Below are 112,098 nucleotides of genomic sequence, written 5' to 3'. Positions count from 1 at the left end.
GCCGACCACGGCGCGCACCTTGCCGGCGAGCGGTGCGGTGTAGCCGGCGGGCCGGAACATGGGCGGGGCGATGTGCTCGGCGCCGGACAGACTGGACGAACTGCCCGCGCACACCGAGACGTAGTCGAGCAGGCCCTCCGCGTCGAGCCGTTCGACCGTGTCAAGGACGAGCGCGGTGTCGAGGCCGTCGTGGCTGTGTTCGTCGCCGGAGACGCGCAGGCCGACGGCGAAGCCGGGCCCGGCCTGTTCCCGGGCACCGCGCAGCGCCTCCCGCAGGAACCGCAGCCGGCCCTCGGATTCGCCGCCCCAGCCGTCGGTGCGGCGGTTGACGTGCGGGCTGAGGAACTGCGCCGGCAGGTAGCCGTGACTGGCGACGATCTCGACGCCGTCGAGCCCGGCCTCGCGCAGTCGGCGGGCCGCCTGTCCGTAGCCGGCGACGACCTCGCGGATCTCCGACTCGGTCATCGCCCGCGGCATGACGTGGAAGCGCTCGCTCGGTACGGCCGAGGGCGCCCAGGCCACCGGCGCGGTGCCGTCCTTGGACTCCAGGATCTCCCGGCCGGGGTGGAACAGCTGGCCGAAGATCTTCGTCCCGTGCCGGTGCACCGCCTCGGCGAGCCGGGCGTAGCCGGGGACGCAGGCGTCCTCGGTGGCCATCAGCACGTGGTTGGTGTACCGGGCGGACTCGTGGACACCGGAGACCTGGAGGACGATCAGGCCGACGCCGCCGGCGGCCCGGGCCTCGTGATAGGCGATCAGGTCGTCGGTGACCGCGCCGTCCCTGGCCAGGACCGTGTCGTGACCGGAGGACAGGATCCGGTTCGGTACGACGATCCCGCCGATGCGCAGCGGGCTGAGCAGGTGCGGGAAGCGCGCGGTCATGAGGGTCCTCTTCCGTACGAAGGCCTGAGGGTGCGTCAGCGGAGTGAGAGGTGCGGTTCGAAGGCGTCGAGGAGCAGTTCGCGCATCCGCGGCACGGACATGTCGCCGTTCCCGGCCAGCACCTGGATCGCCAGGCCGTCGGCGAGGGCGGTGAACCTGCTGGTCAGCGCCTCCGGGTCGGCGTCGGCGGCGAGGCCCTCGTCCTGGCAGGCATGCACCAGATCGAGGACGGTGCGCCGCCAGCGCGCGTAGCTGTCGCGCTGGCCCTCCCGCAGGTCGGGGTCGAGGATCGCCTCGTTCCACGACTGCACCCACACCGACCATTCGTCGTGGTCGTCGTCCGCGCTGACCAGCTGGACCTCGATCAGTCGGCGCAGCTTCTCGACCGGTCCGTCGGCGTCCTGGAACTCGGCCTCCAGGCGTCGGTGCAGCCGGTCGGCGTAGTGGTGCAGTGCCGCGCGCAGGGCGTCGCCCTTGGTCGGGAAGTGGTAGTGGATCGTGCCGGTGCTGGTTCCGCAGGCGCGGGCGATGTCGGCGACCCGTACGCGGTGGAACCCACGGCGGGCGATGAGACGGGCCGTCTCCTCCAGGATCTGGGCGCGCCGCGCCTCCGCGTCCAAGGCGTCGGCGCGGCGGCGCACGTCGGTCGCCGCCGGGGTCGCGGGCGCGGCGGGAGACTTGCCCTGTCCGGTACGGAGGTACCGCAGGGACACCTTCCCGGCCCGTGCGATGGCGGCGAGTTCGCGGTCGGTGAGGCGACGGCTGCCGTTCAGGGCCTTGGACAGCGCGGTGGGGTCCATGCCGATGCGTACGGCGAACTCCCGCTGGCTCGGCGCCGCCGACCGCACCACCAGACGCGCCCGGTCGGCCACCGCCCGCGCATCCGTCCCGGTCCCCTCCCCCACCTGGCCCTCCGTCGTCATCGCCCGCCCTCCGCGCGCAGGGCGGACAGCACCTCGTCGGCCGCCCGGTAGCCCGACGACACGGCGCCGTCGATGTAGCCGTTCCACTCCGACGCGGTCTCGGTGCCGGCCCAGTGGAGCGGGCCGGTCGGCTCCCGCCAGCCGTGTTCGCCGTGGGCGCTCCAGCCCCCGGGGGTCGCGTAGGCCTCGTAGCCGCCCCGGGCGTACGGGTCCTGGGTCCAGATCTTCTCCGTGTAGCCGTGCGGGTCCCCGGCCCGCGGTCCGGCCACGGCGACGAGGCAGGCGAGCACGGCGCTGCGCCGCGCGGCCTCGTCCAGGCCGGCGAAACCGTCCAGCCGGTCGCCGTACACGAAGCCGACCAGGACGCCGTGCGAGGCGTCGTCCGGGGAGTTGTCGAACACGACGCCGACGGGTCCGTCGTCGTACAGCGTCGCCACGCCGGACAGTCCCGACTCCCGCCAGAACGGGGTGTCGTAGACCGCGTGGATCTTGGCGACGCGCCCCATGGGGCTGTGTGCCAGCCACCCGTCCCGGCTGTCCGGCAGGGCCGGCGCGAAGCCCACGGCCCGCACGGCGTGCGGGGGCAGGGCCACGATCGCGCGGCGGGCGCGCAGCACGCCGTCCGGGGTGTGGACGCGCACGCCGTGCGCGTCGTACTCGATCGCCCGCGCCCGGGTGCCGAGCCGTACGCGCTCCCCGAGCAGGTCCGCGACGGCCCGGGCGGGGCCGGCCGCACCGGTGACGAACCGGCTGTCCTGGGCGCAGTCGCGGGTCTCCATCAACTGCTCGTAGCCGCCGGCCGCGGCGATGTAGAAGAGCACGTGGAAGAAGGAGATCTCGTCGGGTTCCGCGCACCACAGTCCCTGGACGGTGAGTGCCAGCCTGCGCCGGGCGGCCGGGTCGTCGGTCGCGGAGCGGAAGAAGGCCTCCGCCGTGCGCGCGTCCCATTCGGCGAAGCGCGGGGTGCGCCAGGGCCGGACAGTATCGACGGTTTGGGCGAGTTCGTCGAGGACCTCGGTGACCCGGACGTACTCGGCGATGCCGGGGCCGTCGGTGGGCGCGGCACCGGTGTACGGGACTCGGGCGCCGTCGTGCCAGATCTCGATGTGGCTGCCCTTCTCCCAGGTCGGGAACGTCGGGCAGGCGAATCGCGCGGCGAGTTCGACGAGGTGCCGCTGGGTGGGACCGACCCACTGGCCGCCGTGGTCGACCGTCACGCCGTCCGGCCGGACCTCGGTCAGGACCCGGCCGCCGACCCGGTCGGCAGCCTCGATGAGGGTGAAGTCGACGGCGTGGTCGTGGAGTCGGAGCGCCGCGGCCAGCCCGGCGTACCCGCCGCCCACGACGACGACCTCGGATTCGATCAGACGCTTCCCGCTCTGTCTCTCCATGGCCCGAGAGGATGGAGCAACACTGACGGGTGCGTCAATGGTTGCGGCGGACGTGGTTCCCGACGCGGCGGGGGTACTGGGGGTGTTCCCGGCTCAGCGAGAGGTCGTCAGGGCCTCGTGGTCGACGCCGAGTTCCCGTACGAGCGCGTCGTCCACCCACTCCAGCATCGTGGCGCGGGCGAGCGGCCCCCGGTACGAGGTGGTCTGGACGGCGAGGCCGTCGAGCAGCGCGGTCAGGCGCACGGCCGCTTCGTCCGGGCGGTCGCAGACGAACTCGCCGGCGGCCACGCCCTCCGCGACGACCTCGGCGATCGCGGCCTTCCACTGCTGGTCGAGGTCGTGGGTGACCTTCCGCAACGCGGGTTCGCGCAGCGCGGCCGCCCAGCCCTCGATCCACAGCCGCCAGCCCTTGGCCTGGCCGGTCGGCGCGTACCAGCGCACCGCCGAGCGCAGCCGGCGCGTGGCGCTGGTGCGGGGCTTGCCGAGGAGGGTGCGCAGCTTGGCGAGGTCTCCCTCGGCGGCGTGGGCGAAGGCCTCGGCGACGAGAAGTTCCTTGGTGGAGAAGTGGTAGAGCACCAGGGAGTTGCTGACGCCGAGCTCCTTGGCGACGTCCGCGATGCGCACGTTGCTCACCCCGCGGGCCTCGATCTGCTCGACGGCGACGCGCAGGATGTCCTCGCGCCGCTCCTCCACGCTCATCCGGACTCTGGCCACGACTTCACCCTACACAGGCCTTGACAGTGCCGTGTGGCCGGGCTCACAGTGCTGGCTACTGACTGGCCGTTCAGTCAGATGAAGTGCCGCTCCTGTACGAGACCCTCCCCCGTGCCGCCGTAGGAGTCCGCCCCGTGACCCAAGCACCCGTCACCTCCAGCAGAGCCCATGAGCCCGCCCCCGAGACCCCCGACCTCTCCGAGGGCTGGGACGAACAGCGCGGCAGGCTCCGCAAGGAGCTGCGCCGCTTCGACGTCCTGCTGTTCCTCATCTGCACCCTCGTCGGCCTCGACACGATCGGCTCGGTCGCGGCGCAGGGCCCGCAGGGCCTGACCTGGATGGCCATTCTCGCGCTGTTCTTCTTCCTCCCGTACGGGCTCCTGGTCGCCGAACTCGGCTCCGCCTTCCCCGTCCAGGGCGGCCCGTACGTGTGGACCCGGCTGGCCTTCGGCCGGCTCACCGCGGGCCTCAACCAGATCCTCTACTGGATATCCAACCCGGTCTGGGTGGGCGGCAGTCTCTGCATCATCGCCCTGACCACCTGGGAAGAGTTCTTCACCCCGCTGCCGGGCCTGTGGAAGTACGCCGCCGGGCTCGTGTTCATCTGGGGCGGCGCGCTCGCCGTCGTCCAGTCCGTGCGGGTCGGCAAGTGGGTGCCGATCGCGGGGGCGATCGCGCGGATCGTGCTGCTCGGCTTCTTCCTCGTCTCCGTCGTCGTCTTCGCCCTGCAGAACGGCGTGCACGCCCTCCCCGCGAGCGAGTTCACGCCGACGTACGCCGGATTCGTCGCCCTCGTGCCCGTCCTGATCTTCAACTACGTCGGCTTCGAACTGCCCAGCTCCGCCGCCGAGGAGATGCGCAACCCGCGCCGCGACATCCCGCTCGCGATCCTCCGCTCCGGCCTGGCCTCCCTGCTGCTGTACGGCGGCCCCATCCTCGGCATCCTCTTCGTCCTGCCGAGCGAGCGGATCGGCAGCCTCGGCGGCTTCATCGACGCGTGCAAGGCCGTCTTCACGGTGTACGGCGGTTCCATCGCCGCCGACGGCACGGTGACCCTCACCGGAGCGGGCGCGGTGCTCGGCGGGATCGCCGCGGCGGGCCTCATCATCGGCCTGCTCACCTCCGGCGTGACCTGGGCGATGGGCGCGCACCGCGCCCAGGCGGTGGCCTGCGCCGACGGTGCCGGGCCGGCCTGGCTCGGCACCATCTCCGAGAAGCACGGCACGCCGGTGCGGGTGAACCTGCTCTCCGCGGTCCTCGCCTCGATCCTGCTCGTTGTCGCGCTCAACCTCACCGAGGGCGACGGCGAGAAGTACTTCGCCGCGGGCCTCGGCCTGACCATCTGCACGACGTTCATCTCCTACGTGATCACCTTCCCGAGCCTGCTGGTGCTGCGCCGCAAGTACCCGGACACGCCGCGGCCGTACGCCGTCCCGGGCGGGCGTGCGGGCGCGTGGACGGTCACCGTGCTCGCGACATGCCTGGTCGCCTTCACGGTGGTGGTACTGATCTGGCCGGGCTTCGGCGTGGGCTGGTTCGGGACGGAGGGCTCGGCGGCGGACTCGCTGCCGGAGGCGTTCGCCGGGCAGCGGCTGGCCTACACACTGAGCCAGGTCGTCCCGCTGCTCGTCATCGCGGCGATCGGCCTCGTCTTCTACGCGATGGGCGCGAAGACGCGCCGCACGAAGAGCTGACGCTCAGGCGGGGCGGCCGAGGGTGAGGACACGGGTGACCGTGCCGTCGTCCTCCTGGATGTCCCGCACATGACGGAAGCCGAGCCGGCCGAGGAGCACCAGGGACGCCTGGTTCTCCTCGGCCACCGTCGCGTGCACGGCCGGCAGTCCGAGGACGTCGAAGCCGTAGTCGGCCAGCGCCCCGGCGATCTCCGTGCCGAGCCCGGCACCCCAGCTGTCGTGGGCGAGCGCGTAGACCAGTTCGTGGCCGTCGACGTCGTCCGTGCGCTTGAGCTCCGCGTGGCCGACGAAGCGGCCGTCCCGGCGCACCGCCCAGACGTCGAACAGGTCCTGGGCGTACACCTTGCTGAAGATCCGCCCGAACAGGGCCCGTTCCTCGGCGTCGCCCCGGGGCGCGTTCCCCATCCACCGCGCGACGCGCTCGTCCGCGAACAGCCCGACGAAGTGGTCCTCGTCCTCGGGGCGGTAGGGCTCCAGGAACAGGCGGGCGGTGCGCAGCGTCGACGTCGTCATGGAGCGTGACGGTAGGCAGGGCGGCGGATCACGACAACCGAATATCAGGCGGCGTCGAACGCGGAAGGGGCGGCGGTCCCGTAGGCACCGCCGCCCCTGCGCGTGGACGACCGACGACCGTCGAAGGCTAGGCGCTCGTCCGGCCGTACACCTGCTTGCCCAGCCACTGGCCGCCGTCCACCGTCAGGCATTCGCCGGTCAGGTACGAGGCTCCGTCGCCGAGCAGGAACAGCGACGCGTTCGCGATCTCCGCCGGGTCGGCGAACCGGCCCGCCGGGACCGTGGCCAGGACCTCCTCGCGGGCCTCCTGGGTGGCCCACAGGGCCGCCCCGGCGCCGGCGGTCTCCGTCGGGCCGGGGGCGATGCAGTTCAGGCGGATGCCCAGCGGGGCGAGTTCCACGGCGAGCGTCCGGGTCATGGCCAGGACGCCGGCCTTCGCCGCGGCCGAGTGGACGGTGCCCGGGTGGCCGTGCCAGGCGTAGCTGGCGATGACGGAGAGGACCGAGCCGCCGGTGCCCTGCTCGCGGAGCCTGCGGGCGACGGCACGGGTGCAGTAGTACGAGCCGTTGAGGACGATGTCGACGACGGCCCGCCAGCCGCCCGGCGACAGGTCGATGCCGGGCACGACGAAGTTGCCCGCCGCGTTGTTGACGAGTCCGTCCAGCCGGCCGAACCGCTCGGCCGCCGCGCTCACCAGCGCGTCCACGGCCTCCGGGTCGCGGACGTCCGTCGGTACGGCGAGGGCCTCCCCGCCGGCCTTCTCGATCAGCGCCACGGTCTCGTCGAGCCGCTCGGCGGTGCGGCCCGCGACGGCGACGCGCGCGCCCGCATCGGCCAGCGCCTGCGCGATGGCGCGGCCGATGCCGCTGCCGCCGCCGGTCACGATGTACGTGCGGCCGTCGAAGCGACCGGACTCCAGGGTCATGACAACACTCCATGGGCGTCGAGGGCTAGCGCGCCGCCCGGGTGGACGAGCAGCGGGTTGACTTCGAGCTCGGTCAGCTCGGGGTGTTCGACGGCGGCCCGGGCGATCGCGCACAGCGCGTCCGCGGCGGCGTCCAGATCGACGGCCGGCGCGCCGCGCCAGCCGGTGAGCAGTGGCGCGTGCCGCAGCGAGAGCAGCAGCTCGCGGGCGCGCGCCGGGGTGAGCGGGGCGAGGGCGAGCGCGGTGTCGGCGAGCAGTTCGGCGGTGACGCCGCCGAGCCCGACCATGGCGACGGGCCCGAAGGCCGGGTCGTACCGCACTCCGACGATCAGCTCGACGGCGTGCGGGTGGGCGGCCATCCGCTCCACGGCGTACCGGCGGGCTCCGGTGGCCGCGCTCATCCGGGCGAAGGCGGCGCGCAGTCCTGCCTCGTCGGCGATGCCGAGCGCCACCCCGCCTGCCTCGGTCTTGTGCGCCAGGCCCATCGCCTTGAGGACGAGCGGGTAGCCGACGCGACGGCGGGCGGCGTCGACGGCGCTGTCGGCGTCGGTGACGAACTCGGCCTCGGGGAAGTCGAGTCCGTGTGCGGCGAGCATCGCCCGGACCGTCTCGTACTCCCCGTCCGTCACGGGCGTCGCCGATGGGTGCCGTGGCAGCGCGGGCGGCGGCTGTGGTGTCGCCCGCGCCTGCCGGGCCGCCTGCGTCAGGGCGGTAGCGGCCTGCTCGATGCGTTCGTAGACGGGTACGCCGTGCTCGCGGAGCACCGTCAGGGCCGGTGTGTCGCGGGCCATCGTGTGCACGACGAGGAGCCGGCCGGCCCGCTGCGCGGCCTCCCCCAGCTCGCGGGCGACCTCGCACTCCTGCCGGGTCTGGGCCGGGTTGGCGGTCGCGTAGTCCCCGAAGTAGCCGGTGAGCACGGTCGCGTCCGTGTCTCCGGCGTCGAGGAGCGCCCGGGTGATGCGGGCGTAGTTGCGGAGGTCCGCCTCCCCCGCGCCGGCGAGGTCGACCGGGTTGCCGCAACCGGCACGCCCCGGAAGGTGCGCGGAGACGGTGGTGCGGGTCGGCTCGTCCAGTACGGGGACGTCGAGCCCGCGGGCGGCGAGCGCGTCGGCCGCGAGCGCGCCCTGCCCCCCGCTGTCGCCGACGACGGCGACGCGCAGGGGCGTCGCGGCCTCGGCAGGACGTGACCTGAAGCGTCCGAGGCGCTCACCCCCGGCCGTCAGCAGCACGGCCGTGTCGACGAGCTCGCCCGCCGAGTCGAGCAGCAGCGCGCCCGTGTCGCGGCACACCGACTCGACCACCGCGCGGGCGCTCACGAGCGCGCCGGTGTGGGAGGCCGCGGCGCGGCCGGACGCCTCGCCGCGGCCGATCGTCAGCAGCAGCACGGGCTTGCCGGCCGCACGGGCGGCGGCCAGCGTACGGGCCAGCCGGCGGCCGTCCCGGAAGTCCTCCACGTACGCGGCGAGGACGCGGGTCGGCTCGTGGGCGATCAGCGCGTCGAGGGCGTCGGCCGCGTCGATGTCGCGCTGGTTGCCCAGCGAGACGAACCGGGAGAAGCCCTCCCCGGCCCGGGCGAGGAGCCGGCCGATCTCGAGCGCGAGGTTGCCGCTCTGCGACACGAGCCCGACCGAGCCGGACGGGAAGTCGCCCCAGCTGAGCCGGAGTTCGGTGGTGGTGTCGACGACGCCCATGCAGTTCGGGCCGAGGAGCCGGCCGCCGTGCGCGGTGACGAGGGCGGCGAGTTCGCGTTCCTCCGCGGGGTCGGCGCCGCCGGAGGTGATCACGGTGAAGCAGCGTGCGCCCGCCGCGAGTCCCTCGACGACCACCGACCGTACCTGCGGCGGCGGCACTGCGACGACGACCTGTTCGGGGACGGTCGGCAGGGAACCGAGATCCGGCAGGAAGGGCAATCCGTCGAGGCCGCCGCCGCGCTGGTTGACGAGGTGGACGGAGCGGCGTGCGCGTCCGGCGAGCGCACCGGAGGCCAGCCAGTAGCCCCACTTGGCGGGGTTGGCGGAGGCGCCGACGACTGCGACGGAGCACGGGTCGAAGAGGCTCGCGAGGGCCTCGGGGGCGGCGGGTCTCATGCGTACCAGCCGAAGCGTTCGGCGATCACCGGCAGCCGGTCGGCCACGACGGCGTGGGCCGCTGCGCGCGGCGTCGTGCCGTCCCGCTCGGCCCGGGTCAGGACCTGTTCGACGAGCGCGCGCATGGAACGCCGGATGTGGGCGAACGCCTCGTCCGGGTCCGCGCCGATGTCGCCGAAGAGGGTCCACCACCACCAGGCGTTGGTGGCGGAGTTGACGACGACGTCGGGCAGGACGGTGATGCCCCGCGCGGCCAGCAGTTCCTCGGCCTCCGGGAGCACCGGCATGTTGGCCGCCTCGACGATCCACCGGGCGGTGATCGCGACCTGGTTGCCGGCGTCGACCGCGTACGAGACGGCGGCCGGGACGAGTACGTCGGCGTCGGCGGACAGCCATGCGTCGCCGGGGAGTTCGCGGTCGCCGGGCCGCAGGGCGGCGCGGTCCACGGTCCCGTACGTGTCGCGGGCGGCCAGCAGGGTTTCGACGTCGAGGCCGTCCGGGTGGGCGATCGTGCCCTTGACGTCGGCGACGGCGACGACCCGGAGGCCGGCGCGGGCCAGGAAGCGGGCGGTGGCCCCGCCCATCGTCCCGAAGCCCTGCACCGCGACCCGCGTTCCGGCGTGCGGGACGCCCGCCCGGTCGAGGGCGGTGAGCACCGACTCGGCGACTCCGCAGCCGCCCGCGAGCTCGTCGAGTCCGATGCCGTCGACGTCCACCGCGAAGGCGTCGGCGAGCCGGCGGCGGGCCGCGACCTCGTCGTCGAGCAGCGGGTAGACGGCCTGGATGGAGGAGACGAGCCCGGCCTCGGCGGCCGCCCGGTCCACGAGGTCCTGGGTGAGGCCGAGGTCCTCGCCGGTGGTCCAGAAGCGCTCCACGTGGGGGCGCATCGCGCGCAGGTAGCGGACGAGGACGCCGTACGCGTCGGGGTCGTGGGGGTCGCAGTCGATGCCGCCCTTGGCGCCGCCGAGCGGGACGTACCGGCCCTCGGGGTTGTAGTGCAGGGCCTCCTTCATCGTCATGCCGCGGGCCAGCCCGGCGACCTCGTCGAGGGTGCAGCCCGCCCGCATCCGCAGCCCGCCACTGGAGACGCCGCGCACGAGCCGGTCGATCACGAGGTGGCCCTGACGTCCGGTGACGTGGTCCGTCCAGGTGAGGGAGATGAGAGGGGTGGCGGCGGGGGTGGGGGTGGAGGCGGGGGTTCCGGTGAGGGTGGTGGCGGGGGTCGTCATCGGGAGGGCTCCTCGGGGACGGTGACGAGGGTGGGTCCGGGGGTGATCAGGGCCGTGGCCAGGGCGTCGGCGAGTTCGCCGGGCGTGCGGACCGCGACACCGTGCCCGCCGTAGGCGCGGGCCAGCGCGGGCAGGTCGACGGTCGGCAGGTCGACAGCCGTGGGAACGTCCCCGCGCGCCGCCATCTCCTCGCGGATCTCCCCGTATCCGCCGTTGTCGAAGACCACGACAGGGAGGGGAGCGCCCAGCTGCGCGGCGGTGGCGAGTTCCTGCACGGAGAACTGCAGGCCGCCGTCGCCGCTGAGGGCGACGACCTGCCGTTCGGGGTACGCGGTCTTCGCCCCGATCGCGGCGGGCAGGGCGTAGCCGAGGGTGCCGAAGCCGGTGGGGTGGAGGTAGCGGCCGGTGGGGCCGATCGGGAGGTGCGGCAGTGCTCCGTAGTAGCAGCACTGGGCGCTGTCGGAGGTGACGACGGCGTCCTCGGCGAGGACGCCGCGCACGGCTCGGAGGTACGGCACCCAGCGCGCGTCGCGGGCGCGGGTCTCGTCGTCGCGGACGGTACGGAGGGCGGAGACGTCGGTGGGGGCGCCGGTAGGGGCGTCGTTGGGGACGTCGGTGGGGGCGTCCGCATCGTCGCTGTCGTGGTCGTAGCAGGCCGTGACCAGGGCGCCGAGCACCACGCGGGCGTCGCCCACCAGCCCGATGTCCGCCGGGATTCCGGCGTACATCTGGGCGGGGTCGACGTCGACCCGGATCAGCGTGCCGGCCGGGGCCGGCAGCGGGCCCCAGATGTCGGACTCGGCCAGCTCGGTGCCGACGGCGAGGATCACCTCGCGCTCCGCGAGCCACTTCCGCACGGCCGGGCTGTGCAACGACACGCCCAGCGACAGAGGATGACGCTCGTCTACGACGCCCTTGCCGTTGGCGGTCGTCACCACCGGCGCGCCCAGCGCCTCGGCGAGCGCCAGGCACTCCGCGGCGGCCGCCCGCGCCCCTCCGCCGAGGACGAGCACGGTGCTGCGGGCCGCCCCGAGCACGGCGGCGGCCTCCGCCAGCGCGGCCGGGTCCGCCGCCGGCGGTCCGGCCGGCGGCGCGAGCCTGACCGGGCCCGACGGCTCGGCGGACTCCAGGAGGTCGAGCGGTACCTCGATGTGCACGGGCCGCGGCCGGCCCGTACGGAAGAGGGTGAAGGCCCGCGCCACCGCCGCGTCGACCTCCGGCACGGACGAGACGCGATGGCTGAAGGCCGCGACGCCCCGCAGGGCCTCGGTCTGGCTGCGCATCTCGTGCAGCAGCCCGTTGGACTGTCGGGGGTGCCGCAGCGGCATACCGGGCGAGACGACCAGCAGCGGCACGCTGTCGGAGTACGCCTGGCCCACCGCCGCCGCTATGTTCAGCAGCGCGGGTCCGGTGGTGGTGAGCGCGACGCCGGGCCTGCCGGTCACGCGCGCGTAGGCGTCGGCCGCGTACCCCGCGCCCTGCTCATGACGCGGCGTCACATGCCGTATGCCGTAAGGGACGAGGTGGCGGTAGATCTCCAGGTTGTGGGTCCCGGGGATGCCGAACGCGTCCGTGACGCCGTGCGCGGCGAGGGCGCGGACGACGGCCTCGCCGCCGGTGAGGGCGGACGTCATCACAGGCCCCGGGCGATGACGAGCCGCATGATGTCCGAGGTGCCCTCCTCGATCTCCTCCAGCTTCGCGTCGCGCATCCACTGCTCCACCGGATACTCGCGCGAGTAGCCCCAGCCGCCGAGCGTCTGCACGGCCGCCCAGGTGCAGTACGCGGCGGTCTCCGAGGCCGTCAGCTTGGCCATCGCGGCCTCGGTGGTGGCGTTCAGGCCGGCGTCGATGCGCTTGGCGGCGCGCCATGTCATCAGCCGCGCCTGTTCGATGCGGGTGCGCATGTCGGCCAGCCGGAACGCGACGGCCTGGTGCTCGATGACGGGCTTGCCGAACTGCTGCCGGGTGCGCGCGTAGTCGCGGGCGTACTCGTACGCGGCCCTGGCCACGCCGGTCGCCGCCGCGCCGAGCACGGTGCGGGAGATGTCGAAGGTGCGCATCAGCCCGTGGAAGCCCTGCCCCTCGTCGCCGAGGCGGTTCTCCTCGGGAACGAAGGCGTCGGCGAAGAAGACCTCACGGCAGACGATGGCACGCTGGCCCATCTTGCGCATGGGCTCGCCGAAGGTGACGCCGGGGGTGTCCTTGCGGAGCAGGAAGGCGGTCACGCCGCGGGCGCGGAGGGAGGAGTCGGTCTTGGCGAAGACGACGTACTGCTCGGCCTCCCCCGCGTTGGAGATCCAGGCCTTCTGGCCGTTCAGGAGGTAGCCGCCGTCGGTGCGGGTCGCCGTGGTCACGATGGACGCGGCGTCGGATCCTGCGCCGGGCTCCGTGGTGGCGAGGGCGGTCATGGGGGTGTCGGGCCCGGTCAGCGGGGTGAGCCAGGTCTGCTTCTGCTCCTCGGTGCCGAGTTCGAGGAGCGGGTCGGCGAAGAAGCCGTTGGAGCAGAGCAGGTTGCCGATGCCGAGGTCGCCGACGCACAGCTCCTCCTGCACCAGGCACTGCGTGAAGACGTCGGTGAAGCCGCCGCCGCCGTACTCCTCGGGGAGCATGAAGCCGGTGATGCCGACCTTGGCGGCCTTGTGCCACAGGTCCCACGGCGTCTCGATGTCGGCCTCGTCCACGGCGCGGGCCCGGGGGCGGATCTCGTCGCGGGCGAAGGTGCGGGTGAGTTCGACGATGCCACGCTGCTCGGGGGTGAACGGGACGAGCTCGGTGGGGAGGTCGGACATGGTGCCTCCAGTGCGGCAACAGATGCTCTAACTGAACCGTCAGTCAGTATCGGGAGGCGTGAGCGACGCTGTCAACGCGTCGGAACCATCTGTTCGGAACGCCCCCCGCGGGACGCGTCGGACCGGGGCGGCATCTACGGCTGCCGACCCGGCCGGACGCCGCTACTTGCGCCGCAGCACCGCCGCCAGGGCGGTGACGGCGACGACGAGCGCGAGCGACGGGAGCGGCAGCAGGACCCCGGGGGCCTCGCCGAGGGCGTCGATGCCGCTCCAGACGGCCACCTGCCAACTGACCGTCCCCACCAGCACCATGGGGCCGACGCGGCGCTCCCCGGAGATCAGCATGCCCGGCCAGAGCACCAGCGGCATGGTGAGCAGGGTGTTCACGACGGCCGCCGTGAACGCCTGGTCCGAGGAGTACCCGGGCGCCTCCCCCAGGGCCGCGGCGGCCTGACCCATCAAGGACAGCCGCAGGGTGTCCGAGAGCACGACGTGCGATGCGGCAACCGCGACGAGGGACACGACGAGCGCCTTCAACAGGCGCGGCAGGAGGGGGGTTCGGGACGACGAGGATGCCATGACGCCGGACTATACACTCAGCGTATACATGCAATGTATAGCCCCCTGCGCTGCAACGGGGTGCCTGGCACGGCCCCGCCAGCGATCATGGACCGGCCCACGGACCCCATGCGTGCCCCCGGCGGGGCTGCCCACGCGGGCCCCGGGGCCACGGGCAGCCGTGGTCAGGCGGTCACCCGTACCCGCAGCGGGGCGCGGAAGGAGAGCAGGCCGAGGATCGGTGGTTCCTCGTCCGCCGCGACGAGTCGGGCGGCCGGCAGCCGGCGCGCGGCGGCCCGGAGCGCCACGGCGGCTTCCGTACGGGCCAGCGACGCGCCGGGGCAGCGGTGCCGGCCGACGCCGAAGGACAGGTGGTGGCGGGCGTTGGCGCGGTGCGGGCACATGCTCTGCGGGTCGGCGAAGACCTCCGGGTCCGAGCCACTGCCCATGAGCATGAGCAGCAGGTGCGCGCCGGCCGGGAGTTCGACGCCGCCGAGCGTCACGGGCCGCGCGGTCACCCGCCGCCAGGAGGTCACCGGCGGTTCGCGGCGGAGCACCTCCTCCACCCACCCCTCGGCGAGACCGGGCTCGGTCGCCGGGCGCGGCCAGAGTCCGGGCTCGGACAGGGCCCGGTGCAGCGTGGTGGAGATCAGCTGTCCGGTGGTGGACTGCCCGGCGATGAAGACGAAGAAGCACGCGCCGACCGCGGTCGCGACGTCGAGCGGCCGGCCGTCGGGCAACCGGTGGCGGGTGAGCGCCTCGACGAAAGAGCCGGGGCGGGCCGGGGCGGCGCTCACGGTCTCGGTGAGCCACTGATGGAACTCGCCCACGAGCACGGCGAGTTCGAGCTGCCGCTCCAGCGCGGGCCGGCCCCAGAACAGCTCCAGCGAGGCGTCGCTCCACCTCACCAGGGTGACGGGGTCGACGCCGTCGATGCCGAGGAGTTCCATCAGGACGCGGCAGGGCAGGATCTGGGCGAAGGACGCGAACAGGTCGCAGGATCCGGTGGCGTCGAGCTGCGCACGAGCGGCATCGAGGAGTTCGCCGGCGATCCGCTCGACGACCGGTACGGCCGCGGCGACGCGCTGCGCGTTGAAGAAGCGGGTGACCACGCGCCGCAGGCCCTGGTGGCTGTCGGTGCCGTTGTTGGCCAGGGCGGGCGGCAGCTTGAACCCGGCCCGGGCCAGCACCCTCAGCACGCCGGTCGGCAGCGGCGTGACGGCGTGCTGCGCGTTGTCGGGGTGGAACACCGCCGGGTCGAGCAGCACCCGGCGGATGTCGTCGTAGTCGCTGACCAGCCACAGCCCCGTGCCCGGGTCCCGGTGCACCGGCGCGTCGGACCGCAACGCGTCCAGCCAGGGGTACGGGTCCCGTACGAACCCGTCCCCGAACAGGTCGAGCAGCGGCAGCGTGGCCGGCACGGAGGCGGCGTCGGGCGCAGCGGCACGGACGCACTCGGCACCGAGCGGGGAACGCTGCGCGGAACCGTGCGGCGGGGCGAGATCGGGCGCGGGCGCGTCCAGGGCCGGGGAAGTCACCGGCGGACGCTAACACGCGGCCGGCCCGCACCCGCCCCGCGTGTGCGCGGCATCACGCAGGCCAGAGGCCCTCCTCGGCGAACAGCTCGCGCAGCCAGCGGGCGGTCGCCTCGGACGTCTCCTTGCTCGCCGCGGACCCGTCCCCGTCCGGCCCGGGGAAGATCCGGCCCCAGGAGCACGCCCTGCCGATGGCGCCGAGCCGGCAGGCCAGGGCGACCGCGCGGCGCAGCTCCGCCTTCGTCCTGCCGTCCCCGGTCCAGGGTTCCAGGTACGCGTCCCGCAGCCGGGGCAACACGTCCGGGCCGTAGCGCACGCGAGCCATCCGGGCGGTGACCAGGAGGCTGGTGAAGGGGTGGGCGACGGCGGCGTCGCCCCAGTCGAAGAAGGCGTACCTGCCGCCGCCCCGGGCGAACACCTGGTCCTCGTGGAGGTCGGAGTGGTCCAGCGAGTCGGCGATGCCCGTGCTCGCGAGCTCCTCGCACCATTCCACGAGCCGGGGCCGCTGCCCGATCAGCGCCCGCCGCTCGGCCGACTCCAGTCCGTGGCTCGTCGCGACGATCTCGTCGAAGACCTCGGGGAGCACGGCCGCGCGGCCGTCGGGGACGCCCATCCCCCGCAGCTCCTCGGTCCTGCCGGTGAGGGCGCGCTGCATCAGGGCGTACTGGCGCAGCGGTTCCTCCCAGGCGCCCGGATCGGCCGGGCCGCGGTCGAGCACGTCGCGAAGGATCGGTCCTCCGTCGGGGAGCAGCGACCAGCCGCGTCCGGCGTCGACGGCGAGTGGTGCGAGGACGTGCGCGGGAACCCAGGTGGCCAGCGCCTGCCCGAGGCCGGCCTCGAAGGCGCTGGCCGCGGGGTTGGCCTTGAACCAGACGATCGCCCCCTCGCCGACGGTGAGGCGCACCAGGACGGACCACGGGCGCAGCCGGACCGCGCGCGGGCCCCGCTCCTCCAGGCCGAGGTCCGCGAGCCGGTCCCCCACCCACCCCAGGGCCTCGTCCTGCCAGGCCGGCCGGTCCCAGGGCGTCGAACCGTCCGGGTAGTCGCCTCGGTCGACGCTCTCCGCAATCTCCTGTCGCATCGGCCCATCCCACCACGCGCCGGCCCGCCGGACCACGCCTTTTAATGGCGCCCGGGGCACCCAAACGTCGCCAGAATGACGACTCCCGTTTCCTTTCGAGCCACCTACCGCGCTCGGCCATCCCCGATCATCGATGCAGCGACCGGCCCGCGAGAGCGACTCCACGGCCGTCCGATCCGCTTGTGTCCGAAGGGAATTCACGGTGCTGCTGCGACATTCGGGGCGGGCCTCCCGCTGGACGGGGGCGGCCGCCGTCGTGGTCGGCTCGCTGGTGCTCTCGGCATGCGGCACGGACGGATCGGCGGACGAGGCCAAGCCGACCTCCACGGCGCCGGTGCCCGACATCGACTGCGCGGGCAGCGGCATGGTGAGCGGCTCGGGCTCCACCGCCCAGCAGAACGCGATGAAGCGCTGGATGGAGCAGTACCAGCGCGCGTGCCCCGAAGTGCGGCTCGCCTACAACCCGCTCGGATCCGGCGCCGGCGTGGCCCAGTTCCGGCGCGGCGCGACCACCTTCGGCGGGACGGACCAGGCACTGTCGGACGAGGACCGCAAGGTCCCCACGGACGTGTGCTCCGGCGGCAAGGCGATCGACATCCCCCTGGTGGGCGGACCGATCGCGCTCGGCTACAACGTGCCGGGGGTGACCGGGCTGGTGCTCGACGCGCCCACCCTGGCCAAGATCTTCGACACCCGGATCACCCGCTGGGACCACCCGGCGATCAAGCGGCTCAACCCCGGCGCGAACCTGCCGGACCTGCCCGTCGTGCCGGTGCACCGGGCCGACGACTCCGGCTCGACGCAGAACCTCAACGCCTACCTGAAGGGCGCGGCCCGCTCCGGCTGGCCGTACCCCGCGGACAAGAAGTGGGCGGCGCGGGGCGGTCACTCCGCGAACGGTTCGGACGCGGTCGCCGCGGCCGTGGCCCAGACCGAGGGCGCGATCGGGTACTTCGAGCTGTCCTTCGCGACGAAGCGGAAGATCGACGCGGTGCGCATCGCGACCGGCGCGCCCGAACCGGTCGCCCCCACGACGCAGAGCGCGTCGGTGGGCATCGCGTCGGCCGAGGTGGTCGGCAAGGACGGCGACCTGGCGCTGAAGTTCGACTACCGGACCAAGGCGCCGGGCGCGTACCCGATCGTGCTGGTGACGTACGAGATCGTCTGCGACACCGGAAACCGGCCCGAGAGCCTGCTCGCCCTCAAGTCCTTCCTCTCCTACGCGGCGAGCGAGCAGGGGCAGCAGGAACTGCACGCGATCCACTACGCCCCGCTGCCCGACTCGGTCGCGGCACGGGTGCGCGCGGTGGTCGAAACCCTGTCCTGAGCCGTCAACCCCCTCTCCCGGGCGGCGGGTTCCGCTCGGGTAGCGTGACCGGGCGCGGCACGGAGCGAGGGGATCGACGCGGATGGCGGAATACGACGAGAGGGCGGGAGCGGTGGCCCGGCGCCGGGCGTTCCGCGTGCTCGCGCCCGCGGCGCTGATCGTGGGGGCGGCCGGCTACGCGGCGACGGAGCTGCTCAACAGCAGTGCCGCCCCGGCCCGGCCGCCGAGCCCGTACGGGTCGCAGTCCGCGCCGGACTGCGACCCGCCGGAGAAGAACCCGGTGCCGGGGATGCGGATGCCCTCGTTGTAGTTGCCGACCTTGGTCTGGTCGTGCCAGAGCATGGCCAGGCCGCGGTAGCGGCCGATGCAGTCCAGGCGCAGTCCGACGACCTCGCTGCAGCGGCGCCCGGTGGCGACGATGGTCTCCCAGATGTCCCGCAAGCCCCGGTCGTTGAGGTCGAGTTTCTCCAGGCGGCGCAGGTCGGTCTCGTCGGTCAGCGCGCGGGCGACGTCGTCGCTGAAGGGGTTGCGGGAGCGTTGTTTGATGCCGGTGCCGCCGAAGGGGATGGCGGTCAGGAAGCCGGTGTCGATGCCGAGGCGCGCTGTAGAGCAGCTTGCGGGCCTGGTTGAAGATGAATTGGCAGCTCAGGTCGGTGACGGTGGGGGGTCGTCCGTCGACCAGGACCATGCCCAGGGACGGCAGGCCGTGGCGGGCGCGGTGGCGCTGGTCGGCGACGAACCGTTCGGCGTGCTCACGGCGCAGCGCGGTGGGGTCGTGGCCGGCGGCGGGGGCGTCGGCTTGGAGGAAGACGCCCAGTTCGACGGCGGCGCGGCGCATCTGGTCGAAGGGGCCTCGAGTGCGGGGGCACTGCGGGGACCGGAGCCATTCGGCAAGGTGGTCCCAGAGCAGGTCGCGCAGCCAGCGCTGGGGGACGGTGGTGATGTCGAAGTGGCTCTGGGCGTTCTTGAAGCGCCGTCCGAAGTGATCGGTCTCCAGGAAGCCGGCGTCCTTGGTGTCCGAGGGACTGTAGTAGACGCAGCGCAGGCCGTTCCCGGTCTCTCTGATGATCTTGCGGACCTCGGAGTCCATCTGCTTGCGGGTCAGGTCTTTGTAGCCTTCGTCGTGCAGGTCCATCAGGGACGTGATGCTGCCTTGCCAGCAGTGTCTGACGAGGTTCCTTATGCCGTTGGTGGTCCACTCGGAACGCTGTGCGGACTGGGCATGGGCATGCAGGCCCCACTGGATTTCGGCTCGCACCAATGGGGGCAGGGCGTGGAGGTTGACCAGTCCTGGCTGCGTGACCGGCTCCGCAGTGGCGCACCAGGTACGAAATGCCTTCTCGTCGCCGTAGGTCACCGGGAGCGGCCGGCCGTCCTTGAGAGGGCCACGTGAGTTGTGCGACCGGGCGTCTCCTGGGCGGTTGTCGATCTTGTACCGGTTCAGGTGCTGCAGGCACAGCCCCAGTGAGGTGCAGGCCAAAACGGGCACTGTGCCGTGCACAGGCCGTAGCCGGGAAGCGGGTGCTGCGTACGGACCCAGTGCTCGAACCGAGTGCGGTCCATGTCGGCGGCCTCGCCGTACTGCCATCTGGTCTGGTGCTGCTGGCACAGCCGGGTGGTGGGACTGATCGCCGGGCGGTCGGGGCAGATCAGGCACCGGCCGTAGTCCACTCCCCGCACGGCGGGCAGAGCGGTGGCTGCGTCCATGAAGGCGCGCTTGGTCTGTCCCGTCCGCTCGGCCTGCTCCCACTCCAAATTGTGCGTGTTGCACAGGTTGTGGCTGACCCGGCGGATGCGCAGGCAGCCGTCAACGGCGCACTGCCAGGCGTAGACCGGGTGCTGAGGCGGGATGAAGATCAGCGTGTCGCGGAAGAGCGGGTCGAATGCGGGGGCTTCGATGAGGGCTGTGAGCAGTTCGAGCCGGTCGCGGCCGATGCGGGTGGTATCGGTGCGGCCGGGCAGCAGCGTCAGCGGGATCACGGCCGTGTCCCCCAGACCTGCTCCAGCGCTGCGGTGAAGACCGGGTCGTGCCGTGTTCGCTGCGGGCGGTGCCGTTGAACTTCTGGAGGTCCGGGCTGCCGACGGTGCGGTGTTTCGCGTAGCGCTTGCACTGCACTACGAGGTTTTGGCCATCCGGCGGCCGGCCCGTCGCGTCGGCGCCCAGGTGGTTTGCTGCACCGACGCGGAGCACTCGGGTGTAGCCGTCCCGGCGGCAGAGTTCGGCGATGTACTCCTCGAACTCCACAGGGCTCATGGCCCAGATGGATTCCAGCGACCGCAGGGCCTGAATCCGTGCCTGCTCCTTGAGTCGGGCTTTCTCCGCCTCCGCCTCCCGGAGTCCGGCCCGTGCCAGAACCCCGGCCACGGCACCCACGCCCAAGACGGCTGACACCACGAGTACCGCCGTGCCCGTTCCCATGCTCTGGCCCTCCCCTGTGTCGCTGTCAGCCGGCAAGTTCCCCATCCACGCAGCGCTCTGTCCCGTGGCCGAGGTATCGGGCGGTCAGGCGGTCAGATCGTGGGAACGGCCGGCTCGGGCCGGCGGAGCTTGCGGGTGATGAAATGCCGCGGAAGTGCGCGGGTGTCGTCGACGTCCTTGGGCTGGTCGTTGCCGAAGCGGAAGGCCTTGGATCGCCTGAGTCTGACGTCGTGGTCTTCGGCCGCCCTGGCCGCGTGCTGGGTGGGGTCGGTGTGTAGGGCCCTGGACAGGAAGGCCGTGCGGGCGTCGAGGGTGCCATCGAGGGGTGCCGCCGCCAGAAGCCAGGACGAATCAGCGTCCGTCACTCGGCTTGCGGCTGCTCGGCGGAGCAGTGGCGTGCGCTGCCCCGGTGTTTCCAGGGCCCTGGGAAGGAGGGTTCTACAGGTCGAACTCAAGGTGCTGGATGTCGGTGAAGCGGACCTCTTCGAGGGTGCCGGCGCGGCGGCCACTGTCCTGGAAGTAGACCTCCTTGAGCGCCTTGGCGGCGATCTCCTTCAGTTCGCTGTCGGGGGCGCCCTGTTCCTGGGCGTCGAAGAGGCGGGCGGCGTACTGCGGTGGCAGGGCGACGGTGAGGTGGCGGACGCGGTCCTGGTCGGTCGTGCCGACCGGGGCGGTGTAGCCGAGGCGGGCGCGGGTGTCGATGACGATGCCGGCGGTGGTGGCGGCGTTGTGGCGGGCCTTCGCCTTGATCTGGGGCTGCCAGCGGTGTGTCACTTCCGCCTCCAGTCGGGCTGCGAGGCGGGGGCGGGGGGTTTTGGCCTGGCCGGCGACGTAGCGTTCGACCTGGCGTTGGGAGATCGCGAGGAGTTCTGCGACGGCTTGGGTGCTCTTGAGCTGCTTGACGAGATAACGCATCCGCGCGCCCGCGGACCTCGGGATGGGGCGGGTGAAGGCCCGTTGGACTGCTTTGTCCAGGCTGTCGCCGAACATGCTCATCGCGCTCTGCCCTACTCCCCGTTGTCCTGGTCTGTGACGGTGCCGTCCTTGATGTACCGGGCGAGGTTCAGTTCGGGGGCGTCGAACCGGTCGCGCAGGCCTTCGCCCCACAGCACGCTCTGGGTTCCTTCGTGTTTGACCATCCCCGGGGAGACGCCGAGGCGCCAGCCGCCGGGGAGCGGTTTGCCTTCGCGGTAGGGCAGGAAGTCCAGCGGGCTCGTCCCGTCGACGGCGTAGACGGCGCAGTCGGAGAGGATCGCGATGGGGTACTGCCCGGTGAACGCCGCGTGCTTGACGATCTTGCGGTGCATGTTGACACGGGTCCGGGAGATGACGGCGGCGCGGATGTCCGGGCGCCACGTGGGCCGGGCGAGCGAGCGCCACGGCTCGCCCGGCTTCCAGCCCTCGCCGCGGGGGCGTTCGCGGAGCTTGCCGATGCCGCCCTTCACGGTCGCCTTGATCGCGGACACCACGATCGCGAGTTGCGGGTCGCGTCGGCGGTAGCCGTCCATCGCCGCCAGGAACTTTTCCGGGCTCGCGTCGGCGGACACGCCGAGGTCGGCCATCGTCGCGATGTACGCGTCGCGCAGCCGGTTGTACCAGCCGTCCAGGTAGCGGCCGTTGTCGTACCGGATGTGGGCCTCGAGGGGGGCGACGTCGTAGCCCAGCTCCTGGGCGTAGGCGACCGTCGGGGTCGCGTACCAGGCGGGGCCCTCGGGGCGGTGGCCGGTCGGGGTGAACGGGCTCGGCAGCAGGCTGGCGTCCAGGTCCACCCAGTTCTTGCCGGACTTCACGCGGGACAGGTCGATGTGGGAGAGGTCGACCAGCCAGCTGCCCGGGAGTTTCGGGTCGAACACCGGGTTGTCGACATGCGTCGGCGCGCCGAGGCCGACGATCAGGCCGTTCGCGCCGGCGGCGAAGGCCATGTTCACGTCGATGCCCACCAGGTTCCGGCGCAGGCACTCGGCGTCGGTGAGTTCCCGGGCCCAGTCGTAGGCCTCCTCGAGCAGAACTTCGGCCGGGGTGCGGCGGTGGAAGCGCGGGAGGTCCGCGAGGAGAGGGTGGCCGTCGGGGGCCTCGCACGGGGCGCAGTCGACCGGGTCCTTGCCCAGGCTGCCGGGGTTGTGCTCGGAGTGCCGCTTGCCCGTCGCGTCCGGCTCGGAGGCGCGGGTGGGCGGGTGCAGGGCGGTCATCAGCTCCAGGCCGGTCACGGCTGTGGACCCGCGCGGCGTCGTCACCCGCATGGCGTACACGCCGAGGAGATGGGCGAGTTCGGCCGGGGGAAGGCCGGCCGCGTCGGCCCAGTGCCGGGTGTCGAGCGCGTTCCACGACGGGAGGCACAGCTGCACGCACCGGCGTGTGCCGGCCTGCGCGGGACGGTAGATCCGGGCCCACGGGCCGAGCCCGCGTTTCGTCAACCGCCAGTCCTGGGCGGCCAGCTGCTTCACCGCCTTGTGGCCGTCGGTGAGCCGGCCCGCGAGCTGCTCCTCCTTCGAGAGGGCGGCCGGCAGGCCGTAGCGCTCGCAGGCGGCCGCGGTGAGCACGAGCAGCGGGTCGGCGTCGCTGCCCGATCCGTTCAGTCTCGGCGCGCCGAGCCGTGCCTCGGTGAGCGCCCACTCGACGAGCGAGGCGAGCGACGTGGCGGGCACGTCCAGGACCAGGCCGCCCACGCCGTACGCGACCACCTGCCCGGTCGTGTCGGCGTCGACGACGAGGAGCGGCCCGTTCACGAACCGCTCTTCGGTGCCGTCACTCACAGCAGTGCCGGCCGGGGCCGCGGTCCGGCGCGACGCCGACGTGCTCCTGGGGGTGTCCGCCGGAGACGGCACGGCCTGTTCGGCAGGGGCGGTGGGAGCGGGGGTGCTCTGGGGGTTCTCGAGTTCAGTCCTGGCAGCAGCGTCCCGGAGCGGACTGGCGGACAGGGACCGCGCGTCTGTCGGCGGCGTTGGACCGGTGAAAGCGTCCGGGGCCGCCGTGCTTTCGACCTCGACAACGGGCAGGTCGGCTCCTGGGGGCGGGAATCGCTCCGCGAGGCCCTCCAGAAGCCGGGCGTATGCAGCGCGCTTCGGCGGCCGGGGCTCGGTCTCCCCGGACTCCCAGTTCCCGATGGTCTCCCGCCGGGTCTTCAACGCCTTCGCGATCTGCTCCTGGCTCAGACCGGAGGCCTCCCGAAGACGCCTGCGCTCTTCGGGCGTTGGAAGGTCATCCTGGGCGACCTGCTCCAGCAGCGCATCCACGGCGCCGAACAGCTCGTTCTCAGTGGACACCCGGTTCACCTCCACGACCACCCTACACCGATCACGCATTGGAATTAGCATCGAATCGCACGCAGATTACCCAGCTCGCGTAGTATCAGAACGCTGTCCGGATCGGACGGGTACGGGTCGTCTTCATGGACGCGGGCGGAGGCGGGGACTGACGGGTGTCGCAGCGGCCAACCGTTGCCGGAGAGAAGTCGCGTTGCAGCGCAGCGCCTCGGCAACGGTTAAGGCCCAAGGGCTGTGACCAGCGAGAACCTCTCGTCGATCGGCGCAGACAGGTGCAACACATATCATCGTCAGCTCGGTTCTCGGTTGAGGGAATGCAACCGCTCCCGGTTCGGCCATTGTGTGAATCGCATCGCCGGTGGTCCCCCGGCGTAGAGCGACAAGTCCCGTGCCTCTGGCGCGGGTTGCGTGATTGGAGATCCTGTTGGACCGGCCCCTGCTGCCTCTGAGATCGACTTCGGTGTTTCCGCTCTCGCTGCTCGCCGGCTTGGCGGCAGGCGGGCTTACGGTGCTCGCGGGGGAAGGAGCGCCGCGCAGGATACTCGCGGCTCTCGCCGTCACGGGGCCGGCGGTGCCCGTCCTCAACCGCGTCATCGACACCGAGTACAGCCATGGCCAGCCGCCGGCGCCCATGCGCGCTGAAGGTGGGAAGGTGCGGGGGAATGGGTGAGCTGCGGCCGTTGGGGGACGATCTCAACGACGCCTCGCGGGCCCTGGCCGAGGCCATGCGGGAGCTGTTCGAGGGCTTGCACGTGTCCGTCCGCCGGTACGCGGTGCGGCGTCATCGCGATCCCGGCACTTTCTCGCGCTACCTGAATGGAACCCGCTTACCACCGTGGCAGGTGATCAACGACCTCTTCGCGGATCTCGCCGAGCACCGTGGAACGGCGGTCACCACCGAGGCCGTCGAGTTCGTGCGCAGGTTGTACGCGTCGGCCGTGGATGCCGCCCCGTCCCCCAAGCGCGCGGTGGAGATTCTGGAGCAGCAGTTGGCTGATGCCGACCGGGCGTCTGGGTGGTCCAGCGTCCGTGGCGACGTCCTGGGCGACGCACTGCTGGATCGGACGGAGCGTATCGCCGACCTGCAGGCGCGTCTCAACCAGTTGGAGGCCGACCGTAGTGCCGAGCCCGCCGGTCCAGGCGGTGAGGAGATGACCGAGGACCTTCGCCGACACGTGCTTGTCGTGGGCGCACAGTGCGCGGACGCAGGCTGGCTGGACCGGCTGGAAGAAGCTGCCCGCGGTCTGCACTCGGTGCTCACGGATCCGGCATTCGGTGTGTGCGTCGCACGCACCGGCGAGCATCCGTCTCTCCTGGCGGGCGCAACGATCGCGTCCGATGACATCCGCCGAGCTGTCCGCGAAGCCGTACGCCGGGCCGGGGAAGAGAATGCCGTGCTGGTGGTGGCGATCCTGGGCCACGGCTTCACTCCCACGCGCGGGGCCGATCTGTACTACATGGCCGCCGACTCGACAGGCACCGCAGGGTCCGCGATCAACGTTCGGCAGCTACTCCTCGAAGCCGTCGACGAGCCGGGAGTCGAGGGCATCATCGCCCTCATCGACACCAATCACGCGGCCAGCGCCATGCCGGACTCGCGAAGCCTCGCCGACGGGCTACGGGAAGGCCGCACCCGCTGCGGCCGGAGCCGGCGCTGAGGGCGCGTTGGCGCCGTCGGGGGTCAGACGGGCGAATCCGCCGCTGCCTTGAACCCTCGGCGCCCAGACGCCGGCCGTCGCCTGACCTCGTCGCGCTCGCGTCACCTTCTTCGACTCCGCGACGATGCAACCGGAGAATCACGAACGAGGCGGCGGCACCCCGGCTGCTCCACTCCATGCGAGCACGCAGGGCCCAGGCTCAGGTCGCCCTCGAACAGCCAGAAGAGCTCGTGCGGCCGGTGTGCCGGTCGGCCGTCTGCAGCAACCCGGCCACAGTCCTGGTGTCACCCCCGCACCGACGGTCACCGAATGAATCACAATCATCACTCCATGTAAGCGCCGCCGGGGACGGCCGCGCACTCCACACGCCGAGGTGACCCATGCAACTGCTGCAGACCAGACGGCACAGGCCGAGAACCGCCCTGTCGACGGGACTGCTCGTCCTGCTGACCACCCTGGCGGCGCTGCCCGCGCCGCCGGCCGCCGCGCAGGCCCAGCGTGTCGAGTCCTGGGGCTCCAACCACTCCGGGCAGCTCGGCGACGGCACCACCGACGATCGGCACACCCCGGTCACCGCGGCCGGACTGACAGCCGCCAACGTCACCGGCCTCGCCGCAGGCGGAGCTCACGGCCTGGCACTGCTGTCCAACGGCACCGTCAAGGCCTGGGGCGGCAACTCCTTCGGGGAGCTCGGCGACGGCACCACCTCCGGCGTCCCCACCACCGACCACCGCACCCCCGGCACCGTACGCGAGCTGAGCGGCGTGACCGCGGTCGCTGCCGGCTGCTCCCACAGTCTCGCGCTACTGTCCAACGGCACCGTCAAGGCCTGGGGCAACAACTTCTCCGGGCAGCTCGGCGACGGCACCACCCTGGACATCTCCAACAGCACGCCCGTCACCGTCATCGACCCCAACAACCCCAGCGCCCCCCTCAGCGGCGTGACCGCCATCGCCGCCGGCTGCGACCACAGCCTCGCCCTGCTGTCCAACGGCACCGTCCGAGCCTGGGGCGCCAACGGCAGCGGGCAGCTCGGCAACGGCACCACCGGCGCCGACAGCGGAACCCCCGTCACCGTCATCGACCCCAACAACCCCAGCGCCCCCCTCACCCGCGTCCGAGCCATCGACGCCGGCTGGGACCACAGCCTCGCCCTGCTGTCCAACGCCACCGTCAAGGCCTGGGGCGACAACGAGTTCGGGCAGCTCGGCAACGGCACCACCGGCGCCGACAGCGGAACCCCCGTCACCGTCATCGACCCCAACAGTCCCGGCGCCCCCCTCAGCGGTATCCGCGACATCGACGCAGGCGGCGACTACAGCCTCGCCCTGCTGTCCGACCGCACCGTCAAGGCTTGGGGCACCAACGGCAACGGGCAGCTCGGCAACGGCTCGGACAGTGGTCCCCCCAACGGCACCCCCAACACCGTCCTCAACCTCACCGGCGTCCGGGACATCTCCGCCGGCGATGTCCACAGCCTCGCACGCCTGTCCGACGGCACCCTCAGAGCCTGGGGCGACAACGAGTTCGGGCAGCTCGGCGTGGGCAGCACCACGGACAACGGCACCCCTCTGCCCGTCCGCACCGGCATCGGCACCATCACCCACATCGCCGCGGGCGGCACCTTCAGCCTCGCGGCCTGAGACCCACTCCGCCCCCTGAAGGACAACCCCTTCCCGTACTCCCGCCCGCCCCGCCCCGTGGAGCACGGGGAGGCGGCGGAACCCCACCGCCTCCCCCGGACACACGGCACACCCGTCTCCGGGCCCGTCAGCCGACCGGGGGGGGGCAGTGTGGCGGACGAGTTCGGAACGGCGCGGCAGGGAACTCAGGCGTTGGGTCGCTTGGTTCCCTTGCGTCCGTCGGCCAGCGCCTCGAGCAGCTCCGCCGACTCCGGGTGGATGCCGTGGCCGATGTAGCGGATGCCTTCGCGCTCGGGCGCGGCGCCGGTGTCCTTGCCGATCGGGTGACGTCGGCTGGTCGCGGTGCGCCATCCGTACCGCTCGTCCCATACCAGCGCCGGCGCGGACTGTCCGATGGCAAGGGGGACGGCGGCGGCCAGGTGCTCGTCGTCGAGCCGGCGCGTCGCTACCTGAACCGACTCGGCGACGCCGGCCTCTGCAAGTGCATCGGCGACCTGCTGCAGGTACAGGCGCGTGCCGCGGGCACGCAGTTCGGCCTCGGCGATCGTTGCGGCGCCGCGGTGGGTGATCGTGGGATAGCCCAGGCGCTCGGCGGCGTCGATCGGGGTGAGGCCGGGCTCGGCCTCGACCAGGTCGGCGATGCGCCGGCCCCGGAGCAGCGCCAGGCCGGCCTGGGCGGTGGGGAACTTCGTGATGCCCAGGGTGTCGGCGACCTCGGTGAGCGTGATCGCCGGGTTGTCGTCGAGGAGTTCGGCGATCCGGGGCAGGGTCTCATCGCGCGGGATCATGTCTCCGCTGCCGGTGCGGCGGCCGCCGCCGGCGCCGCGGCCGGGTCGGGAGGCTTTGTACGCGCGGACGACGTGGCGCGGCCAGTGTTCGGTGCCGTCCTGCCCCGGGACGAGGACGACATGTTCGGCCAGCTTGGGGTCGCTCTTGTACTTGTTCCAGCTGGCCGGCGCGACGCCGAGTTCGGCCGCGGCTTCGTGGCGGTCCAGGAGGTCCTCGTCGTCGTCGAGCTCCGGCAGGGCCGGAATCGGCTCTCCCGCGTGGAAGGCGGCGATCTGCTCGCTGTCCCACAGCAGCGCCCTCGAGGTGGGCGAGCTGATCGGGGCGGGATACCCCTCCTGGGCGTACGGCTTCTTGTTGCGGAAGGTCCCGAGCGACACGCCCTGCTGGGCGGCCAGGTCGGCCATGGTCTGTACGTACTGCAGGCGTCCGGCGCGGATCATGATCTTCGTTTCTCCATCACGGCCTGGGGGCGGGGTGCCGGTTCGGGGCGCCCCGCCCTGGGCGGGCGTCAGGTGGTTGAGGTGACGTCGGCGGCCTCGATCTCCTGGAGGTGATGGTCGACCTCTCGCCGGGCCAGGGACAGGGGCATGGGCTGCTGCTCCTTGCGTGAGTGTGCTCGGTGTTGGTGCGCTGCCACGACACCCAGCGAGACAACAATAACCCTCTTGCGTCACTATCGGCAAGGATGCGCGTTCCGACTGCGGGACCGGGCGGATACACTCGCCAGCGAGACCGCTTCTCGGGTTCTCCTGCGGAGTGTGTGTTTTCGGTTGGCCGGCGCCCTTGCCACCCGCTTCGGCGGATTGGGCGCCGGCCGTTTACTGGCTCGTCCAGGGCAGCCGCTTGAACCCCGGTCCGAATCGCCTTCCTCCCACTCACGAACTCCCGATTGCCCGCAGGTGCATCTCCAGCTGCCTGGCCACCCGGGAAAGGTCACGATCGATCGACTCATTCAGGAGTTATCGACGCAGCGCGTCCAACCGCGACTGGAGGTACCTGTACTCCGGCGACGCCCTGTCGCTCTCCTGGACGCCCTTCGCAAACCTCTCCGCACCACGCCAGCAAGGGTCCGTCAAAGCCGCCGCATAGTCGCGCTCGCCTTCTCCTGTCTTGGCGAGGTACCCCTCCGGGGCGGCATGCACGACTACGGGAAGCGTGATGGGACTGCCGCGATCCGGCTCCAGGGTCAGTTGATAGCGATACACCTGAATGACCTCGGGATCGGGTGCACTGGGTCCCACGCTGAACGCCATAGTTTCCGCGTCGTGCGCTGGCAGCTTCCAACGCATGGGCTGAACCAGCGTCTTGCCTGGCTTATCAGCATCGCCGATTTTGAAGCCGTAGCGCCCCTCGGGGTATCCGAGGCCTCCGCCGTCCTTGCATCCGAGGTTCTCGAAGGCGAGAAGGTGGAGCGTCGCCTTCTTGATCGTCACCGTGTCGTCGCCCTCATTGCGAAGGGTGATCGTCGCCATGGATGACGTCCACTTGACGGGCCTGGTTTTCACCTCAGAGTCCATGTCCGTGTAGTACTCGTCAGCTTGAATGTTTCTCTCTTTGTCGACGTTGAAGTCGGAGATCGCCACCGTCGGGGTCTTGTCTCGCTCTGGCTGCAGATCGGGCCAGAACATGAAAACCAGGACGATGATCCCGGTCACGATGGATAAGCAGGCTCCGACGACTGTGACCACCGCTGTCCTGCGCTGCCAGAACGGCCTTTCGGGGGCCGCAGGGCGGTCCTGAGCGGTTGGCGTCTGGTTCCTGCTCGCCGAGACGGGCAAACGTGGAGGTTGGGCAGCCGTGCTCTGCGACGGCGACACCCACTCTCTTGACCGCCGTGATTCTTGATCATCGCTGCCCACGCCAGGCTCTGCCACTATCCCTCCAGCGCATCGTCGTCGCACACGTAGCCCGCAAATCAAACTGCAGGTCACCGCGCGGCAACGTTAGCCACACACAGTTGAGTTGTCCTCGTCGGTCGCCCAGCAACGACCAGAACTGGACAGGAAGGCACGCCGCACCATGGACATGACGCCTCGTGCCCACCGCCCGAACAGCGGGATGGGCGCCATCCGGCTTCGCAAGCTCAAGTGCTCGTAGCCGCGGCGCGCGGTGTGGTTCAGCGCGCCCAGGTGCGGAGATGTTCGACGATGCCGCCTGTAGTGCCGTGTGGGTCGTAGAGCGTACGGGCAAGGGCGGTGAGCTGTTCCCGACTGGGGTCGGCGGGGATGCCGCTGGCGTTGAGGTACATGACGGCGACGGCGCAGGCGACGCTGAGGTTAGAGCGTTCCAGCCAGCGGCAGCGGCCGAGGGTGTGCACGAGGGCGGCGGCCCGGGCGTACGGGCCGCGGTACACGGGCTGCTCGAGAAGCTCCGCTCGGTGGCGGGCGACGGCCGCGAGGGGAACGCCGAGGTCGTCAGGTGCGGGGTCACCGTGGCCGGCGCGTTCGGCTACCTCGAGGATCCAGGACAGGTCGACGTGCAGGGACATGCTCACGCAGCGGCGCCCCGGTCCTGCGGTGCCGAGGCGTGCTGCGCGTCCAGGTCGGCTTCCAGGTCGGAGAGGAAGTCGCCGTGGGCGTCGAGGAGGCGCTGGGCTGCGGCCATGCCGGCCGCGCGGGCGCCTGTGGTGTCCTCCACGATGAGGCGTTCGACGTACTTGTTGAAGTCCAGCCCTCGGGCGGCGGCGGCGTCCTTGCCTGCGGCGAGAACGTCGGGTGCCAGGCGGAGCTGGGTCTGCTTCCTGTCACTGCTCACCCCCTCAAGGTAGCAGGGTGGTAGCAGGGCGGGCGAGTGGTCTGGCGGCATGCCCAGTCGGCCTGCCTCCGGCCGGGATCGTGTCGGGCAACGTTGTTCACGTTCGCGTCGAGACGGTGGCCAGGGCCACCCGGCGTGGATATCTACTGCTGGAGTGGATCCGCTCTGACCGTGGGTCCGAAATGGCGTGCCGCTCTACCGCTCGTTGGGGTCGTCCTCACCGTCAATCTCGTAGATCCGCTCTTGAAGCCGTTCACCTGCCCAGTCCGGCGCGGCGCCCAGGTCAAACCAGTGCCGATCCTTGCGGACTCCGGGCGGTGCGAGGTTCACCGCCGCCCACGAGAACACCCCCAGGAGGATGGAACGCCCGTGCTGCGTTGTGCGCACGGACAACGCAAACGGCGCGGCGAGCGCCGCGCGGCTGACCAGCATGACCTGTTCGTCCTCAGAACTTCGACGCCCACCCGTGAGAAACCGGGGCTCTTCAAGGATCTTGACCCACTCGACCACTGCGTCTGCCACCTGGGCGCGCAAGGACTTCTCGATGCCCTGGCGGACGGCGGTCGCGGGATCCTCGCCGAGCCAGCCGAGCCAGTGATCAGGGTCGGTGAGCTTGCTGAAGTCGTCCTGTGGCACCCCGTGACGGGGATTCTCCTGGTACTCACCTGTCAGTTTCCCGCTGCTGTCCACCAACCACGCACCGCGGATCGCCTCGGGAGGTACGTAGCCGTTCGGGTCATCGATATGCGTCGGATCGATCTCGGCGACGCTGCCACCCGGATTCTCAGCAGCCGCAGCCAGCAGCGCCGGCTCGTTCGGTATGCCCTTACGCCGGCTTCGCGAGCCAAAAAGCCCCACGTCCCACCCCCACCTTTGTCTGCTCAGTTGACCGCGATTGTGCCGCACTGGTCAGGACCGCATGAGGGGGTGCTCGTGACGGCGACGGTGGGTGGGGAAGAGCGCCCTCATCACGCCCATGCTGCGCGGCAGACGCGGGAACACAAAAAGGCCCTCGCCCTGCCGCGTCGGTCAGCAGAGCCAGGGCCTGTCCAGAGGGCTGGTCAGAGATCGTGACCCTCAGCGACCGCGCCGTCCGCGGACGGGCTGGCGACGACGGACAGCCGCACCCTGCCTCGACCGAGAGGAGTAAGGGCCACGGCGTGGTGGGCGCCGGCATCATCACCGAGGGCTTCGGGCTCGAACGCCTCAAGGGGACGAAGGCTGTCCGCAGGCGCGCACCGAGGTCCCAGGGTGCGCCCGCGCAGCGAGAGGCGTCCGGTAACGCCACGATGCCTTCCGTCGACGCAGCCGACAGAGATGTGCAGGAGCTTCGGGCCTGGGACGGTGGCGGCGAGCCGCTGACGTGGGCGGTGAGCTCGCGCAGGCTGGAGTCGCGAAGAGGGTCGCGACGATTCCGCTCTCTCCCATTGCGCACTCTCATGTGCTTCGGGGCCCGCGGCGAGCAGGGCCCCCGCTCACAACTGGTCAGAACCGTGCGGGCCGGCGGAGAGTGAAGGTCGCTTCACGTAGTTCACCCGTAGGAGCGGAACTACTGGCGAGGCTGCTCGCCCCGTCCGGAGAAGGTGGTGGTGTTCGTATCGTCGCTCTCGGCGATACTCAGGAATGCCCGGGCAGCAGCCCGGGAGACGGGCTCATCGCTCTCGGCGATCTGGTGCATCGTCTCGATGAGAGCTTCGACCACTGCATCGTCATCGCCAGCAGAGACGATCAGCTCACGATCGAGGATTTCGCTCCGCACCAAGGCCCCAATGATGATGTTGCCGGCAGTGGCAGGGTCGCCCTCGCGGAGCTTGACGCCTGCCTCTGGGATAGCAAGCCAGACCTGCTTAAGAGCGCCTAACACAATGAGGTGGTGCTACCAGGAGGCGACGCACTCAGTGAGGTCTTCCGAGAGGAAGAGGAGGAAACGCTTCTGTGGTCCGGTGATGGTTGCCATGTGGACCCGGGCCGTTCCTGCGGCGTGGAGTCTTTCGACGGCGTCGGCCAGTCCGGGTCGGGAGGGGACGATGCCCATCTCACGCATGGATTCCTGCCGCGCTGACCAGTTGGTCCAGAGCAGGGTGGCGGAGGCTGTCGAGTTCAGATTGATTTCGTAGTCGGCGCCTGCCTCCAGCTCAGCGAGGGCTGCAAGCGCGGAGACACTGCCGTCGCGGACCAGTACGGAGCGCAGGGTGTCGCGGTTCATGCGATCAGTCTGCCGGACCCGCATTGGGCGTGAGGCGGGTGCCGGTCACGTCAGAGACAGCACTTGTCGGTGGGTAATCAGGCAACAGGCAAGTGCGAGGAAGGCTTCGTGGATGTCGGCTCGCCGTTCCCAACGAACGCGGAGGCGTTTGAAGCCGTGGAGCCATGCGAAGGTCCGCTCGACGACCCACCGGTAGGTTCCGAGCCCACTGCCGTGAGGTGTTCTGCGGCGGGCGATGGCAGGGATGATCTGGCGGGCCCGAACCTGGTCGCGGTAGATGTCGTGGTCGTAGCCGCGGTCAGCGAAGACGGACTGGGGCTTGCGGCGGGGTCGTCCGGGCCGTCCACGGACGGGTGGGATGGCGTCGAGCAGGGGCATGAGCTGGGTGACGTCGTTGCGGTTGCCGCCGGTGAGGATGACGGCGGGCGGGGTGCCGTGTCCGTCGGTGATCAGGTGGCGCTTGGAGCCGGCCCGTCCCCGGTCGACTGGCGAAGGGCCGGTCTGGAGCCCCCTTTTAACGCTCTGACGTGGCTGGAGTCGACGACCGCCCGTGACCAGTCGAGCCGGGCCGCCGCGTTCAACTCGGCCAGCAGTACCTCATGCAGCTGCTGCCAGACCCCGGCCTCGTTCCAGTCCCGCAGTCGGCGCCAGCACGTCATGCCGGACCCGAAGCCGAGCTCCTGGGGCAAGTGTTCCCACTGGATGCCGGTGTGCAGCACGAACAGGATCCCGCACAGCACCTGCCGGTCCGGGACCGGCTTGCGGCCCGGGTACCTGAACCGTCTCTCCCGCTTCGGCAGGAGCGGCTCAATCCGCTCCCACAGGTCGTCCGACACGATCCAAGGCGAAGCCCCCATGACCCGGACAACGCCGAACCTGCAGACCGGACACGGCCACCAGGACCGATCCACCTCATTGTGTTAGGGACTCTAAGAGGTCGTTTTCGTCCGATGTTTCATCCCGATGTGGGATGCCTTGCGGACTTCTCGTCGGTGAGACGGCGGACCATGAGACCGGTCATCACGAGGTGAACCATGACTTCCGAGCGGGTGGGCAGGGTCTCGTAGTCGCGGGCCAGGCGGCGGTGGAGCATGAGCCAGCCGTAGGTCCGCTCCACCGCCCCACCGCTTCGGTATTGGGGGGAAACCTCTGCTCCCGGGCTTGCGGGCGGTGATCTCCATGTCGATGCCGAGGACGGCGGCGTGCTCGACGAGGTGCTGGCGGTAGCCGCCGTCAATCCACACTTTCCGGATGCCTGGGTGATCCGCGGCAACCTAGTCCAGGAGTCGGGCGCCGGCGATGGAGCCCTGCACGCTCGCCGCCGGTGACCAGCACGGCGAGGAGGAGTCCGAGCGTGTCGGTCACGATGCTCCGCTTGCGTCCCACGATCTTCTTCCCGGCGTCGATGCCCTGACAGGAAGCCGGGACGCTGGTGGAGGTCTTCACGCTCTGGGCGTCGATAACGCACGCTGACGGCTCGCCCTCCCGCCCTTCCCTCTCGCGCAACAGCTGCCGGAGCAGGCCGTTGAGCTGGGCGAACACACCCTCGTCGGCCCATTTGGCGAAGTATCCGTAGACGGCGTTCCAGTGCGGGAAGTCATGCGGCAGGTAGCGCCACTGGACCCCGGTCCGGTCCACGTACAAGATCGCGTCCATGATGTCGCGCAGGTCGTGCTCGGGCGGCCGGCCGAAGTCCAGGGACCGGCCGCGACGCTCGAAACGCCAGGCCGCAAGCACCGGATCGATCAACTCCCAGCGGGCATCGGACAGATCACTCGGAGACGGGCGTCGCTTCGGCATGCTTCCGGCGTACCGCCGCAAACCGAATGCGCCCAGGCGCACGGCAACGGCAGCGGAAGCACACCACCGCGAAGGCCCAGCGTCCTGGGATGAGACAGGATTACGTCGCTCTCCGTCCCATCCGCAACCTCACATGCCGCGCAGACATCGACGGTCTCCACGGCCTCACTTGCACAACCATCCAGCACATCAAGAATCGGATGATACGCGGGCAATACAGGCGAAAACGACCTCTAGGACGTCGTTTCTTATGGCTGCGGTGCGGAGTGGGCAGCTTCAGGGAAACCCAGTTCATCCAGCAGCGCGTCGAACAGCTCCTCCACGAACGCCTCCCGTGCACGCAGCAGTCCCTCGATCCGAGACTGCTGCGCCGCGGCCTGGACACCAGCGGCTGAAGCCCACACGAGAGCGCCTTCGGCGTCGGCCGGCACCTCCGCGTCTAGCTCTGCTCGCTTATGTCCGATGGCCTCGTCGAACTCCGGGGTGGCCATCCACAGGCTCACGTCGTCCACGTCCTCGGGATCCTCGACGAGGAGGGCAGCGGCGTTGTCCAGGTTGAGCCATGCCTGCCAGCAGCGCCCGTTGGTGTCCAGGCCGGTCACGAGGGCGACGCTGCTGTCGGAGACGTCGGCGACACAGGCCGGCGCACCGGTCCATTCGACCAAGGTGGACAGGTACTCGTCCTCCCAGATGCCTTGCTCCAACTGCAGGGTCTGCCAGCCGCCCGGTCGCGGCTGCCACTCATGCACGTCGTTCCTCGGTCCTTGATTGGTGCTGCCGACCAGGGGTGCTTCCAGCAGTGGGCGCTCGCTGCGCGCAAAGACCAGATGACCGGAAAAGCCCATGGAACCTCCTCATCGAATACCAGCGCACCCCACGAGCTGTCACTGACACCACCGGCGTTGGCCGACTGTTGCTCCCGGCCGCCTGGCTCACCGGATCAGTCGGCGGAAGCCGATGGGGGCTGCGGCCATGCCGACAAAAGCGAGGAAGTATTCGGCTTTGCGTTCGTAGCGGCAGTGGAGGCGTCGGCAGCCCGCCAGCCAGGATGCAGCAAGGTAGGCCTTCGGAGATCCGCTTCACCGCGAGGCGCTGACCACGGCTCGAGTCATCACCCCACCGAGCCAGGCCGTCCTTGCCCTTGAAGCAATTGGCACGACGCGCGTCCGCGGCGAAACCGAGAGCACCAGCGGGAGAGCCTGCGTATCCGAACTGGATGCCGTCCTGCGCCCCGGCGGGCGGTTCTAGATCACGGGTGGCCTGGCAGCCAGGAGGTGGGCTCATAAGTCAACCGTCGGCCGGAGGGCTTCCGGCCCCTCGGGTACGTGCGGACGAGCGGTGGACTACTCCAGTGGGAGGGCGGCGAGCGCCGCCTCTGCGCGGTCGCTGTCAGCCGCCCTATCCTGGGATCGGTACAGGTCGAGGGCTTGGGACCAGGCCACGCGGGCCTCGTTGGGACGGTCGAGGGCGGTGAGCGTCTCGGCGATGTGGGCGAGAGTGTCGGCCTCGTTGGCGCCGTCGCCGGTCGCCTGGAACTGGGCGAGCGCCTCCCTGTAGTGGCCCAGCGCGGCAGCGTGGTCGCCGGTCTGGTGGGAGATGTAGCCGAGGCTGTCAAGGGTCGACGCCTCGTCGCCGGGCCTGCCGTGCTTGACGTGCAGGGTGTACGCCTGCTCGCAGTACGCGCGCCCCTGTGCGTACTCCCCTAGCCGGGCGTGCAGCCAGCCGACCGCGTTGAGCTGGTTGGCCAGCCAGAACGGGTTCGCCAGTTCCTCGTACAGCCGCAAGGCCTCCGTGGCGTGGTCGAGGGCCCGGCGGTCGTCGCGGTGCAGTTCCCAGATCCGGGCGAGCGTCCGGTGGATGTGCGCCCGGCCCGCCGTGTCCCCCGCGTCCTCCGCCAGGACGAGCGCCCGGTGTAAATGGTCCAGGCCCTCCGAGTGGCGGCCACTCAGCGCGTGGAAGTGGCCCAGCCTCCAATGGGCGAGGATGCGCGGCACGGAGGCGGGCTGCCGCTCGGCTGCGGTCAGGGCTGTCTGCCAGACCCGGGCGTACTCCGGCAGGCGGTGGGCTCCCAGCTGGTACGAAATGAGGGTCCACGCCAGATGGACGGCCTGGACGTGCAGCCCTGCCGACAGCGCGAGCTCCTGCGTCGCGACTAGGCAGGCGTGCTCCTCGGCGAACCAGGAGTGCGCGGCGGTGAAGTCCGGGGGTGTCCACGGCGCGCATCCGGGCGCCGGGGGGTCGGCCCGCTCCGGTTTGAACGGGGTGTGAGCGCCATCGAGGAGCTCGATCGCCGCGTACGCGGTGTGCAAGTGGAAGTCGACGAACCTGGCCGTCGCGTCGGCGCGCTCCCCCGCCTCGTCCGACGCGACGCACTCTCGTGCGTACAGCCGGACCAGGTCGTGCAGCAGATACCGTCCCGGCACGTGCTGATGGACGAGGTGCGCGGACTCCAGCTCGGCGAGCAGCAGCCGTGCCCGGCCGCGCGGGACGCCGGCAAGGCTTGCGACCGCCGCGACTCCCGCGTCCGGACCTGGAACCAGCCCGAGGAGGTCGAACAGGCGGCGGGCCGGGGCGCTCAGCGCCCGTCGCGACATCGCAAGCACCGCCCTCAGGTTCAGACTCACCGCTGGGTCGCCCGTGTCCAGAGCGTCGAGCCGACCCGTCGCGTCCGCAAGCTCGCCGGCCAGCGCGGCGAGCGGGAAGCCGGGGTGGGCGGCGGCGCGGGCGGCCACCAGGCTCAGGGCCAGTGGCAGCCCGGCGCAGTACTTCACGAGCGATGCGACGGCCTCCGGCTCGGCGCCGGTCCGCTCGGCACCAAGCCGCTCCGCGAGCAGTTCCCCGGCGTGACGGTCGTCGAAGACGGCAGGCGAGACGCTGATCGCGCCGTGTCCGACGACCAGGGAGGAGAGCCGGTTCCGGCTGGTGATCAGGACCGTGCAGGTCGGGGTGCCGGGCAGAAGCGGCAGCACCTGACCGGCGTCGTACGCGTCGTCGAGGACGACCAGGGCGCGCCGGTCCGCGAGCAGGCTCCGGTACAGACCCTCCCGCGCCGTCTGGTCCTCCGGCACGGCGTCGGCCCGCACGCCGAGCGCTTCGAGGAAGCCCCGCAGCACGTCGGACGGAGGCAGCGGCTCGGCACCCGCGTCGTAGCCGCGCAGGTCGGCGTAGAGCTGTCCGTCTGGGAACCGGCCCGCCTCCTCGTACGCCCAACAGGCCGCCAGCCAGCTCTTGCCGACGCCCCCGGGACCGGACACGACGACGATCCGGCCGAACGCCTTCGCGAGCTGCTCCCGTTCCAGGCGGCGGCCTATGAAGCCTGCGGGCGCGAGGGGCAGTTGGCGTGGGACGGCGACCGGCTCGGCAGCGCGGGGGCCGGAGGCCACGTGGGCGTCGGTCGTCGCCGGGGGGACCGGGACCACGTGCGGGACGGGCGGAACGGGGGCCTCCGGCCGGACAACGCCTTCCGGTCGGACGCCCGCCTCGGGCGGACGAACCGCTTGGCCGCCGGCCCCGAGCAGTTGCTGGTGGAGATGCTGGACGGCTGCGCCAGGAGTGAGTCCGAGCTCTTCGTCGAGACTGCGCCGGAGACTCTGGTAGTGCTCCAGGGCCTGTACCGTGCGCCCCTGCCGGTGCAGCGCCAGCATCAGCTGTCCGGCGAGCCGTTCGTCGTAGGGCTGCGCGGCTACGGCCGGCAGCAGCCTCGGCAACAGCTCCGCCTCCCTGCCCTGGCGCAGCAGCACATCGCCCAAATCCAGTTCCACCGCCTGCCGTTGAGTGGCCAGCACCTCCCCTAGGTGCGTGAACCAGGGCGTGTCCGGCACTGGGAACGCATCCCCCTCGGGAAACAACACGAGCGCCTGCCGCAGGAGTTCGCCCGCCTCCTGGTCCCGAGCCCCTCGGGCCCGGGCAACCAGAGAGCGGAACCGGTGCAGGTCGATGACGTCCGCGCGCGCCTGCGCCTCGTACCCGCCGGAGTGACGCGCCAGCCGTAACCCGGCTCCGGCCGTGGACAGCGACCCACGCAGCCGGGAGACATAGCTGTAGAGCGTGCTCACGGCGCTGCGCGGCGCCCGTTCACCCCACACCCGCTCGATCAGCTTCCCCGCGGACAGCGGCTGGTTGACCTCGACGAGCAGCACGGCGAGCACATGCCGCTGCCGCGCGTGCCCCAGGTCGACCGCACGCCCCCGAACGAGGACTTCGACGCCACCGAGCACGCGGCACTCCACCTCGCCCATGGCGCCCCCTCCCGCTCCCGAGCACACCAGTCTTCGCAGGAGAGACGGGGGATTCAAGAAACATCCAAGCCTTCGTTCCAAGCTCCGGCCGCAGGCTGAGGGCGTTCAGTCGCCACGACGTTGGAGGAACTGTCATGCGGACGACTCACCGCACATCCGTGATCCGTCTCACCGGAGCAGCGCTCGCCGCGGGCCTAGTCGCGGGTGTCACCTCGCCGGCCTCCGCCGCCGGGGACCCCTCGCCGCTCAGGTACGTCGCGCTGGGCGACTCGGTCGCCAGCGGGATCGGCGCCGGTCGGACCACGGACTCGGTCGACGGGTGCTGGGCGGACGAGGCCCGCACGAGGCGGATCGCCAACCATGCCGCCGCCTACCCGAACCGGATCGCTTCCGCTCTCAAGGCGGACCTCGACTTCACGGCCTACTGTGGTGCGTCGGTCGCTCACGTCAGGAAGTACCAGCTGGACACGTTGTCGGCGGCCACCGACCTCGTCACCGTCCAGGTCGGCGCGAACGACTTCGGATACGCCAGGGTCCTGGAGCAGTGCGTCAAGGGCGCGGCCGACAACATCGGCATCTGTAACATGAACATCGCGCGGATCAACATGCAGTACCGGCTCGAACTGCCCGGAAAGCTGCGAAAGCTGTACGACAAGATCAAGCTCAGGGCGAAGAACGCCAAGGTGGTTGTGGTCGGCTACCCGAGGATCGTCTCCCCCGACTCGACCCCGCTCTGCCTCTCGGACGGCATCATGCCCCGTTCCACCCACCAGCAGATGACCAGGGCCGCCGCAACGTTGAACGCCACGCTCAAGCGGGAGGCGGAACATCAGGACTTCGAGTTCGTCGACCCCACGAACTCGTTCAAGGGCCACGAGGTGTGCGGGGACCCCGAGTGGGTCAACGGCATCAAGCCGCTCGCCTTCGTGGACTCCTTCCACCCCAACACAGCCGGTCACGAGGCGCTGGGCTGGCTGGTCTGGCAGAAGGTCAAGCCCACGGCCTGACATCGCGCAGTGCTCTGGACCAGGGGCGCGGTGCGTCCGCTGCACGGGTCGGCGATTGTGCGATTCGCTCCAGTATGTCCTCCACGGCGGGTCTCCCCTCCCCCCACGTGCGGGACCATCGTCGTGATCCGGCTACGGGAGCTCACTCTTCACGGCATTCTCGGCGTCCCGCCGGCCCTGCCCGCGCCCGCTACCGGGCCCTGGTCGCTCCCTGGACTGGACGCATGCGTGTGCCGGGCAGGTCATGGCTGCCCGGCACACAAGGATCTCAGGGGGTGTCGACCTGCCCTGCTGTCCGCCGAGGAACGGATGGCAGGGCCAGCTGCGGGGTTACGACTTGGGGAGCGATACAGGCGGGCCCTCGGCCGTGATGTTAGGGCCGCCGTGCCATGTTGCTGCTCTTCCAGCACCCCACCCGGTGACAGCCGCGGCCCGAAAACTCCCTGGATCGTCCGACCCGTCTCGGCCATGATCCTCACGTGACCACCTACCTCGAGTCCGAGCGCCTGACCCTCCGCCCCTTCGCCGCTGCCGACGCGGACCTGCTGATCGAGCTGGACAGCGACCCGGCGGTGATGCGCTACCTGACCGGCGGCGCTCCGACCCCGCCGGAGGAGGTCCGCGACCTCGCCATCCCCAGCATCCTCGCCGGCTACGAGCGCTGGGATCACGACCTCGGCCTGTTCGCCGCGCACGAGAAGGACGGCGGCGCGTTCGTCGGCTGGTTCTGCCTGCGTCCGCTGCGCAGCGGCCCGCGTGAGGAGGCCGAACTCGGCTACCGCCTGCGCCAGGCGGCCTGGGGCCGGGGCTACGCCACCGAGGTCTCGCAGGCGCTGCTGGCGAAGGGGTTCGCCGAGCTCGGCGTCCGCATGGTCTGGGCCGAGACGATGACCGTGAACCGCCCTTCGCGCAACGTCATGGAGAAGCTCGGGATGACACTCGCGGAGAGCATCCCCACCCCGGACGACATGATGGCGGTCGACGGTTCCGAGCATGGGGGTGTGCGGTACGAGATCACGAAGGAGCAGTGGGAGCTGCGGCAGGCGTAGGCGGTGCAAGGCGCGGCGCCCGTGGATGTGAAGTCATCAGCCGCGCGGCCTTGTCTCATCAAGCCCTATCGGGTGTATCCCGACAGCATCTTGCCGAACTCGTCGTTGTGCTCGCCCCGGCGTGGGTGGCGGAGCGGGAGTCTGCACTGCGAGAGCGGCGTGGTGGCGACCACCACCGCGAGGCCGGTGCCGGCCCGAAGCATCGTCTGATGTTCGTCGACCGGGTGCTGGTCACGCTCGCGCACCTGCGACACAATCTTCCGCACTTGGCCCTGGCTGTGCTGTGAGGAGTGGACCGCTCCATGGTGTCCGCCGCGATCCGGCAGGTCCGGCCGCTGGTGGCGGCGCGCGGGTTCGCCGTGCCCGACCAGCCCGGCATCCGGCTTCGCACCATCGAGAACGTGTTCGCCTACGCCGAGGCCGAGGACGTCGAGCTGCGTATCGACGGCACCGACGTGCAGGTGAGACTCCCGAAGGCCGGGCGTCCGGGCCGCAATGCGTTCGTGTCCGGCAAGCGCAAGCAGAACACCATCAAGACCACCAAGTTCAGCGACGGCCAGGGCCGCACCCTGTTCTCCGGGGTCGCGCGGCCAGGACGGATGCACGACCAGACCGCGGTGCGCACCGAGGGCATCGCCGAGCCGCTGCGCTGCCGCCCCGGCGTCAAGGTTCATGTCGACGAGGGTTACAGGAGCCTGGCCAACCCGTTCCCACACCAGGTCACCGCCCCACCCCGCAAGCCGAAGAAGGACGCGACCGTCGGCGAACAGTACGCCTGGCGGCACGAACGCCGAGCACAGTCCTCCAATCGGATCTGCGTGGAGCACGCCAACGCCGAGTACAAGAGTGGCAGCCTCTGCAGCGCTACACCGGCCGCCGCGAAGACTTCGCCGATACCCAAGCCGCCATAGCCGGCCTAGTCTCCGACCGGTCAGCCCGCCGGGCCACCCGCCGCAAGACGAGCAAAGAACTCGTCCTCGCCGCAGACGCCCGCCCGACGTCCCGCTGATCAATCCCAGGCGGATTCCTCAGCCGAGCCTGCCCAGATTCCTAATGCTCCCCAGGCCGTAAGGAGACCAGACTCAACCGCCGCATGGTTCGCAAATACCCGTCCTCTGAAGACCCAGTCGCCCCGCCTCGTCGGGCGGCAGGATGGGCGGATGGCAATGAGCGAGACGGAACTGCTGACTCTCCTGCGCGAACTCGACGACCCCGAGCGGCTGGAACAACCGCTGCACTACGACCGCGCCGCGACCGGCCTCGCATTCGCTGGGCTGGTCCGCCGGCTCGAAGCGGACTTCGGCGCCCCGTGCGAGTCCGAGCGCGACACCCCAGGACTCCAGTGAGTACGGGCGCATCCACGTGTCCGCGGACGCGACGATCTGCGGAACACGGATCGTGGTCTGCGTGAGCAAGTTCGGCTCCCTCGCCTAGGGCGTGTCCGCAATGTCGATCGGTCGTTACTCCGTTCGTGGTGCGACGTCATGAACTGACTGATCAGGCCTGGGAAGTGATCGGGCCGTTGCTGGCTCCGCCCCGGATGGGTCGTCCGGTGCGGGACCGGCGGCAGGTCCTCAACGGAATCCTGTGGAAGCTGTCCACGGGTGCGGCCTGGCGGGACCTGCCCGAGCGGTACGGGCCGTGGAAGACCGTCTACGAACGGTTCCGCCGCTGGTCAGCGGACGGAACCTGGGACCGGCTCCTGGCCCACGTCCAGCAGCACTCGGACGCGATCGGCGAGGTCGACTGGTCGATCGTCTGCGTCGACTCGACCATCGTGCGGGCCCATCAGCACGCCGCCGGGGCCCGAAAAGGGGGCCCTGGACCGGCGAAGCACTCGGCCGGTCCCGCGGCGGACTGAGCACAAAGATCCACCTTGCCTGCGACGGACAGGGCCGGCCGCTCGCCTTCACGATCACCGGCGGGAACGTCAACGACTGCACGCAGTTCGAACCGGTCATGGCCCGCATCCACATCAAGCGATACGGGCCCGGCCGGCCCCGCACCCGACCGCTACGGGTGGTCGGCGACAAGGGCTACTCATCCCGCAAGATCCGCTCCTACCTGCGCAGACGCGGTATCGCCTGCACCATCCCCGAACGCGTCGACCAGATCAACGGACGCCTCCGGCGAGGCGAGAGCCTGTGCCGTCTCGACCGCGAGGTCTACCGGCGCCGCAACGTCGTCGAACGCTGTTTCAACCGGCTCAAGCAGAACAAGGCCCTCGCCACCCGCTACGACAAACGAGCCCGCCACTACAAAGCCCTGGTCACCCTCGCCTGCCTGCGACTATGGCTCCCTAGCTGACATTGCGGACAGGCCCTAGGTATGCGCCGACAATCCGGGGGCCTTCCTCGGCACGGACGAAGCCCGCGAGGAGGGCGCGTTGGATCCCGCTGACCTCGCCACTGTGGAGCGGGCCCTGGTCGAACTCGGCTACGAGAGCGTCCCTGAAGAACTGTTGGAGAGCGACCAGGAGGGCCCCAGCGCGCTGGAGCACTTCGCAGCGCGTCCCAGTCAAAACTCCTGAAACGAGCTGAAAACGGCCGAGCCGTACTCGATCTCCTCCGCACCCGCATCCTCGTCAGAACCTGACGTGCCCTGCCCCGTCATATGCTGCAGCCCAACGGCGGACTCATAGAGGAATCGGACACGGTGAGCGATTCGTTCTTGCTGATCTGCGACGACCAACCGCACGACGCGGTTCTCACAGACCCCGGCCCCGAGGCGATTGAGGTTGTGAAACTGCTGCACAGGCGCACGGGACTGAGCCTGTGGCACTGCAAGTCGCTCGTCAACCAGCTGCCCGCTGCCGTTCTCGAGAACGTGCCCGAAGAAGTCGCCACCGCCCTGGTGGACGAACTCCGCGAAGCCGGTGCTTGCGCCCACGCCGAAGTGAAGCAGTAGCGGCTGGCCCAGCCGTCGTCACAAGATCTGCGACAGACCCCGTTCATCCGTACTCACTGGGCACATTCTCAAGTACGCCGACACTGGGGCATGCTGAGGGCGATGTTGCTTTGACAGAGGGGTAAGGGTGGCCGAGGGCCAGGTGGCGGAACTCATCCGCTTTGCTGATGACGAGAACAGTGTGACGGTTCGTGTGCTGAACAGGACGACCGACGGGGTTCCGGAGGGATGCCTGGAAACCGAGATCGTGGCCTCCAGTGAGTTCGCGAACGGTCACCTCAAGGAGGTCTACCTGCTCGAGGATGACCTGGAGCAGTGGGCTGAGGTACTCGATCGCCTTGCGTCAGGTCGAAGCGCCGTGTGGATGGATGACGGGCGTGTCGGCGTACTAGGGCCTGTCCGCAATGTCAGCTAGGGAGCCATAGTCGCAGGCAGGCGAGGGTGACCAGGGCTTTGTAGTGGCGGGCTCGTTTGTCGTAGCGGGTGGCGAGGGCCTTGTTCTGCTTGAGCCGGTTGAAACAGCGTTCGACGACGTTGCGGCGCCGGTAGACCTCGCGGTCGAGACGGCACAGGCTCTCGCCTCGCCGGAGGCGTCCGTTGATCTGGTCGACGCGTTCGGGGATGGTGCAGGCGATACCGCGTCTGCGCAGGTAGGAGCGGATCTTGCGGGATGAGTAGCCCTTGTCGCCGACCACCCGTAGCGGTCGGGTGCGGGGCCGGCCGGGCCCGTATCGCTTGATGTGGATGCGGGCCATGACCGGTTCGAACTGCGTGCAGTCGTTGACGTTCCCGCCGGTGATCGTGAAGGCGAGCGGCCGGCCCTGTCCGTCGCAGGCAAGGTGGATCTTTGTGCTCAGTCCGCCGCGGGACCGGCCGAGTGCTTCGCCGGTCCAGGGCCCCCTTTTCGGGCCCCGGCGGCGTGCTGATGGGCCCGCACGATGGTCGAGTCGACGCAGACGATCGACCAGTCGACCTCGCCGATCGCGTCCGAGTGCTGCTGGACGTGGGCCAGGAGCCGGTCCCAGGTTCCGTCCGCTGACCAGCGGCGGAACCGTTCGTAGACGGTCTTCCACGGCCCGTACCGCTCGGGCAGGTCCCGCCAGGCCGCACCCGTGGACAGCTTCCACAGGATTCCGTTGAGGACCTGCCGCCGGTCCCGCACCGGACGACCCATCCGGGGCGGAGCCAGCAACGGCCCGATCACTTCCCAGGCCTGATCAGTCAGTTCATGACGTCGTACCACGAACGGAGTAACGACCGATCGACATTGCGGACACGCCCTAGGGGTGCGGCCCTCGGTGCATGTGGTTACAAGGTCCAGCCGCCGTACGGCACGGTGATGAGTTCCATGGCGTGGCCCGCCGGGTCCATGAAGTACACGCCGCGGCCACCGTCGTTGTGGTTGATCGCGCCGGGCTGCTTCCGGTGGGGGTCGGCGTAGTGCTCGATGCCGCGCTGTCTGATCTGCGCGTACGCCGCGTCGAACTCCTCCTCGGAGATCAAGAAGGCGTAGTGCTGGGGGGCGATGCTGTCCGCGGGGACAGTGGCGAAGTCCAGCGTGACGCCGTTGCCCAGGGCGACCGCGATGAACGGACCGCACTCGGCGGTGATCTCAAGGTTGAGCAGGTTCGCGAAGAATTCCGCGGACTCCCGGTTATCCCGGGCGTGGACGATCGTGTGGTTCAACTCGACTGACAAGGAATGCCTCCGAAGGCATGTCCCGACACCTCCATGTCTCACCCAGCCGGTGACCGACACGCGATGCTGCCGTAAATCATAGTCCTATCTACGTAGCAAGTCGACGGTAGTTGATGAGGGCTGCGGCCATACCGACGGGGCCAGGAAGCGCTCGGCCTTGCGTCGGTAGCGGCGGCAGCCGGCCAACCAGGACCCTGTCCTGTCGACGACCCAGCGATAGCGGCCCAGCCGGGTGGACGACTCGATGCCCTCTGCGGGCGATGCGGCGGCGGTTGCCCCCTCTTGCGGAGCCATCTGCACAGGTGGCCGTAGCCGTAGCCCTTGCCTGCATGAAGCTTGGCTGGGCGCCGACGACGGGGCCCTACGAGCAGGATCCCGCACGCCAGTGGCGTCAGCCAGAGACTGTCGTGCATATAGGTGCACCATGCCCGCCCAGTACGGCGCCCTGGCATCGAGACGGCCGCCGGCGATCGGCGAGCCGTGCACGACGAGCAGCGACGACACCGCGCCCGCGTCCATCCCGAGCGCCCGCGCGCTGCGGCGGGCGTAGGGGCGACCGCCTCGACCTGCCCGTGCCGGTCCTGCTCCCCGCAGTGCACCCGCCCGCCGACGAGCCGCGTCCTCCGACCGCGATGCCAACGCTTCGTATCGAGCACGACCACCGCGGTCCCGCACGGCGACCCGAGGACGTGGTCGAGCTTCGCGCAGGACCGAGGAAACGCGGACCCGCCTGATGCTGCAGACGGGGCTGGGGGGCGGTAGGTCCTCCTGCCTTTTTCGACTGCCGGGACTATGCGGCCTGCGCTGCGTCCTCGATGCCCGCCGGGAAGGCGGCTGACTCGTGAGCCGGTCGTTCTTCAACCACCGTCTGGTGATGGAGGACTTCTCGCCGGAGGCGCGGGTGATGGGCGAGGAACCGGCGTAGGCCTTGTGCCCGCGGGCGTCGGCGAAGCGGGTGCGGTCGGCGCCGATCTCGGCCAGGATGCGGGCGGCGAGCTGGATGGCGAGTCCGGGGAAACTCAGCAGGATCTCGGCATCCGGGTCCTGGGGGAAGGCATCTTCGACCGCTTCGGCGAGCTAGTCGGCGACCCACTCGACACGGCGCCGCGGATCAATGCCTCCGTTGCTGGTAGTACCTGGTCAGTCGAGGATGCCGAGGTCGGTGTCGGGCCTGCAGTACTGGATGCGTCGGATCTGATTCGCGGAGGACCGTGACGGCGTCGCCCAAGGGGGATTGCCCCTGCTGGAGGGCGGTGTCGTGCGGTTCAGGATCGTCGTCGTACAGCTGGACCGGGGTGCCGTTCGCCGGGTTCGCGCCGGCCACGTCGACGCACTTGCCGCCGAGGCCGGTGATCCGGCCGCCGTCGGACGGCGGGGCCGGCCGGTCGTCGGTGACCCGCACGTAGTCGACGGTCAGGGCGTTCGGCATCGGCGTGCTGCCGTCGGGGCAGCCGGGCCCGTAGCCGCCGACCGCGAGGTTCAGGACGAGGAAGAACGGGCGGTCGAACACCCACTGGCGGCCGCCGAGGTCGGCGGGCGTCCTCGTCTGGTACGTGACTCCGTCGACCTTCCAGACGATCTTGTTCGGCGACCAGTCGAGACGGAACGTGTGGAACGCGTCCGCGAACGGCGAGCCGATCGAGTGGCCGGCGCCGATGCCGCCCGAGCCCGAGTACCCGGGGCCGTGGAGGGTGCCGTGCACGGTGCTCGGCTCGAAGCCGACGTTCTCCATGACGTCGATCTCGCCGCTCTGCGGCCAGCCGACGTCGCCGATGTTGCTGCCGAGGAGCCAGAACGCCGGCCACATGCCCTGGCCGCGCGACATCTTCAGTCGGGTCTCGAAGGCGCCGTAGGTCTGCGTGAACTTGCCGGACGTGTTGAGCCGGGCCGAGGTTTACTCGCAACGGCCGTACCAGCAGGTGTAGTTGCCGGGGTTCTCGCGCCGCGCGGTGATCACGAGGTTGCCCTGGCCGTCGTGCACGGCGTTCCTGGTCGAGTTCGTGTAGTACTGCCGCTCGTGGTTGTTCACGTTGTCGCCGGTCTCCAGGTTCCACTTGGAGCCGTCGAGCGGCGCGCCCGCCGGGGCGTCGAACTCGTCCCTGAACGTGGTGGCCTGGATACCGACGTCACCGGCCGACGCTGCGGGGGCCGGCACTGCGGGGGCCGGCGCTGCGGGCGCCGGGGCGGCCTCGGCCGGCTGCCCGGCCGGGGCGACCGTCGTCGCCACTGCGGCAAGCCCGGCTCCGAGGGCCAACAAGAGGCGTGATCGTCGAGAGGGAAGTGCGGACATCGTTGTCACCGGCCGACGCTCGGTCCTTGTGGTTGACGGCAACGAAGCGCGCCATGGTCCAGACCAGCCCCACAAGACTCCGCGAGCATACCGACCCCACATTGCCTGACCTGCACCTTTTGCCCGTTATTGAATGTAATGAGAGGAGTATCACTGGATGAATAAAACGGATGATCTGGATCTTTCACACCCGTTCGGCCTACCGTCGCAGACGTACCCCTGACGTCTCTTCGCCCCGGGAGGGTGCGTGCGCCGCCGTTCCACGACCGATCATGCCGCCGCGGGTCCCGACGGGCGCCGCGGCCACATACGTACGGCGGCGATCGCGGCGGGCGTCGTCGCGGCCGTCGCAGGCGGGCTGTACGTCGCGGGGCTGCTCGCCACGGGCGACGACATCTCCGCGGGGACCCGGGTCGACGGGGTGGACATCGGCGGGCTGAGCCGCGCCGAGGCCGCCGCACGGCTGGCCTCCGCGGGGCCCGCTGCCTGGAAGCAGCCGATAGCGGTCACGATCGGTGACGACACGGCCACCGTCGACCCCGGCGCCGCCGGGATGACCGTCGACGTCGAGGCCACGGCGGACCGGGCGGCCGACCCCTCCCGCGACCCCTTCACCGTGATCGCGCGGTTGTTCTCGTCCGGCTCCAGGGACATCGAGCCGGTCGTCGCCCACGACGACGCGAAGCTGAGCGCGGCGGTCGCCACGGTGGCGAGACAGCACGACCGGACCGTCACCGAGGCCGCCGTCGCCTTCAAGAACGGCAAGGCCGTCGTGACGCAGCCCCGGGAGGGCCAGAAGCTGGACGCCGGCAAGGCCACGGCCGCGCTGCGCACCGCCTACCCCTCCGCCGGGGGCTCCGCGGCCGTCGCCCTTCCCGTCTCCGTGACGCAGCCCAAGGTGCCGGCCGCCGAGGTCGCCCGGTTCGTGAACGAGTACGCGACGCCCGCCATGTCCGGCCCGGTCACTCTCACCTCCGGCGACAACCGGCTCCTCATCTCCGCGGCCACCCTCGGCGACCATCTGACCGTGAAGTCCGACGCCGGCCGCCTCACCCCGGCCCTGGACGCCCGCACGCTGATCCACGACCCCGCCGTGTCCCGGCCGCTCGACCGGCTGACCGGCGCGCCCGTCGAGGCCCGCCTCGGCGTCCGCGACGGGAAGGTCGTCGTCGAGCAGGACGGCCGCCCCGGCCGCGAGGTGTCCCCCGACGCCCTGGGCCGCGCCGTCGAGCCGCTGCTGACGAAGACGGGCACCGAGGCCCGTACCGGCCCGGTTGCCGCCAAGGAGACCCGGCCGAAGCTGTCCGCCGACGCGCTCGCCGGGCTCGGGATCACCGAGCAGATGTCGACGTTCACGGTGAACTTCCCGACCGCCCCGTACCGCACGACCAACATCGGCCGCGCCGTGGAGCTGATCAACGGGTCCGTGGTGCAGCCCGGCGAGGTGTGGAGCTTCAACCGCACCGTCGGCGAGCGGACCGAGGCCAACGGCTTCGTGGACGGCACGATGATCATGGACGGCCAGTACCGCAAGGCCCCGGGCGGCGGCGTCTCTGCGGTCGCCACCACCGTCTACAACGCCCTCTTCTTCGCCGGCGTCAAGCCGCTGGAGCACGGTGCCCACTCGTTCTACATCGAGCGGTACCCGGCCGGTCGCGAGGCCACGGTGGCCTGGGGCAGCCTCGACCTGAGGTTCCTCAACGACTCCGGCGCGCCGATCTACATCAAGGCGAGCTCGACGGACTCGTCGGTGACGGTCAGCTTCCTCGGCACGAAGAAGTACGACGCGGTGAAGGCCGTCGCCGGTCCCCGGACGAACGTCACGCCGCCGAAGGAGCGCACCGACACGAGCAAGACCTGCGAGGTCCAGGAGCCGCTGGAGGGCTTCGACATCGAGGTCGACCGGGTCTTCGAGAACGACGGCGCCGAGGTGAAGCGGGAGACCTACCGCACCCACTACACGCCGCGGGACAAGGTCACCTGCGAGAAGTGACCCGGCGCGGCGCCCGGACCGCCGCGCCGCCGTGTACTCGGCCCGGCCCGGTCAGCGCCGGCCGCCGAACTCCCACTCATGGACCTCGATGTCCGCGTACCGGCCGGCGGTGAGCACGGCGCGGGCCGTGTCCGCGTCCGGGGCGCGGAGCAGCGCCGCGGTGCCGAGCCAGGCGGAGCCGTCGTCGGAGAGCAGCGGGCCGTACGCGATCACGGCGCCCCGGTCGGCCGGCGGGTCCAGGTCGACGGGCTCCCCCGCGCCCAGCCCGATCACCAGATAGCGGTCGCCGCCCTCGCGGCCACCGGGGAACTCCCACATCGTGCGGCCCAGTGTGTTGCGCCACCGCCGCAGCAGGACGTCGCGGTAGGCCCCGGCCTGGTAGTTGGGCTCGTCGAAAGCGAAAGCGCGGGCGGCAGCGGGGTCCGGCAGGTCGACGATGTGCACGCTGCCGGTGGGCACGTCGCCGCCGGCGGCGAAGGTCGGGCCGCGGGCGATGAGTTCCTTCTCGTACCGGTCCATGTACGACCAGTGCGCCTCGATGAGTTCGCGGCGCAGGCGCGCGGAGCCGGGCCGGTCACGGTGGTAGCAGAAGTACTCCATGGCCCCAGGATCCCATCAGCGGCCGGGCGATCAGCGGCCTGGGCTTGGGCTTGGACGTCGTTTCTTATGACTGTCAGAGCGGCCTGAGAGCCTCCGGGCATGAGCTACGACCTTGCAGTCTGGGAAGGCGAGAGGCCGGCGGATGACAAGACCGCCGCCCGGGTCTACAACGACCTGTACGACCGCTACATCGACAGCGAGGTGGAAGAACCTCCATCCGAACGCGTCGCGGCCTACGTGGCCGTGCTGCTTGAGCGGTGGTGCGACCTCACCGAGGACGAGGAGGACACCTCACCCTGGTCAACCGGGCCGCTGATCGGCGAGGCCAGTGGTCCGCTGATCTACTTCCCCATGCGGTGGAGCATGGCCGAGGAGACGTCCGCCTATGCGGCAGCCGCGGCGGAGTCCATGGGGCTGGTCTGCTTCGACGTACAGCAGAACCGGCTCAGGCCGTGAGCAGGGGCGCGAGCCGGCGGTAGCCAATGAGGACTGCGGCTATACCGACGAAGGCGAGGAAGTGCTCGGCCTTGCGTTCATAGCGACGGTGGAGCCTTCGACAGCCGGCCAGCCAGGACACGGTTCTCTCGACCACCCAGCGGTGTCGGCCCAGCCGTTGTGAGGACTCAACCCCTTTGCGGGCGATGCGGGGGCGGATGCCGCGCTTGCGGAGCCATCGACGTGCACGGGCGTAGTCGTGGCCCTCGTCCGCGCGCAGTTTCGCCGGGCGCCGGGGTCCGCGACGGGATCGGATGGGTGGGATGCCACGCACGAGCGGCTCCAGACCCTGGCTGACGGGCTGCGGCGCGGCCCGTGAGAAGCAAACGCGCTAGCCAGGAAACCCCAGCCGACTGCTCTCACGGGGCAGTCGGGCCCTGGTCAGATCGTGACCGGGCCATGGGAGGTGGCGAACTCGACCGAGACCAGGCCCGGTTCCTCATCCTCGACCCAGGTGACGTCGATCTGGTCGAGGGGGTGGTCGGCTGGTTCGCCGAGGAATTCGGCGATGGAAGCGGCGTCGCCGGCGATGGAGACCCCGTGGATGGTGGTAGAGGTGCGCGGGTCGGCGCTCGGGCGCTCCTCGATGGGAACCAACCACTGCAGGAAGTAGGGCAGTTGCGGGTCCTCCAGCAGCTCCAGCAGGCCGATCTGCTTCCACCTCAGGTCGAACCCGTCGGGGCGGACACGGTGGCCCTCGGCCGAGGTGCGGCCGAGACGGGCCTCGACCGGGGCGATGTCGTCGACGGAGACCACCCAACCGAGCCAGCCGCCGCCCTCGGCGGCGCGGCGCGCGACCGCCCGGCCGAAGGGTGCGCGGTCGGCGGCGGGGTGGTCGAGTGTAGTGACGACCTCGACGTACGTGCCGCCGCTCAGCGGGAGAAAGAAGTTGCGTGTGCCGAATCGCGGGTGCACGCCCCCGTCGACGAACCCGGCGCCGAGGGCCGATCCGATCCACTGGACGGTCGAGACGAAGCTGTCGCGGGCCACCGCATAGGAAACATGATCAAGTCGCACAGCGCCATCATCACCCGACAACCCGTACACATCCCGACGCCACGCCCGCCGCCCCGGCCGCGTCTGCCGATCTGGTTCCGCCTACGGGCAGCCGCCCCGCAAATCTGGTCAGCCTTGCATCCGACGGCGGCGCCACCAAGGACAACGCCGCCAGCAGCAGGCCTGGCTCGATGAGACGACAGGAGAGATCGGTGTACTGGCCCACAGCCGTGAGCATGAGGCGTGGGTCGGGGACGACGCAGACGTTGCCCCGGTGGCCGGAGGCCAGGCTTGGGGGAACCGCTCAAGGATGTCCTACTCGGCATCCCCTGGATGCCAGACGGCCTCGATCCGGTGCCAGGAACGCCGTCCTCGTAGTCGATCTGAGAGCCGACTCCCTCCAAGCCCAGGTGGCTGCTCACGAAGGGGCAGATCAGTTCGGTGGTCACGACCGCGAACTTTGAGTCCGAGGCATCGTGATGGCGCTCACCAGCCTTCACCACCGCAGACGCCGCCCAGGTGCCCACCAGTAGCTTCGCCGCGTCAACCTGGCGGACAGAACCCAGCACAACATGAGTGGGAACGGAATCCCAAGACGCCAGGACATTCGGAACACGCTCTACAAGCAGAACCTCTGATGGATCTTCAGGGCCGGAGGCCGGCTCGCCTGAGGGCGACCACGCTGAGGTCGGCGATGGCTCTCTCGTCTCCGTTCCGCCAGGCGTCGGCCCATCCGCCGAGTGGGGCCGGCAGCTTGGCGAGTGCGCCCGGAGGACCGGTGAGAGCGCGCAGGGCGAGCAGGTCTGCGCCTCCGGGAGCGTCGACGAGAGTACGGAGGGTGGTGCTGCGCCGGATCCAGAGGAGGCGCGGCGGGAGCCACAGCAGCAGAACGAGGAGCACCGGAACCGTGATGAGGATCGTCGTGGTCACGTTGGCGACCTGGCTGACGGTCTCCTGGAGAGACACTCCCGCGTCGGCGAACCCGGAGCTGGCGTCGGCCGCGGCATCGAGCGGCTTCTTGAGAACGCCGCCGACGAACGGCACGTTCGACGCGGCGTCTCCCGCGTTCCCGAGCTCCTCGGCGAGGCTGTCGCCCGAGCTCTCGACCTTCCGCCCCGGCTCGGCCAGCAACATGATCGTCTCGCGGACGGCAAGAGCTGCCCAGACCACGGCGACGATCAGGGTCAGGGCGATCAGGTCCACGAACACCTGGAGGCTCCGACGTGCGGGTGTCTGAGCGTAGATGCGCAACGGAGGGCTCCCGTTCCAGTCATGGCGCCGAGGAGGCACGGCGGCTGCTCGGCCGATCGGTCGTCGGGGTCGACTCTTCCACCGTGCGTGGCACGCAGCACGTGCGACGCGAGGCGCAAAGGGAGCCCGGCGCAGCCTTCTCCCCTTTCGTTCGCCGTACCGGCAACACTCATGCGTGGGCCTCCGGCAGTCGACGGCGTGGCCTCGATGTGCCTGCAGGCGGCGTCATCCTGCGCGTTGTCCAGGCGGCGGCGTTCGCCGACCCGGTCGCGTTCTCCATCTCGGACACCACGGTCAGGGGCGTGAAAATCACCCGCTGCCACCTCCCCGAGGACGCCCACGCCGTCGCCAAGCCCTCCTTCGACGCCTGAGGCTCGACCCGGTAGCGCCGTCCGGGTTGCGCGCCGGCCCGGGTGAGGGACACGCGGCCCCGCCTGTCTGCTTCCACTTCAACCCCGCTGCGTTGCTGACCCGTTGCTGTGGTGTGTGTGCATGCATCCGTTGATGCAACGTGGGTTGTGGACCTCCTCGACCGCCAGTCGATCTGCGGGGCGCGGTTGCTTCGACCCACCGGGCCGTCGGCCGGGATCGCTCCGCATGAGACGTCGTTTCTCATGGCGTGATCGTTCATTGATCCGTGCATGACGGATCTCGTTGAGCGGCTGGTGCCGGACGAGTTGTGGGTGCTGTACAGGCGGGTGTGCCACCAACGGTGGTGACACGTCCGCAGGGCGGAGGGCGGCGCCGGGCCGGCGACCGCGAGGCCCTGGCCGCGATCATCTTCGTGGCAACGTCGGGCTGCACCTGGCGGCAGCTGCCACACCGCATCGCCCGCAAGGGCGTCGAGTCCTCGCACCGGCTGGGCCGACATCGGCGGGTGGTCGAAAGGACCGAGTCCTGGCTGGCCGGCTGCCGCAGGCTCCACCGCCGCTACGAACGCAGTGCCGAACAATTCCTCGCCTTCGTCGGCAGAGCCGCAGCCCTCATCGGCTTCCGCCGACTGATCAGGTGAGCCAGTCGACCGGGAGCAACAGTCGGCCAACACCGTTGGTGTCAGGAAGCCATTTCCAACCTGACAGCGGTGGCGGCGTGTTGTGACTGAGCGCTTCAGATCGGCGTCTTCATCCGCTGCTGGGTCCCCGGTGAGCAGCAGGCGGCAGCCTTTTCGCTCGGAGCTGACCTCCTCGGAGACGAGCCGATGTTCACATACGTTGCCGACTGCGTCCGGACGAAGCCGGCCACGGTGGAAACAACTGGGCGATCCATCCCGATCATGACAGCATGACGGCTCAGGACAGGGGAGGCGGGGCGGTATGGGGCTTGACTACAGCTATGAGATCTTCATGCCCACTCGGAACGTTGCGAGAGCACTGACCCGGCTGGCCGAGCTCGCCCCCCAAGGCCGCGAGACGCCGCCGCTTCCGGTGACCCTGCCGGGCGGAGAGCAGTTGATCGTGCCGTTCACCTCGAAGTTCAAGAGCGAACCGGTCGACTGTTCAGCAGGCGGCTCGCTCGAACTGGACACTTCGATCGTCGTCGGCGTCGACGACGCGGTGCGCGAGTTCTTCCTCCGCGATTCCGACAGGATCGACGAGCAGGGACGGGTGTCGGTCGGGTACATCTACCTGACGGTCAGGTTTTCCCCCGCATGGCACCCGAACTTTGCGTCACTGCAGTTCACAGCCGCTACTTCGAGCATGAGCCGGATGTTCGTGCAGTCCGCGAGCGTCAGGAAGGTGTTCACCGACCTCACCGCCACCACCGGTGGCGTGTGCTGCCTCCTCGACACCGAGACCGACATCTTCGACATCTGCTGGCTCAACGGCGAGCCGCTCAGTGGCGAGACTGTTCCCGGCACCCGTTTCTCGCGCTTCCACGATCTCGTCGCCGCTTGGTGCGAGCCGGTGGAGTAGAACGGGGAAGACGCCCGCACGGGATGCGGCGCACGTGCGTGCGGTCACGGAACACCGCTCGGCAAGTACGGCTCCCAGGAGTTCACGCCGTCAACGAGCCTGGCCTTCGGATCGATGAGGCGTACCGTCAGGTTCCTCGGAGCGCCTTGTGGGCGCCGTACGCTTCGATGAAGCTCTGAATCGTCTGCATGTTGTCCGCGAATGATTCGGATCGCCATTTTGTCTTTCTACCGTCGCGGTAGTTGAGGTCGACCCATACGGTCAGATTCACGATAGAACTGTCGGAGAAGCTACTTCCGCGCACTTGTAGCGTTATTTCAGCCAGATCGTAGAAGTTGATAATCGAAATCTGGTTGTGGTTGTCCTTGTATTCGATGGCGCCGTCCGGGGTGATGACGAGCAGCGGGTCAGGATCATTCGCTGTCCCGCGCAGGAAACCGGAGACCTTTCCCCGCTTCTTGGTGAAGACTCGCCAATCCACCGGTACGGGACCTTGGCGCGCCTGCCCGAGGATCATCAGCGGATCGTTCATGCCACCTCCGGTGTTCGCCACCGCGCCGACCAGCGGAGCTGAAGGGCGAGAGGGCCCGAGTCTGCTGGGATCTTCTCGTCTCTGGGAGGTGAACCCGGCCATTCGGGATCAGGAAAGATTGTCCGTCGCCCGGTGGGCGTACGCCACTCCGGCGGCGGCCCTGCGCCACTGTGAACCGCTTGCCATCGTGGCCGTTGTCGTCGACGGTCGCTGGCCCTGGATGGTCGGCTCGGCCCAGACCACGGGCGGCCGCGCACCAGGACCGGTGCGCGGCGCGGGGCAAGGATGCCGTCCTCGTTCTGGCTCGTCATGACTGCACGGACGGGCGTGCACGCCCGCCAAGAGGCCGGTTGCTCTGTTCAACTGCGCCGCGGCGCAGATCCGGACCCGTGGGCACCGTCCGCCGGGTCTGTCACCTCCGATACTGCTGCGCCACCGCCGTGAACGCCGCCTTGGGTTCCCATTCCATGTCGGGGTAGGTCTGTCCCCGGCGCCCTTCCAGGAGTTTGACGATGCCCAGGCCGGCCCGGTCCAAGTCGTATCGGGGGTCGCCGTCGGGGCGGTGGGGGTAGCCGGGCAAGGCGAACAGGAACACGAACGCGCTGTCCACGCCCTCGGCCTCGAAGATCTCCAGCAGTTCGCTCAGATACGCGGCCTGGCCGGCCTCGTCACGCTCGTATATGCCGTCCAGCCGTACTGGGTCTTTGGTCTCAGGGTCGTACTCGACCACCTCCAGCACCCGCCCACCGCGGTCCCCCGCGCCGCGGTAGGCCGCGGTGCCGAACCCGGTGATGGCGAGCGGCTTCGGGCCTTGGGCCAGGGTGCGCACCGCGTCCCGGAACCGGTCGGCGACCTCGGCGGAGCGGATCAGCTCGAACGTCACCATGTCGAAGGGAGTCCAGTCGATCTGCTCGAACTGGATGGATGCGTACGTGAGTTTGCCCTGGAAGCGCTCTCGAACCGCGGCCGCGGCGTCGCCGAGGAATGCGTTGATGCGCAAGCCGAGCTCGCGCATCGCGTCGGCCCTCCGCTCAGGTTGGCTCATCAGCTGCTCGACCCGCTCCTCCGGGCTCTTTCCGGGCAGGAACCCAGGGTTCATCACGCTCAGCTCGACCCCCGCGACGAACACGACCGTGGCCCCCTGCTGCCGGAGCCGTTCCGCTCGCTCGGCGCAGTCCCGGAAGAGCGTGAGGATCTGCTCCGGATCCAGCTCCAGCGGATAGGGCGAGAACCAGACCTCCAGGCCGAGCTCGGCGGCGGCACCGGCCGCCAGCTCCAGTCGGTCCGGGTCGCCGCCGATGATCTGGACCGCGTTGCAGTGCAGGTCGTCGCGGATGATGGCGAGCTCACGCCGGACCACCTCGGGGTCGAAGTCGTCGCGCGATATCTGGCCGTGCACGACGAATCCGGTGTCGTAGGTCATTCCTCTTGCCCGCATGGTGACGTCCCCTCTGTCGGTCTAGGTCGGGACGAGGCTGACAGCAAACTTGCGTGCACGCAAGTTTGCGTGCACGCACTCTTGTATGGAACGCTGACACTGTGACGACACCACCAGGGCTGCGCGAGCGGAAGAAGCAAGCAACACGCGAGGCGCTGCGCGAGGCGGCCTTGCGTCTGGCCGTTGAGCGCGGACCGGACCAGGTGCGGGTCGAGGACATCGCCGAGGCGGCCGGGGTCTCGCCGCGCACCTACAACAACTACTTCGCCAGCCGCGAGCAGGCGATCGTCTCCGCTGTCACCGCGGACCGCGAGGCGCGGATCGCGGCCGCGGTCGCGGCCCGGCCTGCAGGTGTGCGGCTGGCTGACGCCGTCACCGAAGCTGTGGTCGAGCAGTACACGAACACCAGCGGTGAGCGCGAACAGCAGGCGCTACTGCTGATCACCACCCACACCGCGCTTCGCGACGCGTTCCTCGATGCCACCGCCGGCATCGAGCCCTCTCTCACGGCGGTGCTCGCCGAGCGCCTGGGTGACGCCGGAACGCACACAGCCCGCGTTCTCGCAGCGAGCGTGGCCGCGGCAGTGCGCATCGCATTGGAAAGCTGGCTCCGACCGGCCGGGACCGCAGGGGCCGCCGGGAGTTTCGGCGCCGGAGGACTCGTCGTGCCCTCCGGCTCACTGCCCGACCAGCTCCGCGCGACCCTGGCCCCGCTCGCGCCCGCGTTCGACGCCGCCGAGCGACACACCCGGCCGTGAGGTCGACCCGACTGGGGCATCCGCTGGGCAATCAGTAGACCCGACACATGCCGGTGCCCCCGGCCGTCGTCTCACCCTCGCCAGCCGATGCAACCTCGATGACGCTGCGCCAGGTCACGATGTACGGCTGGAGTACTGGAAGTCCGCACGGCTTGAGTACTGGAAGCCCGCCAAACCGCTGCCCGCGCGCGGATCATGGTGCTCACGGCGGCTCGGCATCCTCGGTCGCTCAGTTCTGGCCGCGACCGAACGAACCACGCTCGGGTGTCGTTCTTGGCCTCGAGAGCGGATACGCCCGAGGCCAAGAACACCACGTCGCCGCTCAGCGAGTCCTCGCCTCCGGCGTGCGCCGCCACGGCGACCGGTCACCCGCCGTCGAGCGTGCGATGGTGCCGGTGGCGATAATCGACATCGCCACCGGGCTCCCCACACTGTCGCGGTACTACTGGATTCGGCCTGCCTGCAGGCGCAGTTCCTCCCCGGCGAAACCGGCGCGGAAGCCGGGGTCGTGCGAGACCGCGACGACGGTACCCGGGTAGTGGGCCAGGGCCTGCTCCAGCTCCTCGACCAGGGACAGCGCCACGTGGTTGGTCGGCTCGTCCAGGACCAAAAGGTCCACCGGGCGTGTCACGAGCCGGGCCAGTGCCAGGCGTCGTTGCTGCCCCACGGAGAGCGCGAGCACGGGGACTGCCAGGTCGTCCTCGCGGAAGAGACCGAGGGCCAGCAGCTCCTCGGCGTGCTCCTCGGCCGGGCCGGGCCGGCCGGCCGCGAAGGCATCGAGCAGTGGGAGCCGAATGGGTGCCGCGGGCAGCTCCTGCGGCAGGTAGCCGATGCGGGCCGAGAGCCTCGTGCTGCCGGTGCCGGGCTCCAGGTCACCGGCCAGTACGCGCAGCAGGGTGGTCTTGCCCGCTCCGTTGGGGCCGGTGACGAGCAGTCGCCCGCCCGGAGCGACGGCCAGGTCCTCGACGTGAAGTCGGCCTCCGACGGTGACACCGGCCAGCAGAACGGGATCGGCCTCGGGACCTGCGGTCTTCAGAGCCGCGGTGAAGCGCAGCGGCTTAGGCGGGGCGGGCACGGGCGACTGCTGCAGCTTCCACAACTGCTGCCGGGCCGCACGCACCTGACCGCCGAGCTTGGCCTCGTGGGAACGACGGTGCTTGCCGAAGCCCTCCCCCGGGTCCTTGCCGCTCGCGGCCAGCCGCTCGCCCGCGGAAGCGACGAGCCTCTCCGTCTGAGCCAGCTCGGTCAGCCACTCCTGATGGCGCTGCTCCCAGCGTGCCCGGGCGGCGGCCTTGGCAGTGCGGTAGCCGGACCAGCCGTCGCCGTAGCGGGTGATCGAGCGGGTGTCGCGGTCGACCTCCAGGATCACGGTCGTCACCCGCTCGAGGAAGTCGCGGTCGTGGGTGACGGCGACCAGGGTGCCGCGGTGGGCGCGCAGCTGCCCGGCCAGCCAGTCGACGGCGTCGCGGTCGAGGTGGTTGGTCGGCTCGTCCAGCAGCAACAACTCAGGCTGCGCGGCCAGTATGCAGGCCAGCGCCAGGCGGGAACGTTCCCCGCCCGACAAGGTGCCCAGCACCCGGTCCGCGGTGACGTGGGCCAGGCCCAGCCCGTACATAGCGGCCGTCACGCGCGCGTCGGCCTCGTAGCCGCCGCGTTCCTCGAACGCGGTGAGCAACTCGCCGTACGCATCGAGGGCGGCCGCATCGGTCAGGTTCCCTTCGGCCTCGTGCAGGAGCCGCTCCAGTTCGCGCAGGTCGGCGAGCGCCTCGTCGACGGCGTCCTGGACGGTGAGGGCGGGGTCGAGGTCAAGGGTCTGGGCGAGGTGGCCGGTGCCGCCGGGGAACGCGACGGTGACCTCGCCGGTGTCGGGCTGCTCCAGGCCGGCCAGCAGGCGCAGGAAGGTGGACTTGCCGGAGCCGTTCTCGCCGATCACCCCCGCCCGTTCGCCGGGGCGGACCGTGAGGGTGACCTGGTCCAGGACGGAGCGGTCACCAAAGGCTTTGGAGACGTCTTTCATCGCCAGTTGGGCGCGTGCGTGCATGATTCGTTTCCCTGGGTGGGTTCGAACAGGGGGGCGGAAGGAACGCCGGGCCGCCGCAGCTCATCGGAGTGCGGTCTGACCGGAACGTGACGCCCTGAATCAGCGGAAGTCGTAATGCGAACCCATGTCTCGACCATAGCAAGACGAACCGTCTCACCATCTGCGCCAGCGCCTGCTCCTGGTGCTCAGGGGCGGTACGCGGCTGTTGCGATCTCGACGAAGGACCGGATCAACGGGTTGGTGCTGCCTTCGTTCCACGCCACCACCACTCTGCTCGGCGCCATGTCGACCAAAGGCACCAAGGCCAGCTCCGCGGGCAGGTCGTGCCCGAGCGGGGCCAGGCCGACCGTGCCGTTCCACACCACGGCCTGCAGGCATTCCTGGACGGCACGGACCACCGGGCCCTCGCGCCGCTCGCCGCCGTTCCAGTACGACTGCCAGATGGGGTCGGTGCCCTGTGGGAACCGGAACCAGCGGCGCCCACCCAGATCGGCCAGGCTCAGCCGGTCGCGGCTGGCCAGCGGATCGTCGGCGCGCAGGACCACCCCGACCGGATCGGTCTGCAGCACACGCACCGTCAGGGCAGTCTCGTCGAACGGTGCCCGGGTCAAGGCGACGTCGACGAGTCCGGTACGCAGCCCGCAGGTGGGGTCGGTCAGATCGGTGTCTCGGACGCGGATGTCGATGCCCGGGTGGCTTCGGCGGAAGGCGGCGGCCAGCCGCGCCACTCCCGGGTCGGTACCGTCGCCCAGGATGCCGACGGTGATGATCGCGGTACCGGCCGCCGCGCTCACCCGTACACCGACGCGGTCGGCGTGGTCGAGCAGGTCCCGTGCTTCGTCGAGAAGAACCGTACCCACCGGTGTGAGCGTGACGCCGGCGGGCGAGCGGACGAACAGCGGGGCACCGACGTCGGCCTCCAACCGCTTGATCGCCCGGCTCAGCGGCGGTTGGCTCATGTGCAGTCGGGTGGCGGCTCTGCCGAAGTGGAGCTCCTCGGCGACCGCGACGAAGTAGCGCAAGGTACGTAACTCCACGCTGCAGGCCGCTGACGCCACAGGCCAATCTCGACGCGATGAGCCGCTACGCGACCGAACCCGCCACGGACCTCGTCTGAAGCCGACGGGAGCACCCACGGCCCGGCCGCCCTGCCCTCGGGCTGCGGGGCCGTGGTGCTCCCGCTCGATCCGTCCCGTCCGGCTGCGGGCCATGGGTGCTCCCGCTCGGTCCGTCCGCTCGGGCGACGGACCGAGCCGCCCAATCGGTCCATCCCGCTCCACCCATAGCCACGGATCGTCGTGTGCGGGCTGTCGGCACGGGCGGCCGGAGGATCACGGCGAGCCGCCACTACTGCCAGGAGGCACTCCGCGTGCGCCTCGGAGGATCGCGCCCGAGAGTTCTGCGCCCGCCAGCTTCGCACCGGTCAAGTCCGCGTTGCTCAGGTCAGCACCGGTCAGGTTCGCGCCGCGCAGGTCGGCGCCGGCCAGGTCCGCGCCAGTCAAGTCCGCTCCGATCAGGAGCACGCCGCGCAGATCCGCAGCGCTGAGGTCAGCCCCGATCAGGTGCGCACCGGTCAAGTCGGCGCTCGAGTCGGCAGCACTGGTCTCGCTGGCCTCCTCGGCCCTGCTCAGGTGCGCGTTGTGAAGGTTCGCTCCGTCGAGGTCCGCGCCGGTCAAGTCGGCCGCACCCAGAAGCGCGTCGGTCAAGTTCGCGCCCCCGAGGAATGCACGCCGCAGGTCCGCGTTCGGCAGCTTCACGCCAGCCATGTTCGCGTGGTCGAGGGACGCGCCCGAGAGGTCGAAATTCTCAAGGCCCGCGTCCCGGAGGTCCGCCCCGGTGAAGTCCGCGAAGCGGAAGTTGACGCGTCTGGGCACGCCGCCTTCCGTGAGCCCCACCTCACGCTCCAGGCCGCCGAGATCAGCGCCGCTCAGATCGACCCGGTACAGCGGCTTCCCGTCCTGGCTCACCTCCCGGCCGGCAGGCCGATCGCCCAGCACCGAAACCACAGCCGCAACGTCGGTCGCAGGTCGGTACTCCCCTGCCGGTCTGAAGCCACTGACCGGAACGGAAGCGTGCTGACGCACGAACGCGGACAACACCGACACCACAGTGGGCTGATCTCGAGGAGAGTCCTGCATGATGCGCTGCAGCGCGTAGACACCCCCCAGACGCACGTCCAACGACGCCGACCCCAGATTGGTGATAGCGGCGTTGAACCGGTTGGTGATCTGTCCCTGCTCGGAGATCTGCAGATCCTTGTTCGTCTGACCGACCGACAGCCACGTGAACACCAACGCGACCAGCGCAGCCAGCCCCGGCAGCATGGCCGCCGCCAGCGCCCACCACGTCAACCGGCTGCTACCCCCGTCACGGCCCGGCCCGATCGAGCTGCTCCGGCGCCGTCCATCGTCCCCAGCGGCCCGTCGACGAGCGATCCGGCGAAGTCGTGCGGCAGCAGACGGTTCGATCATGCACTCATGACATACCAGGAGACGACGCCCGCACCTCCGCCACGCTGCCGAACCACCCGATCAGGACGGCGCGCCCGGCTGAACCATCCACACCGCTTCACGCGAGACCAACCGCCTGCAGCGCATCACGACCATGCCCCCGGCCTGCCCGCCCCCGACCGGGAAACGGCGCAGCCCTGCTCACATATGCGCTCCGGCCGCCCGGATGAGGGGCCCGCGCTGCGCCGGGCCCGAGCGCGGGGCAGGAGGGGCAGCCGACGCGTCGACGCAGAAGCCAGGCACGGTCCTGTCGCACGTCGACGTCGCGTGGCAGCAGGTACTGGTCGAGCTGTGTCCGCGCCGGCCTGGTGGTCCGCCTCTACCGGGCCGCCTTCTCGCCGATCCCCGGCGTCGCCGTTTGCCCTGGCTGCGCCGTCACCGGCGGTGGATCACCGCGCTGCCCGCAGCCTTGTCGTGCATGCCACGGCGGTCCTTGCTGAGGTTGATCGCCGAGAGGTTGGCGACACACAGCACCGGGATGCCGGTCACCGCGAGGTTCGTAAGGTGCCGGGCGAACGCCGAGCCGTAACCGATACGCTCGCCGGTCTCGAAGCGCACCACTTCGAGGCGCAGGGCCCGCTTGCCGGGAGTCGCGCCCCAGCGCGACACGCTCAGCGGGGAGTAGAGCAGGAAGAAGGCCGCTACCCAGAGGGCGGCGGTCGCGAGCCAGATCACACCGGCTTCACCGTCGGCGACACCGGCGGCCGTGAGAATCCGGTCGAGGCCGACCAGCGGAACGAGAATCACCGCGACACCGATGACCAGATCGATGGCAGTTGCGGCGCAGCGCGGCATGAGACCCGCCGGAGAGCCGGCACGGGCCCCCGAAGCCGCCTGGAACCGACCGAGGTCGCCGCCGGAGGGCATGGAGTTGAACAGGTCGATTTCGCGCATCTGCGGAATCCTATATTCCGCTGGTACGGAGAGTTCCTGGCGGGGGCCGTCGTGGCCACCGCCCGTAATCGATGTAGCGGTGCCTTCGCCCTCTGGCGCGGCGCCCGTGTTCTTGCCGATCGGGTGGCAGTGGCTGGTCGCGGTGCGCCATCCGTACCGCTCGTCCCAGACGCCGGTGCCCGCGCAGGCTGCCCTGTGGCGAGGGGGGACGGCGGCGGCCAGGTGCTCGTCCTTGAGCCGGCGTCGCTACCTGGACCCGGCTGCTCGGCGCGCGTGGCGACCCATGCCCCGCCACGCTGCGCGACGTCCCGCGAGAACTCGTCGAGAGCGCGAAAGCGGCCGCGCCTGCCAGTGATCCGGCACTGCGGGCCGACACTCACCATGCGGGGGTGCTGGACGCCCTCGGCGCGCAAGGCGTCGAACGTGTCCTTCAGATACGCGAGCATGGCGTCCGCCTGTCCCTGGACCACCGGAGCAGTGACGTGGCCCTCACCCCCGTTCCCCGCCCGCGCCGAGGGCGTCGTCCCCGACGGCCGCCCCGGTACCTCCTAACCGCTCGCCCTCACCGAGCCCTCGGCCCCGGCTGCCGCCTGATCCGCTGCGCGCCGGTATCGGCCCGGCGTGGTGCCGAAGAGCCGGGTGAACGCGTGCGACAGGGCGTACGGCGAGCTGTAGCCGACCTGACGCGCGACGGAGTTGAGGGAGTCCTCGGTGTCACGCAGCAGCGTCGCCGCCCGGGTCAGCCGCCACCAGGTCAGGTACGCCATCGGCGGCCGGCCCAGAAGCGCCGTGAACCGGCGCGTCAGGGTGGCCCGCGACACGCCCGCCCCGGCGGCCAGGCGCTCGTTCGTCCACGGCCGGGCCGGGTGCTCGTGCATCGCGCGCAGCGCCGAGGCCACCGCCGGATCGCGCAGCGCGGCCGGCCAGCGGCCGCCTGCGTGGGATTCGTCCGCCTCCCCGTCCAGCCAGGCCCGGACGAGGTACACGAGCAGCAGGTCGATCAGCCCGGGGAGGGCGATCCCGGAGCCCGGCCGGTCGGCGCCCACCTCCTGCCCCAACAAGTCGATCGCCGCACGCAGTTCGGGGTTGCGCCCCACTCGGTGCGGTACGTGGAGAACGTCCGGAAGCTCCGTCATGAGGGGATGGCCGTGCGTGCGATCGAGCCGGTACTTCCCGCACAACATCTCCACCGCGCCGTCCACCGCGCCGTCCGAACCGCCCTCGGCGCCGTCCTGCGCCTGCCCGGGCTCTCCGTTCCATCGCTCGAAGGGAAACGCCCGCTCCACCGCCCCGGCATCCACCGGCCCGTGCGCCAGCACATGGCCCGTCCCGTGCGGGAGCAGCGCCGCGTCACCGGGACCGAGCGCGACCGGAGGACCGTCGTCGGGCAGCAGCAGGCAGCTGCCTTCGAGCACGACGTGGAACCCCGCCCCGTCGTACGCCGCGAGCCTTGTGCACCAAGTCCCCGCCACGCGCACCCGCGTGGACTCCGGCCGCCCGACTCGCACCGCCGTGATGGCGTCGCTCACCACATCCATCCGCTGAGCGTACAACGGTGAGCGTGATGCGTATTTGGATGAGCCCATGAAGCATTGAGCGGCTCATCCATCGCTTCCTACGCTGATCGCATCGCAGGCGACACACGTACTAGTTGAACCGGAGGAACACCGTGGAAAGCATCGTGCTGGGCGACGTGGAGATCATCAGGGTGAGGGAGTGGCAGGGACCGTTCGCGCCCGCGCTCGCCGTCTTCCCGGACATCGAGCCGGAGGCCTGGCGGGCGGAGCAGCGCTGGCTCGCACCGGACCACTGGGAGCCTGCCGCCGACCAGTACGTCGGCGCCCTGCAGACCTGGGTCGTCCGCAGTGAGGGCCGCACCGTCCTCGTCGACACCGGCGTCGGCGACGACCGCGAGCGGCCCGACGCCCCGCAGTTCCACCGGCGGCAGTCGGACTTCCCCGCCCGGCTCGCGGCCGCCGGCATACACCCCGAGGACGTCGACGTCGTGATCAACACCCATCTGCACGCCGACCACGTCGGCTGGAACACCGAGGCGCGGGACGGCGAATGGGCCCCGATGTTCCCCCGGGCGACCTACTACCTCCCGGCCGCCGACCGCGCCTACGCGGAGCAGCGGCAACCGCACCTCTTCGCGGACAGCGTCGCACCGGTCCTGCGCGCCGGACAGGCCGTCCTGTGGGAGGACACCCTGCGACTGGACGCCCACCTGACCCTGGAGGCCGCGCCCGGCCACACGCCCGGCTCGTGCGTCCTGCGCGTGGCCTCCGGCGGCGAGCGGGCCGTCTTTGTCGGCGACATCCTGCACAGCCCGGTCCAGCTCCGCGCGCCGGCCTGCAACAGCTGCTTCTGCGAAGACCCCGCCCAGGCCGCCGCCACCCGCCGCGGCGTCCTCGAACGCGCCACTGACACGAAGGAACTGGTGATCCCGGCCCACTTCGCCGGCGCCGGCGCGGCCGAGGTGCACCGCGACGGCGAACGGTTCACGGTCACCCGCTGGGCCGCCTTCTGAGCGCTGCCGTACGCCGGCCCGATGGCCAGATGCGGCTGCACAAGACGGAGTACTGGCGGGACGCCGAGGAGCGCGCCGCACGGACGTCGTGAACGGGCCAGCACAGACCTGCCGGGCTCGACGACCTCAGCCGTAAGCCTCGACGCCGTCGGTCGGCAGACTTCCTCCGTCCATCCGTCACATTCTCCTGCCGGGGTCCGTCAGAGAGATGAAACAGACCGACCGATGGAAGGACGACCCCATGCTGACCAACGTCATGTACGTGACGCTGTACGTCACCAATCAGGACCGCGCGCTGCGGTTCTACACCGAGCAGCTCGGCCTGGAGAAGCGCATCGACTACCCGAACCCCGGCGGGCGTTTCCTCACCGTGGGCGTCCCCGGCAGTCCCGTCGAGATCCTCCTGTGGGCGCACGCCCCAGCCGCGGGCCAGCCGGCCGAGCCGGGCGCAACGCCCGGCCCGGTCATCCTCGAGTCGGACGACCTGCGCGCGGACTTCAAAGTGTTCCGCGACCGCGGTGTGACCTTCGACGAGCCGGAGCCGGTGGACTACGGCTTCGGCGTCCGCATCGAGACGGCGGACCCGGACGGCGACCGCATCTCGCTGCGCGAGCGCAGCCGCGCAGGCCGTGAGGACGGCTGACCGTTCCTAGCCACAGCCTGTCCGGTTGATCGACGACGGCAGTGGTGTGCCGGTGTCGTCCGACTTGTGCGGCAGGTGCTTCGGGCGAGGATCGACGGAGGTCAGCGTGAGACGTGGCTGGCCAGTTCGTCTGGTCGCTTGTTGGCCTTCGTGACCAACAATGAGCGGGCGATGGTGTCGTTGCTCAACGAAGAAGGCGACCCCGGCGAGCACGCGGTTGACCCAGGAGCATGCGGGCCGAGCACGGGGTTCGGTGCTATCGCCGCGTCCAGATGAGAATGGCGGCTAGGTGCAGTGCAGTGCGGCCTGGTGGGCGATGGCGAGTTTGTCCGTTCGTGTGGCCGGGCCGCGCCACTGCTTGATCCGGTTGATGCATCGCTCGACAGCGTGCCGACCGCCTGTTCCGTCGGTTAGACCGTCGGCTGCCGGACCGGGGCGCGTACCGGCTCTCCGACGTGGCCAGGGCCTGGGCGACCTCTCCCCCACGTTCCCGGTGGCCCCGGTGACGAGGATCACGACAGCGTCCGCGCGAAATGGGCGGCCACCGTGTCGACGGCGATGGTGACCTGCGGTTCGGAGTCGTAGAAGTCGAATTGCGTGCCCTGCGTCCACAGAAAGTCCTTGGGGCCGGCGAGACCCGCGTGGAAGCGGCGGGCGCCCTCGGGGATCGCGGCGTCCTCGCTGTGCACCAGGAGGGTGGGCCGGTCGATCCGCGGCGCGAGGGCGATGGCGTCGTAGGTGAGCCAGTCCGCCCAGGACATGACGGCGAAGCGGTTGGGCCAGGCGGGAACGTTGCCGCGGGCGGGGTTGAGGTAGAAGTCGATGTCGTACGGCATGGCGGCGCGTTCGTCGGTGGCGGAGACGACGGGCACGTACGTGACCTCGCCGGTCTCGTCGTAGCGGGCGCGGGCCTCCCCCGCGGTCTTGATGCGTGCGGCGACCGCTTCCGCGCCGCCGTAGGCGTGCTCGACGACGGTGGCGTCGTGCAGCCACGGGGCGACGAGGGCCAGCGAGCGGACCCGGGGGTCGCGCGCGGTGGTGTCGGACATGTACATCGCCGCCGCGCAGATCCCGAGCGCGCCCAACCGGTCGCCGTCGACCGCTTCGTGGGCGGCCAGGAAGGTGAGCGCGTGGTGGATGTCGCGGACCTTGAGAGTCGGGTTCTCCACGTCCCGCGGCGCGCCCCCGGACTCGCCGAAGCCCGTGAAGTCGAAGGACAACGCGGCGTATCCGTGGGCGGCGAGCCGCTCGGCGTGCCGGTCGGCCATCATCTCCTTGACACTGGTCCAGGTGCCGGCGACCACGATCCCGGGCAGCGGGCCGCCCGGGGCTCCCGTGCTTTCGGGAAGGAAGAGGTTGCCGGTCAGGGCGACGCCCTCGCTGTCGAAGGTGACCTTGTTCTTGTGTGTCATGTGTGCTCCCTAGCTGTTCTGGTGGTCAGTCCATGACGCCGCCGGCGGCGGGGTGAGTGGGTGGGCTCGCTGTCTCCATCAGCGTTCTCCGTCGCTCCAGACCGCGGTCATCACCACGCCGGTGATGCGCCATTCGCCGCCCGTGCGGATCAGGTCGAAGCGGTAGGTGCCACCCAGCGTCCACCGGGAGGCGTTCGCCTTGCGGTGGGTGGCCTGGAAGGTGGCGGTGCACACGGCGCCGTCGCCGTCGACGGTGACCAGGTGGGTGCCGAGGAGATGCTGGGTGGCGGCGTACGCCTCGAGGCCCGTCCGCCAGCCCTCGACGATCTGCGCCGGGGTGAGGGTGACGGGCTCACCACCGTTGAGACTGGTGTAGTCGAGCGTCGCCTCGTCGGCGAACAGATCGGCCAGCGCCTCCCATTCGCGCTGGTCCGCGTGCCAGGCCATGCGGTTGCAGGTGTCGATGATGTCCAGTCGGTCCATGAGGATCCTCCTTGGTACGGCCCTCTGCCGGGGTGGGAAGCGCGGTCGGGAGGTCGGCCCGACGGCGGGGTGTGTCGGTCGCAGCGGGCTGCGTGCCTTCGATGATGTCGTGCCGGCACCGCACCGCCTTGTTGTCGCGCCCCGCGGTTTCTGGACGCCGCGTCTCAAGCGCGCCGTCGGGCTCTCGGGCCGTAGGTGAGACGGCGCAGGACGGCCTCGGCGGGACCGGGCCGATCGAGATCGTCGAGGCGAAGGGCGATCAGCACGGCGAGGAACCAGACGGCCTCGGCGATGACGAGAGCGGCTGCTGTGGGGCTGGCGTTCTGCCCGGCGAGGCGGAGAGTGAAGGGCAGCAGGAGGACGAGCCAGGCCACCGACTGGAACGATCGGGCTCGAAGTGATCCTTGGCGGCATCGCGGCCCGGATCGAACCGAGCGCCCCCCCTGAGGCGCGTAACGAGGGTCCCGGGGCACCTCGCGAGAGGTTGAGGGCTGACTGCGGCGCTCAGCCGGAACGCGGGGTGTAGCGCTTCGGCGAGCTCGCCAGCGGCGGGCGCCCATGGGCGCCGGCCGTCGCCAGCGGGGCAATCCTCTGGCTACCCGCTCTCGCTGCCGGCTAGAGGCGTGTCGCGGTGCGGACGAGGTCGGCGACGGCTTTGGATCTGCTGTGTGGTGGCCAGGCGATGACGGTTGTGACAGCGGGTGCGTCCGGGACTAGCACCGTCGCGTGATCGTCGCGCAGGTGGGCTCGGAGGGACTCGGGCACGACCGCGCAGGCCCGTCCGAGCGCGATCAGTTGGAACAGCTGGGTGTGGTCGCGTACCTGCGGGCCTGGTCCGTCCGGATAGCCCCCGACCCGTCGGGGCCAGCGTGGCAGGGGAAGGTCCGTCAGGGTGGTGACGTCGGCCATCGACATATGGGGGCGGTTGGCCAGGGGGTGCCCCGCGGGCAGGACCACGACCTGCTGTTCGGTGTGCAGGTCCTCGGTGTCGAGCCCGGCCGTCGTGTCGAAGGGCCGCTGGAGCAGAGCAACGTCTGCACGCCCGTCGCGCAGCAGCCTTTCCTGCTCGCCAGGCCCGCACAGCATCACCTCGACGGCGACCGCGCCGGGCTCGGCGGCGTAGGCGTCCAGCAGCTTCGACAACAGTTCGCCGGCCGCTCCGGCTTTCGTGGCCAGCACCACTCCGGGCTGTTCGGCAGCTGCACGACGGGTGCGGCGCTCGGCCGCTTCGACCGCGTCGAGTGCGGCCCGGGCCTCCCGCAGAAGCACCGACCCGGCCTCGGTCAGGGCGACCGCGCGAGCGGTGCGGTGCAGCAGAACCACTCCTAGCCGCCGCTCGAGCTGCTGGATCGCCCGTGACAGCGGTGGTTGCGCCATGGCGAGCCGCTGCGCCGCCCGACCGAAGTGCAACTCCTCCGCGACGGCGACGAAATACCGTAGCTCTCGCGTCTCCACCGCGTCATCGTATCCGGCGCTCACCAGGACCGATATCCGTGCGGTATCACCGCACACCCAGTCGGTCTTGGACGCCCACCCGAGTCGGCACCACGCTTGCTGACATGAGTGAACAGAGGATCGCGCTGGTGACCGGTGCGAACAAGGGAATCGGATACGCGATCGCGGCGGGCCTGGGCTCCCTCAGCTGGCGAATCGGCGTGGGCGCGCGGGATCAACAGCGCCGCGACACCGCGGTGGAGGAGCTACGCGCAGCCGGCACCGACGCGTTCGGCGTTCCGCTCGACGTGGCGGACGACGCAAGTGTGGCCGCCGCCGCCGAGCTGATCGCCGATCGCGCAGGAGGGCTCGACGTCCTGGTCAACAACGCCGCGATCACCGGCGGTATGCCGCAGACGCCCACCACGGTCGATCCCGCGACCGTACGAGCCGTCGTGGAAACCAACGTGATCGGGGTCATCCGCGTCACCAACGCGATGCTGCCCATGCTGCGCGGCTCGGCATCGCCACGGATCGTGAACATGTCCAGCAGCGTCGGCTCGCTCATCCTGCAGACCACGCCCGGCATCGACATGGGCCCGGTTCCCGCTGCGTACTTGGCGTCCAAGACGTTCCTCAACGCCGTCACCGTCCAATATGCCAAGGAACTGAGCGACACCAGCATCCTGATCAACTCCGGCTGTCCCGGCTTCACCGCCACCGACCTCAACGGGTTCCAGGGCGTCCGGACTCCCCAGCAGGGCGCGGCGATCGCGATTCACCTCGCGACCCTGCCCGACGACGGACCGACCGGCGGATTCTTCGACGACGGTGGATCAGTGCCCTGGTGACAGGCTCAACGGCCCCTATCGATCCAGCTGATGTTCGTTGCTGGCGTAGTGGGAGTTGACGGGGCGGATGGCCGGCCGAACAGGCCACTTCGACAGCAGTATTCGCCTCCAGCGGCGTTCGGCGGTCCATGGGTGACTTTCGTTGCCCTCCTCGGGCCGATCGGTACTACTGGAAGCCGGTCCCCTGACCAAGGCTTTTCCCATGCAAGACCTGCAGAAGTACGAAGAGAGTGCGCTCAGCGGAGACCGGGCGGCCGACGTCCACCGCGCGGGCCGCACGAAGGTACCCGTGTTCGTGAAGGTCCTGGCGGCCGTGGCCTGTCTGGGCTTCCTGCTCCTCGGGCTGCTCGGCTCCCCCGACCGACCCCTCAGCGGGTCGTCCGAGGTCGTCGGCGAACGCGAGATGGTGCGCATCAGCGGTCCGACAGGGCGGAGTTTCGAGGTCCTCGCCCTGATCGACACCGGTGCGTCGGCGTCGTCGGTGGACACGGCGCTGGCGAAGGAGCTCGGCTTCGACCTCGATGCGGCGCCCAGGATCACCGTGGGTTCGGCGCTCGGCCGTGAGCGGCGCCCGGTGGTCGACAGCACCGTGCGGCTGGCCGGCCGGTCGTTCGTCGCCAAGCTCAGCGTCAACAATCGGTCCAAGCGCGAGACCCCCGTCCTGCTCGGCCGCCAGGAGGTTCAGGGGCTTCAAGTGGCCGTGGGCAAGCGACTGCTCACCCAGCCCGATTCCACCGCCGCGCCGTCGGCGCTGCGCATTCTGTTCGCCAAGGCGCCGGCGATCGACCCGGTGTCCATGATGGCGCTGCTGCCCCTGGCGGCCCTGCTGATCGTGGTACTCCGGGTGGTCGTCGGGCTGAACACGCTGGGTACGTTCAGCCCGGTGTTGCTGGCCTTGGCGTACGCGCAAGCCGGTCTGCCCCTCGGCGTACCGCTGACGCTCGTGATGTTCGCGCTCGGGTTCGCCATGCAGCCGCTGCTGCGCCGTCTGCACCTTCCGCGGGTCGCCCGGCTCGGCGTGCTGATCGCGGTGGTCACGTCGGGCCTCATCGCCGCCCAACTCGGCCTGGGCAGCTTCGGACTCTCCGACTCCTGGGGGATGTCGCTGCCGGTCGTCGTCACGGCGATCGTCACCGAGCGTCTGTGGGAGGCGTGGGATCTCGACGGCGTGAGGGCCGCGGCCACGGGAGCCGCCCTGACCATGGGCACGGCCGTCCTTGTGGCGCTGCTCCTCCTGACGCCGTACGTGCGCGAGGTCGCGGAGTCGGTACCCCTGCAGCTCGCGATCGTGTGCGCGGTGTGGACGTCGATCGCGGGAACGTACCGCGGGCTTCGTCTGAGCGAGCTCTTCCGGTTCGCGCCCGCGGCCAAGAGGCAGGAGGCGAAGGCATGATACGGCTTCGCGGCTGGGACCCGGTCATGGGCATGAACCTGCGCAACGCCCGGATCGCCCGGCACAACTCGTCGGCCGCCATCCGGCTCGTCAACAACAAGTACGCCACGAAGGAGGCGCTGGCCGAGGTCGGTGCCCCCACCTCCCCCACCCTGGCCCTGCTGCGCTCGCGCCGGGAGATCGCCTCCCTCGACTGGGACGGCCTGCCCGACAGCTGGGCTCTCAAGCCGAACCAGAGCCTGGGCGGCAACGGCATCCTGCTGGCCTTCGGCCGGCGTCGCCGGAACTGGACGTCCTCCTCCGGCAAACGGATCTCCAGAGAGCTGGTCGCCGACCAGCTGCGTCGCATCCTGGACGGAGACTTCTCCCCGCGCCCTGCCGACTGGGCCATGTTCGAACCCCTGATCCGGGCCCACCCCGACCTGGCCCGGCTCTCCCACCAGGGGCTTCCGGACATCCGGGTGATCTGTGACCGGGACAGACCCCAACTGGCGATGCTGCGGCTGCCCACCCGCTTCAGCGGCGGGCGAGCCAACCTGCACCAGAAGGCCATCGGCGCCGCCGTTGACCTTGCCACCGGCCGGATCACCCACGCCCTGGTCGGAAAGGTGCCGACCGAGACCCACCCGGACACCGGCACGCGTCTGATCGGCGCGACCGTTCCGCATTGGCCGGAGGTACTCGACGCGGCACGCCGGTGCGCGGCGGCGACCGGCCTGCACTATCTGGGCGCGGACATCGTGGTCGACGTCGACCGGGGGCCGCTGATCCTGGAGGTCAACGCGAGGCCGGGGCTTCAGATCCAGAACGTCACCGGTCACGGCCTCCTGACCGCGACCACCCACCCGTGGAGTCCCTGATGCGCTGGACCGCGCTCGTATCCAAGTTCGTCGTCGCCGGTGCGGCAGGTGCCTTCCTCGCGGTCAGTGCCGCTGGCGCCCAACCGCCGCGGCAGGCTTCCGACGCGGCCCCGGGCAGGGAGCTGCCTGCGGATAAGCAGACGTCCGCACCCGGCCCGGGTACGGACGAGCAGACGTCCGCACCCGGCCCGGGGGCCGGGTCGGGCGCCGGGTCGGGGGCCGGTCCGGGGGCGGACAGGCGATCCACCGCTCCCCTTCCGCGTCCTTCACCGAAGGTCGGTCACCGCTCGCCCTGAAGGAGTCGGGCGCGGCGAGCCAGGATGGCCGCCTGGACGCGGTTGGCGCAGCGCAGCTTCGTCAGCATGCGGCTCACGTATGCCTTGACCGTGCCCTCGCCCAGGTGCAGCCGCTTGCCGATCTCCGCGTTGGAGGCGCCGGTGCCGACCATCGCGAGGACTTCGCGCTCCCGGCTGGTGAGGTCGGCGATTCTGCCCAGGCGTGGATCGGCCGGCTCCTCGTCGCTGTCGAGGTAGCGGTCGATGAGGTGCCGGGTGATCTGGGGGGACACGACCGGCGCGCCGGAGGCGACCCTACGGACAGCCTGGATGAGTTCCTGTGGGGTGCTGTCCTTGAGGAGGAATCCGGTCACGCCCGCCTTCAGAGCGCGCTCCACGTAGACGTGTTCGCCGAAGGTGGTGAGCATGACCACACGGATCGACGGGGTCCGCTCGGCGATCCGTTCCGCCGCGCGTAGTCCGTCGATGCCGGGCATCTGGATGTCGAGCATCGCGACGTCCACCTCGTGCCGGGCGGCGAGCACGGACGCCTCGTGGCCGTCCGACGCCTCGGCCACGACATCGATGTCGCCGGCGTGCTTGAGCACCAGTCTGATGCCGGCGCGGACCAGTTCCTGGTCGTCGGCGAGGAGAACACGGATCACAGCTGAAGCCTCAAGTCGTGGGGTGGCGGAAGGTCATGGAGATGGCGACCTCGTCGATGTCGGAGGTCTCGTCCACCTCCGGGTACGGGACGAACGCGAGGGTGACGAACTGCAGGGCGACCACGCCCACCACGCCGAGGGCCATGGCCGCAGCGGTCACGAGCCGGTGCGGCCATGTCCGCGCCGCTGCCACTACGTGCCGTCCGGCCGGGGCGGGCGCGCTCGCCACAGCGAGGCCGGCGCCCAACGGGATGCGGGCGTCGACCGCGTACCCGCCGTCGTTCGCCGGTTCGGCGCGCAGCGTGCCGCCGAGCAGACGGATCCGCTCGTGGAGGCCGACGAGTCCGAGGTCGCCGCCCGGAAGCCTGACCGCTCGTGCGGCCTGGTTCTCGGGTCCGTTGCGCACATCGACCCGCACCTGCTCGGTTTCTCTGCGTACGACGACCTGCACGTCCGCCGCGGCCGCGTGCTTGTGCACATTGGTCAGGCCTTCGCGGATCACCCGATCCACGGCGCGCCGAGCGGTGGGGCTCTCCCCGGTCAGGTCCTCGCCGGACCAGTCGAGGTGCACCGCGATGCCGGCCGTACGGGACTGGGCGACCAGCGCGGCGACCTCCGCGTGGGTGCCCGTCCTCGCGGTCAGCGGCTCCGAAGTGCCCGACAGCGGATCCCCCGCGCGCAGGACCCCCAGTACGTCCCGTAGCTCGGCCATCGCCTGGCGCACCGTGCTGTGCACCAGGCGCGCACTTCGGTGCACCTCGGGATCACCCGTCTCGCTGGCCAACTCGAGGCCGCCGGAGTGCAGGGCGATGAGGCTCAGCCGGTGACCGAGCAGATCGTGCATCTCGCCGGCGATCCGCGAACGCTCGCGGGATCTGGCCTGTTCCTCCGCCGAGTGGTGGGCCCGCTCCAGGAAGGCGTTGCGCTCCTCCAGGGCCTGGACCAACCGCTCGCGCTGACCTGCCAGCGCCCCGGCGAGGCCGGGCAGAACCCCGCACACGATGCCCGTGACGAGGACGACCATCACGTCGTACTCGAGGATCGGCGCCGGCTCGACGGCCGAATTGGCTGCGGTGACCGCCACCGGCACCGTCACGGACACGCTCAGGAGGAGGACTCGGTGGTGGAGACGGGCCCAGCTCAGGCCCGTCGTGTAGGCCACGGCGGTCAGAGCTCCGCCGGTCAGCGGCTCGAATGCCACGATCACCGCAGCGGCGACCAGTGCCGTTGCGGTCCATCGCCGGCGGACGAGCACCGTCGCTGCCGCGCCTGCGACCGCGGTGATCTGGCCCGCTGTTCCAACGAGTGCGCTCTGCTCGGAGCTCCAGCTGTCCCAGTCCAACAGGGCTGCGATCGTCGCCGCGGTCACGGCTATCAGCGCGAGATCGGCGATCAATGGGAACACCCGGTTCCACATACCACTCTCCAGGAGGGCTGGTCGCCGCCGGCGGGCGGCGACCAGCGTTTCGTCCGGTGTCGCCCGCTCAGAGGGCGGGGGGAACGACCGGCTGTGACTGGGTGGAGCAGTGGATGCCGCCACCGCCGGTCGCGATGTTGTCGATGTCGAGCTGGACGATGGTCCGGCCGGGGTAGGCGGCCGCGAGGATGTTGTAGGCCACGCTGTCGGCGGCGCTGTCGCCGAACTGGGGAACGAGAACCGCGCCGTTGGCGGTGTAGTAGTTGGTGTAGCTGGAGAGGAAGGCGGGGCCCCTGTCCTTGCCGCGGATGCGGCTGCGCTCAGGGCCGGGGAGTTCGGTGACGGTCAGCGGACGTCCCTGCGCGTCGGTGGCGCTCAGCAGGATCTGCTTGGTCTCGTTGTAGACGGCGACCCACTTGGGGTCGGTGCCGGGGCCGGGCTTGTCGAGGATGACGCGCCCCGGTGCGGTGAAGCGGGCCAGGCAGTCGATGTGGCAGTCGGTGATGTCCTGTCCGGCGAGTCCGGGCACCCAGATCACCTTGTCGATGCCGAGCGCCGACTTCATCGCCTGCTCGACCTGGTCCTGAGTCCTACCCGGGTTGCGGTTGCTGTTGACGAGCGAGCTGATCGTGGCCAGCAGGGTGCCCTGGCCATCGGTCTCCAGCGAGCCGCCCTCCCCGACGAACCCTGCCTGCACGCGCTGGACGCCGTACCGGCCGAGCAGTGTCGCAGCCGCGGCGGCGTCGTTCGCGTAGGGCTGCGCGTACGGTGTGCCGGTCTTGCCCCAGCCGTTGAAGTTGGTGTCCACGCCCGCGACGGCGCCGGGGGCGACCACGAAGGTGGGACCGAAGTCGCGGATCCACAGGTCGTCGTTGGCTATCTCGACGACCTCGATGCCGTGGTAGGCACCGGCTCCGCAGGCGTACCGGGCCTCCGCCGCCAACTCGGGTCGAGCGAGCACCGTGACCGGCTCGTAGCGGGAGATCGCGTCGGCCACTCTCGCGATGTCGCTGCGCACACCGCTGTAGTACGGGGTCCAGACCGACGACAGCGCGGGCCAGGCCATGAAGGTGCGCACGTGGCGGTCGTGCTCCGCGGGCATCCGCAGCGTGGCGGCGGACGGGCTGGTGGCGCCGGACGAGCTGGTGGCGGCGCGAGCGACTGTGGGCAGCGCCGATCCGAGGGCCGCGAGCGGCAGAGCTGCCGCGCCGAGCTGGAGCAGTCGGCGTCGAGACGTCGGGGACGTGTCCATGGAACTCCTAGGTGGAGGGAGGGGGTGGATGTCCCCCGCATGCTGCCCCAGACTGAAAATTCAGTCAATGATCACTTCGGGACCATGCCTCCTGCTGATCGCTGCGCGCCATCGTCTGGCCACTGGCTTTGGTAGAGGTGCCGGCCCGACACCGAGCCCGACGGCCACCGACACGTCCCGGACCTGCTCGGCGAGTTCACCCCGTACGTCCAGCCGCTGCCGCCGCTGGCCGGGCTCGCGCAGCTCAACGGCGCCCAACGCCACTTCGGCGCGTCGGCGCAGAGGCAGGGAACGGCCCCCTGGGACGCGCAGCGCAGCGTCCCGGTCAGCCGGGACGTACGGCTACCGCAACGGACGTCACGTACGGCTCGTCCAGCTCACCGCCGGGGAACAGCCGGGCCAGGTGCTTCCGCTCCGCCGTAAGGAAGGCCATGGCCCCGGGCTCGCCGAGCACGATAAAGGCCGAATGAGTGGCCCGTTTCGCGAGGTGGAAGTCGACGGAGACCCGGCGCGACCAGCGGAGCGTACGCGTCCTCCAGCAAAGCCCGGCCGGCGTTTCCACATTGGAGATGTAGAAGCCGGGCCCCAGCCACTTCTCGATCCTTGCCCCCTGCTCCGCCACCCACGGCACCGACGGGTCCGGATCGTTCCACCACAACGCCAGAGCACCCCCGGGACGCAAGACCCGCACAGCGGACGGGACGGCGCGTCCAGGATCGGTCCAGTGCCAGGACTGGGCGTACGAGACGAAATCGAGCGAACCGTCGGCCAGCGGCAGTCGGTTGCCGTCCCCCCGCACGAGCGGGACCCCCGGCAGCTCACGCCGGAACTGCGCCGCCATCCCGGCCCCCGGCTCCACACCCACCACCCGAGCCCCGCGCTCAAGCAGCCCCCGGGCGGCGATCCCGGTCCCGGCGCCCACATCCGCCACCCGAGCGCCGGCAAGTCGCCGCCCGCTGAACTCCTCCACCGTCTCGAAGACCGCCGTGGGGTACCGCGGCCGGTACTCGGCATACGCACCTGCGGCCCGATCGAAGGCCAAAGCCCGCTCGTGGGCAGGAATGTCGTACGTCATCCCCCGACTATTACGCACACCGCCCGCTCCGGAACAGGACGCATCCTCAGCCAGGACCTGCCGCCACGAGCTCGTCCCGGTCATCCGCCCCGCCTTGAACCCAGGGGGCCACGACGCCAAAGGAGCGCTGGGCATATCGACAGGGCGGCGACGAGAGGGTGTCAGACGGTCCGTTGGGCGTCGTAGTAGCCGCGACGCATGCGGAACCGCATGGCGTCGGTGCCGCCCGCCCGGATGTGCTCGATGAGCAGCGACCTCAGCGGCTCCGGTAGCTGGTGGCCCTGTGCCCGGGTCCATTCGAGAGCGGAGAACAGCTCGGCAGCTCCGTCGAGATGCACCGGACAGAGTCGGGACCCGGTACACGCAGCGAGGACGAGGCCGGGATCCTCGGCCAAGAGTAGGCGGAGCACCGTCATGCCGTACCACTTCACCCCACCACTGGCCCTTCTGGCGGGCGTGCCGACCCAGGCCAGTAGAAGCCGGATCCGTTCGCCGGCGTCGGGATAAAGCTGCTTGGCGATAGCGTCGAGACGGTCTTCCGCTTGCTGAAGGTCACGTTGCCACGCGGCATAGTCCCGCCCAGGTGGGCGTCACCACGTCGGCGGCATCAGCCTCAGCGGGCGACGCCTCGACGATGACGAATCGATGTAGGGCGCCTCAACGATGCCGTGCTGCCGCGCGAGTCCCTATGGCGGCCCTAGAAGGGCAGCTCGTCCACCAGCGTCGGTTCCGTGCCCTGCCACTGGGCCCACCGCCCCGGGACTGTGCTGCAGGCAGACGAGAGGTGGGCCAGCGTCCTCCCCCGGACATGCAGCCAGGACTCGGCCATCAACCCGTCCTGCCGCAAGAGAAGGCCAGGAGCGGAGAACCAGCGGACCGGAGACTCGTCATCGCCCGTCCACATCGGATAGTCCGGCAGAGCGACCCGGTGGAAGAGCTGCGGAATCTCGCTCACGACCTCGGCCGGCAACTCGCAGGCGTTGTAGAGGGGCCCATCGCCGAACAAGGTCTCGGAAAGGATCAACTCCACACACGCCAGCGAGACCTTGTCCATGAACGGCTGCCATCCCCCACGTGCCTGGACGACGACGGGGGGATCAGCCTCTCCCAGATCGGACAGGCGCACGCCCCAGAAGGCGCATCCCTGGTTCTCGCTGCGGAAGCACAGCACGCCTCCGAGGTCCTCGTGAACGAAGAGGCCTGAGGGAGGAAGCATCGGATCTTGCTGATCGAACAACTCCGGACGTCGACCGAACAGGAGGTACGCCTCGCGTAGAGCGGTGGGCAGCGACAGCCCGAGACGCCCCTCGATCTGCCGGAGGTCTTCCTCCCCGACACCGTCACCTGCGGTCAAGGGTGTGTGCCACCCGGCCGCGAAGGCTCGGATGAAGTCCCATGCCTCCGACCGGTCCGATATGCCGTCCTGCATCGCCACAGCTGCATCGAAGTCGCCCACCATGTTGTGGACCGTACCCGCTCCCCCAGTACGCGCAGGGTGATCTCTGCGCTCCCACGACACCTACGCAAATGCGTGGCGCGTGTCGGGGCGGCGAGGCATGATCCCGGAACGTTCAGGCCGCCCAGTGAGGGAGTTGTCATGACCGTTGGTGCGTCCGAGCCGTCCGGTGTCTTCGGGGCCCGGCCCGAGGTCCGCGTGGCGGGCGGGGTGCTGAGCGGCAGTGGTGAGGCGGGGGTGGCGGTCTTTCGCGGCGTTCCGTTCGCCGAACCGCCGGTCGGCCGGCTGCGTTTCGCCGCGCCGAGGCCCGTAGAGGGATGGGACGGGGTGCGGTCGGCGCTGTCGTACGGCCCGCCGCCGCCGCAGGGCGGCCATTTCGGCATGGACGCACTGGCGCGGGACGCCGCGGGCGACGACTGGCTGACGGTCAACGTCTGGTCGCCCGACCCGAGCCCCGGCGCAGGTCTGCCGGTGATGGTGTGGATCCAGGGTGGCGCCTACTCGATCGGCATGTCCGGTCTTCCCGAGTACGACGGTGGCCGCCTGGCACAGGACGGCGTCGTCGTGGTGACGTTCAACTACCGGGTGGGCCTGGAGGGGTACGGGCAGATCGAAGGGGCGCCCGCCAACCGGGGCCTGCTGGACCAGATCGCCGCCCTGGAGTGGGTGCGCGACAACATCCGGGCCTTCGGCGGCGACCCGGGCCGCGTCACGGTCTTCGGGCAGTCGGCGGGGGCCGGATCGGTCGCCGCCCTGCTGGCGACGGAACGCGCGGCCGGGCTCTTCTGCCGGGCCGTGGCACAGAGCGTGCAAGGCACGTACTTCACGCCGGAGCTGGCCGCCGACATCTCCGCCCCATGCGCCGCCGAGCTGGGGCTACGGCCCACGGTGGCCGACCTGTCCGGGGTGGACCCCACCCGGCTGGCCGCCGCCAGTGACGCGGTCGGTGCCAAGGCGAACATCTGGGCGGACCGCTGGGGGCCGGTCGCTCACCGGGCGATCCTCTTCTCGCCGGTCATCGACGGCGACACGCTGCCGGTCACCCCGTGGCAGGCCCTGGCGAACGGCGCCGGGCGGGACGTCGAACTCCTCACCGGCCACACCCGCGACGAGACACGGCTGCTGGCCGCACTCGACGGAGTGCTCGGCCAGGTCACGCCGGAGCAGGCCGAGACCGCCCTGCACGTCTTCGGCCCCGGTCGGGACGCCGCACACCGCTACCACGAGGCGTTCCCCGCCGCCGGCCCGGACGACCTCTACGAGCTGGTCAGCTCCGACTGGTTGTTCCGCATGCCCTCGCTCCACCTCGCCCAGGCCCAGACCGCTGCCGGTGGCCGGGCCCACGTCTACGAGCTGACCTGGTCCGCCCCGGGGATGGGCGGTGCCCTCGGTGCCTGCCACGGCCTCGACGTGCCCCTGGTCTTCGGCAACCTCGACCGCGGCCAGCCCGCGGCGCTGATCGGCGAGAGCCCGTCCCCGGAGGCGGAGGAGCTGTCCGCGCGCATGCGGGACGCGTGGACGTCTTTCGCCGCCCACGGCGATCCGGGCTGGCCCGCGTACGACACCCGAGAGCGCCTCGTGCGGCTCTTCGACATCGAGAACCGGGAGAGCCTCGCCGCATATCCGGAGGAAGCCTCGCGCATGATCTGGCAGGACCACGCGTTCGCCGCACTGCCGCTGCTCGACCATTAGTCTTCTGGTCCTCCAGTCCTCCGAGTCGGAGTTTCTGTTCAGACAGCCGGCGAGGCCAGATCTATGGTGGGTCAGGCCGGCGCGGCCCCATGAGTCGCCGCGGCTTGCGCGCGGGCTAGGCCGGTGGTCGGGCGCCGCTCCGGCGGGAGCGTACGGCGTGGGTCACGCGTGTCGCGCCGTAGCCGATGAGCCAGGGCAGCACCGTGATGCCCACGACGTAGACGCCCAGGAAGCCCAGGAGGTCCTCCAGCCAGGTCTCCTCCTTCAGGCGGATCAGGCCAGCGATCTGGACCGTCCCCAAAACTCCTACCGGCACGGCCGGGAGCAACACGGACACGAGGCGCGGCTTCCAGCCGGGTCGACGGGCACACCACACCCCCATGCCACCCATCAGAAACGGCCCGGCAGGAACCCAGAGCACCACCGGGATGAACAGCAGCGCCAACCAGTCGTCCGAATATCCGAACATCATGCGGCATCCCCCCTTACATCAGCCGCCCCTCAGGCTTCCTGCCCTGAGTTGGTCTCGCGTGAACCAGTCCTCCGCCGCCGACGTCGGTCAAGGCACTGCGGGCCGCATCCGTCGGAGCAGGTAGACGCCGGCGGAGGCGACCAGCGCCAGCATGCAGGCGATGAACACGAGCCCCGCGCCCTCCAGACCGAGCGGATCGGCGAGCAGGCCGACGCCGATGACCGGAATCGAGATTCCCGTGTACGCGACCACGAACAGGGCCGAGATGACCGCCGCACGCCGGTCGGGCGGTGCGGCGGCCGCGACGGCGGACAGCGCCGCGCGGAAGGCGAGTCCCTGCCCGGTGCCGCCGACGACGGCGGACAGGACGACGAGCACCAAAAGCTCCGCGTACATGGCGCCGGCGAGGAGGACCAGGCCGACGAAGAGCACGGCACAGCCCAGGGGCAGCGAGCGCGCCGCCCCGAAGTGGCCGGCGGCCAGTTGTCCTGCGGTGGAGGCGAAGAAGGCCAGCGCGACGACCAGGCCGCTGACGGCGTGATTGTCGACATGCAGGTAGCGGGCGAGGAACGCGGGACTGACCGAGGTGAACACACCGAACAGGGCGAACCCCGCGAATGAGGCGATGGCCGCCGGCACGAACACCGCCCTCACCTGGGCCGGCAGCGCGGGTCGCTGCGGCCGTACGGACGAGAGGGGCTGCCGCTCCTCGACCGTCTCGGGCAGCCACAGCAGGACGCCGGCCGAGACCGTGACCAGGGCGAGGTGCACGGCGAACGGCAACAGCAGCGGCTCGGGGGCGTACTCGGCGAGCAGACCTGCCAGGAGTGGGCCGCAGCCCAGCCCGCCCATGTTGGCGGCCGTCGCCACGAGCGTCGCGCGGGAGGCACCGCCGGGCGGGGCCAGCTCCATGACGTACGCGGTGGCGGCTCCCGTGAACAGGCCGGCCGAGAAGCCCGACAGCAGCCGGCCCGCGTACAGCCAGCCCAGGGCGTCGGCGCACAGGAAGCAGACGGCGCTCGCCGCCGCGAATCCCAGGCCCCACAGCAGAGTCGGTCGCCTGCCGATCGTGTCGGACGCATTGCCCGCCAGCAGCAGCACGCCGATGACACCGAAGGCGTAGACGGCGTACACGACCGTGACGGTCAGTTCGGAGAACCCGAACTTCTCCTGGTAGAGGGGATAGAGCGGCGTCGGCAGCGTTGTTCCGGCCATGCAGACCACGAACACCGCTCCGCCGAGCAGACACCTCAGCCACCCTTGTCGATCATCCGCCATACCCGCGACCGTAGCCTGGGCGACCGCCCGCGCCACGGCAGCGCGACGCTCAGTATCTTCCGGATTCTCGGCAGTTCGTGGTGCGTCGGGTGGCCCCTGAATGGCCGGCCGTCGGGTGTGGATACGCCCTTCGGTGCCGCACACGTGCGCCGGACGCAGGCGGGCCCGCCGGGGCAGACAGCCAACCACGCCGCCCATCGGCTGAACGCCCGTACCGGCGCGCCTCCCTTTGGCATTCGTCAAAACGCCGGTCCGCCCGACGCGGAGGCCTCACGTGCGGAACGGTCGACTTCGGAAGCTCGAACGAAACTCCCTTGCCAAATGGTCAAGAAGTGTTGACCATTGAGGGCATGCCTACCGAGGATCTCCCCGAGACGTTCCACGTCACCACGGACGAACAGCTGCGCGCCGTCTCCAATCTGACGCGTCACCGGATCATGGCCGTGCTCCGCTTCGAGCCCGCGACGATCACCCAGATCGCCGAGCGAGTGGGCCTCGCGAAGGGGAGTTCCAGCTACCACGTACGACTGCTCGAACGCGCCGGCCTGGTGAAGGTGGTGCGCACGCGGAAGGTTCGGGGGGTCACCGAGCGGTACTACGCGATGGCCGCGCGGTCGATCGAACTGCCGGATCCGGGCGAGGGAGGCCCGGATGTGCTGATGCGGCATGCGGTGGCGGACCTGGAGGCGGCACCGGCGGATCGCGAGCGGCACGTCGGGATGGCGCATCTGCGGCTCACCGAGGAGCAGTTCGCGGAGCTGGGGGCTCGACTGCAGGCGCTGGTGGACGAGTACCGGGAACTGTCCGATCCTTCCCTGCCGGACGCGTCACTCGTCTTCGCACTGTTCCACCCGGCGTCCGGAGACCAGGCGGAGGGGGACGCCAAGTGACCTCGGAGGATCGGAAGTTGCCGACCGGGTTCGGCCGGCTCTGGACTGCTCAGACGGTGTCCTCGCTCGGTGACGGGGTGACACATGCCGCACTGCCGCTGCTCGCGCTGACGTTGACGCGGGATCCGATGGCCCTCGCCGTCGTCACGGCCGCCGGAACGCTGCCGTGGCTGCTCTTCGGGGTGCTCGGCGGCGCGCTGGTGGACCGCTGGGACCGCCGGCGCACGATGTGGGTCACGGACGCGGCGCGTGCGGTGCTGCTCGCGATGCCGGCCGCAGCGGCCGTGCTCGACGTGCTGAGCATTCCCCTGCTCGCGGCCGTCGCCTTCCTCCTCGGCCTCGGCGGACTCTTCTTCGACACGGCCGCCACGGCGTATCTACCGGATCTGCTCGGCCGCGACCCCGCGCTCCTGGAGCGCGCCAACTCCCGCCTGCGCGGAACCCAGACCGCCGCGTCCGGCTTCGCCGGGCCGCCCGCGGGCAGTGCCCTGCTCGCGCTCGGGCGGTCGGTTCCGCTGCTCGCCGACGCGGTGTCGTTCGCGGTCTCCGCAGTTCTGGTGCGGTCGCTGCCTGCCGCACCCCTGCCCGTACCGCAGGCCCGTGAGTCGCTGCTGCGGCAGGCGCGGGCCGGCGCCTCGTACGTCTTCCGGGACCAGTTGCTGCTCGGGCTCGCGCTGCGTCCGGCGGTCGGGAACATCGCCTTCCTCGCCGTGGAGACCGTACTCGCCCTCTTCGCGCACGAACGGCTCGGCATCGACACCTTCGGCTTCGGCCTGCTCCTCACGGCGGAGGCCACCGGCGGTCTGCTCGGCGCGGGCATCGCCTCCTTCCTCGGCCGCCGACTCGGCACCGGCACCGCGCTGACCTGCACGGCCGCGGTCGAGGGACTTGCCGTCCTGGGCCTCGCCGCCGCCCCGAACCCGTACGTCGCCGGCCTCGCGCTCGCCGTCTGCGGCGCGGGCATGGGCGCCACGATGGTGCTCGCCCCCTCCCTGCGACAGTCGATCGTCCCCGCCCACCTGATGGGCCGGGTCGCCTCCACCTCCCGCATGCTCGCCATGTGCGCCGCCCCGTTCGGCGCCTTCCTCGGCGGCTGGCTGGCCACGACCTTCGACGTCCGCACCCCGCTCTACGCCGCCGCCGGCCTCCTCCTCACCATGACCACCGTCACCGCGACGATGACCAGCAACCGCCGGGTGGAGGCTGCGCTGCGTGCCGCCGCCGCCCCGGCGGATCCGGTTGAGGAGCGTGCCGTCCGTCTCAAGTAAGGACATTGACGGCCCGCGCGACGACCAGGCCCAGGATGAGTAGAGAAACGAGGGACTGGACCGCCATGGTGATCTTGGCCCAGGGTGCCAGCGGCATCACGTCCGTGGGGCTGAAGGCGGTGGCGTTGGTCAGCGCGAGATAGAGGTAGTCGACGTACCGAGGTCGCCAATCGGCGGGGGCGAGTTCAGGGCTGAGCTGCTGCGGGAAGGCGAGGGCCGGGTGGGCGGGCATCCGCTGAACACGGGCCGCGGGACCACCGCCGTCGAGGTCGAAGTACAGCAAGGAGAAGGCGAGGACGGTTCCGACCCAGACGTTGGCTCCGGTCTGGAGCAGACTGGTGGCGGATGCCGTCTCCTTCCCGTTGTGCAGGATGTCGTCGATCAGCTGGACAGTCGACCAGACGGCACCGAGAGCGAGAACGCAGACCAGCGCGATCGACACGGCACGAAGCGCGACGGAGCGGCGGTCGATCCGGCCCGGGTCGCCCGCGATCAACGTGAGCAGGAGCAGCCCCTCCACGGAGGGCAGCACCCAAGCGGGCGCCAGCCGCAGGTCGTCGGGGAGCAGCAGCGTCAGCGCCATGGCGGCCAGCACGGCCGTGGCCATCGGCCAGCGGGGCTCCCCGAGCGGCGTCTCGCCCGGCGTTGTCCCGGGGTGTGGGCGAGCGTGCGGTCGGCTCACGTGGTCTGCTCCTCGTCGTTGTCGCGCGTCGGCCGGAGACTGTGTCCGGAGTTTGTGGCGGTTTGGACCAGATCATCCCGGAGGGATGGTAATCGCTTGGCGGAGCGCCCAGCGCGCGACCTGCGCCGAGCGTCCGCAAGACGGGCGACGTGGCACGCACTTCCGGCCTGGGATCGGGCCTGGAGGTCAGCGGCTACACGCGATACGGCGTCAGCGTCGTGGTCGGCCCGACCTGCCGATTGCGTTGCCGGGAACCCGTTGGCAGGCAGCGCCGGGAGTCTTGTATCGTTCCTCGCGAATCATCCAGAGGGGTGGAGGGACCGGCCCTACGAAGCCCCGGCAACTCCCCGGTCGACTCGGCGCTCAATGTTCGCGCCGCGCCGTCGGGATCAGTGCCAACTCCGGCCCGCGCCAACGTGGCGCGGGAAAAGATGAGGAGACACGGTGCTCTCTGTGCTGCCCCTTGCCCAAGGTCTCTCGGCTCCGGGCCTTCGTGTTCCGCGTACCCGTCTCGCGATCCGTACGCGCGTCGCCATCTGTGCCCGTCTCGCGATCACCGCGGCATAGCGGCCGACCACTTCGGCCCTTCCTCGCTGACCGTCCCTGCCCTCGCCTGGGCGAGCTTCCCCGCGATTCATGACGTCGCGGGCCGAGACTGGAGTACCCCCTTTCGTGAACATGTCGGATATTTCCAGCGATGTCGGTGTCCTCGACAAGACCGCGGTGATCCTCGGTGCGCTGGCCTCGGGGCCGGCCACTCTGGCGGGGCTCGTCGCCGCCACCGGCCTGGCTCGGCCCACGGCCCACCGGCTCGCCACCGCTCTCGAACGCCATCGCCTGGTCGGCAGGGACCTGCAGGGACGCTTCGTCCTCGGCCCCCGACTGGCCGAGCTCTCGGCCGTCGCGGGAGAGGACTGCCTGCTGGCCGCGGCCGGCCCGGTCCTCAGCGCCCTGCGCGACACCACAGGCGAGAGCGCGCAGCTCTACCGCCGACAGGGGGAGATGCGCGTCTGCGTCGCCGCCGCCGAGCGGACCACCGGCCTGCGCGACGTCGTACCCGTCGGCTCCGCACTCCCCATGAAGGTCGGCTCCGCCGCCCAGGTCCTGCTGGCCTGGGAGGAGCCCGAGCGCTACCACCACGGTCTGCAGGGGGCTCGCTTCACCGCCACCGCGTTGAGCGGCGTACGGCGCCGAGGCTGGGCCCAGTCGATCGGTGAGCGCGAACCCGGCATGGCCTCCGTCTCGGCGCCGGTGCGCGACCCGGCCCATCGTGTCGTGGCCGCCATCACCGTCACCGGCCCGATCCAACGCCTCACCCGCCACCCTGGCGCCCGGCTCGCGAAGGTCGCCATCGACGCGGCCGACCGCCTCACCGAGGCCGTACGACACCGTTCCTAGCCGGTGAGCAGGAGTGGGTCTCGGACCCAATTCCTGGTCACCGCGGACGTAGGGCACCGGGTGGGCAGGGCTCGGAAAGTAGGGTGTCGGGAGGTACGCGGGGATGCCGGACGTCCCCGCCCGGGGTGGGGATGTTGCTGTGTGGGACGCCGTGCAAGGGGTGAGCGGCGCGCTGAGCGCGGTTGTGGTGATCGTCGCATGCGTATACGCGCGGGAGCAGATCAAGGAGTCCAAGCACACCAGAGCGCTTCAGTCACTGATCGCCATCCACCAGGAGTTCCAGGCGCCTCCCCTCAGAAAGGTACGGCGCCGTCTGCGACTTGGCGAGGTGAACGCAGCCTCGCTGACGCCCGAGGATCGCGAGGTCGTCGAGGATCTGCTGCAGAAGCTCGAACTGATTGCGTTCCTCGTCAGCCGTGGACTGGTGGAGTTGGACGACGTCGTCGCACTTTTCCCGAGCGTTCCGGTGGTGCTGGGCCGGCTGCAACCCTTCATCGAGTCCAGACGGCTCACAGAGCCGACCTACGCGGTGAACGCGGCCTCCCTCGCTCGTAGATATCCCTGAAACCAGCAACGACGCTGAAATCATGGCGAGGCGGATCAGGCAGGCTACTCACGGCAGGAGCGTCGAGGTGCACACCACTCTTACGTACGGCGACGTCAAGGCCGCGGCCGGCCGGATCGCGGGCCGTGTCCGCCCGGTCGCCCTCTCCCCCGTCGAGCCGGGCGCGTTCCATGGCGCGGGCCACGACCCGCTCCACGGCGGGCCGGACGAGACGTGCGAGGTGTGGCTGGCTCTGGAGTACATGCAGCACACCGGCTCGTTCAAGGCCCGTGGCGCGCAGAACTTCATCCAGGCCCACCGCGACGCCGGGAGCCTGCCCGAAGCGGGGGTCGCCATCGCCTCCGGCGGCAACGCCGGACTGGCCTGCGCGTGGGCCGCCCGGCAACAGGGCGTACGCGCCACCGTGTTCCTGCCCACGACCGCCCCCGCGGTGAAGGTGGCCAGGCTCCGCGGCTACGGCGCCGATGTCCGCCTCGTCGGCGTCGAGTACGCCGAGGCGCTGGCCGCCTGCGAACAGTTCACGGCCACGACGGGCGCGCTCGCCTCGCACGCCTACGACCACCCGCTGATCGCGGCCGGGGCGGGCACCCTGCTGGGGGAGATCCACCGGCTGATCCCCGGCCTGGACACCGTCGTGGTCGCGGTCGGCGGAGGCGGCCTCTTCGCCGGAGTGGCGACGGCGGCCCGGCATCACGGCATCCGGACCGTCGCGGTGGAGCCGGAGAACTGCCGCGCGCTGAACGCCGCCCTCGAGGCCGGCCGGCCCGTCGACGTCCCCGTGGACTCCATCGCCGCCGACTCCCTCGGCGCCCGCCGCACTTCCGCGATGGCCCTGCACGCCGCCCAGCAGGACAGGGCCCACTCCGTCCTCGTACCGGACAGCGAGATCACCCGCGCCCGCCAGGACCTCTGGGACCACCGCCGCATCGCCGTCGAACACGGCGCCGCGACCGCCCTGGCCGCGCTCACCACCCCCGACGACCGAACGCCCGAACGAGACACGCCGGCCGAGCCGGTGACGGTGCCGAACCGCGGTTACCGGCCGGCCCGCGGCGAGAAAGTCGCCGTCGTGCTGTGCGGCGCCAACACCGACCCCGGCAACCTCGCGCACCGGATCACCATCTGAGCGGCCGCCCCCGTGCGCGCGGTGCGATGACGTGCGAGGAGAAGGCCGCGTACCACCGGCGCCGCAACGCCGAGGAACCCGGCCACGCCCACGTGGTGTTGTGCGACACCTTCCGCGCGGAATCGAACTGACTCTTACGGCTCCCGGCGCCCCGCTCCCGCACGACGGGCTGAACCTCAGCGCCGCAGGCTGCGGCTGGGGCTCGGGCTCAGGTGAGGAACGCCGTGGTGGTCGCCACGAAGCGGTCGGCGTCGTCCAGCCACGGGAAGTGGCCGGCGTCCGGCTGGACGGTGAGTTCGGCCTTCGGGAAGAGCGCGGCGACCTCGGCCGTCGCACGCGGCGGGGAGTTCAGATCGACCGCTCCGCCCAGGACCAGGACCGGCGCGTCGAAGCGGGCGAGCGCGGCACGGGTGGCGTCCGGGTCGAAGGCGCCCTCCGCGCCAAAGCCCTGCACCGCGTCCATGTTCTTCTGCTCGTCCTCGGCGTCCCGGTGGGCCTGGGCGACGGCGTCCCAACGGCCGTAGAAGAACGGGGCGATGGCGCGGAACCGCTCGCCGGTCACCTGCCCGGCCACGATCGCCTCCAGGGCGGCGAACGCCTCGTCGAACCAGGGCTCGCCGTCACGCAGCCGCGCGGTCTCGATCCGGTCGTCGGCGGTGACGTCGATGCCGACGGCCCGGGTGCTCGGGGTGATCAGGGCGAGCCGGGCGATGCGTTCGGGGTGCCGAGCCACGTACTGGACCGCGATGTTCGCACCGGCGGAGTGCGCCAGCAGGTCCATCCGGTCGAGCCCGAGGTGGGCGCGGAGCGCCTCCAGGTCGTCGACGAGCCGGTCGCAACGGTAGGCGGTGGCGTCCTCGGGGGCCGGGGATCCGCCCGTGCCGCGGAGGTCGAGCAGGATCAGCCGGCGGTGGGCGGAGAGGCCACCGAGGTCGGAGAGGTACAGGGAGTCCTGCGGACCCCCCGGGACGCAGACGACGGGATCGCCGTCGCCGGTCTCGCGGTAGGCCAGTTCGGTTCCGTCGTACGTGGTGAAGGCAGGCATGGCGAAGATCATCGCAGCGCGGTCCCGTGCGGACAACAGGGTTCCGCATCGGCTCCTGGGGGCGCACGGGTGCGGGCTGCTTCCGACCGCGCGGCAGGTGGGGCAGACTCGTCCGCATGTTGCGCCTGCACGTGATGACCTCGGAGGACTGGCCGTTGTGGCGGGAGGTGCGCCTCGCCGCGCTGACCGACGCCCCGCACGCCTTCAGGGCGCGGCTCGACGACTGGTCGCGCGGTGGGGAGAAGCAGTGGCGTGAGCGCCTCACGGCTCCCGGGACGTACAACCTCGTGGCGGTGCTGGACGACCGCGCCGTGGGCGTGGCCCGGGCCGTGCCGCGGGACGGGGCCGACGGCGTGGTCGAGCTGCGGTCGGTGTGGGTCGGTCCGGAGGCGCGCGGCAGAGGGGTCGGGGACCGGTTGATCGAGGCGGTCGAGGCGTGGGCGCTGCGTTCGGAGGCGGACGTACTGGAGCTGACGGTGCTGCCGGACAACGAGTCCGCTCTCGCGCTGTACCGCCGCAACGGCTTCGATCTCGCGGAGCTCGACGGGGCGGGGCAGCAGGTGATGACGAAATCGCTGCGCGGGGAGTGACATTCGCACGCCCGGGCACGCTGAACTGATCATGAGCGGTATGTTCCGGCTGTCGTCGCGTTCCTGGCTGATCCTCTCGGTCCCGGTCGTCGCACTCGTGGTGTGGGCGGGGGTGTTGGCGTTCCCGTCCGCCGGTCCCGGCGGGCCGCTCGCGGGGCTGCCGCCGCGGCCTGCGGTGCCGCTGCCGGACGCCCCGCTGCCCGGCGGCGGGGTGGCCCAGTTGTCGAAGTGCCGGGTGGACGAGGATCCCCGGCCGGCGGCGAAAGGGTCCGGCGAGCGGGGCAAGGATCCCCAGCTGGGGTTCGGCGGCTGGAGTGCGCAGTCCCCCGGCGCGAAGCAGCCGGGCCGTACCACCTTCAGCCTGCACGCCTTCCTGCGCACGATCGACCGCCCGTTGCTGCTCGACGCGCCGATCGCCGAGCGCCGGGTGACGGTCGACATCTACGGTCCGCACGGCGAGGGCCGCCGTGCCTCGGCCCGCGGCCTCTCGGCGACGGTCGTGGACGGAAAGTACCCGGAGGGGGTCGTACCGCCTCCCTCGTCCGGCGCGTACCGCGTCAAGCCCGGCGACAACCTGCTGCTGAAGATCGACCTGCCGGCCGCGGCGGTCTGCCCCGGGCACACGCTCATGTCCGTGGGCCGCTGCACGCCCGAGACGACGAACGACGCGCAGGACTGTCCGGTCGTGACGTTCACCCTCTCCGACCCGGCGATCCGCGCGTACCGGTCGGCGCTGACGGGGGAACCGGAGAGCCGGGTCAGCGACCGACTGGTCGCGGTGTCGATGGAACTGGAGCGGTCGGAGACCTGAGGCCGCCGAACCGCCGAGGCCGAGAGGCCCGGGCCGATCCGGCGATGCCGCGGGGCGGCTGTGTCTACCCGCCGCCGAAGGCCAGCAGCGCCGCGCGTGCCGCGGGGTAGACGTCCCAGGGGAAGCACCGGTCGGACGACAGCGTCGCTTCGAGCAGAGGTGCCGCGGCGAGGGCCGGGGCGCCGATCCGGGCGATGTACCGGACCGCCGCGCGGCACGGTTCGTCGGCGTCACCCGACTTCAGAGGTTCCAGCGCCTCCAGCAGGACCGGGACGGCGGCGTCGGTGTCGCCGGTGATCCGCCACCAGGCGTGGGCGGCCTGGACGCGGGTCCACGGGCCGGGTGACTCCAGCAACGGCCGGACGGCGGTCGCGCATCGCGACGCCCGCGGCCCCAACTCCGCCAGCCGGCCGAGGTCGGCGTACCCCAGGCCCTGGGATGCCGCGTCCTCCAGGAAAGCCAGGAAGAGCTTCGATCCACCGGTGATCCGCCAATGGGCCCACGCCGCGTTCTGGGCGCCGTGCCATCTTCGTACGCCGTTCGGCAGCGGCGCGCCACCGTCGTGGCGGGGTGGCTGCGTGAGGCCGCGGACGAAGCCGTCCAGGGTGCTCGCCGCGGGGGCCGCGGCCGCGCCGATGCTGCCGAGCACGTCGCACGTTGCGGGTGGCGAGGGCCTGCGCCAACTCGGGAACAGCCGCGCCGGCGGCGGGGCCCCACGCCGCCAGTGCGTCGAGGACCGGACGCAGGCCCTCACCGTCGGCCGAGTCGACGAGCATGCGACGGATCCCGGGGAGCAACTCGTCGGCACAGCGCGCCAACGGCCGGAGAACCTGCCCGAGTGAAGTCACCTGGAAGAACGGGAGCCGGCTGCTCGACGCCAACCACCGGTGCACAGGGTCCAGAACCCCCGGATGACCAAGACGGGCAAGAGCCAGCGCCGCCGGCCCGGCCACCCGGTCGTAGGAATCGTCGGCGGCCGTGATCAGCGCGGGAACGGCCGACGAGATGTCCTGCGTGGAGTCCACCGACACGAGCCGCGCCAGCACCATCGCCGCGTCGCCCCTGGCATGGGGGTGACGGGACTCCAGACATCGGACCAGTCCGGCCACCAACTCCGGCCGGGGCGTACGCCATCGCCGCAGAATGTCCGAGGCGACGGAGACCGCGCCCTCGACCAGCTCGGGCCGCCCGGAGTCGAACCCCTGCATGGCCAGCGCGATTCCACGGTCCACCTGCTCGTACACGTCCAGCCGCAGATCGTCCGGATCCACACCCGCCTCCGCGAGCAACTTCCGCGCCCCGAAACCGTGCCCCGCCCCCACCCCAAGCGTCATGGCCCGCAGGCTACAAGTGCCAGTGTCGACCTCGCCGATGTGCCCCGGCTCCTGTGCGTGACTCGGAGTCAGAGGTCGGCGACCAGGGCCGTGGCGTTGTCGGCGTGGGTGCCGGCGTGGGTGACCGCTGCGCGGACCAGGGCGCGGGCCGCCTGGTACGGGGTGGTGTCGGTCAGGTAGACGGAGAGGTCGAGATCGTGGTCCTCCAGGGGCTCGTAGCAGCCGTCGCTCGCCAGGAGGAGGCGGCCCGCGGCGGGGGCGGTGACGCTTTCGATGGCCGGGGTCTCGCGGATGTCGCCGAGGTAGGACGTGACGGTGTTGCGCGCGTACGGGCCGGGCACGGCGCCCATGTCGAGGAGGACCTGTCGCATGTTGTGGTCCGTGGTGAGGCGGACGAGCGACGGGCCGTCGGGCGGCGCGAGGTAGGCGCGGGCGTCGCCGCACCAGGCGACCGAGAGCGGCGCGCCGGGCTCGGCGACGGCGACGACCGCGACGGCTGCGGGCAGATGGGCGGCCTTCCACGTGTCGCGGTCCGGCTCCGCCGCGGCGAGCGCGTGGACGGCCCGCAGGCCCGCCTCGGCGCCGTCGCGGGCGGCGGCCCGGGCGAGGCGACGGGCGTACGTACGGGTCCAGTCGCGGACCTCGTCCGAGCTTCCGATGCCGTCGAGGAGCGCGTACGCGCGGGTCCCGGAGCCGGCGCCGGCGTACGTCGCGGTCGCGTCGCACTGGTGCGAGCGGCCGCCGATCAGCTGTGCGGTCGCGTGAGTACGCATGACGCTCCCTGGAGAGTACGAGCTACCCGGTCCTCTGGTACGGGACAACTCTGTCATCCCCGGCGTTCGAGGAGCGTCAGCGTCGGCGCCTGTCCGGGTGTCGAGGAGTCAGGGAGTCAGGGAGCCAGGGAATCAGGGAGTCAATACCAGTCTTCCGCGCAGGCCGCCCTTCGCCAGGCGGGCGTGCGCGTGGGGTGCCTCCTCCAGCGGGAGCGTGTCCGCGACGCGCGGAGTGAGGGTGCCCGCGTCGGCGAGTGCGGCAAGGTGGGCCAGGGTGCCGGCGTCGGCGGCGATCCACTGCTGATGCACCGAGATGCCGCGCAGTGCGGCCGGCGCGGCGCCGCCGACAACGGACACGAACGCGCCCCGGTTGCGTACCGCGCCGAGGACCGGGATGCCGAGCACGGCCGCGTCGAGGGCGGCGTCGACGCCGCCGGGGACCAGGGCGCGGACCTCCTCCGCGAGGTCGGTCGCGGTGCGCGGGACGAACCACTCGGCGCCCGCGCCCCGGACGAACTCCTCGTCCTCGGCGCCGGCGACGGCCAGCACGCGCAGCCCGCGTGCCGCGGCCAGTTCCACGGCGAAGCCGCCGACCGCGCCCGCCGCTCCGGTGACCAGGAGGGTGCTGCCCGGTTCGGCGGTGAGCAGGTCCAGCGCCTGGAAGGCGGTGAGTCCGTTCAACGGCAGCGTGGCCGCTTCGGCGGCCGTCAGACGGGTGGGGGCCGGGGCGACGGCCCCGGCGTCGAGGACGACGTGCTCCGCGTACGTGCCGAGCGGGACGTCGAGCCGGTCGCGTACGCCGATGACCGCATCGCCCGGCGCGAAGCCGGTCACCCCCGGGCCGGTCGCGTCGACGTCGCCCGCGACGTCCCAGCCGATGCCGATGACGTCCCGGGCCGGCATGAGGCCCGCGGCGAGCAGTCCTCCCGAACGCGTCGCCGCGTCCACCGGGTTGACCGCCGCGGCCGCCACCCGGATCCGTACCTGCCCCGGACCCGGCACGGGGACCGGCACTTCCACGAGCTCCAGCGCCTCCGGCCCGCCCACGTCCCGCACCACGACCGCGCGCATGCGCGTCTCCTCCCGCTCGGCTTCCGCTCTTCCGGACGCCTTCGACCCTACGGAGAGCTACTCTCCATCGGGAAGAAGGCACTTCAAGGTGCGTAGCGCACGACGGAGAGAGCCACGCGGGGCGGGGGGAAGCCAACATGACGACGGAACACGACCGGGACCGGGCGCGGGCGGCCTACGACGCCTATCTCGCCGAATGCCCGGCCCGGCATCTGCTGGACCGGATCGGCGACAAGTGGGTCAGCCTCATCGTCAGCGCCCTGGCGGACGGCCCACAGCGCTACTCGGACCTGTCCCGGCGCATCGTGAGCGTCAGTCAGAAGATGCTGACGCAGAGCCTGCGCAACCTGGAACGGGACGGACTGGTGACGCGTACCGTCACCCCGTCCGTCCCGGTCCGGGTCGACTACGCCCTCACCCCGCTCGGTCGGAGCCTGGTCCCGCTGATGCAGGCGATCAAGGCATGGGCCGAGGAGCACATGGACGAGGTGCTGGCGGCCAGGGCCCGTCACGACGAGCGCTGAGCCAGGGCCGCCTCTCCCCGTACCACGCGTACCACGCCTACGACCCGCGTACGACGGTACGTCAGTCGACCAGCTCGCCGTCGCGCGCCACGATCCGGCCGCCGTGCACGACCAGGTCGCGCTGCGGCATGTCCACCACGATCTGCGGCAGGCACTCACCGCGGACGAGGACGAAGTCGGCCGGCGAGCCCGGCTCGAAGTCCGCGTGCGGGAGGTGCATCACGTCCGCGCCGCCGTGTGCCGCGACCTCGTAGCACTCGGTCAGCTCCTGGTCGAGACGGATGTCCCGCACCCAGCCGAAGATGTGGGCGCGGTGCAGCATGTCCGCGTCGCCGAACGGGCTCCACGAGTCACGCACGCCGTCGGACCCGAGGCCCACCCGCACCCCGTGCTCGCGCAGCCGGGAGACCGGCAGCACGAGGCTCTCGGAGTAGGCGACGGTGGTCACGGCGATCTCGAGCTCGGCGAGGTCGGCGGCGATGACGCCGAGGTCCTTGTCGGACAGGGCCGGCAGGCAGAAGACGTGGCTGACGGTGACCCGCCCCTGCAGCGACAGGGCGCGCGTGCGGTCGATGATGCCGCGCAGCGCGGTGAGGCCGTTCTCGCCCCGGTCGTGCAGGTGGATGTCCACGCCGATGCCGTGCCGGTCGGCGATGCCGAAGACGAGGTCGAGCTGCTCGTCGAGTGCGTGGTCGAAGCCGATCGGGTCGATGCCGCCGATCATGTCGACGAGCCCGTTGCGGGCGGCCTCCTCCAGCAGTTCGGCGGTGCCGGGGGTGCGGATGACGCCGTGCTGCGGGAACGCCACGATCTGGACGTCGAGCGCGTGGCTCAGGCGTCGACGGGCCTCGCCGAGACCCTCGATGCCGGCCAGGCCGTACGCCGGGGCGATGTCGGCGTGGGCACGCATGGCACGGGTGCCGCGGGTGATGGCGTGCGACATCAGGCCGTACGCGCGGTCAGCGACGGAGCGGGTCTGCGCCTTGTAGAGCTCGACGTCCTGGGCGACGAAGTCGGCGATGCTGTTCGCCTTCTTGCGGGACACCCACGAGCCGCCCCAGGTCGTCTTCTCGGGGTGGATGTGCGCGTCGACCATGGACGGCAGCGCGATGCGGCCGCCACCGTCGACGACGTGGGCGCCGCGGGGTGCGGGGCCCTTCGCGATCCGGCCGTCGACGACGACCAGGTCCACGGCCTTGTCCGCGCCGAAGGGGCGGACGTTCTTGAAGACCACGGGCTTGCCGGGACGGCCGTTCCGCGCCCGGGCATCCTCGCCGGGCTTCGAGGCGCCGGACGCCGCTCCGGCCGTGGCGGCGGAGCCTGTGGCGGCCTGGGCCGGGACCGCGGTGGCGGCGAACGCGGCGGTCGTTCCGGCCAGGGCGGCGGCACCGGCGAGCATGGTGCGGCGGGACAGCGCGGACTGCTCCGACTGCGAGTTCGACTGCATGGAACGGGGCTCCTTCGACAAAGGGGAAGGGGAGAGGAGTGGGGTGAGGGGGAGGTGGGGCGTGGGGGGGGAGGTGGGGGCGCGGGGGGAAAGTGGGGGCGCTTGCGTGTCCGGATCTTCCGGATCGTCACCCACGCGTGTACGTAGGGGGCGTCAGGTCCCCCGTACGCACGAGTGGGCGCGTCGGTCAGACCGCGATACCGGCGCGCACGACGCGGACCGGCTGCTTCAGGACGGTCACATCGGCCAGCGGGTCGCGGTCGACGAGGATGACGTCGCCGGCGAAGCCGCGGACGAGCCGGCCCACCGTGCGCTCCAGGCCGAGCAGGCGCGCGGCACCCGTGGTGGCGGTGCGGATCGCGTCGATGGCGGACAGGCCGGCCTCGCGCATCAGCTCCACCTCGCGGCCGATGGGACGGACGTTGCCGCCCGACGAGTCGGTGCCCGCGGCGAGCGGCACGCCCAACTCGTGCGCGGCGAGGACGGCCTGCTTGAGGACGGGCAGGTAGGTCCGGCCGCGCTCGGCGAGGATCGGGTCAGGGGAGTCGATCATGCCGGCGATCGCGGCGAGCGTCGGCGTGAAGTACGTACCCCTGCGGCGCATCTCGTGCAGTGTGCGCTCGCCGACGAACGCGCCGTGCTCCAGGGAGCGGATGCCGGCCGTGACCGCGTCGTGGCAGCCCTTCTCGCTGTAGCTGTGGCAGAGGACGCCCTTGCCGCCGCGCCGGGCTGCGGCCACGATCTCGGCGAGCTGCTCGTACGAGTACACCTGGGCGAGCGGGTCCTGCTCCGGGAGCCCGGCGCGCTCGTTGACGCGCGTCTTGACGACGTCGGCGCCGCGCTCCAGGTTCACCTCGACGACGCGGCGCAGCGCCTCGGCGGAGCGGACCCCGTCCTTGAGCAGGGCCAGGTCGGTGAGGTCCGGGTCGGCGAGCACGCTGTCGCCGAGGTCCGGGGTGACGAAGACGCCGGCGGCCTTCACGCGGGGCGCGAGGGTGGGGGCGCGGCGGGCCATCTCGCGGACGGCGATGTCCTGGTAGAAGGACGTGGAACCGCTGCGGATGCTGGTCGCGCCCTTGCGGACCGCGTCGCGGGCCTCGGCGGCGGTGCTGAGGTGGATGTGCGCGTCGACGAGGCCGGGCAGCACCCACTGGCCGTGGGCGGCGAGGACCGGAACGCCGCTGGGCACGGTGACGCTCCCCCGGCGGCCCGCGGCGCTCACGACGCCGCCGGTGATGACGAGGACGGCGTCCTCGGTGACCTCGCCGGTCGCCGGGTCGAGGAGCGTGCCGCCGTCCACCACGAGGTCGCCGCCGCGACCTGCGCCGGAGGCCCGGCCGGCGGCGCCGGTCGCCGAGAGGCCGGGCGGGGCGACGGCGGCCGCGGTGCCGGCCGCGGCCACGGTGCCCGCGAGCGCGGCCGCGCCGGCGAGGATGCCGCGGCGGGTCAGCCTGCCGGGGGGCGGCGGCGTGGCTTCGACGCACATGGGAGCTCCTTGGGGAGGTAGGGGCGACGGCTCCCGCTTTTTGTATACCAAGCTCCGGACATCGGACAAGGGTGTCCTTCAACCGGCCCGAAATGCCCCTTCCGGGGTCGGAATGGAGCGGATGACTCCCCAGAGCCGTCCAGCGCACCCCGCATGCGAGGCGGCCTGGATCCACCTGGTATACAAAAGAGCGGAGGCCCTCGAGTACCTCAGTCGTTCCCGAACAGCGAGCGCAGCGCCACCGTGCGGCTGTCCCGTACGTGCAGCAGCGTGCTGGCCGCCGCGGCTTCCACGTCGCCCGCGGCGATGTGCCGGAACATCTCGGCGTGCTGGGCGCGCATGTGCGCGGGCTCCTCACGCATCCCGAACACGAGCCGGAGCTGCCAGCTGAGCTGCTCCATCGTGCGGGTGAGCAGCGGGTTCCCCGACATCGCGACGACACCCTCGTGAAACGCGGTGTGCGCGGCGACCTCCCGCGGTCCCTCGTCCTCGGCGGCGGCCCGCTCGGCCTGCCGCAGGGTGGCCTCCAGTGCGGCGAGCCCTTCGGAGTCGTCCGCCGCCGCGCGCGCGGCGAGCCGGGTGGCCTGGATCGTGAGCGGTTCCCACACCTCGTACAGGTGCTCCACGTCGGCCCGCTCCAACCGCCGCACCCGTACGCCGCTGTGCGGCAGCAGCTCCAGCAGGCCCTCGGCGACGAGCGCCCGCAGCGCCTCGCGCACCGGGACGCGGGACATGCTCAGCTCCTCGGCGACCTCGCGCTCCACCAGCCGGGCGCCCTGTTCGTAGCGCCGGTCGACGATGCGCTGGAGGACGGCGTCCCGGGCCCGGGCGCTGAGCGAGGCCGGCGTCGTCCGCGCTCCGCCGTCCGCCGCCTGCGCCGTGCCGCCGCTCCTGCTGTTCTCCGCCACCTCGTACGTCCTCCGTTCGGCCTGCCCGCCCTCCGGGCGAGGATATGACGACGTGGGCGCCGGTTCCCCGCGGGGAACCGGCGCCACGCCCGTGCGGGACGGGTCAGGAGGCGTCGCGCACGGTGCCGGTGACTGCCGGACCGTGGTGCGGCTCCCAGGTGACGTCGTCGTACGTGGTCAGCCGGGCCCGCAGCGTCTCGGCGGACTCGCGCGCCTCGTCCGCGACGGTCGGCACGTGCACGTCGGCGCTCGTCCGGCCGGCGGGCACGCGGATCAGGAGGTACGTCCCCTCCCCCAGCGAGGAAAGCGGCCGGGCGGGGCTCGGCGACCGGCCGAAGTTGTCCGCCAGCCAGCGCTTGTCGACGTCCAGCGTGGACAGCTCCGTCCCCGCCGTCACCGGCAGGAACCCGAACTCGCCCGAGATCTCGACGTCCGCGGGCGCGGACAGCGTCATGCGCCACGTCAGGCTGCGGCCCTCGGTGACGTCGGCCGCGACCGGCGTGAGCTTGGCCTTCGGCATCGGGTCGTCGTTCCGTACGGTCACGCCGCCGCGGTGCGAGCCGACGATCGCGCCGCCGACCGCCTTGACGAAGGCGTCCCGCGTCTCGTCGTAGCCGTAGCGGGTGTTGCCGCGGACGGTCACCGGAAGGTCGATGTCCGTGACTCCCTGACGCACCGTCACGATCCGCGAGGTGACCTCGTCGCTGCCGGGCCGGGGCACGAACAGCCGTACCCGACCGCTGCCGGATCCGGAGACCTGCACCGGGATCCGGACGGTCCGCTCGCCCGAGTCGCCCTCGTCGACCGTCAGCCGGCCGATGTCGATGCGCGGCATCGCCGCCGGGCGGACCGCGGGCGTGCCGGGGCGCCAGCCCCAGGCGTCCATCAGCCAGGCCTGGCCGCCTCGGCCCTGCGGCCGGAGCTCCAGGGTCCCGATCCGGGTCAGGTCCAGCCCGGCCCGGCGGGCGGCGGTCAGCGGGACACGGAGTTCGCGGCCCCAGTACGAGGCGGTGCGCGCGGTGCCGGGGAGCCCGTCGATGTCGACCCGGCCCAGCGCGGCGCGCCGCCCGGCGGCGTCGGCGACCGCGACGTGCAGCGTGGTGCTGGTGGAGTTGGGCGGGACGATCACCCGCAGGGCGAGGTCGTCCGCGGCCGCGAAGGAGACGGGACGGACGGCGCGGACGAAGACCGGGACGCCGACAGGGACCGCCGGCGCGTCCGTGGCGGAACCCGCCTCGGGCGCGATGGGCTGCCGAGTTCCCGGGTGCGTGCCCGGCGTCGGCCGTTGGTTCGGCCAGCGCAGCGCGACGGCGTCGCGGCCCGGCTCCGGGGAGGTCTCCCAGCCGGCGAAGTGCGGCGACTGGCCGTGCTCGCCGGACCGCAGGCAGGAACGGTTCGGATCCGGGTCGATCTGGGCGCACAGCCGGCCGCCGCCGGTGACCTTCACCGAGGGGCCGGGCAGGAAGGCCGACGTGCGGTTCCCGCCGACGGCGTGGGTGAGCACCCGCGCGGGTCCGGCCGAGGGCGCGCGGCGGCCGGTGCCGTCCAGGAGCGGACGGACCTTGTCGTCACGGGCGACGAACAGCCGGGCGGCAGCGGCGATGTACGTGGCGCCGGCAGTCTGCTGCTGGGCAGCCGTCAGCCGCGTACGCGTGCCCGGCGAGCAGACCGGGTCGGGCGTGTCGTCCGACCAGAAGTCGTCGTCCGCCGGCGCCTCGGCCTGGCCGGGGGTCCACTCGGTGTTGAAGAAGTTGTGGTTGGCGCCGAGCACGTACGCGGCACTGTGCAGCGCGGCGCCCTTGCTGATGCCGCGCGTCCCGTCGACGTAGATCTGGCCCTGGAGATCGGACACGTCGCCGTCGCAACCGGGCAGGAGGGTCAGGGACGCCACGTCGGGGACCGGGTTCTGACCGAAGATCGTCGGACCGATCAGGACGTTGCCGCGGATGGTCCAGCGCGCCCGGCCCGGGGCGCCGTCCTGGTCGGCGGGCGGCGCGTAGAGGCTGTCGAGCGCGGCCCGGTTGACGCCCTCGCCACCGCGCGAGTGGCCGACGAGCAGCACCCGGGACAGGTCGGCCGGGGAGACCGCGCGTACGGCGGCGGGTGCGCCGGCCGGGTCGGCGGACCAGTCGGCCCAGCGGGAGAGGTGCAGCCGGACCAGGGAGGAACGGGCCTGCGCGCCGCCGTCGTCGGCGCGGTCGTCCTGGCCGTTGATGCCGTTGGCGGAGATGGACAGGGTCACGTAACCCTGGGAGGCGAGGAGTTTCTGGCTCTGCAGATAGCCGCGGTGGCTGGGCACCGGCTTGAGTCCGCCGGCGCAGGGCCAGTCGATGGACTGCTCGCCATCGGCGCCGAAGCAGGTGTAGTGGCGGCCGTGCAGCAACAGCGCCACCGGGCGCTTCCCGGGCGCGTCGGTCGGGCCCACCACCGTGGCACGCATCTCGACCGGCTTCGGGAAGCCGGGGAGCCGCACCGCGGGGAGGTCGTACTCGCCGGTGACGGTGCGGTACGCGCCGGGGACACCGGGGTCGACGTCGTTGGCGGGAAGCGGGGCCTCCTGCCGTGGGGCCACGGGGGCGCGGTAGCCGGAGCGCGGCGGGGGCGTGGCCGTGCCGGCCGCGTCCATGCGGCGGCCACCGGCCAGCACGCGCAGCCCGCCGGGCGCGCCGATCTCCGTCCCGTCCAGGGGCAGTCGGAAGGAGCGCATGTCGCGGTCCGCCGTGGGGCGGCCGAGCAGGCGGTCACCGGCGTAGAACTCGACCCGGGCATCCCCCATCGGCACTCGCTTCGGCGCCGTCCAGACCAGTCGCCGTTCGTCGCCCGCCCCCTCGACCCGCCACCCCTTCGGCAGGTCGGCGTCCGTTCCCCGGCCGGTGCTCGCGGCCTTCGACGGGCCGCCGGGCGGCGACGGCTGCGCGTACGCCGGTCCCGGTGACGCCGTCCCCAGGGCCAGTAAGGCCACGGCAATCGCCGCAACACGTGCCCCGTGTGTCACACGTATCAAGATGGTGTTCCTCGTCGTCGGTCTCGTCGGGGCGCGTCATGTTCCCCCAGGCGCCCCTCTCGCCCCGGAGGATGTCAACGGGCGGTACGGGGTTGCCTCGTGGCGGGGACGGAAAGCGGATGGGCTTGTTCGTGATGTGCGGGACGTACGGAAGGGTCGAACGCGGTGGCTGACGAAGAGCTGAACCTGTGGCGCGCGGGGCTGGGCGAGGTGCCGGAATCCGTCTGGGAGCGGAGCGGGCTACGGGTGCTGATCCTCGCGGACAACGGCCTCACGGAGCTCTCGCCGAAGGTCGGACGGCTCGGCGAGCTGCGCACGCTCGACCTGGGACACAACGCGCTCGTGAAGCTGCCGGAGGAACTGGGCGAACTGGTCGGCCTCTCCGACTTCCTGTACCTGCACGACAACCGGCTGGCGGAACTGCCTTCGTCCCTGGGGAGATTGACGCGGCTGCGGTACCTGAACGTGGGCGAGAACCAACTCGCCGAACTGCCCGAGCCCCTCGGCGACATGACGGGGCTCGTCGAGCTCCGGGCCCAGCACAACCGGCTGACGTCACTGCCCGGTTCGATGGGACGGCTGCACGCTCTGCGCGAGCTGTGGCTGCGCGGCAACGCGCTCACGGGGCTGCCACCCTCGGTGGCCGAGCTGCGTGAGCTGCGCGAACTGGAGCTGCGCGAGAACGCGTTCGCCGCCGTGCCCGGGGCACTGGCCGGACTGCCGATGCTGCGCCGGATCGACCTGCGCGGCAACAGGGTTCGGGCGCTGCCGGACTGGCTCGCCTCGCTGCCGTCGCTTGAGAAGCTGGACCTGCGGTGGAACGGCATCGACCCCGCGCTGCCGCTGGTGAAGCGGCTGGAGCGGCAGGGGTGCGTGGTGCTGACGTGAAGGGCGGGCGGTTTCGACGCGAGCGGTGGTTCCGCGACTGGCCGGTAGGCGCGTCGGCCACCGGTGGCCGAGAACCGGCCCTTGTAGGGCGCTGGGCAGCGGACAAGACTGCGGGCGAGCGCGCGGGACGACGTCCCCCACGGGACTGTGGCCGCGGGACGGCGGCCGCGGGACGGCGTGCCCGCTCCCCTCCCGCCCCGTCGAACCCCTGCCGTCCCGTCGAAGGAGACCGCCGTGACGCAGCCCGAGACGCCCCTCGTCCTCGACCCCACCGGCGCCGGCCGGCACGCCGAGCACCGGCTGCTGCGCGCCCGGGGCTGCGCGGCCCGCGTCGACGTACTGGGCGTGCAGGCGTGGGCGGTCACCGACCCCGTCCAGCTGAAGCGGCTGCTGACCAGTCCCGACGTCTCCAAGGACGCCCGGGCGCACTGGCCCGCCTTCGGGGAGGTCGTGCAGTCCTGGCCGCTCGCCCTGTGGATCGCGGTGGAGAACATGTTCACGGCGTACGGCGCGGATCACCGGCGGCTGCGGCGGCTGATCGCCCCCGCGTTCAGCGCGCGCCGTGTGGCCGACCTGCGGGCGACCGTCGAGGAGCTGGCCGCCGGACTGCTCGACGCGTGCGCCGCGCTCCCGCCGGGCACGGTCGTGGACCTGCGCGAGCGGTTCGCGCGACCGCTGCCCATCGCGGTGATCGGCCACCTGATGGGCGTACCGGCGGAGCGGCGCGCGGACTTCGGCGGGCTCGTCGACGCGGTCTTCGACACGACGCTGACGCACGACGAGCAGATGGCCAACACCGCGCGGCTGTACGAGGTCCTCGCGGCGCTCGTCGCGACGAAGCGCGACGAGGCGAGCGCGGGCGACGGCGACGGCGACGGCGACATGACGTCGTTCCTCGTGGGGACGCGGGACGAGGAGGGATCCGCGCTCACGGACGCCGAGTTGCGCGACACGCTGCTGCTGATGATCAGCGCCGGATACGAGACGACGCTGAACGTCATCGACCAGGCGATCACCGCCCTGCTCCTCGACCGGGACCAGCTCGACCACGTGCGGTCGGGGCGGGCGGCCTGGGACGATGTCGTCGAGGAGACGCTGCGGCACGAACCCGCAGTCGCGCACCTTCCGTTGCGCTACGCCCTCACCGACATCGCCCTGCCCGACGGGCAGCTGATCGCCAAGGGCGAGGCGATCCTCGCCTCGTACGCCGCGGCCAACCGACACCCCGACTGGCACGGCCCGGACGCCGACGCGTTCGACGTCACCCGTACGCACATGGACCACCTGGCCTTCGGGCACGGCGTCCACTTCTGTCTGGGCGCGCCGCTGGCGCGCCTGGAGGTCGCCACGGCCCTGGCCGCGTTCTTCGAGCGCTTCCCCGACGCCGAACTGACGGTGGAGGCACATGAGTTGCGCCCCCTGCCGTCGCTGATCAGCAACGGTCACGACGCCCTGCCCGTCCGGCTGACACCGGCCGGCTGACCCTGCGGCCGCCCCGTCCGCTCACTCGTCGCCCAGGATCTCCAGGTAGTGCTTGTTGTACATGATGCCGAGGACGTTGCCGAACGGGTCGGTCACTGAGGCCGTGACGAAGCCGGGGCCGTACTCGGTGAGCGGCATGTACGGAGTCGCGCCGAGCGCCAGCAGGCGCTCCAGGGCGGCCGACACGTCGTCGACGTGCCAGTGGAGGACCGCTCCCCCGGGGCTCGTCGCCGCGGTGGGCGGGGCGAAGCGGCGATCGATGATGCCGAGTTCGGTCTGCCGGTCGCCGATCCTGAACTCGTAGTACGCGGCCGGGGCGCCGTTGCCGGGGCGCTCGAAGTAGGGCTGGACGTCCAGCACTTCGGCGTACCAGTCCTTGGCGGCCTCGACGTCGTCGGCCCAGATGTTGACGGTGGCGGGTCCTCGCAGCATGGGGTGGGTCCTTCCCGTTCGTTCCTGATCCTTCGATCGCTGACGAGAACCACTCTCGCGACTAAAGTGCTCATCGACTGAGCACTTTTGTGGGGGACTTCCGGAGGGAGCCGGGGAGCATGCGTGCCGATCGTCTCGTCGCCGCTCTCATGCTGCTGCAGACCCGCGGCCGGATGACCGCGGCCGAGCTCGCGGGCGAGCTCGAGGTGTCCGTCGCCACCGCGCGGCGCGACCTGGAGGCGATGGCGGCCGCGGGCATCCCCGTGTACCCGCAGCCGGGTCGGGGCGGCGGCTGGGCGCTGGTCGGCGGGGCGCGTACGGACCTGAGCGGTCTGACCGCGACCGAGGCGCAGGCCCTGTTCCTCCTGGCGGGGCCGGCGGCGGCGGTCTCCGGCGAGGCCAAGGCCGCGCTGCGGAAGCTGGTGGGCGCGCTGCCGCGGACGTTCCGTGCCGACGCGGAGGCCGCGGCCCGCGCCACCGTTCTCGATCCGGCCCCCTGGGGCGAGCAGGAGCGGCCCCGGCCGGCGTTCGTCGACGCGCTCCAGTCGGCGGTGGTCCGGCGGCACCGCGTACGCCTCGGTTACGCCGACGGCCGGGGGAAGCGGACCGAGCGGCTGGTGGATCCGTGGGGACTCGTCGACAAGGACGACGTCTGGTACCTGGTCGGGGGGACGGAGCGGGGCCGGCGGACGTTCCGGGTGGACCGCATCGTCGCGGCCGAGCCGACCGGCGAAGCGGCCGAGCGGCCGGACGACTTCGCACTGGCCGCCGCGTGGGACGAGATCGTCGCAGAGGTGGAGGAACGCCGGTCGGGCACGTGGGCGACGGTGACGGTCGAGGCGCGGTACGTGGGCGTCCTGCGGAACCGGTTCGGTCGGCACTTCCGGGTGGACGCCGACGCGGGCGGCGAGGAGGAGGGCGAGGAAGCGGGCCGGGTCAGGGTCCAGGTCGCGGCGCCGACGGCGCTGGACGTAGCACGGCAGCTCGCGGGCTGGGGCGGGCTCCTCGACGTGCTGGAACCTCCCGCCGTGCGCGAGGAGTTGGCGCGGATCGGCGCGGAACTGGTGCGGGGGTACGGCGACGCCGCCGTGCGATGATCGCGCCATGACCGGCATACCCGCTCGGCCCGCCCTGTTCCTGGTGGCCCTCAGCGTCCTGACGTCCGCGTGCGGGCTCTCGGCCGAACTCGACCGCGAGGCCGACCCGGCACGCACGGCCTCCCGGGCGCGCCCCGCCGCATCGCCGCCCGCAGCCGACGTCCCGCCCACGCCGCCGTTCGAGATACCCGATTCCCTTTGTCCCACCACGGGGCTGCGGGCGTCGACGAGCATGGTGACCGCGGCGATGGGGCTGCGCGCCATGACGGTGACGCTGACGAACTGCGGCCGGGCGGACCGGCGGCTCGAAGGGTATCCGGACGTCCGCGTGCGGGGCGCCGACCGCAAGCCCATGCCCGTCACCGTCCTGAAGGGGCCGGGGCCGATCACGACGCTCGAGGACCCCGGCCCGCACCCCGTGCCGCTGAAGCCCGGCGAGTCCGCGTACAGCGTCTTCGTCTGGCGCTACTCGGCCGTGGACGCGGCGACGCTCGACGGCAGCGGCGTGTACGTGGAGATCGCCCCGGCCGCGGGTGTCCCCCGGCAGACGGTGGAGCCGGACGGCGGCCTCGACATCGGCGACACGGGTCTCCTGGGGACGACGGCGTGGCAGAAGACGGCCGACTAGCCCCGCTCCGCCATCGGCGATCGTCCCCCGTCGTCGGCCGCGCGGTCGGCTCCGAGGTCGACGAGCAACGCGTCCAACGCGGCAGTCAGGGCCTCGGAGTTGGCCGGGTCGAACCAGGTCGTGCGGATGCGTTCGTTGCTGCCCCTGGGGGTCTCGTGGTCGGCGGCGAGCTGCCGCAGGGCACGGGTCTCGTCACTCAGGGAGCGGCCGACCCCCTGGAAGAGACCGCGCACGTAACGCTCCGCGTCCTCTGCGGGAACGCCGTGCCGGGTGGCCCAGGCGGTGAGCGTGGCGAGGTACGCGTAGTGGGTGGTCAGCGTCCCGGTCAGGGCGGAGAAGACGTCGAACGCCTGCTCGTCGGCGACCGGGAGCACGCCGCCCAGGTGCTCGAAGAGGGCGTCCGTCGCCGGGTGGGACGGCCATGTCACGGTGACAGAGCGCCGTTCGCGCACGGCGGGCAGCGGTACGGCCCGGACGATGGGCGCCTCGGTGGCGAGGGTCCGGCGCAGGTCGTCGTTGGCGACCCCGGCCATCACGTTGACCACCACCTTGTCGCCGGCCACCCGCAGGCCGGCCAGCGCGTCGTGCCGGTCGTCCCTGCGGACGGCGATGACCACCACCTCGGAGCGGTCCACCACTTCCTGGTTGCCGGCGCACACCCGCACGCCCACGTGACGCTCGGCCAGCTCGGCGGACGCACGGGCTCCCCGGGGCGAGAGGAACACCTCCGGCGCCGCGTCGCCCCCGTCGCGGAGGCCCGTCACGATGGCCCGGCCGATCTCGCCGACGCCGATGATCCCGATGTGCCGCACTGTCTCTCCTCTTCGTCCTGCTGCTCGTGGCCGTTCAGTGCGGTGGCGGTTGCGGGGTCAGGGCGTTGGCGATGCCGCAGCCACCTTCTCCGGGCATCCGCTGGATCCGGGTCGGCACCCACACCTCGGTGGCACCGGGGCTCACGCGGGCGAGAAGGCAGTCCTGCGCGTCGAAGCCGTTGCCCTGCACCGACAGCAGCACGCCGACCCGGCCGCCCTCCGCCTTCACCTCGGTACGTATCGCCGGATCCAGGTCCAGGGCGGCGAGCGTACGGCGCACCTCGGCCTCGTCCACCGTGCCCCCCGCCGGCACCTCGGGAAGTTTCGCGCGGAGCCGCTCGTACGGCAGCTCGGGCGGTTCGGGTGGCGCGGCGAAGGCCATCGGAGGTCCGTCCGGGCAGTCCACGTCACGGGGTTCCTGACGCCACTCCGACTTGGGCGACACCCGCACCGAAAAACAGCGCCGCACGACGACCTCCTCCACGTCGAGCCAGTCGTTGTACGCGGAGCCGGTCGTGCGGACGACCACCTCGATGCCGTCCCCGTCGTGCGTCGAGGTACCCGTCAGGCCCAGTACCTCCACCCCGTCGATCCCGGAAGCGGAACGCCCGACCTCCTCCGCCGTACGCGGACGCTGGCCGTACAGCCGCTCGCCCGCCTTCCTGGCGACCTCCCGTGCCTCGTCCGTCGCCTCGCCCTCGGAGGACTGCACCACCCCGCAGCCGACGGTGAACAGCAACAGCGGGGCGAGCAGCAGCAGTCGGCGCATGCGTTCACCCTTCCGGCACCGCGCGCGGCGGACCACAGTTCGCGTACTCAGATCGGTTGGGTGATCGTACTCAGTCGCTCCGACAGGCGACGGGGGACCCCGCGCAAGGCACCCCTGACCGCCGGCCCGTCCTCCGAGCCCTGATTCTCAGCTGTGGGGGCCCGCTGTGCCGGTGGCGGTCAGGGCGGGGAGTTGGGGGGCCGTGCCGCCGCCGGAAACCGTCGGGAGGAGGACGGTGCCGGCGGCGCCCGACTCGATGTCGGCGAGCAACTGACGCACCGCCGCGGTGCCGTGGGGAGCGGGCAGGCGGGAGTCCAGGTGGGCGAGGATGCGCCGGCCGCGACGCCAGGCGCGGCCGGTGCGGCCGTCCCGGTGGTCGACGAGGGCGAGGGCGTAGCGGGCGACCAGGCAGGCCCACGCGTCGCCGCGGATGCCCGGCAGGGTCAGGGCGCGGCGAGCCGCGCGGCGCGCGGACCTCGGGTCGTCGCCCGCGCGGGTCACCGCGAGGGCGGCCAGGCTGACCGCCGCCGACAGCCCGCCGGGCGCGAGCAGCGGGATCGTTTCCGCAGCCTCCGTGAAGTGCCCGGCGGCGCGATCCCGGTCGCCGTCGTACAGCGCCAGCACCCCCTGGACGTGCGCGATGCGTCCGACCGTGGCGTCGTCACCGGCGAGGACGGCGGCCGGCCAGGCGTGCCGCAGGAGTTCGGCGGCCTCGTCCGCGCCGCTCGCAACGCTCAGCCAGGCCGCCAGCCACATCCCGCGCGCGGTGAGCGGGCTGTCGGGGCGGCACAGCGGCAGCAGCTCCGCCAGGTGCCGTCGGCCCTCGTCGCGTGCGTCGTACACGACCCACCAGAACCACAGGTCGAGGACCGCCTCCAGCGCGGCCTCCGCCCGTTCGGGCTGCTGCGGAGCGTGCGCGAGCGCGGCCCTGAGGTCGTCCGCCTCGTCCTGGACGAGGCGGACGGCCTGCGCCTGACAACCCGTGCTCCACAGGTTCTCGGCGACCGCCGCGGTCCGCTGCACATGGATCGCACGGCGCTCCGCGGCGACCTCCGACTCCCGCGCCGCGGCCAGCCGTTCGCGGCCGAAGTCGCGCGCGGCCGGCGCCATGCGGTAGCGGGGTTCGCGAGTGCCTCCGGGGTCACGCTCGAAGGTCAGCACGCCGACCGCCGCCAGGCGAGCCAGGCAGGCGGGCACCGTGGACTCGTCCAGGCCGCCACCCGTGCAGACGAACACGGCCGTGGACTCGTCGAACGGCCCGGCGAGGATGCCCGCCCTGCCCCACACGATCCGCTCCTCCCGGTCGCACAGGACGTACGCCGCGGCCACGGCGTCGCGCAGCGAGCGGTGACGCGGCACGGCCGCGTGCGGTGCGTTCAGCCAGAGCTGGTGCTCCGCGACGCGGTGCGCCAGGCCGGCGGCCCCGTGGCGGTCCAGCTGCGCCGCGGCGAGTTCGATCGCGAGCGGGAGGCCGCCGAGCGCGCGGCACACGTCGGTCACCGCACGCAGGTCGACGGGGTCGAGGCCGTCCGCGTCGACGCCCGCGTCGCGGGCCCGTTCCAGGAACAGCTCGACGGCGGGCGGGAGGCATCGGCCGGGTGAGGGCTCCGCCCCCAGAGACGCGAGTCGGAGCACGCCCTCGCCGCCGAGGCCGAGCGGCTTGCGGGCCGTGACCAGGACTCGCAGCGTCGGCACGTGCTCCAGGAGGGACTGCACGAGGCCCACGCATTCCGCGTGCACCGGATCGATGTCGTCGAGGAGCAGGAGCACGTCGGCGTCGCGCCAGCGTTCGGCCAGGTCCCGAACCGCCGCCAGGCCGTGGACCGCCGGTCCGATGGCCTCGACCCGACGGCGGACGGCGGCGTCGGCGCATGCGCCTGCGGCGCGCGGGCCGTCCGGCCCGGACCCCGTACGCGTCTCTCCCGTACGCGTCTCCCTCGTACGCGTCTCCCTCATCCCCGACCCCGCTCGTCGCCGCCGGCCCCCCGCTGCCGCCTCCACCACCGCCGCGGTCAGCGCGCCCGGTGCGCCCGGCTTCGTGCCGGGCCAGCGGACGAGGACGACGCGCCGGCCAGGTACGCGCGCGAGGCCGGCCCGTACGGTCGCGGCGAGGCGGCTCTTGCCGACCCCGACCGGGCCGGCGACCGTGACCACGCGGTGCCGTGCCAGAAGCCGTCTCAGCGCCACCGTCTCCTCGTCCCGGCCGACCAGGCCGTGTGGCGCCCCGCGCCCGCACTCCGGTGTCCCCACGTCCGCCAACTCCCCGTCGCAGTCCTTCACCACCCGTGCAGAACCGTTTCACTGCACGACGTCACGGCAACCTCAACGGCCCGATGCGCCCCGGGGTGTCGTCGAGTCGCCGAGGACCACCCGTGTCACGGATTGCCCGAACGGCTGACCGACGGGGGCGGTCCGGCGCCCGCAGCCCCTAGAATTGAAGAGTTCTTCAATTCGCCAGTTGGCCGAGCAGGGAGGGTGGCGTGAGTACGTTCGCCGAAGCGGTACTGGAGCGCGTCCGCGCGGCGCGCGCCCGGCTGGAGGCGGCGCGGGGGGCCGGCGACGCCTTCGACGCGGCCATGGCCGAGGACGAGCTGGAGGACGCCCTGCGCCTGGCGCGCAAGCACGGCATCGCCACGGAACCGTCCGCCCCGACGGAGGGCGTGGGCGAGGTGGGCGAGGCGTGAAGGCGCTTCCCGTACCGCTCTACCAGGCCAAGGCGGAGTTCTTCCGGATGCTCGGACACCCGGTGCGCATCCGCGTCCTCGAACTGCTGCAGGACGGGCCGCTGCCGGTCCGCGAGCTGCTCACGGCGATCGAGATCGAGCCGTCGAACCTCTCGCAGCAGCTCGCCGTCCTGCGCCGCTCGGGCATCGTCACCGCGACCCGCGAGAGTTCCACGGTGGTGTACGAGCTGGCCGGCGGCGACGTCGCGGAGCTGCTGGGCGCCGCGCGGCGGATCCTGTCCGAGCTGCTCGCGGGGCAGCAGGAGCTCCTGGCCGAGCTGCGCGAGGCGGACGCCGGTTCGACGCGCTGATTTCGACGTGCCGAAGAACCGTACGCGCGCGAACGAGAGACGACCCGGAGAGAGAAACCGAGGATGAGCGTGAACAAGGACATGACGGAGCGGGCGCAGGCACAGGACACCCCGCCGCAGAAGGACATGGAGCGGTGGAAGGAGCGCGGCGTGATGCTGCGCGTCTTCGTGTACGTGTTCGCCACCCACGCCTTCGCCGGGTTCGTGTGGCTGCTGTTCTACGTGGGGCAGAACGCCCAGAAGTAGGGCCCGTACGCTCCGGACCGCGCCCGTACGGCCGTCACTCCGGCCAGTCGTCGCTGCGCCATTCCCGCTGCTCGCCTCCGCAGCCCTGGTGCGCGGCCAGCGCGCTGGTCAGGTCGCAGTGCACGGTCATCGGCGGACCCCCGGCGTCGGGGACGAGCGAGCCGTCGGCCGGTATCGCCGCGAGTTCCAGCGGGCGCCCCTCGGCGGCGAGACGCCGCGCAGCCTCCGCCACCGCGAGCTGACCGCGGACGGTCCAGCCCCGCAGCTCGGTCAGGTCCAGGATCACCGGCCCGCTCCCCCGGGCCAGCGCCCAGCCGACGGCCCCCGTGAAGCGGCCGACGGCGTCCGGGCCGAGGTGACCGGCGAGGGAGAGCACCCCCAGGCCGGGGTGCGTGGTGTAGCGCCATTCGATGGTCACGCATCACCTCCGTCCTCTCGGCTTCCGTCACCACTCGACCACGATCACGGTCCCGCCGCTCGGCGCGAGGGCCGGGCGGGCGGGCGGCGGTGTCAGTGGTGTCCTCTACCGTCGTGATCATGGACAGGGAACTGTCGGCCGAAGAGCTGGTGCCGCTGTTGGGGGACGCCGACGACAAGGTCCGGCGGCGTGCCGTTCGGGCGTTCCGTGACGCGGGCGACGCCGCCGTTCCCGTACTGCTGCGCGTACGCCGGGCTCCCGCGACCGGTCCGCGGGTACGGGCGACGGCACTCGAGGCGCTCGCCGGGGCCGTCGGGCCGGCGGCCCTGGACGAGTCGGACCGGGAGGCGCTGCGGCGGCTGACCCGGATCAGGCGGATCGACGAGGCACCCGAGCCCATGCACGTGTGCGGGTCCTGGTTCGCGGTCCCGACCGCCGACCGGGGGGCCGTGCTCGACGCGTTCGACCTGGCCGGGGCCGAGCCGGTGACCCTGCGGACCGGGGCGGGAGCGTGGACCCACGACCTCCACGACTGGGGGCGGCAGGGCGACCACCTGAAGTGCGCGCGGGTCTTCGTCAGTCCCGTCCTGGACGGCTGGACGCTCGTGTTCGGCAAGCGTTCGGAGGACGCTCACGCCCTGCGCGACGCGCCCGAGGGCGACCACGAGACCGTCCGGCGGCGGGTCGTCGAGGAGCGGTGCGCCGAGCTGGGCCGCCGTTTCGGGCGGGCGCAGTGGTACGGGATGAGCTGCGGGGACGGGTGGACGGCCTGGTGCGTCGCCGAGGGCGCGGAGGTGGTGCGGTACTACGACGCCTTCGGCGTCGACGCGGCGGGCGACCCCGGGCCGCGGCACCCCGCGGAGGCCGGCTTCCGGCTGCCGCACGAGCCCAGCGGTCTGCCGCTCGGCGCCTTCGACGGCCTCGACCTGTCGGACGCCCACGCGGCCCTGGCCCGCGTCCGCCGGATCATGGCGGAGCACGGCATATCCGAGCAGTGCGCCGCCACGGACATCGCGGAGCGGCTCTCCGTCAGCCCGGCCGCCCTGGGCCCACACACGAGGATCGAGGGCCAGGGGGTGCTCGCCCTGACCGCCTGCGGGCGGGAGCACGGCCACCCGCCGGGCGCCCTCCCGTTCTGACCCGCTGCGGACGCCCGTCACGGACGCCCACCCTCGGGCCCCCGCCACGGACGCCCGCCACATGCTGCCGAGAGTCTGGGGCGGGCGCAGCATGGAAGTAGCGCACGTGGGTCGGCGGGCGGAGGGAGCAACGTGTGACGGCCGAATCCTTCCGGGCGGACGACGAGGGGGCGACGGGTGTGCCGTCGGGGCCGCGGGGGCTGCTCGACATACTCGGCGTCGCCGCCGTCCTGCTGGACGTCAACGGGCGG

General features: G+C 71.3%; 107 protein-coding genes, 11 pseudogenes and 1 riboswitch (2 of these 119 only partly in view). Of the genes and pseudogenes, 44 read left to right on the top strand and 74 right to left on the bottom strand.

All coding sequences use genetic code 11. From position 1 onward, the window contains the following. From R2D22_RS35440 to R2D22_RS35425, 4 genes are all read right to left on the bottom strand, one after another. On the bottom strand, window positions 1–882 hold the 5' end (the start) of the coding sequence (locus R2D22_RS35440) for an oxidoreductase (protein ID WP_318109384.1). 1,089 nt of this gene lie to the left of the window's left edge; the window shows 882 of its 1,971 coding nt (coding positions 1–882); it begins with the start codon at window positions 880–882; its stop codon lies off the left edge, out of view. 35 nt (window positions 883–917) lie between these two features. After that, window positions 918–1,805, bottom strand: coding sequence for a TetR family transcriptional regulator C-terminal domain-containing protein (locus R2D22_RS35435; protein WP_318109382.1), 888 nt, complete (start codon window positions 1,803–1,805; stop codon window positions 918–920). Beyond that, on the bottom strand, window positions 1,802–3,196 hold the full coding sequence (locus R2D22_RS35430) for a flavin monoamine oxidase family protein (RefSeq protein WP_318109381.1): 1,395 nt from the start codon (window positions 3,194–3,196) through the stop codon (window positions 1,802–1,804). Before R2D22_RS35430 ends, R2D22_RS35435 begins: the two co-directional genes overlap by 4 nt. A gap of 93 nt (window positions 3,197–3,289) precedes the next feature. Next, a complete protein-coding gene (locus R2D22_RS35425) occupies window positions 3,290–3,910 on the bottom strand; it encodes a TetR/AcrR family transcriptional regulator (protein WP_318109380.1) in 621 nt (206 codons plus the stop codon). 134 nt (window positions 3,911–4,044) lie between these two features. On the opposite strand from R2D22_RS35425, the gene R2D22_RS35420 reads away from it, so the two are divergent. Then, complete coding sequence (locus R2D22_RS35420; protein WP_318109379.1) at window positions 4,045–5,604, top strand: APC family permease; 1,560 nt, start codon at window positions 4,045–4,047, stop codon at window positions 5,602–5,604. Between the two features lie 3 nt (window positions 5,605–5,607). Here the strand turns inward: R2D22_RS35420 and R2D22_RS35415 are convergent, their stop codons facing one another. The 9 genes from R2D22_RS35415 to R2D22_RS35375 form a co-directional block, all read right to left on the bottom strand. After that, window positions 5,608–6,117 carry a GNAT family N-acetyltransferase gene (locus R2D22_RS35415; protein WP_318109378.1) on the bottom strand — a complete coding sequence of 170 codons (510 nt, stop codon included), beginning with the start codon at window positions 6,115–6,117 and terminating at the stop codon, window positions 5,608–5,610. Between the two features lie 127 nt (window positions 6,118–6,244). Further along, window positions 6,245–7,042, bottom strand: coding sequence for a glucose 1-dehydrogenase (locus R2D22_RS35410; RefSeq protein WP_318109376.1), 798 nt, complete (start codon window positions 7,040–7,042; stop codon window positions 6,245–6,247). Continuing rightward, entirely contained in the window at window positions 7,039–9,129 is a 2,091-nt protein-coding gene (locus tag R2D22_RS35405) for an acetate--CoA ligase family protein (protein WP_318109374.1), read from the bottom strand. Before R2D22_RS35405 ends, R2D22_RS35410 begins: the two co-directional genes overlap by 4 nt. Next, window positions 9,126–10,358 (bottom strand): glutamate dehydrogenase, encoded by a 1,233-nt coding sequence (locus R2D22_RS35400; RefSeq protein ID WP_318109373.1) that lies wholly within the window; start codon window positions 10,356–10,358, stop codon window positions 9,126–9,128. Before R2D22_RS35400 ends, R2D22_RS35405 begins: the two co-directional genes overlap by 4 nt. Beyond that, on the bottom strand, window positions 10,355–11,992 hold the full coding sequence (locus R2D22_RS35395) for a thiamine pyrophosphate-dependent enzyme (RefSeq protein WP_318109372.1): 1,638 nt from the start codon (window positions 11,990–11,992) through the stop codon (window positions 10,355–10,357). Before R2D22_RS35395 ends, R2D22_RS35400 begins: the two co-directional genes overlap by 4 nt. Then, window positions 11,992–13,149, bottom strand: a complete 1,158-nt coding sequence (locus R2D22_RS35390; RefSeq protein ID WP_318109371.1) for an acyl-CoA dehydrogenase family protein — start codon at window positions 13,147–13,149, stop codon at window positions 11,992–11,994. Before R2D22_RS35390 ends, R2D22_RS35395 begins: the two co-directional genes overlap by 1 nt. A gap of 162 nt (window positions 13,150–13,311) precedes the next feature. After that, window positions 13,312–13,728 carry a hypothetical protein gene (locus R2D22_RS35385; RefSeq protein ID WP_318109369.1) on the bottom strand — a complete coding sequence of 139 codons (417 nt, stop codon included), beginning with the start codon at window positions 13,726–13,728 and terminating at the stop codon, window positions 13,312–13,314. 164 nt (window positions 13,729–13,892) lie between these two features. Beyond that, the gene (locus R2D22_RS35380; RefSeq protein ID WP_318109368.1) at window positions 13,893–15,245 is read right to left on the bottom strand and encodes a cytochrome P450; all 1,353 of its coding nucleotides are present in this window, start codon (window positions 15,243–15,245) and stop codon (window positions 13,893–13,895) included. A gap of 52 nt (window positions 15,246–15,297) precedes the next feature. Further along, window positions 15,298–16,323, bottom strand: a complete 1,026-nt coding sequence (locus tag R2D22_RS35375) for a phosphotransferase (protein WP_318109367.1) — start codon at window positions 16,321–16,323, stop codon at window positions 15,298–15,300. 202 nt (window positions 16,324–16,525) lie between these two features. Here R2D22_RS35375 and pstS point away from each other — a divergent pair, with 202 nt between their 5' ends. Further along, window positions 16,526–17,650, top strand: a complete 1,125-nt coding sequence (pstS, locus tag R2D22_RS35370; protein WP_318109366.1) for a phosphate ABC transporter substrate-binding protein PstS — start codon at window positions 16,526–16,528, stop codon at window positions 17,648–17,650. Window positions 17,651–17,824: 174 nt separating this feature from the next. On the opposite strand, the gene R2D22_RS35365 is transcribed toward pstS, so the two are convergent. Next, on the bottom strand, window positions 17,825–18,091 hold the full coding sequence (locus R2D22_RS35365) for a hypothetical protein (protein ID WP_318109365.1): 267 nt from the start codon (window positions 18,089–18,091) through the stop codon (window positions 17,825–17,827). Between the two features lie 103 nt (window positions 18,092–18,194). Between R2D22_RS35365 and R2D22_RS35360 the strand changes: the two genes are divergently transcribed. Continuing rightward, window positions 18,195–19,043 carry a hypothetical protein gene (locus R2D22_RS35360; protein ID WP_318109364.1) on the top strand — a complete coding sequence of 283 codons (849 nt, stop codon included), beginning with the start codon at window positions 18,195–18,197 and terminating at the stop codon, window positions 19,041–19,043. A 47-nt stretch (window positions 19,044–19,090) separates the two neighbouring features. Here the strand turns inward: R2D22_RS35360 and R2D22_RS35355 are convergent, their stop codons facing one another. The 5 genes and pseudogenes from R2D22_RS35355 to tap all read right to left on the bottom strand — a co-directional run bounded on the left by R2D22_RS35355 (window position 19,091) and on the right by tap (window position 23,371). Beyond that, window positions 19,091–19,630, bottom strand: coding sequence for a hypothetical protein (locus tag R2D22_RS35355; protein ID WP_318110194.1), 540 nt, complete (start codon window positions 19,628–19,630; stop codon window positions 19,091–19,093). Window positions 19,631–19,691: 61 nt separating this feature from the next. Then, a pseudogene (locus R2D22_RS35350) lies at window positions 19,692–19,904 on the bottom strand (restriction endonuclease); the annotation flags it as partial. A gap of 257 nt (window positions 19,905–20,161) precedes the next feature. Further along, window positions 20,162–20,434: a hypothetical protein gene (locus tag R2D22_RS35345; protein ID WP_318109362.1), complete on the bottom strand. Its 273-nt coding sequence runs from the start codon at window positions 20,432–20,434 to the stop codon at window positions 20,162–20,164. A 73-nt stretch (window positions 20,435–20,507) separates the two neighbouring features. Beyond that, complete coding sequence (gene tpg, locus R2D22_RS35340; protein WP_318109361.1) at window positions 20,508–21,065, bottom strand: telomere-protecting terminal protein Tpg; 558 nt, start codon at window positions 21,063–21,065, stop codon at window positions 20,508–20,510. Window positions 21,066–21,076: 11 nt separating this feature from the next. Further along, window positions 21,077–23,371: a telomere-associated protein Tap gene (gene tap / locus R2D22_RS35335; protein ID WP_318109360.1), complete on the bottom strand. Its 2,295-nt coding sequence runs from the start codon at window positions 23,369–23,371 to the stop codon at window positions 21,077–21,079. A 623-nt stretch (window positions 23,372–23,994) separates the two neighbouring features. On the opposite strand from tap, the gene R2D22_RS35330 reads away from it, so the two are divergent. Together R2D22_RS35330 and R2D22_RS35325 are read left to right on the top strand one after the other, a co-directional pair. Further along, window positions 23,995–24,990: a hypothetical protein gene (locus R2D22_RS35330; RefSeq protein ID WP_318109358.1), complete on the top strand. Its 996-nt coding sequence runs from the start codon at window positions 23,995–23,997 to the stop codon at window positions 24,988–24,990. Window positions 24,991–25,370: 380 nt separating this feature from the next. Then, a complete protein-coding gene (locus tag R2D22_RS35325; RefSeq protein ID WP_318109357.1) occupies window positions 25,371–26,633 on the top strand; it encodes an RCC1 domain-containing protein in 1,263 nt (420 codons plus the stop codon). Between the two features lie 185 nt (window positions 26,634–26,818). On the opposite strand, the gene R2D22_RS35320 is transcribed toward R2D22_RS35325, so the two are convergent. The 13 genes and pseudogenes from R2D22_RS35320 to R2D22_RS35260 form a co-directional block, all read right to left on the bottom strand. Next, a complete protein-coding gene (locus R2D22_RS35320) occupies window positions 26,819–27,862 on the bottom strand; it encodes a DUF6292 family protein (RefSeq protein ID WP_318109356.1) in 1,044 nt (347 codons plus the stop codon). Between the two features lie 68 nt (window positions 27,863–27,930). Then, window positions 27,931–28,059, bottom strand: a complete 129-nt coding sequence (locus R2D22_RS35315; RefSeq protein WP_318109355.1) for a hypothetical protein — start codon at window positions 28,057–28,059, stop codon at window positions 27,931–27,933. Between the two features lie 322 nt (window positions 28,060–28,381). Then, window positions 28,382–29,077: a hypothetical protein gene (locus R2D22_RS35310; protein WP_318109353.1), complete on the bottom strand. Its 696-nt coding sequence runs from the start codon at window positions 29,075–29,077 to the stop codon at window positions 28,382–28,384. A 461-nt stretch (window positions 29,078–29,538) separates the two neighbouring features. Beyond that, window positions 29,539–29,910: a fic family toxin-antitoxin system, toxin component gene (locus tag R2D22_RS35305; RefSeq protein WP_318110175.1), complete on the bottom strand. Its 372-nt coding sequence runs from the start codon at window positions 29,908–29,910 to the stop codon at window positions 29,539–29,541. Window positions 29,911–29,912: 2 nt separating this feature from the next. Continuing rightward, complete coding sequence (locus R2D22_RS35300; RefSeq protein ID WP_318109352.1) at window positions 29,913–30,176, bottom strand: hypothetical protein; 264 nt, start codon at window positions 30,174–30,176, stop codon at window positions 29,913–29,915. A gap of 195 nt (window positions 30,177–30,371) precedes the next feature. Then, a complete protein-coding gene (locus R2D22_RS35295) occupies window positions 30,372–31,034 on the bottom strand; it encodes a hypothetical protein (protein WP_318109350.1) in 663 nt (220 codons plus the stop codon). Between the two features lie 691 nt (window positions 31,035–31,725). Next, window positions 31,726–32,040 (bottom strand): hypothetical protein, encoded by a 315-nt coding sequence (locus R2D22_RS35290; RefSeq protein ID WP_318109349.1) that lies wholly within the window; start codon window positions 32,038–32,040, stop codon window positions 31,726–31,728. Window positions 32,041–32,052: 12 nt separating this feature from the next. Next, window positions 32,053–32,382, bottom strand: coding sequence for a hypothetical protein (locus R2D22_RS35285; RefSeq protein WP_318109348.1), 330 nt, complete (start codon window positions 32,380–32,382; stop codon window positions 32,053–32,055). A gap of 132 nt (window positions 32,383–32,514) precedes the next feature. Continuing rightward, window positions 32,515–33,239: pseudogene (locus R2D22_RS35280) on the bottom strand (IS5 family transposase); the annotation flags it as partial. Between the two features lie 98 nt (window positions 33,240–33,337). After that, a pseudogene (locus tag R2D22_RS35275) lies at window positions 33,338–34,182 on the bottom strand (IS5 family transposase). 248 nt (window positions 34,183–34,430) lie between these two features. Then, window positions 34,431–35,027, bottom strand: a complete 597-nt coding sequence (locus R2D22_RS35270) for a hypothetical protein (protein WP_318109347.1) — start codon at window positions 35,025–35,027, stop codon at window positions 34,431–34,433. A gap of 87 nt (window positions 35,028–35,114) precedes the next feature. Continuing rightward, window positions 35,115–35,231, bottom strand: a pseudogene (locus R2D22_RS35265) (IS5/IS1182 family transposase); the annotation flags it as partial. A 294-nt stretch (window positions 35,232–35,525) separates the two neighbouring features. Then, a complete protein-coding gene (locus R2D22_RS35260; RefSeq protein WP_318109346.1) occupies window positions 35,526–38,420 on the bottom strand; it encodes an AfsR/SARP family transcriptional regulator in 2,895 nt (964 codons plus the stop codon). Window positions 38,421–38,554: 134 nt separating this feature from the next. Here R2D22_RS35260 and R2D22_RS35255 point away from each other — a divergent pair, with 134 nt between their 5' ends. Next, window positions 38,555–39,427, top strand: a complete 873-nt coding sequence (locus R2D22_RS35255; RefSeq protein WP_318109345.1) for an SGNH/GDSL hydrolase family protein — start codon at window positions 38,555–38,557, stop codon at window positions 39,425–39,427. Between the two features lie 479 nt (window positions 39,428–39,906). Then, entirely contained in the window at window positions 39,907–40,476 is a 570-nt protein-coding gene (locus tag R2D22_RS35250) for a GNAT family N-acetyltransferase (RefSeq protein ID WP_318109344.1), read from the top strand. 65 nt (window positions 40,477–40,541) lie between these two features. Here the strand turns inward: R2D22_RS35250 and R2D22_RS35245 are convergent, their stop codons facing one another. Further along, a complete protein-coding gene (locus R2D22_RS35245) occupies window positions 40,542–40,742 on the bottom strand; it encodes a hypothetical protein (protein ID WP_318109343.1) in 201 nt (66 codons plus the stop codon). Window positions 40,743–40,778: 36 nt separating this feature from the next. Between R2D22_RS35245 and R2D22_RS35240 the strand changes: the two genes are divergently transcribed. From R2D22_RS35240 to R2D22_RS35210, 6 genes and pseudogenes are all read left to right on the top strand, one after another. After that, entirely contained in the window at window positions 40,779–41,387 is a 609-nt protein-coding gene (locus R2D22_RS35240) for a transposase family protein (RefSeq protein ID WP_318109342.1), read from the top strand. A 255-nt stretch (window positions 41,388–41,642) separates the two neighbouring features. Then, entirely contained in the window at window positions 41,643–41,822 is a 180-nt protein-coding gene (locus R2D22_RS35235; protein ID WP_318109340.1) for a hypothetical protein, read from the top strand. A 128-nt stretch (window positions 41,823–41,950) separates the two neighbouring features. After that, window positions 41,951–42,783, top strand: a pseudogene (locus R2D22_RS35225) (IS5 family transposase). 79 nt (window positions 42,784–42,862) lie between these two features. Then, on the top strand, window positions 42,863–43,006 hold the full coding sequence (locus tag R2D22_RS35220; RefSeq protein WP_318109338.1) for a hypothetical protein: 144 nt from the start codon (window positions 42,863–42,865) through the stop codon (window positions 43,004–43,006). A 125-nt stretch (window positions 43,007–43,131) separates the two neighbouring features. Then, complete coding sequence (locus R2D22_RS35215; RefSeq protein ID WP_318109337.1) at window positions 43,132–43,383, top strand: ribosomal protein L7/L12; 252 nt, start codon at window positions 43,132–43,134, stop codon at window positions 43,381–43,383. A 127-nt stretch (window positions 43,384–43,510) separates the two neighbouring features. After that, the gene (locus tag R2D22_RS35210) at window positions 43,511–43,798 is read left to right on the top strand and encodes a DUF5959 family protein (RefSeq protein WP_318109336.1); all 288 of its coding nucleotides are present in this window, start codon (window positions 43,511–43,513) and stop codon (window positions 43,796–43,798) included. Here the strand turns inward: R2D22_RS35210 and R2D22_RS35205 are convergent. Together R2D22_RS35205 and R2D22_RS35200 are read right to left on the bottom strand one after the other, a co-directional pair. Next, window positions 43,791–44,557: pseudogene (locus R2D22_RS35205) on the bottom strand (IS5 family transposase). The gene R2D22_RS35210 and the pseudogene R2D22_RS35205 sit on opposite strands and share 8 nt — an antisense overlap. 134 nt (window positions 44,558–44,691) lie before the next feature. After that, on the bottom strand, window positions 44,692–45,081 hold the full coding sequence (locus tag R2D22_RS35200; RefSeq protein WP_318109333.1) for a VOC family protein: 390 nt from the start codon (window positions 45,079–45,081) through the stop codon (window positions 44,692–44,694). Window positions 45,082–45,505: 424 nt separating this feature from the next. On the opposite strand from R2D22_RS35200, the gene R2D22_RS35190 reads away from it, so the two are divergent. Next, complete coding sequence (locus R2D22_RS35190) at window positions 45,506–45,631, top strand: hypothetical protein (RefSeq protein WP_318109332.1); 126 nt, start codon at window positions 45,506–45,508, stop codon at window positions 45,629–45,631. Between the two features lie 293 nt (window positions 45,632–45,924). On the opposite strand, the pseudogene R2D22_RS36180 reads toward R2D22_RS35190, so the two are convergent. Then, window positions 45,925–46,158 (bottom strand): annotated as a pseudogene (locus R2D22_RS36180) (transposase); the annotation flags it as partial. A gap of 199 nt (window positions 46,159–46,357) precedes the next feature. Continuing rightward, window positions 46,358–47,371, bottom strand: a pseudogene (locus tag R2D22_RS35180) (glycoside hydrolase family 16 protein); the annotation flags it as partial. A gap of 247 nt (window positions 47,372–47,618) precedes the next feature. Between R2D22_RS35180 and R2D22_RS35175 the strand changes: the two are divergent. Further along, window positions 47,619–49,364, top strand: coding sequence for a VanW family protein (locus R2D22_RS35175; RefSeq protein ID WP_318109331.1), 1,746 nt, complete (start codon window positions 47,619–47,621; stop codon window positions 49,362–49,364). A gap of 51 nt (window positions 49,365–49,415) precedes the next feature. Here R2D22_RS35175 and R2D22_RS35170 read toward each other — a convergent pair whose 3' ends face one another. After that, a complete protein-coding gene (locus R2D22_RS35170) occupies window positions 49,416–49,964 on the bottom strand; it encodes a YciI family protein (RefSeq protein WP_318109330.1) in 549 nt (182 codons plus the stop codon). A 99-nt stretch (window positions 49,965–50,063) separates the two neighbouring features. On the opposite strand from R2D22_RS35170, the gene R2D22_RS35165 reads away from it, so the two are divergent. Then, the gene (locus R2D22_RS35165; protein ID WP_318109328.1) at window positions 50,064–50,420 is read left to right on the top strand and encodes a hypothetical protein; all 357 of its coding nucleotides are present in this window, start codon (window positions 50,064–50,066) and stop codon (window positions 50,418–50,420) included. Here R2D22_RS35165 and R2D22_RS35160 read toward each other — a convergent pair. The 3 genes and pseudogenes from R2D22_RS35160 to R2D22_RS35150 form a co-directional block, all read right to left on the bottom strand. Next, a pseudogene (locus R2D22_RS35160) lies at window positions 50,410–50,754 on the bottom strand (transposase); the annotation flags it as partial. The gene R2D22_RS35165 and the pseudogene R2D22_RS35160 sit on opposite strands and share 11 nt — an antisense overlap. Before the next feature lie 86 nt (window positions 50,755–50,840). Next, window positions 50,841–51,476 (bottom strand): VOC family protein, encoded by a 636-nt coding sequence (locus tag R2D22_RS35155; RefSeq protein WP_318109326.1) that lies wholly within the window; start codon window positions 51,474–51,476, stop codon window positions 50,841–50,843. Window positions 51,477–52,100: 624 nt separating this feature from the next. Next, window positions 52,101–52,706 carry a hypothetical protein gene (locus R2D22_RS35150; protein WP_318109323.1) on the bottom strand — a complete coding sequence of 202 codons (606 nt, stop codon included), beginning with the start codon at window positions 52,704–52,706 and terminating at the stop codon, window positions 52,101–52,103. Window positions 52,707–52,915: 209 nt separating this feature from the next. Between R2D22_RS35150 and R2D22_RS35145 the strand changes: the two genes are divergently transcribed. The 4 genes and pseudogenes from R2D22_RS35145 to R2D22_RS35135 all read left to right on the top strand — a co-directional run bounded on the left by R2D22_RS35145 (window position 52,916) and on the right by R2D22_RS35135 (window position 54,619). Then, window positions 52,916–53,077: a hypothetical protein gene (locus R2D22_RS35145; protein ID WP_318109320.1), complete on the top strand. Its 162-nt coding sequence runs from the start codon at window positions 52,916–52,918 to the stop codon at window positions 53,075–53,077. A gap of 308 nt (window positions 53,078–53,385) precedes the next feature. Continuing rightward, window positions 53,386–53,487 (top strand): annotated as a pseudogene (locus R2D22_RS36175) (hypothetical protein); the annotation flags it as partial. Window positions 53,488–53,514: 27 nt separating this feature from the next. Next, window positions 53,515–53,718 (top strand): annotated as a pseudogene (locus R2D22_RS35140) (IS5/IS1182 family transposase); the annotation flags it as partial. A 301-nt stretch (window positions 53,719–54,019) separates the two neighbouring features. Then, window positions 54,020–54,619: a hypothetical protein gene (locus R2D22_RS35135; protein ID WP_318109318.1), complete on the top strand. Its 600-nt coding sequence runs from the start codon at window positions 54,020–54,022 to the stop codon at window positions 54,617–54,619. 127 nt (window positions 54,620–54,746) lie between these two features. Here the strand turns inward: R2D22_RS35135 and R2D22_RS35130 are convergent, their stop codons facing one another. Together R2D22_RS35130 and R2D22_RS35125 are read right to left on the bottom strand one after the other, a co-directional pair. Further along, the gene (locus R2D22_RS35130; protein WP_318109316.1) at window positions 54,747–55,151 is read right to left on the bottom strand and encodes a hypothetical protein; all 405 of its coding nucleotides are present in this window, start codon (window positions 55,149–55,151) and stop codon (window positions 54,747–54,749) included. 412 nt (window positions 55,152–55,563) lie between these two features. Then, a complete protein-coding gene (locus tag R2D22_RS35125; protein ID WP_318109315.1) occupies window positions 55,564–56,574 on the bottom strand; it encodes a hypothetical protein in 1,011 nt (336 codons plus the stop codon). A gap of 116 nt (window positions 56,575–56,690) precedes the next feature. On the opposite strand from R2D22_RS35125, the gene R2D22_RS35120 reads away from it, so the two are divergent. Further along, entirely contained in the window at window positions 56,691–57,347 is a 657-nt protein-coding gene (locus R2D22_RS35120; protein WP_318109314.1) for a TetR/AcrR family transcriptional regulator, read from the top strand. Between the two features lie 442 nt (window positions 57,348–57,789). Here the strand turns inward: R2D22_RS35120 and abc-f are convergent, their stop codons facing one another. The 5 genes from abc-f to R2D22_RS35095 form a co-directional block, all read right to left on the bottom strand. Continuing rightward, window positions 57,790–59,388 (bottom strand): ribosomal protection-like ABC-F family protein, encoded by a 1,599-nt coding sequence (gene abc-f / locus R2D22_RS35115; protein WP_318109313.1) that lies wholly within the window; start codon window positions 59,386–59,388, stop codon window positions 57,790–57,792. 185 nt (window positions 59,389–59,573) lie between these two features. Continuing rightward, window positions 59,574–60,410: a LysR family transcriptional regulator gene (locus R2D22_RS35110; protein WP_318109312.1), complete on the bottom strand. Its 837-nt coding sequence runs from the start codon at window positions 60,408–60,410 to the stop codon at window positions 59,574–59,576. 309 nt (window positions 60,411–60,719) lie between these two features. Then, window positions 60,720–61,712 carry a pentapeptide repeat-containing protein gene (locus R2D22_RS35105; protein ID WP_318109311.1) on the bottom strand — a complete coding sequence of 331 codons (993 nt, stop codon included), beginning with the start codon at window positions 61,710–61,712 and terminating at the stop codon, window positions 60,720–60,722. 561 nt (window positions 61,713–62,273) lie between these two features. Continuing rightward, window positions 62,274–62,792 carry an RDD family protein gene (locus R2D22_RS35100; RefSeq protein WP_318109310.1) on the bottom strand — a complete coding sequence of 173 codons (519 nt, stop codon included), beginning with the start codon at window positions 62,790–62,792 and terminating at the stop codon, window positions 62,274–62,276. A 548-nt stretch (window positions 62,793–63,340) separates the two neighbouring features. Further along, entirely contained in the window at window positions 63,341–64,330 is a 990-nt protein-coding gene (locus R2D22_RS35095) for an AraC family transcriptional regulator (protein WP_318109309.1), read from the bottom strand. A gap of 131 nt (window positions 64,331–64,461) precedes the next feature. Here R2D22_RS35095 and R2D22_RS35090 point away from each other — a divergent pair, with 131 nt between their 5' ends. After that, window positions 64,462–65,322, top strand: a complete 861-nt coding sequence (locus R2D22_RS35090) for an MBL fold metallo-hydrolase (RefSeq protein WP_318109307.1) — start codon at window positions 64,462–64,464, stop codon at window positions 65,320–65,322. Window positions 65,323–65,563: 241 nt separating this feature from the next. Then, on the top strand, window positions 65,564–65,965 hold the full coding sequence (locus tag R2D22_RS35085; RefSeq protein ID WP_318109305.1) for a VOC family protein: 402 nt from the start codon (window positions 65,564–65,566) through the stop codon (window positions 65,963–65,965). A 512-nt stretch (window positions 65,966–66,477) separates the two neighbouring features. Here R2D22_RS35085 and R2D22_RS35075 read toward each other — a convergent pair. The 4 genes from R2D22_RS35075 to R2D22_RS35060 all read right to left on the bottom strand — a co-directional run bounded on the left by R2D22_RS35075 (window position 66,478) and on the right by R2D22_RS35060 (window position 69,315). Next, on the bottom strand, window positions 66,478–67,377 hold the full coding sequence (locus tag R2D22_RS35075; RefSeq protein ID WP_318109304.1) for an alpha/beta hydrolase: 900 nt from the start codon (window positions 67,375–67,377) through the stop codon (window positions 66,478–66,480). A 78-nt stretch (window positions 67,378–67,455) separates the two neighbouring features. Next, window positions 67,456–67,860 carry a nuclear transport factor 2 family protein gene (locus tag R2D22_RS35070; protein ID WP_318109302.1) on the bottom strand — a complete coding sequence of 135 codons (405 nt, stop codon included), beginning with the start codon at window positions 67,858–67,860 and terminating at the stop codon, window positions 67,456–67,458. Window positions 67,861–68,024: 164 nt separating this feature from the next. Then, on the bottom strand, window positions 68,025–68,234 hold the full coding sequence (locus tag R2D22_RS35065; RefSeq protein ID WP_318109301.1) for a DUF418 domain-containing protein: 210 nt from the start codon (window positions 68,232–68,234) through the stop codon (window positions 68,025–68,027). Between the two features lie 241 nt (window positions 68,235–68,475). Next, the gene (locus R2D22_RS35060) at window positions 68,476–69,315 is read right to left on the bottom strand and encodes a LysR family transcriptional regulator (protein ID WP_318109300.1); all 840 of its coding nucleotides are present in this window, start codon (window positions 69,313–69,315) and stop codon (window positions 68,476–68,478) included. Between the two features lie 104 nt (window positions 69,316–69,419). On the opposite strand from R2D22_RS35060, the gene R2D22_RS35055 reads away from it, so the two are divergent. The 3 genes from R2D22_RS35055 to R2D22_RS35045 all read left to right on the top strand — a co-directional run bounded on the left by R2D22_RS35055 (window position 69,420) and on the right by R2D22_RS35045 (window position 72,398). Next, window positions 69,420–70,145 carry an SDR family NAD(P)-dependent oxidoreductase gene (locus tag R2D22_RS35055; RefSeq protein ID WP_318109298.1) on the top strand — a complete coding sequence of 242 codons (726 nt, stop codon included), beginning with the start codon at window positions 69,420–69,422 and terminating at the stop codon, window positions 70,143–70,145. 202 nt (window positions 70,146–70,347) lie between these two features. Beyond that, the gene (locus R2D22_RS35050; protein WP_318109297.1) at window positions 70,348–71,538 is read left to right on the top strand and encodes a 7TM domain-containing protein; all 1,191 of its coding nucleotides are present in this window, start codon (window positions 70,348–70,350) and stop codon (window positions 71,536–71,538) included. After that, a complete protein-coding gene (locus tag R2D22_RS35045; RefSeq protein WP_318109295.1) occupies window positions 71,535–72,398 on the top strand; it encodes a sugar-transfer associated ATP-grasp domain-containing protein in 864 nt (287 codons plus the stop codon). Before R2D22_RS35050 ends, R2D22_RS35045 begins: the two co-directional genes overlap by 4 nt. Window positions 72,399–72,678: 280 nt before the next feature. Here R2D22_RS35045 and R2D22_RS35040 read toward each other — a convergent pair whose 3' ends face one another. The 6 genes from R2D22_RS35040 to R2D22_RS35015 all read right to left on the bottom strand — a co-directional run bounded on the left by R2D22_RS35040 (window position 72,679) and on the right by R2D22_RS35015 (window position 78,541). Continuing rightward, on the bottom strand, window positions 72,679–73,338 hold the full coding sequence (locus R2D22_RS35040) for a response regulator transcription factor (protein ID WP_318109293.1): 660 nt from the start codon (window positions 73,336–73,338) through the stop codon (window positions 72,679–72,681). A gap of 10 nt (window positions 73,339–73,348) precedes the next feature. Next, window positions 73,349–74,755 carry a sensor histidine kinase gene (locus R2D22_RS35035; RefSeq protein ID WP_318109292.1) on the bottom strand — a complete coding sequence of 469 codons (1,407 nt, stop codon included), beginning with the start codon at window positions 74,753–74,755 and terminating at the stop codon, window positions 73,349–73,351. A gap of 67 nt (window positions 74,756–74,822) precedes the next feature. Then, entirely contained in the window at window positions 74,823–76,007 is a 1,185-nt protein-coding gene (locus R2D22_RS35030; protein ID WP_318109290.1) for an agmatine deiminase family protein, read from the bottom strand. Between the two features lie 325 nt (window positions 76,008–76,332). After that, window positions 76,333–77,082, bottom strand: a complete 750-nt coding sequence (locus R2D22_RS35025; RefSeq protein WP_318109288.1) for a class I SAM-dependent methyltransferase — start codon at window positions 77,080–77,082, stop codon at window positions 76,333–76,335. A gap of 161 nt (window positions 77,083–77,243) precedes the next feature. Then, window positions 77,244–77,420: a hypothetical protein gene (locus R2D22_RS35020; protein WP_318109286.1), complete on the bottom strand. Its 177-nt coding sequence runs from the start codon at window positions 77,418–77,420 to the stop codon at window positions 77,244–77,246. 359 nt (window positions 77,421–77,779) lie between these two features. Further along, window positions 77,780–78,541, bottom strand: coding sequence for an SMI1/KNR4 family protein (locus R2D22_RS35015; RefSeq protein WP_318109284.1), 762 nt, complete (start codon window positions 78,539–78,541; stop codon window positions 77,780–77,782). Between the two features lie 138 nt (window positions 78,542–78,679). Here R2D22_RS35015 and R2D22_RS35010 point away from each other — a divergent pair, with 138 nt between their 5' ends. Continuing rightward, window positions 78,680–80,230 carry a carboxylesterase/lipase family protein gene (locus R2D22_RS35010; RefSeq protein WP_318109282.1) on the top strand — a complete coding sequence of 517 codons (1,551 nt, stop codon included), beginning with the start codon at window positions 78,680–78,682 and terminating at the stop codon, window positions 80,228–80,230. Window positions 80,231–80,345: 115 nt separating this feature from the next. Here R2D22_RS35010 and R2D22_RS35005 read toward each other — a convergent pair whose 3' ends face one another. Then, on the bottom strand, window positions 80,346–80,702 hold the full coding sequence (locus R2D22_RS35005) for a hypothetical protein (RefSeq protein ID WP_318109280.1): 357 nt from the start codon (window positions 80,700–80,702) through the stop codon (window positions 80,346–80,348). An 87-nt stretch (window positions 80,703–80,789) separates the two neighbouring features. After that, window positions 80,790–81,980 (bottom strand): MFS transporter, encoded by a 1,191-nt coding sequence (locus R2D22_RS35000; protein ID WP_318109278.1) that lies wholly within the window; start codon window positions 81,978–81,980, stop codon window positions 80,790–80,792. A gap of 350 nt (window positions 81,981–82,330) precedes the next feature. On the opposite strand from R2D22_RS35000, the gene R2D22_RS34995 reads away from it, so the two are divergent. Both R2D22_RS34995 and R2D22_RS34990 read left to right on the top strand, forming a co-directional pair. Then, window positions 82,331–82,870 carry an ArsR/SmtB family transcription factor gene (locus tag R2D22_RS34995; protein ID WP_318109277.1) on the top strand — a complete coding sequence of 180 codons (540 nt, stop codon included), beginning with the start codon at window positions 82,331–82,333 and terminating at the stop codon, window positions 82,868–82,870. Window positions 82,871–82,887: 17 nt separating this feature from the next. Next, window positions 82,888–84,138 (top strand): MFS transporter, encoded by a 1,251-nt coding sequence (locus R2D22_RS34990; protein ID WP_411977113.1) that lies wholly within the window; start codon window positions 82,888–82,890, stop codon window positions 84,136–84,138. Here the strand turns inward: R2D22_RS34990 and R2D22_RS34985 are convergent. Beyond that, window positions 84,131–84,745, bottom strand: coding sequence for a hypothetical protein (locus tag R2D22_RS34985; protein ID WP_318109273.1), 615 nt, complete (start codon window positions 84,743–84,745; stop codon window positions 84,131–84,133). The two genes, R2D22_RS34990 and R2D22_RS34985, sit on opposite strands and share 8 nt — an antisense overlap. Window positions 84,746–85,116: 371 nt before the next feature. Beyond that, window positions 85,117–85,258: riboswitch (SAM riboswitch) on the top strand. 240 nt (window positions 85,259–85,498) lie between these two features. Between R2D22_RS34985 and R2D22_RS34980 the strand changes: the two genes are divergently transcribed. The 3 genes from R2D22_RS34980 (at window position 85,499) to R2D22_RS34970 (ending at window position 87,909) form a co-directional block, all read left to right on the top strand. Further along, entirely contained in the window at window positions 85,499–86,218 is a 720-nt protein-coding gene (locus tag R2D22_RS34980) for an IclR family transcriptional regulator (RefSeq protein WP_318110171.1), read from the top strand. A 103-nt stretch (window positions 86,219–86,321) separates the two neighbouring features. Further along, window positions 86,322–86,783, top strand: a complete 462-nt coding sequence (locus tag R2D22_RS34975; protein ID WP_318109272.1) for a hypothetical protein — start codon at window positions 86,322–86,324, stop codon at window positions 86,781–86,783. 67 nt (window positions 86,784–86,850) lie between these two features. Then, the gene (locus tag R2D22_RS34970) at window positions 86,851–87,909 is read left to right on the top strand and encodes a threonine/serine dehydratase (protein WP_318109270.1); all 1,059 of its coding nucleotides are present in this window, start codon (window positions 86,851–86,853) and stop codon (window positions 87,907–87,909) included. Window positions 87,910–88,117: 208 nt separating this feature from the next. Here the strand turns inward: R2D22_RS34970 and R2D22_RS34965 are convergent, their stop codons facing one another. Next, window positions 88,118–88,954, bottom strand: coding sequence for an alpha/beta fold hydrolase (locus tag R2D22_RS34965; protein WP_318109268.1), 837 nt, complete (start codon window positions 88,952–88,954; stop codon window positions 88,118–88,120). Between the two features lie 116 nt (window positions 88,955–89,070). Here R2D22_RS34965 and R2D22_RS34960 point away from each other — a divergent pair, with 116 nt between their 5' ends. Together R2D22_RS34960 and R2D22_RS34955 are read left to right on the top strand one after the other, a co-directional pair. Further along, window positions 89,071–89,544, top strand: coding sequence for a GNAT family N-acetyltransferase (locus tag R2D22_RS34960; RefSeq protein ID WP_318109267.1), 474 nt, complete (start codon window positions 89,071–89,073; stop codon window positions 89,542–89,544). A gap of 31 nt (window positions 89,545–89,575) precedes the next feature. After that, window positions 89,576–90,355 (top strand): hypothetical protein, encoded by a 780-nt coding sequence (locus R2D22_RS34955; RefSeq protein ID WP_318109265.1) that lies wholly within the window; start codon window positions 89,576–89,578, stop codon window positions 90,353–90,355. Window positions 90,356–90,419: 64 nt separating this feature from the next. Here the strand turns inward: R2D22_RS34955 and R2D22_RS34950 are convergent, their stop codons facing one another. The 3 genes from R2D22_RS34950 to R2D22_RS34940 all read right to left on the bottom strand — a co-directional run bounded on the left by R2D22_RS34950 (window position 90,420) and on the right by R2D22_RS34940 (window position 93,533). Then, a complete protein-coding gene (locus R2D22_RS34950) occupies window positions 90,420–91,004 on the bottom strand; it encodes a hypothetical protein (protein WP_318109264.1) in 585 nt (194 codons plus the stop codon). Between the two features lie 753 nt (window positions 91,005–91,757). After that, entirely contained in the window at window positions 91,758–92,462 is a 705-nt protein-coding gene (locus tag R2D22_RS34945) for a protein phosphatase 2C domain-containing protein (RefSeq protein ID WP_318109263.1), read from the bottom strand. A gap of 132 nt (window positions 92,463–92,594) precedes the next feature. Then, the gene (locus R2D22_RS34940; RefSeq protein WP_318109262.1) at window positions 92,595–93,533 is read right to left on the bottom strand and encodes an NADP-dependent oxidoreductase; all 939 of its coding nucleotides are present in this window, start codon (window positions 93,531–93,533) and stop codon (window positions 92,595–92,597) included. Window positions 93,534–93,670: 137 nt separating this feature from the next. Here R2D22_RS34940 and R2D22_RS34935 point away from each other — a divergent pair, with 137 nt between their 5' ends. Beyond that, window positions 93,671–94,057 carry a winged helix-turn-helix transcriptional regulator gene (locus tag R2D22_RS34935; protein WP_318109260.1) on the top strand — a complete coding sequence of 129 codons (387 nt, stop codon included), beginning with the start codon at window positions 93,671–93,673 and terminating at the stop codon, window positions 94,055–94,057. Window positions 94,058–94,118: 61 nt separating this feature from the next. Here the strand turns inward: R2D22_RS34935 and R2D22_RS34930 are convergent, their stop codons facing one another. The 4 genes from R2D22_RS34930 to R2D22_RS34915 form a co-directional block, all read right to left on the bottom strand. Next, a complete protein-coding gene (locus tag R2D22_RS34930) occupies window positions 94,119–95,504 on the bottom strand; it encodes an amidohydrolase (protein WP_318109259.1) in 1,386 nt (461 codons plus the stop codon). Window positions 95,505–95,691: 187 nt separating this feature from the next. Continuing rightward, the gene (locus tag R2D22_RS34925; RefSeq protein ID WP_318109257.1) at window positions 95,692–96,990 is read right to left on the bottom strand and encodes an amidohydrolase family protein; all 1,299 of its coding nucleotides are present in this window, start codon (window positions 96,988–96,990) and stop codon (window positions 95,692–95,694) included. A 209-nt stretch (window positions 96,991–97,199) separates the two neighbouring features. Beyond that, window positions 97,200–97,898: a GntR family transcriptional regulator gene (locus R2D22_RS34920; RefSeq protein ID WP_318109256.1), complete on the bottom strand. Its 699-nt coding sequence runs from the start codon at window positions 97,896–97,898 to the stop codon at window positions 97,200–97,202. 103 nt (window positions 97,899–98,001) lie between these two features. Next, window positions 98,002–100,902 (bottom strand): hypothetical protein, encoded by a 2,901-nt coding sequence (locus R2D22_RS34915; protein ID WP_411977112.1) that lies wholly within the window; start codon window positions 100,900–100,902, stop codon window positions 98,002–98,004. Window positions 100,903–101,067: 165 nt separating this feature from the next. Here R2D22_RS34915 and R2D22_RS34910 point away from each other — a divergent pair, with 165 nt between their 5' ends. Together R2D22_RS34910 and R2D22_RS34905 are read left to right on the top strand one after the other, a co-directional pair. Further along, on the top strand, window positions 101,068–101,790 hold the full coding sequence (locus tag R2D22_RS34910) for a leucine-rich repeat domain-containing protein (RefSeq protein WP_318109254.1): 723 nt from the start codon (window positions 101,068–101,070) through the stop codon (window positions 101,788–101,790). 234 nt (window positions 101,791–102,024) lie between these two features. Then, the gene (locus R2D22_RS34905) at window positions 102,025–103,272 is read left to right on the top strand and encodes a cytochrome P450 family protein (protein ID WP_318109252.1); all 1,248 of its coding nucleotides are present in this window, start codon (window positions 102,025–102,027) and stop codon (window positions 103,270–103,272) included. A 21-nt stretch (window positions 103,273–103,293) separates the two neighbouring features. On the opposite strand, the gene R2D22_RS34900 is transcribed toward R2D22_RS34905, so the two are convergent. Beyond that, complete coding sequence (locus tag R2D22_RS34900) at window positions 103,294–103,704, bottom strand: VOC family protein (RefSeq protein WP_318109251.1); 411 nt, start codon at window positions 103,702–103,704, stop codon at window positions 103,294–103,296. A gap of 119 nt (window positions 103,705–103,823) precedes the next feature. Here R2D22_RS34900 and R2D22_RS34895 point away from each other — a divergent pair, with 119 nt between their 5' ends. Together R2D22_RS34895 and R2D22_RS34890 are read left to right on the top strand one after the other, a co-directional pair. Further along, the gene (locus tag R2D22_RS34895; protein WP_318109249.1) at window positions 103,824–104,801 is read left to right on the top strand and encodes a helix-turn-helix transcriptional regulator; all 978 of its coding nucleotides are present in this window, start codon (window positions 103,824–103,826) and stop codon (window positions 104,799–104,801) included. Window positions 104,802–104,808: 7 nt separating this feature from the next. Next, the gene (locus tag R2D22_RS34890; protein WP_318109248.1) at window positions 104,809–105,429 is read left to right on the top strand and encodes a DUF4232 domain-containing protein; all 621 of its coding nucleotides are present in this window, start codon (window positions 104,809–104,811) and stop codon (window positions 105,427–105,429) included. Here the strand turns inward: R2D22_RS34890 and R2D22_RS34885 are convergent. From R2D22_RS34885 to R2D22_RS34875, 3 genes are all read right to left on the bottom strand, one after another. After that, window positions 105,426–106,241 carry an NAD(P)-binding domain-containing protein gene (locus tag R2D22_RS34885; protein WP_318109247.1) on the bottom strand — a complete coding sequence of 272 codons (816 nt, stop codon included), beginning with the start codon at window positions 106,239–106,241 and terminating at the stop codon, window positions 105,426–105,428. The two genes, R2D22_RS34890 and R2D22_RS34885, sit on opposite strands and share 4 nt — an antisense overlap. Before the next feature lie 34 nt (window positions 106,242–106,275). Next, window positions 106,276–107,010 (bottom strand): translation initiation factor IF-2, encoded by a 735-nt coding sequence (locus tag R2D22_RS34880; RefSeq protein WP_318109246.1) that lies wholly within the window; start codon window positions 107,008–107,010, stop codon window positions 106,276–106,278. 147 nt (window positions 107,011–107,157) lie between these two features. Next, window positions 107,158–109,260 (bottom strand): ATP-binding protein, encoded by a 2,103-nt coding sequence (locus R2D22_RS34875; RefSeq protein WP_318109245.1) that lies wholly within the window; start codon window positions 109,258–109,260, stop codon window positions 107,158–107,160. Between the two features lie 230 nt (window positions 109,261–109,490). Between R2D22_RS34875 and R2D22_RS34870 the strand changes: the two genes are divergently transcribed. From R2D22_RS34870 to R2D22_RS34860, 3 genes are all read left to right on the top strand, one after another. Beyond that, window positions 109,491–109,694, top strand: a complete 204-nt coding sequence (locus R2D22_RS34870; protein WP_318109244.1) for a hypothetical protein — start codon at window positions 109,491–109,493, stop codon at window positions 109,692–109,694. Beyond that, window positions 109,691–110,044: an ArsR/SmtB family transcription factor gene (locus tag R2D22_RS34865; protein WP_318109242.1), complete on the top strand. Its 354-nt coding sequence runs from the start codon at window positions 109,691–109,693 to the stop codon at window positions 110,042–110,044. The genes R2D22_RS34870 and R2D22_RS34865 overlap by 4 nt, the downstream gene beginning before the upstream one ends. Before the next feature lie 126 nt (window positions 110,045–110,170). Continuing rightward, window positions 110,171–110,290: a DUF6126 family protein gene (locus tag R2D22_RS34860; protein ID WP_318110168.1), complete on the top strand. Its 120-nt coding sequence runs from the start codon at window positions 110,171–110,173 to the stop codon at window positions 110,288–110,290. 34 nt (window positions 110,291–110,324) lie between these two features. On the opposite strand, the gene R2D22_RS34855 is transcribed toward R2D22_RS34860, so the two are convergent. Continuing rightward, on the bottom strand, window positions 110,325–110,708 hold the full coding sequence (locus R2D22_RS34855; RefSeq protein ID WP_318109240.1) for an STAS domain-containing protein: 384 nt from the start codon (window positions 110,706–110,708) through the stop codon (window positions 110,325–110,327). Window positions 110,709–110,827: 119 nt separating this feature from the next. Here R2D22_RS34855 and R2D22_RS34850 point away from each other — a divergent pair, with 119 nt between their 5' ends. Both R2D22_RS34850 and R2D22_RS34845 read left to right on the top strand, forming a co-directional pair. After that, window positions 110,828–111,847, top strand: a complete 1,020-nt coding sequence (locus R2D22_RS34850; protein WP_318109238.1) for a hypothetical protein — start codon at window positions 110,828–110,830, stop codon at window positions 111,845–111,847. Window positions 111,848–111,981: 134 nt separating this feature from the next. Continuing rightward, window positions 111,982–112,098 carry the beginning of a SpoIIE family protein phosphatase gene (locus tag R2D22_RS34845; RefSeq protein ID WP_318109236.1) on the top strand. 1,974 nt of this gene lie beyond the right edge of the window, so 117 of the gene's 2,091 nt are visible here — the first part of the coding sequence; its start codon is at window positions 111,982–111,984; its stop codon lies beyond the right edge, outside the window.

The organism is Streptomyces sp. HUAS YS2, from assembly GCF_033343995.1.
Lineage (GTDB): Bacteria > Actinomycetota > Actinomycetes > Streptomycetales > Streptomycetaceae > Streptomyces > Streptomyces solicathayae.
Note: the sequence above shows the minus strand (reverse complement) of the source record. Positions and strands in the feature narration are given on the sequence as shown.

Bases quoted from the DNA above. Each gene is read 5' to 3' on its own strand.
- R2D22_RS35435 (WP_318109382.1), bottom strand. From the start codon at position 1,805: ATGACGACGGAGGGCCAGGTGGGGGAGGGGACCGGGACGGATGCGCGG.
- R2D22_RS35430 (WP_318109381.1), bottom strand. From the start codon at position 3,196: ATGGAGAGACAGAGCGGGAAGCGTCTGATCGAATCCGAGGTCGTCGTC.
- R2D22_RS35415 (WP_318109378.1), bottom strand. From the start codon at position 6,117: ATGACGACGTCGACGCTGCGCACCGCCCGCCTGTTCCTGGAGCCCTAC.
- R2D22_RS35410 (WP_318109376.1), bottom strand. From the start codon at position 7,042: ATGACCCTGGAGTCCGGTCGCTTCGACGGCCGCACGTACATCGTGACC.
- R2D22_RS35405 (WP_318109374.1), bottom strand. From the start codon at position 9,129: ATGAGACCCGCCGCCCCCGAGGCCCTCGCGAGCCTCTTCGACCCGTGC.
- R2D22_RS35400 (WP_318109373.1), bottom strand. From the start codon at position 10,358: ATGACGACCCCCGCCACCACCCTCACCGGAACCCCCGCCTCCACCCCC.
- R2D22_RS35395 (WP_318109372.1), bottom strand. From the start codon at position 11,992: ATGACGTCCGCCCTCACCGGCGGCGAGGCCGTCGTCCGCGCCCTCGCC.
- R2D22_RS35390 (WP_318109371.1), bottom strand. From the start codon at position 13,149: ATGTCCGACCTCCCCACCGAGCTCGTCCCGTTCACCCCCGAGCAGCGT.
- R2D22_RS35385 (WP_318109369.1), bottom strand. From the start codon at position 13,728: ATGGCATCCTCGTCGTCCCGAACCCCCCTCCTGCCGCGCCTGTTGAAG.
- R2D22_RS35375 (WP_318109367.1), bottom strand. From the start codon at position 16,323: ATGCGACAGGAGATTGCGGAGAGCGTCGACCGAGGCGACTACCCGGAC.
- R2D22_RS35360 (WP_318109364.1), top strand. From the start codon at position 18,195: ATGCCGGTGCCGCCGAAGGGGATGGCGGTCAGGAAGCCGGTGTCGATG.
- tpg (WP_318109361.1), bottom strand. From the start codon at position 21,065: ATGAGCATGTTCGGCGACAGCCTGGACAAAGCAGTCCAACGGGCCTTC.
- tap (WP_318109360.1), bottom strand. From the start codon at position 23,371: ATGCGTGATCGGTGTAGGGTGGTCGTGGAGGTGAACCGGGTGTCCACT.
- R2D22_RS35330 (WP_318109358.1), top strand. From the start codon at position 23,995: ATGGGTGAGCTGCGGCCGTTGGGGGACGATCTCAACGACGCCTCGCGG.
- R2D22_RS35325 (WP_318109357.1), top strand. From the start codon at position 25,371: ATGCAACTGCTGCAGACCAGACGGCACAGGCCGAGAACCGCCCTGTCG.
- R2D22_RS35320 (WP_318109356.1), bottom strand. From the start codon at position 27,862: ATGATCCGCGCCGGACGCCTGCAGTACGTACAGACCATGGCCGACCTG.
- R2D22_RS35305 (WP_318110175.1), bottom strand. From the start codon at position 29,910: ATGTCCCTGCACGTCGACCTGTCCTGGATCCTCGAGGTAGCCGAACGC.
- R2D22_RS35285 (WP_318109348.1), bottom strand. From the start codon at position 32,382: ATGAACCGCGACACCCTGCGCTCCGTACTGGTCCGCGACGGCAGTGTC.
- R2D22_RS35270 (WP_318109347.1), bottom strand. From the start codon at position 35,027: ATGGGCTTTTCCGGTCATCTGGTCTTTGCGCGCAGCGAGCGCCCACTG.
- R2D22_RS35260 (WP_318109346.1), bottom strand. From the start codon at position 38,420: ATGGGCGAGGTGGAGTGCCGCGTGCTCGGTGGCGTCGAAGTCCTCGTT.
- R2D22_RS35255 (WP_318109345.1), top strand. From the start codon at position 38,555: ATGCGGACGACTCACCGCACATCCGTGATCCGTCTCACCGGAGCAGCG.
- R2D22_RS35240 (WP_318109342.1), top strand. From the start codon at position 40,779: ATGGTGTCCGCCGCGATCCGGCAGGTCCGGCCGCTGGTGGCGGCGCGC.
- R2D22_RS35235 (WP_318109340.1), top strand. From the start codon at position 41,643: ATGAGCGAGACGGAACTGCTGACTCTCCTGCGCGAACTCGACGACCCC.
- R2D22_RS35190 (WP_318109332.1), top strand. From the start codon at position 45,506: ATGCCCGCCCAGTACGGCGCCCTGGCATCGAGACGGCCGCCGGCGATC.
- R2D22_RS35170 (WP_318109330.1), bottom strand. From the start codon at position 49,964: ATGGAGTACTTCTGCTACCACCGTGACCGGCCCGGCTCCGCGCGCCTG.
- R2D22_RS35165 (WP_318109328.1), top strand. From the start codon at position 50,064: ATGAGCTACGACCTTGCAGTCTGGGAAGGCGAGAGGCCGGCGGATGAC.
- R2D22_RS35135 (WP_318109318.1), top strand. From the start codon at position 54,020: ATGGGGCTTGACTACAGCTATGAGATCTTCATGCCCACTCGGAACGTT.
- R2D22_RS35130 (WP_318109316.1), bottom strand. From the start codon at position 55,151: ATGAACGATCCGCTGATGATCCTCGGGCAGGCGCGCCAAGGTCCCGTA.
- R2D22_RS35125 (WP_318109315.1), bottom strand. From the start codon at position 56,574: ATGACCTACGACACCGGATTCGTCGTGCACGGCCAGATATCGCGCGAC.
- abc-f (WP_318109313.1), bottom strand. From the start codon at position 59,388: ATGCACGCACGCGCCCAACTGGCGATGAAAGACGTCTCCAAAGCCTTT.
- R2D22_RS35105 (WP_318109311.1), bottom strand. From the start codon at position 61,712: ATGCTGCCGGGGCTGGCTGCGCTGGTCGCGTTGGTGTTCACGTGGCTG.
- R2D22_RS35100 (WP_318109310.1), bottom strand. From the start codon at position 62,792: ATGCGCGAAATCGACCTGTTCAACTCCATGCCCTCCGGCGGCGACCTC.
- R2D22_RS35095 (WP_318109309.1), bottom strand. From the start codon at position 64,330: ATGGATGTGGTGAGCGACGCCATCACGGCGGTGCGAGTCGGGCGGCCG.
- R2D22_RS35085 (WP_318109305.1), top strand. From the start codon at position 65,564: ATGCTGACCAACGTCATGTACGTGACGCTGTACGTCACCAATCAGGAC.
- R2D22_RS35075 (WP_318109304.1), bottom strand. From the start codon at position 67,377: ATGACACACAAGAACAAGGTCACCTTCGACAGCGAGGGCGTCGCCCTG.
- R2D22_RS35070 (WP_318109302.1), bottom strand. From the start codon at position 67,860: ATGGACCGACTGGACATCATCGACACCTGCAACCGCATGGCCTGGCAC.
- R2D22_RS35055 (WP_318109298.1), top strand. From the start codon at position 69,420: ATGAGTGAACAGAGGATCGCGCTGGTGACCGGTGCGAACAAGGGAATC.
- R2D22_RS35050 (WP_318109297.1), top strand. From the start codon at position 70,348: ATGCAAGACCTGCAGAAGTACGAAGAGAGTGCGCTCAGCGGAGACCGG.
- R2D22_RS35045 (WP_318109295.1), top strand. From the start codon at position 71,535: ATGATACGGCTTCGCGGCTGGGACCCGGTCATGGGCATGAACCTGCGC.
- R2D22_RS35035 (WP_318109292.1), bottom strand. From the start codon at position 74,755: ATGTGGAACCGGGTGTTCCCATTGATCGCCGATCTCGCGCTGATAGCC.
- R2D22_RS35030 (WP_318109290.1), bottom strand. From the start codon at position 76,007: ATGGACACGTCCCCGACGTCTCGACGCCGACTGCTCCAGCTCGGCGCG.
- R2D22_RS35025 (WP_318109288.1), bottom strand. From the start codon at position 77,082: ATGACGTACGACATTCCTGCCCACGAGCGGGCTTTGGCCTTCGATCGG.
- R2D22_RS35015 (WP_318109284.1), bottom strand. From the start codon at position 78,541: ATGGTGGGCGACTTCGATGCAGCTGTGGCGATGCAGGACGGCATATCG.
- R2D22_RS35010 (WP_318109282.1), top strand. From the start codon at position 78,680: ATGACCGTTGGTGCGTCCGAGCCGTCCGGTGTCTTCGGGGCCCGGCCC.
- R2D22_RS35005 (WP_318109280.1), bottom strand. From the start codon at position 80,702: ATGATGTTCGGATATTCGGACGACTGGTTGGCGCTGCTGTTCATCCCG.
- R2D22_RS35000 (WP_318109278.1), bottom strand. From the start codon at position 81,980: ATGGCGGATGATCGACAAGGGTGGCTGAGGTGTCTGCTCGGCGGAGCG.
- R2D22_RS34995 (WP_318109277.1), top strand. From the start codon at position 82,331: ATGCCTACCGAGGATCTCCCCGAGACGTTCCACGTCACCACGGACGAA.
- R2D22_RS34985 (WP_318109273.1), bottom strand. From the start codon at position 84,745: ATGGCCACGGCCGTGCTGGCCGCCATGGCGCTGACGCTGCTGCTCCCC.
- R2D22_RS34980 (WP_318110171.1), top strand. From the start codon at position 85,499: ATGTCGGATATTTCCAGCGATGTCGGTGTCCTCGACAAGACCGCGGTG.
- R2D22_RS34975 (WP_318109272.1), top strand. From the start codon at position 86,322: ATGCCGGACGTCCCCGCCCGGGGTGGGGATGTTGCTGTGTGGGACGCC.
- R2D22_RS34965 (WP_318109268.1), bottom strand. From the start codon at position 88,954: ATGCCTGCCTTCACCACGTACGACGGAACCGAACTGGCCTACCGCGAG.
- R2D22_RS34960 (WP_318109267.1), top strand. From the start codon at position 89,071: ATGTTGCGCCTGCACGTGATGACCTCGGAGGACTGGCCGTTGTGGCGG.
- R2D22_RS34955 (WP_318109265.1), top strand. From the start codon at position 89,576: ATGAGCGGTATGTTCCGGCTGTCGTCGCGTTCCTGGCTGATCCTCTCG.
- R2D22_RS34945 (WP_318109263.1), bottom strand. From the start codon at position 92,462: ATGCGTACTCACGCGACCGCACAGCTGATCGGCGGCCGCTCGCACCAG.
- R2D22_RS34940 (WP_318109262.1), bottom strand. From the start codon at position 93,533: ATGCGCGCGGTCGTGGTGCGGGACGTGGGCGGGCCGGAGGCGCTGGAG.
- R2D22_RS34935 (WP_318109260.1), top strand. From the start codon at position 93,671: ATGACGACGGAACACGACCGGGACCGGGCGCGGGCGGCCTACGACGCC.
- R2D22_RS34930 (WP_318109259.1), bottom strand. From the start codon at position 95,504: ATGCAGTCGAACTCGCAGTCGGAGCAGTCCGCGCTGTCCCGCCGCACC.
- R2D22_RS34925 (WP_318109257.1), bottom strand. From the start codon at position 96,990: ATGTGCGTCGAAGCCACGCCGCCGCCCCCCGGCAGGCTGACCCGCCGC.
- R2D22_RS34900 (WP_318109251.1), bottom strand. From the start codon at position 103,704: ATGCTGCGAGGACCCGCCACCGTCAACATCTGGGCCGACGACGTCGAG.
- R2D22_RS34895 (WP_318109249.1), top strand. From the start codon at position 103,824: ATGCGTGCCGATCGTCTCGTCGCCGCTCTCATGCTGCTGCAGACCCGC.
- R2D22_RS34890 (WP_318109248.1), top strand. From the start codon at position 104,809: ATGACCGGCATACCCGCTCGGCCCGCCCTGTTCCTGGTGGCCCTCAGC.
- R2D22_RS34880 (WP_318109246.1), bottom strand. From the start codon at position 107,010: ATGCGCCGACTGCTGCTGCTCGCCCCGCTGTTGCTGTTCACCGTCGGC.
- R2D22_RS34860 (WP_318110168.1), top strand. From the start codon at position 110,171: ATGGAGCGGTGGAAGGAGCGCGGCGTGATGCTGCGCGTCTTCGTGTAC.
- R2D22_RS34850 (WP_318109238.1), top strand. From the start codon at position 110,828: ATGGACAGGGAACTGTCGGCCGAAGAGCTGGTGCCGCTGTTGGGGGAC.